The organism is Agrobacterium vitis (genome assembly GCF_014926405.1).
GTDB lineage: Bacteria > Pseudomonadota > Alphaproteobacteria > Rhizobiales > Rhizobiaceae > Allorhizobium > Allorhizobium vitis_H.
Window position 1 is genome coordinate 412,672 of record NZ_JACXXJ020000003.1, and the last position, 115,343, is coordinate 528,014.

At 57.5% G+C, this 115,343-nt stretch carries 99 protein-coding genes (1 of these 99 running past the window's edge); 49 read left to right on the forward strand and 50 right to left on the reverse strand.

Features of this window, described 5'->3' with window-relative positions:
- The first annotated feature begins 128 nt into the window (after positions 1 to 128).
- From IEI95_RS03485 to IEI95_RS03505, 5 genes are read left to right on the forward strand one after another with little or no spacing between them, the layout of a single operon-like run.
- Positions 129 to 1,292 (forward strand): NRAMP family divalent metal transporter, encoded by a 1,164-nt coding sequence (locus IEI95_RS03485; protein ID WP_234616628.1) that lies wholly within the window; start codon positions 129 to 131, stop codon positions 1,290 to 1,292.
- Positions 1,293 to 1,324: 32 nt separating this feature from the next.
- Positions 1,325 to 2,089 carry a LamB/YcsF family protein gene (locus IEI95_RS03490; RefSeq protein WP_156532334.1) on the forward strand — a complete coding sequence of 255 codons (765 nt, stop codon included), beginning with the start codon at positions 1,325 to 1,327 and terminating at the stop codon, positions 2,087 to 2,089.
- A gap of 11 nt (positions 2,090 to 2,100) precedes the next feature.
- Positions 2,101 to 2,907, forward strand: coding sequence for a putative hydro-lyase (locus tag IEI95_RS03495; protein WP_156532333.1), 807 nt, complete (start codon positions 2,101 to 2,103; stop codon positions 2,905 to 2,907).
- Between the two features lie 7 nt (positions 2,908 to 2,914).
- The gene (locus tag IEI95_RS03500) at positions 2,915 to 4,540 is read left to right on the forward strand and encodes a 5-oxoprolinase/urea amidolyase family protein (protein WP_156532332.1); all 1,626 of its coding nucleotides are present in this window, start codon (positions 2,915 to 2,917) and stop codon (positions 4,538 to 4,540) included.
- Positions 4,541 to 4,560: 20 nt separating this feature from the next.
- A complete protein-coding gene (locus tag IEI95_RS03505) occupies positions 4,561 to 6,297 on the forward strand; it encodes an acetyl/propionyl/methylcrotonyl-CoA carboxylase subunit alpha (RefSeq protein WP_156532331.1) in 1,737 nt (578 codons plus the stop codon).
- A 69-nt stretch (positions 6,298 to 6,366) separates the two neighbouring features.
- Here the strand turns inward: IEI95_RS03505 and IEI95_RS03510 are convergent, their stop codons facing one another.
- Together IEI95_RS03510 and nspC are read right to left on the reverse strand one after the other, a co-directional pair.
- The gene (locus tag IEI95_RS03510; protein WP_156532330.1) at positions 6,367 to 7,608 is read right to left on the reverse strand and encodes a saccharopine dehydrogenase family protein; all 1,242 of its coding nucleotides are present in this window, start codon (positions 7,606 to 7,608) and stop codon (positions 6,367 to 6,369) included.
- Between the two features lie 38 nt (positions 7,609 to 7,646).
- Positions 7,647 to 8,744 carry a carboxynorspermidine decarboxylase gene (nspC, locus tag IEI95_RS03515; RefSeq protein ID WP_012654137.1) on the reverse strand — a complete coding sequence of 366 codons (1,098 nt, stop codon included), beginning with the start codon at positions 8,742 to 8,744 and terminating at the stop codon, positions 7,647 to 7,649.
- A 262-nt stretch (positions 8,745 to 9,006) separates the two neighbouring features.
- On the opposite strand from nspC, the gene IEI95_RS03520 reads away from it, so the two are divergent.
- On the forward strand, positions 9,007 to 9,897 hold the full coding sequence (locus tag IEI95_RS03520) for a methylenetetrahydrofolate reductase (protein WP_194415926.1): 891 nt from the start codon (positions 9,007 to 9,009) through the stop codon (positions 9,895 to 9,897).
- A gap of 6 nt (positions 9,898 to 9,903) precedes the next feature.
- On the opposite strand, the gene IEI95_RS03525 is transcribed toward IEI95_RS03520, so the two are convergent.
- The 9 genes from IEI95_RS03525 to groES all read right to left on the reverse strand — a co-directional run bounded on the left by IEI95_RS03525 (position 9,904) and on the right by groES (position 21,329).
- Positions 9,904 to 10,701 carry an ABC transporter permease gene (locus IEI95_RS03525; protein WP_194415928.1) on the reverse strand — a complete coding sequence of 266 codons (798 nt, stop codon included), beginning with the start codon at positions 10,699 to 10,701 and terminating at the stop codon, positions 9,904 to 9,906.
- Complete coding sequence (locus IEI95_RS03530; protein WP_156532327.1) at positions 10,698 to 11,564, reverse strand: ABC transporter permease; 867 nt, start codon at positions 11,562 to 11,564, stop codon at positions 10,698 to 10,700. Before IEI95_RS03530 ends, IEI95_RS03525 begins: the two co-directional genes overlap by 4 nt.
- 298 nt (positions 11,565 to 11,862) lie before the next feature.
- Positions 11,863 to 13,041, reverse strand: coding sequence for an ABC transporter substrate-binding protein (locus IEI95_RS03535; protein WP_194415930.1), 1,179 nt, complete (start codon positions 13,039 to 13,041; stop codon positions 11,863 to 11,865).
- A 66-nt stretch (positions 13,042 to 13,107) separates the two neighbouring features.
- Positions 13,108 to 14,202, reverse strand: coding sequence for an ABC transporter ATP-binding protein (locus IEI95_RS03540; RefSeq protein WP_194415932.1), 1,095 nt, complete (start codon positions 14,200 to 14,202; stop codon positions 13,108 to 13,110).
- 1 nt (position 14,203) lies between these two features.
- Positions 14,204 to 16,267 carry a hydantoinase/oxoprolinase family protein gene (locus tag IEI95_RS03545; protein WP_194415934.1) on the reverse strand — a complete coding sequence of 688 codons (2,064 nt, stop codon included), beginning with the start codon at positions 16,265 to 16,267 and terminating at the stop codon, positions 14,204 to 14,206.
- Entirely contained in the window at positions 16,264 to 17,955 is a 1,692-nt protein-coding gene (locus tag IEI95_RS03550) for a hydantoinase B/oxoprolinase family protein (RefSeq protein WP_156537201.1), read from the reverse strand. Before IEI95_RS03550 ends, IEI95_RS03545 begins: the two co-directional genes overlap by 4 nt.
- A gap of 300 nt (positions 17,956 to 18,255) precedes the next feature.
- On the reverse strand, positions 18,256 to 18,639 hold the full coding sequence (locus tag IEI95_RS03555; protein WP_234890954.1) for a hypothetical protein: 384 nt from the start codon (positions 18,637 to 18,639) through the stop codon (positions 18,256 to 18,258).
- Positions 18,640 to 19,328: 689 nt separating this feature from the next.
- Positions 19,329 to 20,963, reverse strand: a complete 1,635-nt coding sequence (groL, locus tag IEI95_RS03560; RefSeq protein WP_194415936.1) for a chaperonin GroEL — start codon at positions 20,961 to 20,963, stop codon at positions 19,329 to 19,331.
- Between the two features lie 69 nt (positions 20,964 to 21,032).
- A complete protein-coding gene (gene groES, locus IEI95_RS03565; protein ID WP_060717088.1) occupies positions 21,033 to 21,329 on the reverse strand; it encodes a co-chaperone GroES in 297 nt (98 codons plus the stop codon).
- Positions 21,330 to 21,512: 183 nt separating this feature from the next.
- On the opposite strand from groES, the gene chrA reads away from it, so the two are divergent.
- The 11 genes from chrA to IEI95_RS03620 all read left to right on the forward strand — a co-directional run bounded on the left by chrA (position 21,513) and on the right by IEI95_RS03620 (position 33,529).
- A complete protein-coding gene (gene chrA, locus IEI95_RS03570) occupies positions 21,513 to 22,844 on the forward strand; it encodes a chromate efflux transporter (protein ID WP_234890953.1) in 1,332 nt (443 codons plus the stop codon).
- A gap of 106 nt (positions 22,845 to 22,950) precedes the next feature.
- Positions 22,951 to 23,802 (forward strand): TIGR01459 family HAD-type hydrolase, encoded by an 852-nt coding sequence (locus tag IEI95_RS03575; RefSeq protein ID WP_156532321.1) that lies wholly within the window; start codon positions 22,951 to 22,953, stop codon positions 23,800 to 23,802.
- A gap of 12 nt (positions 23,803 to 23,814) precedes the next feature.
- Entirely contained in the window at positions 23,815 to 24,795 is a 981-nt protein-coding gene (locus IEI95_RS03580) for a bifunctional riboflavin kinase/FAD synthetase (RefSeq protein WP_156532320.1), read from the forward strand.
- A 361-nt stretch (positions 24,796 to 25,156) separates the two neighbouring features.
- The gene (locus IEI95_RS03585; RefSeq protein ID WP_156532319.1) at positions 25,157 to 25,567 is read left to right on the forward strand and encodes a hypothetical protein; all 411 of its coding nucleotides are present in this window, start codon (positions 25,157 to 25,159) and stop codon (positions 25,565 to 25,567) included.
- Between the two features lie 16 nt (positions 25,568 to 25,583).
- A complete protein-coding gene (gene dapA, locus IEI95_RS03590; protein ID WP_156532318.1) occupies positions 25,584 to 26,501 on the forward strand; it encodes a 4-hydroxy-tetrahydrodipicolinate synthase in 918 nt (305 codons plus the stop codon).
- 152 nt (positions 26,502 to 26,653) lie between these two features.
- A complete protein-coding gene (locus IEI95_RS03595; RefSeq protein WP_420360058.1) occupies positions 26,654 to 26,914 on the forward strand; it encodes a hypothetical protein in 261 nt (86 codons plus the stop codon).
- Positions 26,915 to 27,045: 131 nt separating this feature from the next.
- Positions 27,046 to 27,243, forward strand: coding sequence for a DUF3311 domain-containing protein (locus IEI95_RS03600; RefSeq protein ID WP_156596733.1), 198 nt, complete (start codon positions 27,046 to 27,048; stop codon positions 27,241 to 27,243).
- Positions 27,233 to 28,708 carry a monocarboxylate uptake permease MctP gene (gene mctP / locus IEI95_RS03605; RefSeq protein ID WP_156537202.1) on the forward strand — a complete coding sequence of 492 codons (1,476 nt, stop codon included), beginning with the start codon at positions 27,233 to 27,235 and terminating at the stop codon, positions 28,706 to 28,708. The genes IEI95_RS03600 and mctP overlap by 11 nt, the downstream gene beginning before the upstream one ends.
- Before the next feature lie 285 nt (positions 28,709 to 28,993).
- On the forward strand, positions 28,994 to 32,047 hold the full coding sequence (gene ileS, locus IEI95_RS03610) for an isoleucine--tRNA ligase (RefSeq protein WP_194415938.1): 3,054 nt from the start codon (positions 28,994 to 28,996) through the stop codon (positions 32,045 to 32,047).
- Positions 32,048 to 32,353: 306 nt separating this feature from the next.
- Entirely contained in the window at positions 32,354 to 32,962 is a 609-nt protein-coding gene (locus IEI95_RS03615) for a hypothetical protein (RefSeq protein WP_041698595.1), read from the forward strand.
- A gap of 84 nt (positions 32,963 to 33,046) precedes the next feature.
- A complete protein-coding gene (locus tag IEI95_RS03620) occupies positions 33,047 to 33,529 on the forward strand; it encodes a GNAT family N-acetyltransferase (protein WP_156537204.1) in 483 nt (160 codons plus the stop codon).
- 12 nt (positions 33,530 to 33,541) lie between these two features.
- Here IEI95_RS03620 and curA read toward each other — a convergent pair whose 3' ends face one another.
- Positions 33,542 to 34,567 (reverse strand): NADPH-dependent curcumin/dihydrocurcumin reductase, encoded by a 1,026-nt coding sequence (curA, locus tag IEI95_RS03625; protein ID WP_156537205.1) that lies wholly within the window; start codon positions 34,565 to 34,567, stop codon positions 33,542 to 33,544.
- A 243-nt stretch (positions 34,568 to 34,810) separates the two neighbouring features.
- Here curA and recX point away from each other — a divergent pair, with 243 nt between their 5' ends.
- The 3 genes from recX to IEI95_RS03640 all read left to right on the forward strand — a co-directional run bounded on the left by recX (position 34,811) and on the right by IEI95_RS03640 (position 39,013).
- Positions 34,811 to 35,389 carry a recombination regulator RecX gene (gene recX / locus IEI95_RS03630; RefSeq protein ID WP_194416256.1) on the forward strand — a complete coding sequence of 193 codons (579 nt, stop codon included), beginning with the start codon at positions 34,811 to 34,813 and terminating at the stop codon, positions 35,387 to 35,389.
- 189 nt (positions 35,390 to 35,578) lie between these two features.
- On the forward strand, positions 35,579 to 36,187 hold the full coding sequence (locus IEI95_RS03635; protein ID WP_194415940.1) for a 4'-phosphopantetheinyl transferase family protein: 609 nt from the start codon (positions 35,579 to 35,581) through the stop codon (positions 36,185 to 36,187).
- A gap of 141 nt (positions 36,188 to 36,328) precedes the next feature.
- Positions 36,329 to 39,013, forward strand: a complete 2,685-nt coding sequence (locus IEI95_RS03640) for a winged helix-turn-helix domain-containing protein (RefSeq protein ID WP_156537206.1) — start codon at positions 36,329 to 36,331, stop codon at positions 39,011 to 39,013.
- A gap of 216 nt (positions 39,014 to 39,229) precedes the next feature.
- Here IEI95_RS03640 and IEI95_RS03645 read toward each other — a convergent pair whose 3' ends face one another.
- Positions 39,230 to 39,925 (reverse strand): L,D-transpeptidase, encoded by a 696-nt coding sequence (locus tag IEI95_RS03645; RefSeq protein WP_156532310.1) that lies wholly within the window; start codon positions 39,923 to 39,925, stop codon positions 39,230 to 39,232.
- Positions 39,926 to 40,052: 127 nt separating this feature from the next.
- Positions 40,053 to 40,853 (reverse strand): L,D-transpeptidase, encoded by an 801-nt coding sequence (locus IEI95_RS03650; RefSeq protein ID WP_156532309.1) that lies wholly within the window; start codon positions 40,851 to 40,853, stop codon positions 40,053 to 40,055.
- Positions 40,854 to 41,047: 194 nt separating this feature from the next.
- Here IEI95_RS03650 and IEI95_RS03655 point away from each other — a divergent pair, with 194 nt between their 5' ends.
- Complete coding sequence (locus IEI95_RS03655) at positions 41,048 to 41,695, forward strand: DNA-3-methyladenine glycosylase I (RefSeq protein ID WP_156532308.1); 648 nt, start codon at positions 41,048 to 41,050, stop codon at positions 41,693 to 41,695.
- On the opposite strand, the gene IEI95_RS03660 is transcribed toward IEI95_RS03655, so the two are convergent.
- The 5 genes from IEI95_RS03660 to IEI95_RS03680 form a co-directional block, all read right to left on the reverse strand.
- A complete protein-coding gene (locus IEI95_RS03660; protein ID WP_087730341.1) occupies positions 41,684 to 42,385 on the reverse strand; it encodes an HAD family hydrolase in 702 nt (233 codons plus the stop codon). The two genes, IEI95_RS03655 and IEI95_RS03660, sit on opposite strands and share 12 nt — an antisense overlap.
- Positions 42,386 to 42,456: 71 nt before the next feature.
- Positions 42,457 to 42,825 carry a CopM family metallochaperone gene (gene copM / locus IEI95_RS03665; protein ID WP_156532307.1) on the reverse strand — a complete coding sequence of 123 codons (369 nt, stop codon included), beginning with the start codon at positions 42,823 to 42,825 and terminating at the stop codon, positions 42,457 to 42,459.
- 73 nt (positions 42,826 to 42,898) lie between these two features.
- Positions 42,899 to 43,282 (reverse strand): hypothetical protein, encoded by a 384-nt coding sequence (locus tag IEI95_RS03670; RefSeq protein ID WP_156532306.1) that lies wholly within the window; start codon positions 43,280 to 43,282, stop codon positions 42,899 to 42,901.
- A 44-nt stretch (positions 43,283 to 43,326) separates the two neighbouring features.
- A complete protein-coding gene (locus IEI95_RS03675) occupies positions 43,327 to 44,436 on the reverse strand; it encodes a glycosyltransferase family 4 protein (protein ID WP_156532305.1) in 1,110 nt (369 codons plus the stop codon).
- Positions 44,437 to 44,473: 37 nt separating this feature from the next.
- Positions 44,474 to 45,238, reverse strand: coding sequence for a hypothetical protein (locus IEI95_RS03680; RefSeq protein ID WP_156532304.1), 765 nt, complete (start codon positions 45,236 to 45,238; stop codon positions 44,474 to 44,476).
- A gap of 112 nt (positions 45,239 to 45,350) precedes the next feature.
- On the opposite strand from IEI95_RS03680, the gene hisS reads away from it, so the two are divergent.
- The 6 genes from hisS to hisG all read left to right on the forward strand — a co-directional run bounded on the left by hisS (position 45,351) and on the right by hisG (position 50,828).
- Positions 45,351 to 46,988 (forward strand): histidine--tRNA ligase, encoded by a 1,638-nt coding sequence (gene hisS, locus IEI95_RS03685; protein ID WP_156532303.1) that lies wholly within the window; start codon positions 45,351 to 45,353, stop codon positions 46,986 to 46,988.
- Between the two features lie 370 nt (positions 46,989 to 47,358).
- The gene (locus IEI95_RS03690; RefSeq protein WP_156532302.1) at positions 47,359 to 47,823 is read left to right on the forward strand and encodes a protein kinase; all 465 of its coding nucleotides are present in this window, start codon (positions 47,359 to 47,361) and stop codon (positions 47,821 to 47,823) included.
- A 76-nt stretch (positions 47,824 to 47,899) separates the two neighbouring features.
- Positions 47,900 to 48,163, forward strand: a complete 264-nt coding sequence (locus IEI95_RS03695) for a hypothetical protein (RefSeq protein WP_156532301.1) — start codon at positions 47,900 to 47,902, stop codon at positions 48,161 to 48,163.
- A 443-nt stretch (positions 48,164 to 48,606) separates the two neighbouring features.
- Complete coding sequence (locus tag IEI95_RS03700) at positions 48,607 to 48,849, forward strand: hypothetical protein (RefSeq protein WP_060717554.1); 243 nt, start codon at positions 48,607 to 48,609, stop codon at positions 48,847 to 48,849.
- A 168-nt stretch (positions 48,850 to 49,017) separates the two neighbouring features.
- A complete protein-coding gene (locus tag IEI95_RS03705) occupies positions 49,018 to 50,136 on the forward strand; it encodes an ATP phosphoribosyltransferase regulatory subunit (RefSeq protein ID WP_156532300.1) in 1,119 nt (372 codons plus the stop codon).
- Entirely contained in the window at positions 50,136 to 50,828 is a 693-nt protein-coding gene (gene hisG / locus IEI95_RS03710) for an ATP phosphoribosyltransferase (RefSeq protein WP_012654099.1), read from the forward strand. Before IEI95_RS03705 ends, hisG begins: the two co-directional genes overlap by 1 nt.
- An 842-nt stretch (positions 50,829 to 51,670) precedes the next feature.
- On the opposite strand, the gene IEI95_RS03715 is transcribed toward hisG, so the two are convergent.
- The gene (locus tag IEI95_RS03715; protein WP_156537208.1) at positions 51,671 to 52,117 is read right to left on the reverse strand and encodes a DoxX family protein; all 447 of its coding nucleotides are present in this window, start codon (positions 52,115 to 52,117) and stop codon (positions 51,671 to 51,673) included.
- A 166-nt stretch (positions 52,118 to 52,283) separates the two neighbouring features.
- On the opposite strand from IEI95_RS03715, the gene IEI95_RS03720 reads away from it, so the two are divergent.
- Complete coding sequence (locus tag IEI95_RS03720) at positions 52,284 to 52,994, forward strand: glutathione binding-like protein (protein ID WP_156537209.1); 711 nt, start codon at positions 52,284 to 52,286, stop codon at positions 52,992 to 52,994.
- Positions 52,995 to 53,020: 26 nt separating this feature from the next.
- Here IEI95_RS03720 and IEI95_RS03725 read toward each other — a convergent pair whose 3' ends face one another.
- The 6 genes from IEI95_RS03725 to IEI95_RS03750 form a co-directional block, all read right to left on the reverse strand.
- Positions 53,021 to 53,506, reverse strand: coding sequence for a hypothetical protein (locus IEI95_RS03725; protein WP_156532297.1), 486 nt, complete (start codon positions 53,504 to 53,506; stop codon positions 53,021 to 53,023).
- Between the two features lie 64 nt (positions 53,507 to 53,570).
- The gene (gene glcF / locus IEI95_RS03730; protein ID WP_194415942.1) at positions 53,571 to 54,884 is read right to left on the reverse strand and encodes a glycolate oxidase subunit GlcF; all 1,314 of its coding nucleotides are present in this window, start codon (positions 54,882 to 54,884) and stop codon (positions 53,571 to 53,573) included.
- Entirely contained in the window at positions 54,885 to 55,535 is a 651-nt protein-coding gene (locus tag IEI95_RS03735; RefSeq protein WP_194415944.1) for a hypothetical protein, read from the reverse strand.
- A 55-nt stretch (positions 55,536 to 55,590) separates the two neighbouring features.
- Positions 55,591 to 56,793 carry an FAD-binding protein gene (locus tag IEI95_RS03740; RefSeq protein ID WP_194415946.1) on the reverse strand — a complete coding sequence of 401 codons (1,203 nt, stop codon included), beginning with the start codon at positions 56,791 to 56,793 and terminating at the stop codon, positions 55,591 to 55,593.
- The gene (locus tag IEI95_RS03745) at positions 56,790 to 58,223 is read right to left on the reverse strand and encodes an FAD-linked oxidase C-terminal domain-containing protein (protein WP_156532296.1); all 1,434 of its coding nucleotides are present in this window, start codon (positions 58,221 to 58,223) and stop codon (positions 56,790 to 56,792) included. The genes IEI95_RS03740 and IEI95_RS03745 overlap by 4 nt, the downstream gene beginning before the upstream one ends.
- A gap of 147 nt (positions 58,224 to 58,370) precedes the next feature.
- On the reverse strand, positions 58,371 to 59,777 hold the full coding sequence (locus tag IEI95_RS03750) for a DUF6880 family protein (RefSeq protein ID WP_156532295.1): 1,407 nt from the start codon (positions 59,775 to 59,777) through the stop codon (positions 58,371 to 58,373).
- A 496-nt stretch (positions 59,778 to 60,273) separates the two neighbouring features.
- Here IEI95_RS03750 and IEI95_RS03755 point away from each other — a divergent pair, with 496 nt between their 5' ends.
- From IEI95_RS03755 to IEI95_RS03775, 5 genes are all read left to right on the forward strand, one after another.
- Complete coding sequence (locus tag IEI95_RS03755) at positions 60,274 to 60,723, forward strand: NUDIX hydrolase (RefSeq protein ID WP_420360059.1); 450 nt, start codon at positions 60,274 to 60,276, stop codon at positions 60,721 to 60,723.
- 346 nt (positions 60,724 to 61,069) lie between these two features.
- Positions 61,070 to 62,572, forward strand: coding sequence for an inorganic phosphate transporter (locus IEI95_RS03760; RefSeq protein WP_156532293.1), 1,503 nt, complete (start codon positions 61,070 to 61,072; stop codon positions 62,570 to 62,572).
- Positions 62,573 to 62,591: 19 nt separating this feature from the next.
- Positions 62,592 to 63,329 carry a 16S rRNA (uracil(1498)-N(3))-methyltransferase gene (locus IEI95_RS03765; protein WP_156537212.1) on the forward strand — a complete coding sequence of 246 codons (738 nt, stop codon included), beginning with the start codon at positions 62,592 to 62,594 and terminating at the stop codon, positions 63,327 to 63,329.
- A gap of 177 nt (positions 63,330 to 63,506) precedes the next feature.
- Positions 63,507 to 64,880 (forward strand): glutamate--cysteine ligase, encoded by a 1,374-nt coding sequence (locus IEI95_RS03770; RefSeq protein ID WP_156532291.1) that lies wholly within the window; start codon positions 63,507 to 63,509, stop codon positions 64,878 to 64,880.
- Between the two features lie 272 nt (positions 64,881 to 65,152).
- Complete coding sequence (locus IEI95_RS03775) at positions 65,153 to 66,052, forward strand: DUF937 domain-containing protein (protein ID WP_156532290.1); 900 nt, start codon at positions 65,153 to 65,155, stop codon at positions 66,050 to 66,052.
- 121 nt (positions 66,053 to 66,173) lie between these two features.
- On the opposite strand, the gene IEI95_RS03780 is transcribed toward IEI95_RS03775, so the two are convergent.
- The gene (locus tag IEI95_RS03780; protein WP_156532289.1) at positions 66,174 to 66,473 is read right to left on the reverse strand and encodes a DUF1127 domain-containing protein; all 300 of its coding nucleotides are present in this window, start codon (positions 66,471 to 66,473) and stop codon (positions 66,174 to 66,176) included.
- 226 nt (positions 66,474 to 66,699) lie between these two features.
- On the opposite strand from IEI95_RS03780, the gene IEI95_RS03785 reads away from it, so the two are divergent.
- A complete protein-coding gene (locus tag IEI95_RS03785; protein ID WP_041698964.1) occupies positions 66,700 to 67,653 on the forward strand; it encodes a LysR substrate-binding domain-containing protein in 954 nt (317 codons plus the stop codon).
- Positions 67,654 to 67,705: 52 nt separating this feature from the next.
- On the opposite strand, the gene IEI95_RS03790 is transcribed toward IEI95_RS03785, so the two are convergent.
- The gene (locus tag IEI95_RS03790) at positions 67,706 to 68,350 is read right to left on the reverse strand and encodes a TetR family transcriptional regulator (RefSeq protein ID WP_087730227.1); all 645 of its coding nucleotides are present in this window, start codon (positions 68,348 to 68,350) and stop codon (positions 67,706 to 67,708) included.
- A 486-nt stretch (positions 68,351 to 68,836) separates the two neighbouring features.
- Here IEI95_RS03790 and IEI95_RS03795 point away from each other — a divergent pair, with 486 nt between their 5' ends.
- The 6 genes from IEI95_RS03795 (at position 68,837) to IEI95_RS03820 (ending at position 75,982) form a co-directional block, all read left to right on the forward strand.
- Entirely contained in the window at positions 68,837 to 69,760 is a 924-nt protein-coding gene (locus IEI95_RS03795) for a hydrogen peroxide-inducible genes activator (protein WP_156532288.1), read from the forward strand.
- Between the two features lie 164 nt (positions 69,761 to 69,924).
- Entirely contained in the window at positions 69,925 to 71,415 is a 1,491-nt protein-coding gene (gene guaB / locus IEI95_RS03800) for an IMP dehydrogenase (RefSeq protein WP_070165755.1), read from the forward strand.
- 116 nt (positions 71,416 to 71,531) lie between these two features.
- Positions 71,532 to 72,419 carry a dienelactone hydrolase family protein gene (locus IEI95_RS03805; RefSeq protein WP_156532287.1) on the forward strand — a complete coding sequence of 296 codons (888 nt, stop codon included), beginning with the start codon at positions 71,532 to 71,534 and terminating at the stop codon, positions 72,417 to 72,419.
- 141 nt (positions 72,420 to 72,560) lie between these two features.
- Positions 72,561 to 73,589 (forward strand): alcohol dehydrogenase AdhP, encoded by a 1,029-nt coding sequence (gene adhP, locus IEI95_RS03810; protein WP_012654080.1) that lies wholly within the window; start codon positions 72,561 to 72,563, stop codon positions 73,587 to 73,589.
- A gap of 157 nt (positions 73,590 to 73,746) precedes the next feature.
- Positions 73,747 to 74,883, forward strand: coding sequence for a patatin-like phospholipase family protein (locus IEI95_RS03815; RefSeq protein WP_156532286.1), 1,137 nt, complete (start codon positions 73,747 to 73,749; stop codon positions 74,881 to 74,883).
- A 58-nt stretch (positions 74,884 to 74,941) separates the two neighbouring features.
- Positions 74,942 to 75,982, forward strand: a complete 1,041-nt coding sequence (locus tag IEI95_RS03820; RefSeq protein WP_194415948.1) for a LacI family DNA-binding transcriptional regulator — start codon at positions 74,942 to 74,944, stop codon at positions 75,980 to 75,982.
- Between the two features lie 14 nt (positions 75,983 to 75,996).
- Here the strand turns inward: IEI95_RS03820 and IEI95_RS03825 are convergent, their stop codons facing one another.
- From IEI95_RS03825 to IEI95_RS03850, 6 genes are read right to left on the reverse strand one after another with little or no spacing between them, the layout of a single operon-like run.
- Positions 75,997 to 77,049: a carbohydrate ABC transporter permease gene (locus tag IEI95_RS03825; protein WP_156532285.1), complete on the reverse strand. Its 1,053-nt coding sequence runs from the start codon at positions 77,047 to 77,049 to the stop codon at positions 75,997 to 75,999.
- A gap of 1 nt (position 77,050) precedes the next feature.
- Positions 77,051 to 78,040, reverse strand: a complete 990-nt coding sequence (locus IEI95_RS03830; RefSeq protein ID WP_194415950.1) for a carbohydrate ABC transporter permease — start codon at positions 78,038 to 78,040, stop codon at positions 77,051 to 77,053.
- Positions 78,037 to 79,155, reverse strand: a complete 1,119-nt coding sequence (locus IEI95_RS03835; RefSeq protein ID WP_156532283.1) for a sn-glycerol-3-phosphate ABC transporter ATP-binding protein UgpC — start codon at positions 79,153 to 79,155, stop codon at positions 78,037 to 78,039. Before IEI95_RS03835 ends, IEI95_RS03830 begins: the two co-directional genes overlap by 4 nt.
- A 23-nt stretch (positions 79,156 to 79,178) precedes the next feature.
- Complete coding sequence (gene pglB, locus IEI95_RS03840; protein WP_156532282.1) at positions 79,179 to 80,507, reverse strand: polygalacturonase PglB; 1,329 nt, start codon at positions 80,505 to 80,507, stop codon at positions 79,179 to 79,181.
- Positions 80,504 to 81,613 carry a beta-galactosidase BglB gene (gene bglB, locus IEI95_RS03845; RefSeq protein ID WP_156532281.1) on the reverse strand — a complete coding sequence of 370 codons (1,110 nt, stop codon included), beginning with the start codon at positions 81,611 to 81,613 and terminating at the stop codon, positions 80,504 to 80,506. The genes pglB and bglB overlap by 4 nt, the downstream gene beginning before the upstream one ends.
- A gap of 12 nt (positions 81,614 to 81,625) precedes the next feature.
- Positions 81,626 to 84,142, reverse strand: coding sequence for a hypothetical protein (locus IEI95_RS03850; protein WP_156532280.1), 2,517 nt, complete (start codon positions 84,140 to 84,142; stop codon positions 81,626 to 81,628).
- Between the two features lie 190 nt (positions 84,143 to 84,332).
- Here IEI95_RS03850 and IEI95_RS03855 point away from each other — a divergent pair, with 190 nt between their 5' ends.
- The 3 genes from IEI95_RS03855 (at position 84,333) to IEI95_RS03865 (ending at position 88,361) form a co-directional block, all read left to right on the forward strand.
- Entirely contained in the window at positions 84,333 to 85,610 is a 1,278-nt protein-coding gene (locus IEI95_RS03855) for an ABC transporter substrate-binding protein (RefSeq protein WP_156537221.1), read from the forward strand.
- A gap of 143 nt (positions 85,611 to 85,753) precedes the next feature.
- On the forward strand, positions 85,754 to 86,941 hold the full coding sequence (locus IEI95_RS03860) for an alpha-hydroxy acid oxidase (RefSeq protein WP_156532278.1): 1,188 nt from the start codon (positions 85,754 to 85,756) through the stop codon (positions 86,939 to 86,941).
- A gap of 73 nt (positions 86,942 to 87,014) precedes the next feature.
- Entirely contained in the window at positions 87,015 to 88,361 is a 1,347-nt protein-coding gene (locus IEI95_RS03865; RefSeq protein WP_156532277.1) for an MFS transporter, read from the forward strand.
- A 42-nt stretch (positions 88,362 to 88,403) separates the two neighbouring features.
- Here IEI95_RS03865 and glnT read toward each other — a convergent pair whose 3' ends face one another.
- The 6 genes from glnT to IEI95_RS03895 form a co-directional block, all read right to left on the reverse strand.
- Positions 88,404 to 89,711: a type III glutamate--ammonia ligase gene (gene glnT, locus IEI95_RS03870; protein WP_194415952.1), complete on the reverse strand. Its 1,308-nt coding sequence runs from the start codon at positions 89,709 to 89,711 to the stop codon at positions 88,404 to 88,406.
- 82 nt (positions 89,712 to 89,793) lie between these two features.
- A complete protein-coding gene (locus IEI95_RS03875; RefSeq protein WP_012654067.1) occupies positions 89,794 to 91,122 on the reverse strand; it encodes an FMN-binding glutamate synthase family protein in 1,329 nt (442 codons plus the stop codon).
- A gap of 14 nt (positions 91,123 to 91,136) precedes the next feature.
- On the reverse strand, positions 91,137 to 91,823 hold the full coding sequence (locus tag IEI95_RS03880) for a GltB/FmdC/FwdC-like GXGXG domain-containing protein (protein WP_156532276.1): 687 nt from the start codon (positions 91,821 to 91,823) through the stop codon (positions 91,137 to 91,139).
- Between the two features lie 10 nt (positions 91,824 to 91,833).
- Entirely contained in the window at positions 91,834 to 92,739 is a 906-nt protein-coding gene (locus IEI95_RS03885; RefSeq protein WP_156532275.1) for a class II glutamine amidotransferase, read from the reverse strand.
- Positions 92,740 to 92,828: 89 nt separating this feature from the next.
- The gene (locus IEI95_RS03890) at positions 92,829 to 93,488 is read right to left on the reverse strand and encodes a helix-turn-helix domain-containing protein (protein ID WP_060717524.1); all 660 of its coding nucleotides are present in this window, start codon (positions 93,486 to 93,488) and stop codon (positions 92,829 to 92,831) included.
- Between the two features lie 40 nt (positions 93,489 to 93,528).
- Positions 93,529 to 94,482, reverse strand: a complete 954-nt coding sequence (locus tag IEI95_RS03895; RefSeq protein WP_156532274.1) for a GlxA family transcriptional regulator — start codon at positions 94,480 to 94,482, stop codon at positions 93,529 to 93,531.
- 327 nt (positions 94,483 to 94,809) lie between these two features.
- Here IEI95_RS03895 and IEI95_RS03900 point away from each other — a divergent pair, with 327 nt between their 5' ends.
- From IEI95_RS03900 to IEI95_RS03915, 4 genes are all read left to right on the forward strand, one after another.
- The gene (locus tag IEI95_RS03900) at positions 94,810 to 96,060 is read left to right on the forward strand and encodes a sarcosine oxidase subunit beta family protein (RefSeq protein WP_156532273.1); all 1,251 of its coding nucleotides are present in this window, start codon (positions 94,810 to 94,812) and stop codon (positions 96,058 to 96,060) included.
- 112 nt (positions 96,061 to 96,172) lie between these two features.
- Complete coding sequence (locus IEI95_RS03905; RefSeq protein WP_156532272.1) at positions 96,173 to 96,445, forward strand: sarcosine oxidase subunit delta; 273 nt, start codon at positions 96,173 to 96,175, stop codon at positions 96,443 to 96,445.
- Positions 96,442 to 99,405 carry a sarcosine oxidase subunit alpha gene (locus tag IEI95_RS03910; RefSeq protein WP_156537223.1) on the forward strand — a complete coding sequence of 988 codons (2,964 nt, stop codon included), beginning with the start codon at positions 96,442 to 96,444 and terminating at the stop codon, positions 99,403 to 99,405. Before IEI95_RS03905 ends, IEI95_RS03910 begins: the two co-directional genes overlap by 4 nt.
- Positions 99,398 to 99,925 (forward strand): sarcosine oxidase subunit gamma, encoded by a 528-nt coding sequence (locus IEI95_RS03915; protein ID WP_194415954.1) that lies wholly within the window; start codon positions 99,398 to 99,400, stop codon positions 99,923 to 99,925. Before IEI95_RS03910 ends, IEI95_RS03915 begins: the two co-directional genes overlap by 8 nt.
- 166 nt (positions 99,926 to 100,091) lie before the next feature.
- Here the strand turns inward: IEI95_RS03915 and IEI95_RS03920 are convergent, their stop codons facing one another.
- The 6 genes from IEI95_RS03920 to IEI95_RS03945 form a co-directional block, all read right to left on the reverse strand.
- Entirely contained in the window at positions 100,092 to 102,020 is a 1,929-nt protein-coding gene (locus tag IEI95_RS03920; RefSeq protein WP_156532269.1) for a beta-galactosidase, read from the reverse strand.
- A complete protein-coding gene (locus IEI95_RS03925) occupies positions 102,020 to 103,117 on the reverse strand; it encodes an ABC transporter ATP-binding protein (protein WP_156532268.1) in 1,098 nt (365 codons plus the stop codon). Before IEI95_RS03925 ends, IEI95_RS03920 begins: the two co-directional genes overlap by 1 nt.
- Complete coding sequence (locus IEI95_RS03930) at positions 103,110 to 105,215, reverse strand: alpha-galactosidase (protein ID WP_156532267.1); 2,106 nt, start codon at positions 105,213 to 105,215, stop codon at positions 103,110 to 103,112. The genes IEI95_RS03925 and IEI95_RS03930 overlap by 8 nt, the downstream gene beginning before the upstream one ends.
- On the reverse strand, positions 105,212 to 106,063 hold the full coding sequence (locus IEI95_RS03935; protein WP_156532266.1) for a carbohydrate ABC transporter permease: 852 nt from the start codon (positions 106,061 to 106,063) through the stop codon (positions 105,212 to 105,214). The genes IEI95_RS03930 and IEI95_RS03935 overlap by 4 nt, the downstream gene beginning before the upstream one ends.
- Positions 106,063 to 106,881, reverse strand: coding sequence for a carbohydrate ABC transporter permease (locus IEI95_RS03940; RefSeq protein WP_041698570.1), 819 nt, complete (start codon positions 106,879 to 106,881; stop codon positions 106,063 to 106,065). Before IEI95_RS03940 ends, IEI95_RS03935 begins: the two co-directional genes overlap by 1 nt.
- A 203-nt stretch (positions 106,882 to 107,084) precedes the next feature.
- Complete coding sequence (locus tag IEI95_RS03945; RefSeq protein WP_156532265.1) at positions 107,085 to 108,317, reverse strand: ABC transporter substrate-binding protein; 1,233 nt, start codon at positions 108,315 to 108,317, stop codon at positions 107,085 to 107,087.
- A gap of 265 nt (positions 108,318 to 108,582) precedes the next feature.
- Between IEI95_RS03945 and IEI95_RS03950 the strand changes: the two genes are divergently transcribed.
- On the forward strand, positions 108,583 to 109,518 hold the full coding sequence (locus IEI95_RS03950; protein ID WP_087730201.1) for a helix-turn-helix domain-containing protein: 936 nt from the start codon (positions 108,583 to 108,585) through the stop codon (positions 109,516 to 109,518).
- 118 nt (positions 109,519 to 109,636) lie between these two features.
- Positions 109,637 to 110,422, forward strand: coding sequence for a siderophore-iron reductase FhuF (gene fhuF, locus IEI95_RS03955; RefSeq protein ID WP_156532264.1), 786 nt, complete (start codon positions 109,637 to 109,639; stop codon positions 110,420 to 110,422).
- Positions 110,423 to 110,472: 50 nt separating this feature from the next.
- On the opposite strand, the gene IEI95_RS03960 is transcribed toward fhuF, so the two are convergent.
- From IEI95_RS03960 to IEI95_RS03975, 4 genes are all read right to left on the reverse strand, one after another.
- The gene (locus tag IEI95_RS03960) at positions 110,473 to 110,892 is read right to left on the reverse strand and encodes a GNAT family N-acetyltransferase (protein WP_156532379.1); all 420 of its coding nucleotides are present in this window, start codon (positions 110,890 to 110,892) and stop codon (positions 110,473 to 110,475) included.
- Positions 110,893 to 111,093: 201 nt separating this feature from the next.
- Positions 111,094 to 111,717: a sigma-70 family RNA polymerase sigma factor gene (locus IEI95_RS03965; protein ID WP_071206471.1), complete on the reverse strand. Its 624-nt coding sequence runs from the start codon at positions 111,715 to 111,717 to the stop codon at positions 111,094 to 111,096.
- Positions 111,718 to 112,092: 375 nt separating this feature from the next.
- Positions 112,093 to 113,409, reverse strand: coding sequence for a lysine N(6)-hydroxylase/L-ornithine N(5)-oxygenase family protein (locus IEI95_RS03970; RefSeq protein ID WP_156532263.1), 1,317 nt, complete (start codon positions 113,407 to 113,409; stop codon positions 112,093 to 112,095).
- Positions 113,410 to 113,464: 55 nt separating this feature from the next.
- A protein-coding gene (locus tag IEI95_RS03975; RefSeq protein WP_194415960.1) for a non-ribosomal peptide synthetase crosses the window boundary here: on the reverse strand, positions 113,465 to 115,343 show its end. The gene runs 2,105 nt beyond the window's last position; only the last 1,879 of its 3,984 coding nucleotides appear in the window; its start codon lies beyond the right edge, outside the window; the stop codon is at positions 113,465 to 113,467.

Here is a 115,343-nt window from a genome sequence, read left to right on the forward strand (position 1 = left end):
CATGGAGCCTCCCAATGGCGCAGAACCACGTCCCAGCGCGCGATCCGCAGAAGATCGCCGTGACAAATAATTCAGGATCACAATCCCCCAAAACCCGTCGCGCCGCGCTGACAGCGGCGGTTTTCCTGATGGCAACATCGGCGATCGGGCCGGGCTTCATTACCCAGACGGCCACCTTTACCGCGACCATGGGGGCAGCCTTTGCGTTCGGCATCCTGGCCTCGATCATCATCGACTTCGTCGTCCAGTTGAATATCTGGCGGATCGTCACGCTCACCCGGATGCGCGCCTCAGATATTGCCAATGCCGCCATTCCCGGCTCCGGCTATCTGCTTGCGGTTCTGGTGATTATCGGCGGGCTGTTCTTCAACATCGGCAATATTGGCGGCACCGGCCTTGGTCTCAACGCCATGCTGGGCCTTGACCCGAAATGGGGCGGTGCCATCAGCGCCCTGCTCTCCATTGGCATTTTCCTATCAAAGCGCGCCGGGCTGGCAATCGACCGCTTCATCATCGTCGCTGGCGTGCTGATGATCGCCCTGACGCTGTTTGTCGCCTATGTATCCGGCCCGCCACTGTTAGAGGCGCTACGCCAGACGATCCTGCCCGACACCATCAATTTTGCCACCATCACCACCATTGTCGGCGGCACGGTTGGCGGTTACATCACCTATTCCGGCGCGCATCGCCTGCTGGACAAGGGCACCGTCGGCATTGAAAATCTCGGTGCTGTCAACCGCGCCGCCCTGACCGGCATCGCCGTGACTGGCGTCATGCGTTATGTGCTGTTTTTGGCTGTGCTTGGTGTCGTCACCAGCGGCGTGGTCATCGACATTTCCGGCAAAAGCGCCAATCCGGCTGCACAAGCCTTCCAGAGCGCCGCCGGTAATATCGGTCTTCGCCTGTTCGGCGTCATTTTCTGGGCCGCCGCCATCACCAGCGTCATCGGCGCAGCCTATACATCGGTCTCGTTCCTGACCGCCTTCAAACAGGATATGAGCGAGCGGGCGCGCAATCTCGCCACCGTGGCATTCATCGCCATTTCGCTGTTCTTCTACATCATCATGACCACCCCGCCCGCGCAAATGCTGGTCTTCGTTGGTGGCCTGAACGGGTTGATCCTACCTATCGGCCTGTCGATCTTCATCTATGCCGCCTGGGCGCGCTCCGACCTGATGGGCGGCTATCGCTATCCGCGCTGGCTTTTGATCCTCGGCATCCTTACCTGCGCGCTGACATGGTACATGGCCTATAAATCGGTCGGGCCAATCTTCGCCCTGCTTGGCCTGTAAACACGGACCGTTTAAAAAAGGAAGGAACGCACATGGCTGCCATCGATCTCAACAGCGACCTTGGGGAAAGCTACGGCGCATGGAGCATGGGCGACGATGCGGCCATGCTGGCCGTGGTTTCCAGCGCCAATATCGCCTGCGGCTTTCATGCGGGCGACCCGTCCGGCATCTGGAAAACCGTCAAGGCCGCCGCTGAAAATGGCGTATCGATTGGCGCCCATGTGTCCTATCCTGACCGCGTCGGCTTTGGCCGGCGCGACATGGACGTGACCAGTGAAGAGCTGATCGCCGACGTGATCTACCAGATCGGTGCCCTGAAAGGCATGGCGGCTGCCGCTGGCACCTCAGTTACTTATGTTAAGCCGCATGGGGCGCTCTATAACCGGATCGCCAATGATGCCCGTCAGGGCAAGGCGGTGATCGATGCCATCAACGCCATCGATGCCTCGCTGGTGCTGATGGGACTGGCAGGCGCACCTATTCTGGATCTCGCCCGCACGTCCGGCTTAAGCGTGGTCGCGGAAGCCTTTGCCGACCGCGCCTATACGCCGCAAGGCCAACTCGTCTCGCGCCGGGAAGCAGGCGCGGTCCTGCATAATGCGGAAAAGATCGCCAGCCGCATGGTGCAGCTTGCCCGCCAAGGCACGCTGGAAGCCATCGATGGCAGCGTGATCAAGGTCGAGGCGCAATCGATCTGCGTGCATGGCGACAGCCCCGGCGCGGTCGCCATTGCCCAGGAAATCCGCAGGCGCTTCGAGGCTGAGGGCATTGCCGTCCAGCCGTTTGTAAAAGTATAGGGAGAAAGGCGATGATTGCCTTGAAGCATCTGGCGCATTGGGATGTCGAACCGGCGCGTGCTGCACGCGCCCGTTATCGCAGTGGAGACGTGGAGCCGACTTCAGGCATTGCCCCTGGCTTCACCCAGGCCAACATGATCGTCCTGCCGCGCGACTGGGCCTTTGACTTCCTGCTCTATGCGCAGCGCAATCCCAAGGCTTGTCCGGTCCTTGATGTCTCCGATCCCGGTTCGCATCTGACGGAACTGGCCAAAGGTGCCGATCTGCGCACCGATTTGCCGCTCTACCGGATCTGGCGCGATGGCAAGCTGGCGGAGGAAACACCCGATGCCACCGCCGCCTGGGCCGAGCATCCCGATCTCGTCAGCTTCCTGATCGGATGCAGCTTCACCTTTGAGACCCCGATGGTGGAAGCGGGCATCGAAATCCGCCACATGACTGATAAAAGCAATGTGCCGATGTATCTGACCAATCAACCATGCCGCCCGGCAGGCCGTTTACATGGCAATATGGTGGTGTCGATGCGGCCAATCCCCGCCTCGCGGGTTGCCGATGCCGCAACGATTTCCGGTCGGTTCCCGGCAGTGCATGGTGCGCCGGTTCATGTCGGTGCACCGGAACAGATCGGCATTGTCGATCTTGCCAAGCCGCAATTCGGTGATCCCGTCCGCATCGCACCGGGCGAAGTGCCGGTGTTCTGGGCCTGTGGCGTCACCCCGCAGGCAGCCGTAATGGCATCGGGCGTACCCTTTGCCATCACCCATGCGCCCGGCCACATGTTCATCACCGATATTCCCGATTCCGCCTATCACGCCTGAGGTTCCGATGCGCTTTCTCCCCGTCAGCCTGACGACAATGCTGGTCGAGCTTGCCAATCTCGATGAGACCCTGGCGTTGTTCGCCTCGCTTCAGGCAAGCCCCATCCCCGGCATCGATGAAATGGTGCCCGCCGCCCGGACCTTAATGATCCGGTTTCGCCCGCAGACGATCTGCGCGGAAGCCCTGGCGGCTGAGGTCAGCACCCGCGACCTTTCGGCCAAACTGGCACCATCCGATCATCTGGTCGAAATACCGGTAGACTATAACGGCGAAGATCTGGCCGACGTGGCGGAACTGACCGGGCTTGCCGTGGAAGAGGTTATCCGCCGCCATACAGAAAGCACGTTTACGGTTGCTTTTTGTGGCTTTGCGCCGGGCTTCGGCTATCTCGTCGGCGGCGACCCGGCCTTGCATGTGCCGCGCCGCAAAAGCCCGCGTACCCGCATTCCCGCTGGCGCTGTGGCATTGGCAGGTGCCTTCAGCGGGGTCTATCCGCAGGCCAGCCCCGGCGGTTGGCAAATCATCGGCGTCACACCGGTGAAAATGTGGGATCTCAGCCGCGATCCGCCAGCACTGTTTCAGCCCGGCTATCAGGTGCGCTTCACCGATATGGCGAAAGCGGTCCATCCCGTTGTTATTCCTGTAAGCACAGCAGCTCCTGCCAGTCCGTCTGGTGGGCTTTCCGGGGTAGATGACGCGGGGCATTTTACCGTACTGACTGCCCCCATGCCTGCGGTGTTCCAGGACCTTGGCCGTCTTGGCCAGACCGGCCAGGGCGTGTCCGCCTCCGGCGCTCTGGACCAGGGGGCCTTGAAGGCAGCCAATCGTGTGGTGGGCAATCCATCTGGCTTTCCGTGTCTGGAAATAACACTCGGTGGCTTTTCTTTTGAAAGCGATAGCCGGGCCGTCATCGCGCTGACCGGTGCGCCCTGCCCGGTCCATATTCGGGATGCCTCTGGCCGGGTCATGCAGGCAGAAACCTATCAGCCGATTGCGCTCGAACCCGGTGATATCGTCAGCCTTGGCCAGCCTCCACAGGGCATGCGCAGCTATCTTGCCGTGCGCGGTGGCTTTGCGGTCCAGCCGGTGCTGGGCAGCTATGCCACCGATACGCTGGCCGTCGTTGGCCCTGAGCTGGTGATGGCAGGCACGGTTCTGACGCTGAAGGGCAGCAGCGAGGGGCTCACCGCCGTTTCGCTGCACGAATCTCCGCCGCAGGATCTACCGGGTGCAGGCGATATCGTTACGCTGGATGTCGTGCTTGGACCGCGCACCGATTGGTTTACCGAAAAAGGTCTGACGACGCTGACGGACCAGCTTTGGCAGGTGACGCCGCAATCCAGCCGCGTCGGTATCCGGCTTGCGGGCGACGTGCCGCTGGAGCGGATCGACAGCGCCGAACTGCCAAGCGAAGGCACCGCCACCGGTGCCATTCAGGTGCCGCATAGCGGCCAGCCGGTGCTGTTCTTGGCAGACCATCCGCTGACCGGAGGCTATCCTGTCATCGGCACGGTTGCCGAATATCATCTGGATCTTGCGGGACAGATCCCGATCAACGCCCGCATCCGCTTCCGGCCCATTGCCCCTTTCGCAGACATCACCCCTGTCGATGCCCCAGCCGCGAACGCATAACGATAAAAGAGGAGACACCGATGAAGAAAGTGTTGATCGCCAACCGGGGCGAAATCGCCGTTCGCATCATCCGCGCCTGTCGCGATTATGGGCTGCAATCCGTCGCGGTTTATGCTGATCCGGATATCGATTCGCTGTTCGTGCAGCTTGCCGATGAGGCCTATGGGCTGTCCGGTGCCAAGCCGTCAGAGACCTATCTCGATATCGCCAAGCTGATCGACATTGCCAAACGATCCGGCGCGGACGCCGTCCATCCCGGCTACGGCTTCCTGTCGGAGCGCGCCGAATTTGCCCGGGCGGTCATCGATGCCGGTCTGACCTGGATAGGCCCTGATCCGCAAGTCATCGAAGCGCTGGGCGACAAGGTCGAGGCACGGCGGATTGCCACCAGCGTCGGCGCGCCACTGGTGGCGGGCAGCGATGGGCCGGTGGACACCGCCGAGGAGGTGATTGCCTTTGCTGAGCGTCACGGCCTGCCTGTTGCCATCAAAGCTGCCCATGGCGGCGGTGGGCGTGGCTTGAAAGTCGCCTGGAAAATGGAAGAGATTCCGGAGCTTTACGCATCGGCAGTCCGCGAGGCGACCGTCGCCTTTGGCCGTGGCGAATGCTTTTTGGAGCGCTTCCTCGACCGGCCCCGCCATATCGAGGCGCAGGTGATTGCCGATAAACATGGCACCGTGCTGGTGCTCGGCACCCGCGATTGCTCCTTGCAGCGGCGCAACCAGAAACTGGTAGAAGAGGCCCCGGCTCCCTTCCTTACCGATGCTCAACGCCAATCCATCCATGATGCCGCAAAAGCGATCTGCGCGGCGGCGGGCTATAGCGGCGCGGGAACGGTGGAATTCCTGCTGGGCGTTGACGGTACGATTTCCTTTCTGGAAGTGAACACCCGGCTACAGGTCGAGCATCCGGTGACGGAAGAAACCACTGGCATCGATCTCGTCACCGAACAGTTCCGCATTGCAGAAGGCCTGGCCCTGGCGATCACGCAAACACCCGTGCCACGCGGCCATTCCATTGAGTTTCGCATCAATGCCGAAGATCCGGGCCGGGGCTTTCTGCCAACACCCGGCACGATCACACGGTTTGCGGCCCCGTCCGGCCCCGGCGTGCGGCTCGATAGCGGTGTGGATACCGGCTCCACCATTCCCGGCGTCTACGATTCGTTGATGGCGAAGCTGATCGTCACCGGTGCCACCCGCGAGCAGGCCCTGCAAAGGGCACGACGCGCCCTGAAGGAATTCCAGATCGAAGGCGTGGCAACCGTGCTACCCTTCCACCGTGCCGCCATGGAAACCGCCGATTTCATCGGCACTGATGGTTTCAAGGTCCATACCCGTTGGATCGAGACCGATTTCGCCGCCATGCCTGAAGCAGCTATGCGACCAGAGCCAGCCGCCGACACGTCGCTGATCCGCACCCATGTGGAAATCGATGGCAAGCGCCATGCCCTCGGCATTCCCGCCCAGCTTCTCGCAGGCTTTGGCAGTCTCTCAGTCAATGCCGGACAGGCCGTAACAGGTGATGCGGGAAATACGCCGGAAAAAGGCACCATCACCGCCCCGGTATCCGGCACGGTTCAGTCTTTCAAGGTGAAGGATGGAGATCTGGTTGCGGCAGGTGATCTTCTCGCCGTCATGGAGGCGATGAAGATGGAGACGCAGATCATGGCGACAACAGCTGGAACCGTCAGTCTCGTCTCAAGCGAAGGCGACTATCTGGCGGCGGGAAGCCTGCTCTTGAAGATTATCGCGTAACAACGTTTGATTTTCTCCACCCTTGGAAAAGACCAAGGGTGGAGACGGGCAATGCCGTTTCAAAGAAACTTACGAAAAATCCAACGCGCGGTCGCCGTCTTCATCCTTGATGCGGGTCGGCAGGCCGATATGGTTGAGGATGTTGAGGAACGGCCGTGGCGGCAATTCTTCGACATTGGCCATTTTCTTCACGTCCCATTCGCCGGTCGCAACCAGCATGGCAGCCGCGACAGGAGGAACGCCAGCCGTGTAGGAAATGCCCTGGGAGCCGACTTCGTTATAGGCTTCCTTATGGTCGGCGACATTGTAGATGAAGACGGTCTTTTCCTTGCCGTCCTTCAGACCCTTCACGTAATCGCCAATGCAGGTCTTGCCTTCATAGTCGGGTGCCAGCGATGACGGGTCAGGCAGGCAGGCCTTGACCACTTTCAGCGGCACGACGTCCGAGCCATCGGCCAGCTTGACCGGCTGTTCGGAAAGCAGACCAATGCTCTTCAGCACGGTAAAGACGTTGATATAGTGATCGCCGAAGCCCATCCAGAAACGCACATCGGCACCGTCCATGTTCTTGGCCAGCGAATGCACTTCGTCATGACCGCAGAGATAGGCGCGGCGCGTGCCAACCACCGGCAAGTCGTAATCCTTGCCGATCTCGAACATCTTGTTGACCTGCCATTCGCCCTTCTGCCAGGAATAGACGACGCCGGTAAACTCGCGGAAATTGATTTCCGGGTCGAAATTGGTGGCGAAATATTTGCCATGGCTGCCGGCATTGATATCGACGATATCGACATCCGTGACCTTGTCGAGATATTCGTCCTTGGCAAGGCGGGCATAGGCATTGACCACGCCGGGATCGAACCCAGCGCCGAGAATGGCGGTAATGCCCTTCTCTTCACATTCTGCGGCCCGCTTCCATTCGTAGTTTCCATACCATGGCGGCGTTTCACAGATCTTGTTCGGCTCTTCGTGGATCGCCGTGTCGATATAGGCAACGCCGGTATCCATGCAGGCGCGCAGCACCGACATGTTGAGGAAAGCGGTGCCGACATTGATGACGATCTGCGAGCCGGTCTTTTCGATCAGCGCCTTGGTGGCGTCGATGTCCAGGGCGTCAAGCGCATGGCCTTCCAGCACGCCCGCCTGCTTCATGGCGTTCTTTTCATGCACGGAGGCGATGATGGCGTCGCATTTGCCCTTGGTGCGCGAGGCGATATGGATATCGCCCAGCACGTCGTTATTCTGGGCGCATTTATGCGCAACGACCTGGGCGACGCCGCCAGCGCCGATAATGAGCACGTTCTTCTTCATGATGCGGACTAACTCCTTTTGTCCAATCGTCAGAAGCCTCAGGAGAGGCTTTGTTCAAAGTCCGCATAGGAAAACTCGCGGACAGTCCTGATGCTGCCATCCAGTTCACGGATGGCGATGGACGGCATTTTCACGCCGTTAAACCAGTTCTTCTTGACCATCGTATAGCCTGCGGCATCCTGGATGGAAATCCGGTCGCCGACCTTCAAGGCTTCAGGGAAACGAAACTCGCCAAATACATCGCCTGCCAGGCACGATTTGCCGCAAATCATATAGCTGTGGTCACCTGCATTCGGCTCCAGCTTGGCGGTTTCGCGGTAGATCAGCAGATCGAGCATATGCGCCTCGATGGAACTATCGACAATGGCGAGGTTCTTGCCATTATACAGCGTATCCAGAACCGAGACTTCCAGCGTCGTCGATTTGGTGATCGATGCCTCACCTGGCTCCAGATAGACCTGAACGCCGTATTCGCCTGAAAACCGCTTCAACCGCTCGGCAAACTGCGCCAGCGGATAATCCTCGCCGGTAAAATGAATGCCGCCGCCGAGGCTGACCCATTCGGCACGATGCAGCAGCGAGCCGAATTTCGCCTCGATGTCCGAGAGCATGCTGTCAAACAGCGCGAAATCCTTGTTTTCGCAATTGTTATGGATCATGAAGCCGCTAATGCGGTCCATGACCTTTTCCACCTTGGCCGCATCCCATTCCCCAAGCCGCGAAAACGGCCGGGCCGGATCGGCCAGATCAAAGCTGGACGAGCTGACCTGCGGGTTCAGTCTCAAGCCGCGGGTAATGCCGGAGGCCTTGTCGCCATAGCGTTCCAGCTGACCGACCGAATTGAAGATGATCTTGTCGGCGTGGGAAATCACCTCGTCAATTTCATTGTCGCCATAGGCAACGCTATAGGCATGGGTCTCGCCGCCGAATTTTTCACGACCGAGCCGAACCTCGTAGAGCGAGGACGAAGTGGTTCCATCCATATAGTCGCGCATCAGGTCGAAGACCGACCAGGTGGCAAAACATTTCAACGCCAGCAGCGCCTTGGCGCCGGAGGTCTCGCGCAGAAGCGCGATCTTTTCCATATTGGAAAGGAGCTTGCTCTTGTCGATGAGATAAAACGGGGTCTGAAGCACGATGGCTACGCCTTTCCATGAATTCGAAGGGGTCGTTTAAGAAATCTGGCCCCTGAAGGCAAGTCGCTCCGGCCTTTTCCCGGAAAAATGCTTCAACCTGATGACATCGCATTATTTTTCCAGCCGAAAAGAGCTCATATCCTCCCGGATGAAGATATTACGAATATCTCAAATGCATCAGTGACTTGAGCTTGTCGCAAATTAGAGCGGATTTTCGCCATGGAGATGCTAAACACTGGCGGGAGCATTGCGGAGAAAGACCATGATGGACAAAGCGGTTCTGACGGATCATCGCGAATATCCTGCCGATCAGGGCAATCTTCTGGAGACATGGTCCATTGAGGTCACTCCGCGCACGGCAGCGAAAATCGCCAGTTTTCAGGCGCTGCTGCCAGCGGGTACCCGAATCTATATCGCCCATGTCGATGGCACACCTTTCGAGGACATGGTTGCGACCGCCAGGCGCCTTCATGGGCAAGGCTTTCCGGTCATGCCGCATATTCCAGCTCGCAGTATCGCCAATGTCACGCAACTGGAAGACCTGTTGAAGCAATACCGGGATGAAGCCGATGTGCGCCAGGCACTTCTGCTGGCCGGCGGCATCGCAAAGCCACGCGGTACGCTTTCCAGTTCGATAGAGCTGATTGAAACCGGCTTGTTCGACAGACTCGGCTTTACGCATCTGCATATTGCCGGCCACCCCGAAGGCAATCGCGATATCGATGCCGATGGCTCCACCACGCAAATCGATGCGGCCCTGCGCTGGAAAGTTGATTTCGCAAGCCGAACGGATGCGCAGATGGCCATCGTCACCCAATTTGCCTTTGATGCCAAAGTGATCATCGACTGGGCCGAGCGAATCGACGCCCTCGGAATCGGATTACCGATCCATGTCGGCATTGCCGGACCTGCAAAGCTTCAGACATTGATCAAATATGCAATCTCCTGCGGCGTCGGGCCGTCTTTGAAAGTGCTGCAAAAACGCGCGCTCGACCTGCGCAAACTGCTGATGCCTTATGAACCGACGGATATGGTTGGGCAATTGAACACCTACAAGGCCGAAAATCCGCAGAGCAACATCAGCAAGCTGCATCTGTTTCCGCTTGGCGGCATCGAGCCAGCGGCCCGCTGGATCGACCAATATAAGCCCTGAGGACGACTATCGGGCTTTGGTTTTTAAGCCTGCAAAAGCGGCAATGACAGCCACACAAAACACCGAGATGATGAAAATCGCGCCGGACATCGCGTAGATCGTCGGCGACGCGCCCCCATTCATCTTGCCAAACAGCACGACCGGAAGCGTATTCTGCCGCCCGGCCAGATAGAAGGCGCGGGTAAACTCGTTCAGCGACAAAAGAAACGAGAAGATGAAGGCGCTGATTAGGCCTGGGCGGATCAGCGGCAGGGTAATGTCACGAAACTGCCGCCAGCGGCTGGCCCCCAGATCCGCCGCCGCCATCAGGAACACGGGCCGCACGGCAGAAAAACCGGTGAGAATGACGATAAACGCAAAGGGCATGGCCCAAAGCAGGTGTCCGGCTGTCAGTGTCCAGATCGAGGCCTTGATGCCGCTGCGGCTGAACACGGTGGACAGCGCCAGCCCCTGGATGACACCCGGCACGAACATCGGCAGGATCACGGCAAGAAACCATATGTCGCGGGTTCTTCGCAGCTCGAAATAGGCCAGCGCCGCCATAAGCGATAGCAGCGTGGCGCCCGTTGCCGTCAACAGGGCAACGCTGGCTGATTGCCAAAGGGCAGCCATCAGCGCTGTTTCCGCTGGCAGGGCGGCGTACCATTTCACCGTCAGGTCCGACAGGTTTGGCAGGCCGGGCTGGAGCGACGGATTGAAGGAAACTCCGAGCAGATAAAGTGGCGGCGCATAGATCGCCACCAGGCCGAAAATCGTCATGGTCCAAATCAGGATCTGGTTTGCCCGCCCCTCTGCTCTCATCATGCCGAGCGATCTCCAAACAGCGCCGCCAGCCCGAACAGCCGGTTTCCAATTAGCACCATGCCGAACACCACGATCAAAACGATGGTGGAAATTGCAAAGGCCAGCGGATAATTTGCCACCCGCATTACATCGTTGATCATCACGGTCACGATGGAGGCCCCTGCCCCGCCAAGCATTTGCACTTCAGTAGAAGACCCAGCGACCATGACGAATACGAACAGGAAGCCGGCAAACAGACCGGACCTGGTGAGCGGCAGGAGAATGGTGACGAGTATGCGCCAGAAGCCAGCGCCGAGATCCTGCGCGGCGGCAAGCACGGTCGCATCCACCCGGCGCATGGCGAGCAGCAAGGGAAAGGTGGCAAACGGCAGATAAGAGGCGACCAGCCCGACAATGACAGCGAAGTCGCTGAACAGCAGCCAGTCGACCGGTGCGCTGGTCACACCGAAATGTTGCAGCCAACCATTGATCACGCCGGTTCGCCCCAGCACCAGCCGCCAGGAAAACGAGCGGATCAGGTAGGAGGTGAAGAACGGAATCGTCATCAAAGCCAGGAGCACCACCGACAGCCTGCGGCCCGCCAGGAAATGCACCGCATAGGCGGCGGGATAGGCGAAAACCAGACAGATCCCCGCCGTCAGGAGGGCCTTGGCAAGCGTGGAGACAATCACCGTCCAGCGTCCGGCCTGGAGAATGGCGGCGTAGCCTGCCAGGCTGAGATCCGGCTTGATCCAATAGGTCGATGGGTCCCAGGACCAGAAGCTCCACACCAGCACCACCAGCAACGGCGCCAACCCAAGCGCCAGCAGCGCCAGCAAAGGCGGCGCCATCAGCAGGACAGGCAGTCGTCCGGTCGATTTCATGCACGCTCCATGGGTGATTATGCTGCAAATTTAGAGCACTGCGACATTTTTTATGAGTTTTACAAAACGCATGACGCATTCAAATCATAAGGAACCTGTCGCCGGGCGAAACACGGCGACAGGCTGGCTTTAGAGTTTGTCAGGGGAAAGTGGAAACCGGTTTTCCCGAAAAGACAAACGAAAACAAGCGAATCTAGAGTCTGTCTGGTTCAATATGAACCTGACAGACTCTAGTATTTATGCCCCAAAACCACAGATGCGGTCTTACAGTCTGTTGCGGCGATTATTGGATAGACTGTTAAGCATTGCGGAGTTTCTGCCACCATTCTTCATAGAGCTGGAAATTGTCCGGCCGGGTATTCTGCCAGAAGACCTTGCCGGCGAACTTGGCTTTGACGTGGTCAGCCCGCGCCTGCACCTCTTCCGGCTTATATTCGTCAGGATGTGCCTTGGCATAGACGACGTTGTTGTCGGTTGGGACGAGATAGCCCCGCGCCTTGCCAAGCTCGCAGCCATAGAGACCGCCCAAAAGGCCATTGACGAATTGATGCGCGGCATCGCTCACACCACGTTCGCCAGCGCCCTTGAGCAGAACCGTATTGTTGGCCCAGCCTTCATAGCCCTCGACAGGGGCGGCATAATCGACTTTCAGTCCGCGCTTGCGGCCTTCATAGACAATCGGCTCCCAGCCGGTCATTGCATCGACTTCTTCATTGGCAACCAGTTGGACACCCTGTTCCCAGCCATTCCAGAAGGTGCGGAACTGTCCGTCCTTCTTGTGCTTGATCAGGAATTCCATCACCAGACCAAGTTCGGATTCGCTCAGATTGCCCGGGTCCTTGATCGGCTTGTTTTCGCTTTCCTTGAGGTAGATAGCAGCGAAGACCGCGCTGTTGATCCAGGCATCCTCCATGGCGACCTTGCCCTTCATCTTCGGGTCGAAGATCACGCCATAGCTATCGACCTTGCCGAGCTTATCGGAGCGATAGATGATCGAGTCGGCATTGACCACGGTCGGAATGCCGTATTGCTTGCCCTCGTGCTTGAGATAGGGAATGTCGCGTGCCCATTGCCAAATGCTGTCGTAATTGGCGATCTTACTGACATCCCACGGGATAATCGCGCCCTGACGAGCCAGTTCCTTTTCAGCGCCGCCCTGAAAACCACCGATGTCGAACAGGTCATTGGCATTTCCGGCCGCCAGACGGGCAATGACAGGACCAAGGTCGTTGCCATTGTCGGTAAATTCCGGTTTCACACCATTTTGGGTGGCAAATTCCGCCCATTTCTCACCGATATCAAGCGTCGCCGTGCCCCAGAAAGCCACAGACTTCGCCTCTGCGGCAAAGGCAGAACGGCCAAGGCCCAAATGGCCGGCCGCCAGCGCCAACCCGCCGGCACCGGCAAATTTCAAGAGGTCCCGCCGTTGCATATTGCTTCTGTTGACCGAAAATCCATTTTTCAAAGTCGTTGTCATTTTTGTTCCCTTGTTCTCACTGATGAGACCCCATTTTATGCACGTCTCATACCACAGACGGCGGCTTTACACCGCATGCGGCAATCCCTTGTCGGATGTCAAAAGAGCGGCACCCGGCTTTATCGACAGGCCCACATCCTGCCCGACGGTCAAAGATGGCGCATCTGCATCACAGATCGCCGTCAGGGTCTGCCCGTCTCCAAACGCCAGAGTGACATCCCGATACAATCCGCGAAAAGTGGTCGAAACCACACGCAGCGCCAATTGACGGGGTGCCCCGCCAGCTGTCGTTCGGACCTCGGGCTCGATGACCAGCCGGTCGGAGCGGATCACCACGAGGTTGGCGCTAACATTGCCATCCGGGACCGTGACCGGCACGGACTGACCGGCAATGATCGCTACAGTGTCCGCTCCAGATCCTTCCAGCCGCTCAGGCCGAAGCAGATTATCCATGCCGATGAACCGGGCGACGAAGGCATTGGCGGGCGCATGAAAAAATTGGTCGGGCCGGCCAAGCTGTTCGATCCGGCCCTGATGCATGATGGCCATCCGGTCGGAAAGGCTGAGAGCTTCGTCCTGATTATGGGTAACGAGAATGAAGGTGGCGCCGGTACGCTTGTGGAGGCGACCGAATTCATTGCGCATCTGCTGGCGAAGCCGCTCATCCAGGCCCGTCAAAGGCTCGTCCAGCAGCAATATTCCAGGCTCCATCACAAGGGCGCGTGCCAAAGCAACGCGTTGCCGCTGGCCGCCGGACAGAAGATTGACATCACGCTCGCCAAATCCGGACAGTTCCACCAGATCCAGTGCCTCCCCAACCTTCGCATCGAGTGCTGCGCCGGAAAGACCGCGCAGCTTCAATCCGTAACCAATATTACGCGCCACCGACATATGCGGAAACAGACCCAGCCCCTGGAACACGGTATTGACCGGGCGGCGATTGGCAGGCACGGCTGCCATATCCTGACCGTCAAACAGGATCCTGCCCGCATTCGGCTGGTCAAATCCGCCAATCAGCTTCAACAGCGAGCTTTTGCCACTGCCGGAAGACCCAAGCAGGGTGAAGAATTCCCCTGCCTTGATCTCCAGCGATAGGTCATCGACCGCCCGCACCGGACCATGACTGCGCGTCACAGCGTCTATGCTGATGGATATGGCCATCCTATGCGGCCTGCATGTCCGTTTCGTGAATAACGAGAATGCCAGTCTCGGTCAGGCTGGCCGTTTGGCCCTCGAGCACCAGCGTTGTCGCCGTCGCCTCTTCGATCAGTAGCGGACCAGATATAGCCTGAGCGACAGGGAGCCGGGCCCGCTCGTAAACGGCACAGCTCTGCCAGCCGGTGGAGCGACCAAAATAAACCTTTCTTTCGCCGATCCTGGCCGCGTCAATCGTCATATCTTGCCTTTTCAGTTTTGGCAGGGAAATGACCTGCCCTTTTAAAACGGCTTCGAGATGCAGCGTCGTCAGTTCGATCTCGGCTGCGGGCAGGCGAAAAGCATAGGCGCGTTCATGAACATCATGAAACCTTTGGCTGAAAGTTTCAATGGTGTCGCCCGCCTCGAACCGCGCAAAAACACCATGTTCCTGACCTTTATAGCGCGCTTCAATCTGGTGATTGAATGCCACCTGCGCCTCAGCGCCTGCCGAAAAATAGGCGATGGCTTGCCGCTCCAGCAATGTGAACCGGGTAGCGGCCTCTTCCAATGCCCGGTCGGCCAACAGGTGAAACCAGGTTTCGCGGAAGTCGGCACGGGGTTCGGCTGCAAGCATGCCCCAGGCGGAAAAAATCCCGGGATGCGGCGGCACGACCGTCGCCTTCACACGCAATTCGCGCCCGAGATGGCTGGCCAGCGCCGGACCGGCGCCGCCACTGATCACCAGACTGGCATCGCGTGGATCATGGCCGCGCTGAACCGTCACCAGTTTCAGGGCATTGATCATGCTGGCATGGGCAATGTCCATGATCGCACCCGCAGCATCCTCGATCGACATATTCATTGGCCCGGCCACGGTTGCAATGGCGCTTGCCGCCTTCTCCTTGTCCAGATGCAGCGTGCCATCGGCAAAGGTAGCGGGATCGAAAATGCCGAGCGTCAGCAATGCATCTGTTAGCGTCGGCTTTGTGCCGCCGCGCCCGTAACAGGCAGGTCCAGGGGCCGAACCGGCGCTTTCGGGGCCGACGCGCAGGCTGCCGCGCGCATCGATCCAGGCGATAGAGCCACCGCCGGAACCGATTTCGACGATATCGACGACCGGCACCTGCACGGGATAGCCGGGCTGGATGCGCGTATGTTCCAACCGGTATTCGGTATTCAGCGTCGGACGCCCATCATGGATCAGCGAGCATTTGGCTGTTGTGCCGCCGACATCCAGCGACAGGATTTCGCTCTCGCCGAGCTCCACGCCGATGCGCGCAGCCCCAGCGACCCCGCCCGCTGGGCCAGATTCCACCAATGTCAGCGGCTGTTGCACAGCCTGATCGAAAGAGGAAATGCCACCATTGGATTGCATGGCATAGTAAGGACACGTCAGATTGCGCCGGGCGAGCGCGAATTCCATCATTTCGAAATATTGCTGGATGGCCGGCTGCACATAGGCATTCAGCACGGTCGTATTGGTGCGCTCATATTCCCGCCATTGCCGCGAAACCTCGTGGCTGGCGCAGATCGAGGCAAATGGCAAGGCATCGGCCAGAATATCGGCACAGACCTTCTCATGCTCGGGATTGGCGTAGCTGTGCAGGAACAGGATGGCGACCGCATCCACATCCTCCGCTGTGCAGACGCGGATGATTTCGCGCAAGTCGTTCAATTCGATCGGCAGGAGCACCGTGCCGGACGCATCGACCCGTTCACGCACCTCGAAGCGAAGATGGCGGGGCACGAAAGGTTCGGGACTATGGAAATGCAAATTGTAAAGGTCAGGCCGGTTGCCACGGCCGATTTCCAGCACATCGCGGAACCCGGCGGTGGTGATAAGTGCGGTCTTTGCGCCCTTGCGCTCGGTAATCGCGTTGATCACCGTGGTGCCGCCATGGGCAAAGAAGGTAATGTCGCGGACCCGCAAACCATCCTTGCGCTCGCTGACATCGATCGCATCGAGTACGCCGCCAGACTGGTTATCTGACGTCGTCAGGCTTTTCGCGGTGAAAATTTCGCCGCTGCCCTCATCATAGCCGACGAGATCGGTAAAGGTTCCACCTACATCTGTTGCCAATCGGATCATTCTTCAATCCTCCCACGGTAACCATAGAGGCTGGTCGCTGCCTCCGCGCTGACAAAACCATTCTTCAAATCTGTTTCAACCAAAGCCGGATCGCGATCGCCGGGATCGCCCCATCCACCACCGCCACCGGTGACGATGCGCACGACATCGCCCGTCTGCAGCGCAATATCGGCAGAGCGGCCATAGCAGGCGTTTTCGCCCGAAGCAGCCAGAACCTGGAGGCTATTGGCCGTACCATCATGGCCGCCGTCCATGCCCCATGGCAGGGTTCGGGTGCGGCCAAAGCTGCAATAGGCGGACGCCTTGTCGCCAAGGATTTCATATTCCCTGATGATCCCGAAACCGCCACGCATCCGTCCGGCCCCGGAGCCGCCCTCGATATTCAGGCCGTAGCGCCGCACCAGCAACGGAAACCGCGCCTCGATCACTTCGACGGAATAATTGTAGGTATCGCCATCCGTCAGGGAAATCAGCGCATTGGCCCCATCCCGATTGACGCCGGCACCCCAGCCGCCATGCTGTGGCTCAATATGAATGAAGGGTCGGCCACTGCGGTCGTTTCCGGAGATATAGGCGACACAGAGGCTGGAATAGGAACCGGCCGAAAACCGCTCCGGCACCAGCGCCGCCAGCGCCTTCCAGACCAGTTCAGAAGCATGGACCGAGCCCTCGTAATACCATCCGGTCGGCGAGGGTTTTTCGGCGGTAAACACGGTTCCCGACGGTGCGATCACATTCAAAGGCCGGAACCAGCCTTCATTGGACGGCGACTGCGGTGCCACAAGTGCCTTCAGGATCGTCCTGACGGCTGATTCCAGCGCGCCACGCGCGCAATTGATCGGTCCCGCCACGGCCGGTGGACAACCGGTGAAATCGGCGGTGATTTGATCGCCGGCAATGGTCACCGCGACTTGCACGGCAATTGGATCGGTTGTGACGCCATCGCCATCGATAATGTCGCTGGCCCGGTAAACGCCATCCGGAAGTGCGGCAATCGCCTGACGGCTCTGTCGTTCGCTGACATTGAGGATATGGTCGAAAGCGGCGATCAAGGTAGGAGCGCCGTATTTGGCCGTGAATTCGTTCATCCGCCGGGCCGCAACCCGCACTGTGGCGATCTGTGCCGTCAAATCGCCAAGCGCGATCTCGGGCATGCGGACATTTTCCGAGATGATGTGCAGAATGTCAGAGGAAAGCATGTCGTTGCGAACGATTTTGACGCCCGGCAACCGTAGACCTTCCTGGTAAACCGAGGTCGCAGCCGGCGAAAGACTGCCCGGAACCGATCCGCCGACATCAAGATAATGAGCGACATTAATGGCAAAGGCGAGCAGCACGTCATCGACGAAAATCGGCTTGACGATAGCAAAATCGCAAGCATGCGTCCCCCCGGCATAGGGATCGTTGGTCAGCAGAATATCGCCATCGGCCATATCCGCCCCAAAACGGTCGATCAGCGATTTGACCTGACGGCCGAACGTACCGGTAAACAGGGTGATGCCGTTCATCTGGGCGATCAACTCACCCTTTGCTGTCAAAACACCGCAGGCAAAATCCAGCACTTCGTAGATCACCGGGCTCATGCTGGTGCGGGCCATAACGATGCCCATTTCATCGACAGTGGCAATCAACTTGCCCTCGATGATTTCCTGGGTCACCGGATCGAATGGGTGCCTGCCCGCCATCATGCCACTAACGTCTCCCTACTGAAACTCATGAAGGAGAGTTTAGGCTCACAACTCAGGCGCGACCAGCCTGCCAGAAGAGTAGGATTGCAAGACCCAACCCCACCCGTTCGGGTAGGGTGCGCATTCAGGCCACACGCGACCTACATTCGCCCGCGCCACACTGACACGACAAGCGTCGAGAACGATCAGGAATATTAGAATTAAACGAATTAGATGTCTCAAATACCTCAGACGCTTGAGATATTCGCAAAGGGAATACCAACTGCCATTTTCAATGACCCTTGATATTACAACCCTGCTTCAGAACACAGTCGGGAAAATGAACACGCCAGCAATTGAGCCATTATGGCTGCCGAGCGCACAGGACTTTCCCATGCAAAAGACCGGTTGTTTGGTTGACAAGTTTTTGATGATCACGGTGGAATAGTAAAAAGAGGACACTGTGCTGGCTGCCTTTTCGAATATTTCGAGAATAGACATCCTATCCTTATAGTCATAGCAGCGCGTGATCGTCAGAAGGCCACATTCCTGGCTGCTCAAGCCATGAAATTTCGCGGTTTTTGCGCCAATTTTGACCACGCCATTGTTAAGGTCGCCCGACCATTGCTCGATAAGGCCGTAAGGCAAGGTCCAACTGCCGATGCCATTGTTATCGGCAAGGTCTTCGGCGTCTACCGTTTGCATCAATCCTGCAATTTTAAACAAGACATTCCCCATCAGACGTATTGTTCAATCGGCACGATCCAAATATCGATAAAGCCGGAATTTCGGCTTGTCGCGGATACTCGTTCTGCCCTCTCAAATTGACGATGACTGCTTCTGCCTGGACTTCTTTTCGGGGGCGATCCCGCAAACGCAGGATGCGTTTTTGCAGCCGAGAACGAACGGCTACGTCACACTTTTCACGGTTCACACGCTTATTCTTTTTCTCCTGAAGCTCGCGTTTTTCCGTGCAGCCATGCCGCACATTCAAAACATTGCCGCAATCTTCAGCGTGGGATGCGTTATAAATAATGAATGTAATTCATATACTCAGGAAAATTGATAAAAAAAAGTTAAATTTAAACGTTATTTTGAATGAAATGGATTTTCTATTTTATGGGAACGACGAAGAGGAATAATAAATCCAATAACATTGACAGTATCCCTAGTCGAAACGACAGGAGAGCTAATCTTGACTTCAGTTGACGAGGCCTTCAAATCGTATCTGGATTGCTTGCGCATCCAATGACAGGCTGAGCAACAATCACTGGAAATTTTTGGCGCAAATGCGGGGCACAGGGTCCTTTTAAACAGCAAAAGGGCGGCTTTAAAGCCGCCCTTCAGAGAGTCTGAACTCTATCAAGATGTCGAGTAATAAGGCTTTCGCCTTATTACATCATACCACCCATGCCGCCCATGTCAGGCATGCCGCCGCCAGCCGAATCCTTCTTAGGAAGTTCAGCAATCATGGCTTCGGTGGTGATAAGCAGCGAAGCAACCGAAGCTGCGTTCTGCAGGGCTGTGCGAACAACCTTAACCGGGTCAACGATACCCATGGCAATCATGTCACCAAACTCGCCGGTCTGGGCATTGTAGCCGTAGTTGTCGTTGTCCTTGTCGAGGATCTTGCCAACGATGATCGAAGCTTCGTCACCTGCGTTTGTTGCAATCTGGCGAACCAGAGACTGCAGAGCGCGGCGAACGATGTTGATGCCAGCTTCCTGGTCGTCGTTTACACCCTTAACGGTGATCTTGGTGGAGGAGCGCAGCAGAGCTGTACCGCCGCCAGGAACGATGCCTTCCTGAACAGCAGCGCGTGTTGCGTTCAGAGCGTCGTCGATACGGTCCTTGCGTTCCTTGACTTCGATTTCCGTCGAGCCGCCAACGCGGATCACGGCAACGCCGCCAGCCAGCTTGGCAAGACGTTCCTGAAGCTTTTCGCGGTCGTAATCGGAAGACGTTTCTTCGATCTGAGCCTTGATCTGGGCAACGCGGCCTTCGATGTCGGACTTCTGACCTGCACCATCAACGATGGTGGTGTTTTCCTTGGTGATGGAAATCTTCTTGGCGCGGCCGAGCATGTCGAGGGTGACAGTTTCGAGCTTGATGCCGAGATCTTCGGAAATAACAGTACCACCGGTGAGGATAGCAATGTCTTCCAGCATAGCCTTGCGGCGATCGCCGAAGCCAGGAGCCTTGACAGCAGCAATCTTCAGGCCGCCACGCAGCTTGTTGACAACCAGCGTTGCAAGAGCTTCACCTTCAACGTCTTCAGCGATGATGACGAGTGGCTTGCCGGTCTGCACAACAGCTTCCAGAACTGGCAGCATAGCCTGCAAGTTGGAGAGCTTCTTTTCGTGCAGCAGAACGTATGCGTCTTCCAGGTCAGCAACCATCTTTTCAGGGTTGGTGACGAAGTAAGGCGACAGGTAGCCGCGGTCGAACTGCATGCCTTCAACGACTTCAAGTTCGGTTTCAGCGGTCTTGGCTTCTTCGACGGTGATAACACCTTCGTTGCCAACCTTCTGCATGGCTTCAGCAATGTCTTTACCGACCTGCGTATCGCCGTTTGCAGAGATCGTACCAACCTGAGCAACTTCTTCAGACGTGGAGATCTTCTTGGCCTTGGCCTGAAGGTCCTTCACAACTTCAGCAACAGCCAGATCGATGCCGCGCTTCAGGTCCATTGGGTTCATGCCGGCAGCAACAGCCTTGTTGCCTTCGCGCACGATCGCCTGGGCCAGAACGGTAGCAGTGGTGGTGCCGTCGCCTGCGATGTCGTTGGTCTTGGAAGCAACTTCCCGAACCATCTGTGCGCCCATGTTTTCGAACTTGTCTTCCAGTTCGATTTCCTTGGCAACCGATACACCGTCCTTGGTGATGCGCGGAGCGCCGAACGACTTGTCGATGATAACGTTACGACCCTTAGGGCCGAGTGTTACCTTTACAGCATCAGCGAGGATATCAACGCCGTGCAGCATCTTTTCGCGCGCAGTGCGGCCAAACTTGATTTCTTTAGCAGCCATTTTTCAAACTCCCGGGTGTCTAACCCATTGGTGAATTGTCTAAAAGGAAGAAGGGGTAATCAGGCTAAATCAGCCGATTACGCCCATGATGTCGGCTTCCTTCATGATCAGCAGGTCAACGCCATCGAGCTTGACTTCGGTGCCGGACCACTTGCCGAACAGAACGCGGTCGCCAACCTTGACGTCCAGGGCAACGAGCGCACCCTTGTCGTCGCGAACGCCTGGGCCGACAGCGATGATTTCGCCTTCAGCCGGCTTTTCCTTGGCGGTGTCAGGAATGATAATGCCGCCCTTGGTCTTTTCTTCGGACTCAACGCGCTTAACAACAACGCGGTCGTGCAGCGGACGGAAATTGGTGCTTGCCATTGTCTAATCCCTCGATCAAATGACATTCGCGGGCCGAAACGGCCCCGCATGGATATTGTTAGCACTCAGTCAGTTCGAGTGCTAGCGAGCCTGAGATAAGGACGGTTCCTGACTGAGTCAAGGATGCCGCTCAAAAAATATATGCCTGAATGGGACGACGCGCGCATGACGGAACGCTCTGACATGGCAAAAAGGCAAGACCATGTTCCGGTTGTGCCGCTTGGTGCGCTCTGCGCGGCATTCTGGTCTATCGGTCTTCTTGGATTCGGGGGCCCCGCTGCCCAGATCGCCTTGATGCATAGGATTGTCGTTGATGAAAAACGATGGCTCTCCGAAGCGCGTTTTATGCATGCGTTGAATTATTGCATGCTGTTGCCTGGGCCAGAGGCCCAGCAACTGGCGACCTATATCGGCTGGCTGAATGCCGGTATTCGGGGCGGGCTGATTGCCGGTCTGCTGTTTGTGCTGCCAGGTCTTGCTGTGATGATCGGGCTTTCGGCGGCCTATGCGCTCTATCACGATATTGCCTGGGTTGCGGGCCTGTTTTTCGGGTTAAAGGCTGCGGTGCTGGCGATTGTCCTGCAAGCGCTGCTCCGCATCGGCACTCGGGCGCTGAAATCAACCTTTCACCGGCTTGTCGCAGTAGTCGCCTTTCTTGCGCTGTTTTGTCTGGCATTACCCTTTCCTGTCGTCGTCCTGCTGGCCGCTCTGGCCGGGCTGATCCGCGCCTCTGGACAGGCCGTCTCGAAACCACAGCCTGCCATAGAGGAACTACCGCTGAACTGGTGGCATATAGCCCTATCGTTTCTGGGCTGGATTGGCCTCTGGCTGGCGCCGCTGGCCTTGCTGGCGCTGGTTGATGACGACGGGAGGCTCACCGAGATTTTCCTGTTTTTCGCCCGCATGGCGCTGGTCACATTCGGTGGCGCCTATGCCGTGCTGGCCTATGTGGCGCAGGTGGCAGTGGAGCATTATCAATGGCTGCGCCCCGGCGAGATGGTCGATGGGCTGGCGCTGGCCGAAACCACACCGGGACCCCTAGTTCTGGTCCTCTCCTTCGTCGGTTTCCTGGCGGCGTTTCGTGATGCCGATAGTGTAATGCCGTTGATCTCAGGCATGGCCGGGGCATTGCTGACGGCCTGGGCGACCTTTGTGCCAAGCTTCGTGTTCATCTTCGCCGGTGCGCCGTTGATCGAGCGTTTGCGCGGCAATAGCCTGGCGGATGGAGCGCTTTCGGCCATTACCGCTGCCGTGGTCGGGGTGATCGGCAATCTCGCCGTCTGGTTCGGGTTGCATGTGCTGTTTGCGAAAGTGGATCGAATTCCGTTCAGCAGCTTATGGCCGGGCGAGCGGGCTCCGGGCCTTTGGTGGCCGCATCTTGCTTCGCTCGATATCCCGTCGCTGTTTCTGTTTGCAGCCTCGGCGCTTCTGCTGATGCGCTTGAAGATCAGCATGGTAATTGTGCTGGGTCTGGCTGCTGTGGCTGGATTGCTGTGGAACCTTGAAGCCGTGTGATCAGCGTCGGAACGGAGCTGAAAACCCTGATGTTCCGGCAAATCTCTTGCAATTGCGGCGCAGCTTTGCCATGTCAGGCCAGTTCTTTCAGCAGGCAATGGATTCCATGGCAAAACCTATCGATACGCTCAATGAAATCACCCAGGGTTACAATGTCATCCTCTCGGATGTCTGGGGCGTTTTGCATAATGGTATCGATGCCTTCCCGGCGGCAGGAGAGGCCCTGTCGCAAGCCCGGGCCGATGGCGTTTCCGTCGTGCTGATTACCAATGCTTCACGGCCATCTGACCGTGTGAAGGTAATGCTGGATCAAATTGGCGTCCCAGAAACGGCCTATGACGCTATCGTCTCTTCCGGTGATGTGACGCGAAAACTGATTGAAAAAGCCCCGCGCCGCGCTTTTCTGATCGGCCAGAGCCAGGATCTGTCGCTGTTTGAGGGGCTCGATGTTGAACTGGTTCCGGCAGACGAGGCCGACGCCATTATTTGCACCGGATTGTTCAATGACGAAGAGGAGCAGCCGGAAGACTATCGCGGGATGCTAGAAGGCTTGAACCAGCGCGGACTTCCGATGATCGTCGCCAATCCCGACCTGATCGTGGAACGTGGTCACAAGCTCGTCCCCTGCGCTGGCGCGCTGGCGGCTATATACGCTGAACTGGGCGGTGAAACCCGCTATGCCGGCAAGCCGCACAGCCCGATTTATGAAGCAGCTTTGGCGAAAGCGCAGGAAATACGCGGCACTCAAATTGACCGCAGCCGCATCATCGCCATCGGCGACGGTATGCCGACCGACGTGAGGGGCGCCCTCAGCTTCGGCCTTGATCTTCTCTATGTGAGCGGCGGTATCCATGCTGCCGAATACACCACCAACGGCAAGACCGATGAGACGATGCTGAACGCTTACCTGGAGCGAGAAGCCGCGACGCCAAAGTGGTGGATGCCCCGCTTGGCCTGACGGGAAAATGCAATGACCGTTTTTCACCGCAATGAGAAGAAGACCCGGCTGCCCGACAGCCTGAAGGGCGGCGTTGTTGCCATCGGTAATTTCGATGGCGTGCATCGTGGCCACCAAAGCGTGCTAGAACGCGCGCTGGAACTGGCACAGCAACGCGGCGTTCCCGCTCTGGTTCTGACTTTTGAACCGCATCCCCGTGCGGTGTTCACCCCACAGGACCCAGTGTTTCGGCTGACCCCGGCGCCGCTCAAGGCCCGCCTTCTGGAGGCGATGGGGTTTCAGTCGGTGATCGAATATCCATTCGACCGGGATTTTTCGCAGCGTTCCGCCGAGGATTTCGTCAAGACCGTGCTGGTGGACTGGCTGGGGGCTGCCCAAGTGGTGACCGGCTTCGATTTTCATTTCGGCAAAGGGCGCGAAGGCGGCCCGGCCTTCCTGATGGGGATGGGCGCGCAATACGGTTTCGGTGTCACACTTCTCGATGCCTTCCGCGATGAAAATGCCGAAGTCGTTTCCTCCACCCGCATCCGGGGCCTGCTGGCCAAGGGCGCGATCAGCGAGGTGGCGGGCCTGCTTGGCTATCGCTTTACCGTGGAAGCCGAGGTGATCAAGGGCCAACAACTGGGCCGCACCCTGGGGTTCCCAACGGCCAATATGGCGCTTTCGCCGGAAACTACCCTGCGTCCCGGCATTTATGCCGTGCGCCTGCGCCGGGCCGATGGTTCGCTGCATGATGGCGTCGCCAGTTTCGGTTATCGTCCGACGGTGACAGAAAATGGTGCGGCGTTGCTGGAAACCTTCGTTTTCGATTTCTCTGGCGATCTTTATGGAGAAATTTGCGGCGTGTCCTTCTTCGGACATCTGCGTGACGAGTGGAAATTCGAGGGTCTCGATCCGCTGGTCGCCCAGATCAATATCGATGCGGAGGAGGCAAGGGCATTGTTGGCGGGCGTTAAGCCTCTGGGTGAACTGGACCGTAAAATCACCTTTTGACGTCGGCTGACGAGCCGGTCTGTCTTTATGAATTATTTATACAGCGCGACCAGATTCCCAATCGAGAACTTATATCGGCGCGCCTATATCGTTCGTGTCACCAACAGAGTGCATGAACATGATCGTCAATGACCCTTGTTTTTTCAGTGTGTCCTCGATCGAGCCGGGTGCCTATTGCATGCCCCGAGCCCGCGTCTCCCGTAGAGTCCGGCATGATCGCAAAAGCCGCGCACGGATAAACCGCATCGTCTGGGCTTTCGGGTTGTTCAGCATGCTCATGCTGTCCGTGGCGCTGATCGCCTGATCATAGCGCGCTGGAAATGATGCGCGCACAATTCCCCCGCAGTGGAAAGTCAAGACGATGCCTGCCAAGGACGTGGCCGAAAGCTGTTGCCACAAAACCACCGATCCGCTGGACGTGTTGTCGCAGCGTGTATCCGATGCATCCCATTTGCGTGAAAACCACATATGGGATGCGGTGCGCGCGATTCCGATGCTTGCGGCGTGCCGCAGCAATCCTCGCCTTTATTCCAGGCTCAGCGCGCTGACAGCCGCCGGCGCGATATTCGATGCCGTGTTGATGCTGGCAGCCAATGCCAATCCCGAAATTGAAATTCGTAATCTGCAATGTGCCTCAGGACGCTGGTCATGCCGTATCGCTGTTCTCAGGGATGGAGAGCCTGATCAAATGCTGTCCGCAACGCATTGTGACCGGGCGGCGGCCATTCTGTCGGTGCTGATCGTCGTGGCGCGGTCCCGCGCGTCTGCTTGAACCTTTGGAGCCGTTCATGTTCATGCCTCGCCTTCTGCCCGATGGCGCTTATGCAGATCTCATTACCCCGTTTAGCAATGGCGAGGTCGATCACGCGGGCCTTGCCAGCCTGATCGAATATCAGATCCAGTCCGGAATGGCCGGCTTAGTGGTCTGCGGGGAAAATAGCGAAGCCTACAGCTTGACGCGTGACGAGCGCATTGCCGTCATCCGAACCGCTGTCGCCGCGGCAAAAGGTGCTGTTCCGGTTCTTGTTGGCACGGGCACCAATTGTACGCGCAGCAGCCTGGAGTTGACGTTGCATGCAAAGGCGCTTGGGGCAGATGCGGCTGTTCTGGTTGCCCCGTTTTATAGCAAGCCGTCACAGAAGGGCTTGCTTGCCCATATCAAAACTGTGGCTGAGGCGGTTGACCTTCCGCTGGTTATCGTCAATTGCCCGGCACGAAGCGCTGTCGATATTACGCCGGATCTGGCGGAAGCCTTGGCATGCGTACCCTCGGTTGTCGGGCTGGTGGATTGCACCGGCGATGTTACCCGTCTGGCGCAGGTGTCCGCCGCCTGCCGCGCTCGTATACATTGGTATTCGGGCCATGATCGCAGCGCACTTGCCTTCACGCTAGCAGGTGGGCATGGCGGCTTTTCGTTGTCCGCCAATATCGCACCGCGCCAGGTCGCCTCCATGCACAATGCCTTTCGCTACGGGAATATCGCGGCGGCATGCGTGCTTCAGGACAGGCTGCTGCCGCTCTTTGCGGCACTTGATCTGGAACATCCGGTCGCTGCCGCCAAACAAGCGCTCAGTCTCATCCGGTGCTTGACCCCGGAATTGCGTTTGCCCTTGACGCCTGTTGGCGACGAGGCGCAGGCGCTGATACGCACCGCCATCACCCTCCTTGGCAATCATTCTGTAAAAACATCTGCCAAGGCCTCTTAATACCAAGCTTCGAAGATGCTGAGGCATCCTCGACTTGAAAAATTGAAAATATCTCAAATGCGTCAGAGGCTTGAGATATTTTCAAAAGGAATACAAAGAGTCATTTTCAATGATGCTTTGTATAATCCCTTCAGTCAAAGGAGATGCTCACCATGGGCGCTATGTCGGATAATATTTCACCCTTCAAAAAGACCGGGCCGCGCTTTACCATCGGACGGGATCATCATGGCTGGTGGGTCGTGCATGATCGGGCGGGCCAGGTCGGAGGTCTCTTTGCAACGGAGGACGCCGCCTTGCGCTTTGCCGCCAGCGAATGCGATCACCACATGAACGAGATTTGCCGTGCGCCCGCCTCGGTGACTGTGGAACTGGGGCGCTTCACCAGCGACCACATCCGCGCTCCAGCCGCCTGACGGACCGCTCCCTGTCTTTCGACCGCAAGGCTTTCTGTTTCAGGTTGCAGCCCGGCTGTGAATCGGAAATGATTGCGAGGCTTTGAGGCGCACAATGCAGTTGCGCCTCTGCTTTTGCGGGAGAGGGTTTCATGCAAAAACGTATTTGGACAGCGGCCTGCTGGCTGCTGATTATTCCGTATATCGGCCTGTTATGGGTTCCATTTTATAATATTCGTGAGCCTTCACTGTTCGGCTTTCCATTTTTCTATTGGTACCAGTTGATGTGGGTACCCCTGACATCGCTCCTGATTTACATCGCCTACAGGAGCATGCCCCATGATGACTGAGATCGATCCCACGGCGCTTGCCGTCTTCATCTTCTTCTTCGCGCTTGTCACCGTCATGGGTTTTGTCGCCTCGCGCTGGCGCAAGCCGGAGACCATGGCCCATATCGATGAATGGGGGCTTGGCGGGCGCAAATTCGGCACATGGATCACCTGGTTTCTGGTGGGTGGCGATTTCTATACCGCCTATACGGTCATTGCCGTTCCGGCGCTGGTCTATGCGGTTGGCGCCTATGGGTTCTTCGCGCTCCCCTACACGATCATTGTCTATCCCTTTGTGTTTCTGGTCATGCCGGTTTTGTGGCGGCGTGCCAAGGAGCACGGCTATGTGACGGCAGGCGATGTCGTGCATGGCCAATACGGCTCTCGCGCTTTGGAGCTGGTGGTAGCGCTGACAGGGGTGATTGCCACCATGCCCTACATCGCTCTTCAGCTGGTCGGCATGGCCGCCGTGCTGAAAGCGCTTGGCCTGCATGGCGAAGTGCCACTGATGGTGTCCTTTATCATTCTGGCGCTCTACACCTATTCCGCAGGCTTGCGCGCTCCGGCGCTGATCGCTTTCGTCAAGGACATCATGATCTATATCGTGGTGATTGTTGCCGTCGCCGCGATCCCTATGAAGCTTGGCGGTTATGCCAATGTGTTTGCCAGTGCCGATGCGGCCTTCCAGGCCAAGGGTTCCGGCGGGCTGTTGCTGGGTGGCAATCAATATGTGGCCTATGCGACACTGGCCTTCGGTTCGGCGCTGGCGGCCTTCATGTATCCGCACACGCTGACGGGCATTTTTGCCTCGAACGGCGCCAATACCATCCGCAAGAATGCCATGCTGCTGCCTGCCTATACGCTGCTATTGGGGCTTTTGGCGCTGCTCGGCTATATGGGCCATGCGGCAGGCCTGAAACCGGCTACCCCGAATGACATCGTGCCGATGCTGTTCCAGACGCTGTTTCCAAGCTGGTTTGCGGGCTTTGCCTTTGCTGCCATCGCCATTGGCGCTCTGGTGCCAGCAGCGGTGATGAGCATTGGTGCCGCCAATCTGTTCACCCGCAATTTCTGGAAGGCCTATGTCAACCCGAATGTGTCGCACGCGGGGGAAGCGCAGGTGGCAAAAATCACCTCGCTGGTGGTCAAGGTCGGGGCGCTGCTGGTGATTGTCTTCCTGCCGACCCAGTTTGCGCTGGATCTTCAGCTTCTGGGCGGCGTCTGGATCTTGCAGACCTTGCCAGCGTTGATTTTCGGGCTGTTTTCCAACTGGTTCCGGGTTCCCGGCCTGCTGGCGGGCTGGGTGGTCGGCTTTGTCGGCGGCACCTGGCTGGTCTGGCTGAATGGTTTGAAGCCGCTGCATACGCTGAGCTTCGGGGACACGCAGTTCACCGTCTATACCGGCATTCTGGCGCTGCTAGCAAATATTGTTGTGGCGGTGGTGGTCAACCTGATCACCCCAGCCAAGGTACCGGCGCGGGCGTGATCCGGGTTTTCAATTTCGGCAAGGCGGTCTTGGCCGCCTTGTTGTTTTGCCTCGTCTCTTTCCCTCTTCTCTTTCGGTGTGAAACCGCTTAAACAAACGCCATCATGAGAACAGTCGGGTTGACCATAGCTTTCCGTATTATCGGGCGAATTATTGGCCCGGCCTTCCGCGCGCTCTAGGAGCTGCCGGAGGGTCCGGGTTTTCGGCGTGTGCTCTGCCACGCCCCGTCACCGACTTTCTCTTCTTTCAGGCGCAATATTGCCGCCTCTCATCTATGGCTAGATCATGACCGAGACGACTGATAAAAAAGACTATTCCGCCACGCTGGCCCTGCCGCAGACGGAGTTTCCGATGCGTGCAGGCCTGCCGCAAAAAGAGCCGGAAATCGTTGCCCGTTGGCAGCAGATGGGGCTTTACAAAAAGCTGCGCGCTTCCGCCGCTGGCCGCGAAAAATTCGTGCTGCATGATGGCCCTCCCTATGCCAACGGCAATATCCACATCGGCCACGCGCTGAACAAGATCCTGAAAGACGTGATCACCCGCTCGTTCCAGATGCGCGGGTTTGATAGCAATTACGTGCCCGGCTGGGATTGCCACGGCCTTCCCATCGAGTGGAAGATCGAGGAAAAATACCGCGAAAAGGGCAAGGACAAGAACGAAGTTCCGATCAACGAATTTCGTCAGGAATGCCGTGATTTTGCCGCTGGTTGGATCAAGGTACAGTCGGAAGAATTCAAACGCCTCGGCATCGAAGGCGATTTTGAAAATCCCTACACCACTATGAATTTCCACGCGGAAGCCCGCATCGCTGGCGAATTGCTGAAAATCGCCAAGTCCGGCCAGCTCTATCGTGGCTCCAAGCCGATCATGTGGTCGGTGGTGGAACGCACCGCCTTGGCCGAGGCCGAGGTGGAGTATCACGAGGTTGAAAGTGATACGATCTGGGTGAAGTTTCCCGTGGTTGATGCTTCAGGTGATCTAGATGGTTCTTTCGTCGTCATCTGGACCACCACGCCTTGGACTATACCCGGTAACCGTGCGATCTCGTTCTCGTCCAAGATCGAATACGGTCTTTATGAAGTCACCGAGGCCGCCAATGATTTCGGCCCGCAGTCCGGCGAAAAGCTGATCTTTGCCGATAAGCTAGCGGCAGATGCGTTTGCCAAGGCCAAGCTGGAGTTCAAACGCGTTCGTCAGGTTACGGCTGAAGAACTTGGTGCCATCTCCTGCGTCCATCCGCTAAGTCCACTTGATGGAATAGTCATTGAAGAGGGGAGCGGCTTTGGCGGCGGTTTCGAAAGCTTTAAAGAAGAGTTGAAGCCACTCTACGCGAATTTGGCGAACCATATCCGCTACGATAGAGCCGAAGGTTCTGGCGAAAGCATAGAGTATGATCTGCGTCCGCCATATTCTTTCCCTGTTCCCCTCATCGACGGCGATCACGTAACCGATGATGCCGGTACAGGCTTTGTCCACACTGCCCCCAGCCATGGTCGTGAAGACTTTGATGCATGGATGTCGGCTGCCCGCGCACTCGAAGGCCGTGGCATTTCGTCGAAAATCCCCTTCACTGTCGATGACGCTGGCTTCTACACCGAAGACGCGCCCGGCTTTGGCCCATCGGCCGAAGGCGGTGCTGCCCGTGTGATGGACGACAACGGCAAGAAGGGTGATGCCAACAAGCGTGTTATCGAGGCCCTGATCTCTGCCAACAACCTGTTTGCCCGTGGCCGGATCAAGCATGATTATCCGCATTCATGGCGCTCAAAAAAGCCTGTGATCTTCCGCAACACGCCGCAATGGTTTGTCTATATGGACAAGGAATTGGGCGATGGCACCACGCTGCGCTCACGCGCCCTTGGCGCCATTGACGACACCCGTTTCGTGCCCGCCGCTGGCCAGAACCGCCTGCGCGCCATGATCGAAGGCCGTCCGGACTGGGTGCTGTCGCGTCAGCGTGCATGGGGCGTTCCGATCTGCGTGTTTGCCGATGAGGCTGGCGAAGTTCTGCAAGACGAGACCGTCAATGCCCGTATTCTGGAAGCCTTTGAGGTTGAAGGTGCGGATGCATGGTTTGCCGACGGTGCCAAGGAACGCTTCCTCGAAGGCGTGCCAAACCAAGAGCGCTGGACGCAGGTACGCGACATTCTCGATGTGTGGTTCGATTCGGGCTGCACCCACACCTTCACGCTGGAAGATCGCCCGGACCTGAAATGGCCTGCCGATGTCTATCTCGAAGGCTCGGATCAGCATCGCGGTTGGTTCCACTCATCCTTGTTGGAATCCTGCGCCACCCGTGGCCGTGCGCCTTACAACGCCGTCATCACCCATGGCTTCACCATGGCGGAAGATGGTCGTAAAATGTCGAAATCCATCGGCAATACCATTTCGCCTCAGGATGTTATGGCCCAGTCCGGTGCCGATATCCTGCGTCTTTGGGTGATGAACACCGATTACTGGGAAGATCAGCGTCTGGGCAAAGCCATCATCCAGACCAATGTCGATGCCTACCGCAAAATCCGCAATACGGTTCGCTGGATGCTCGGCACACTGGCTCATGACCATGGCGAAGACATTGCCTATGACGCCTTGCCGGAGCTGGAAAAGCTGATGCTGCATCGGCTGGCCGAGCTGGATGTGCTGGTGCGCGACAGCTATGACGCTTTCGAGTTCAAGAAGATCACCCGGGCGCTCACCGATTTTGCCAATGTCGAGCTATCGGCCTTCTACTTTGATATCCGCAAGGATGCGCTCTATTGCGACGCGCCGTCTTCGCCGCGCCGCCGGGCGTCCCTGTTCGTGATCCGCAAGCTGTTCGATTGCATGGTGCTGTGGCTGGCGCCAATGCTGCCCTTCACCACAGAGGAAGCCTGGCTGTCGCGCAGCCCGGATGCGGTCTCCGTGCATCTGGAACAGTTCCCGCCGATTCCAGTCCAGTGGCTGAACCAGCCGCTGGACGGCAAATGGGCAAAGATCCGCAAGGTGCGCTCCGTCGTGACAGGCGCGCTGGAAGTGGAGCGCAAGGACAAGCGCATCGGCTCCTCGCTGGAAGCGGCTCCCGTCGTGCATATTGCTGATGCGGATCTCATGGCCGCCCTTGAGGGTCAGGATTTTGCCGAAATCTGCATCACCTCGGCCATTTCGGTGGTTAAGGGTGAAGGTCCGTCCGAGGCCTTCCGGTTGTCAGATGTGGGTGCGGTCTCAGTTGAGCCGAAACTGGCGGAAGGCCGCAAATGCGCCCGCTCCTGGCGGATCACCGACGATGTCGGCTCCGACCCTGACTATCCCGATGTTTCCGCACGGGATGCGGCGGCCCTGCGCGAACTGACACTTGACTGACAGATGAATATTTACCGGATGATTTGCGCTTTTTAGGATCATCCGGTAGAAGCTGCCTGAAATTGGCCGGAATTTTCTATCAGGCGGGAAGATGCCGCCTGATAATTATTCAGGTTGGTGCCGGTATGGCCGATTTGATGTTCTCCTGAGCTTGCTGTATAAGGCGCGCGGGAGGTTCCGATCTGAAGCCATACACGCGACAGCGGTGCGGATATCCGTCGGTTCAGCATGAGGCTGGATGGTAGGATGCTTGCAACGACTGACGGAACTTTGGGTCCGGGACATGAAAAAGGCTGGAAGGTATTGATGGTTAAGGCACGGATGGTTCTTGTTGGCATGTTTGCTGCCTGCTCTGCCTTGAGCAGCTGCACCAGCGGCCCGACCTATGGCACAGATAAGACGTCTATGGAACAATTGGTGGACGATGTTGGCTCGGCCGCCTCTATTGGCAGCAAGAAGCCAACGACAAACACGGCATATAATCCGCGCCCAGACCTCGTTCTGCCGCCCAAGGGTGAGACCGCACAGCTGGTACAGCCGCAGCAGTCCCTGGCCAGCAAGGATAATCCCGATTGGGTCGAAAGCCCTGAGGATACCCGCACAAGGCTCGTGGCCGAAGCCGATGCCAACCGTGGCAACCAAAGCTATCGTTCGCCGCTTCTTGATGGCAACGGCACCAATGGCACGATGACCGAAACCCAGAAATGGCAGGCCTTCCGCGACGCCCGCAAGCTTCAGAAGGGCGCCTATATCGACCAGCGCCGGGTTCTGTCCGATCCACCGGCTTCCTACCGTGAAGTAGATCAGGCCAAGCTGGACGATCTGGGCGAACCAGAAGCCAAGAAGGAAAAACGTCGCCAGAAGGAAGCGGAAATGTCCAATTCCAACAAATCCTGGTGGATGCCTTTCCAATAAGGTCTGGTGTCTCCAAAAATTGGTGTTTTCAGCAAAAATATCAGGCAGGCCCGAAATGGCCTGCTTTTCTTTTGAGGTTTCTATATGGATTTCTCCATCCGCGAAGCGCGTCCAGAGGACGTGCCGGTTATCCTTCGCTTCATCACCGATCTGGCGATTTTCGAAAAAGCCGAGCATGAGGTGAAGGCCACCGTCGAAAGCTTGCATCAATCGTTGTTTGGTGACGGAGCCGTTGCCTTTGCCGTCCTCTTGGAAAAGCAGGGGAACCCTGTTGGTCACGCGATCTGGTTTTATAATTACTCCACCTGGCAGGCCCGCAAGGGGCTTTATCTCGAAGATCTCTACATCGATCCGGCCCATCGCGGCGGCGGTGCCGGGCGGGCCATGCTGCGCTATCTGGCAAAACTTGCCGTCGATACCGGCTGTGGCCGGTTCGAATGGAGCGTTTTGGATTGGAACGAGCCAGCCATCCGGGTCTATGATGCTGTCGGTGCAGAGCCGCAGACCGAATGGATACGCTACCGACTTTCCGGCAACAAGCTTGCGGATTTTGCCGCCGGAAGATGACCGTGTAATACTTTACTGTGAAACGCGCACCAGCAATTTGCCGAAATTCTTGCCCTCCAACAGACCGATAAAGGCTTGAGGGGCATTTTCCAACCCATCGACAATGTCTTCCCGGTAGCGCAGCGATCCATCGGCAATCCAGCCTGCCGCCTCCCGCTGGAATTGCGGAAACTGATCAACAAATTCGCGTTGGATAAAGCCCCGCACGGTCAGGCTCTTGGTCAGAATATCGCGCATGGTCATCGGCAGACGGTCCGGGCCGGGCGCATCCTCCACGGACTGGTTATACTGGGCAATCAGCCCACAGACCGGCACACGCGCAAAGCTATTGAGCAGCGGGAACACCGCTTTCCAGACATCACCACCGACATTTTCGAAATAAATGTCGATGCCATCAGGGCAGGCCTGTGCCAGCTCCTGGGCAAAATCAGGAGAGCGGTGATCGACCACTGCGTCGAAACCGAGTTCGTTTTTGATAAAAGCGCATTTGTCAGCCCCGCCGGCAATGCCGACCGCGCGCGCACCTTTGAGGCGGGCAATCTGACCGACCGCAGAGCCAACCGCGCCGCTGGCCGCGGCCACCACGACCGTTTCGCCAGGCTTTGGCTTGCCAATGGTCAGCAATCCCGCATAGGCGGTAAATCCCGGCATGCCCAGCACGCCGAGCGCGGTACTGATGGGGGCTGCCGACGGATCGATCTTGCGCAGCGTCTCTCCCTTGGCTATCGCATAACTTTGCCAGCCGGAATGGGAGAGAACGATGTCGCCCTCTTGAAAATCATTGTGTCTTGAGCGGATCACGCGGGCAACTGTACCGCCCTCCATCACGGTGCCAATCTCAACCGGCTTGGCATAGGATTTCGCAGCGCTCATGCGTCCGCGCATATAGGGATCGAGAGACAGATAGAGGATTTGCAGCAGAACCTCGCCGTCGGCGGGCTCGCCCACAGACCCTGTTTCCAGCCGAAAATTATCGGCGGCTGGAGCGCCAGTTGGACGGGATGCAAGCTGAATTTGGAGGTTCTGTTGATGTGTCATGGTGTCTTTCATTTCAAAATTCACATTGGTTTAGAGTTTGCCTCAGGGAAAAATGCAACGGGATTTTCTCGAAAAGACAAACGAAAACAACAGGAATAAGAATCTGTCTGGTTCAATATGACCCTGCCAAATTCTAGAGGCCCACCTCGCTGGGCAGTCCTGTCGTCTTCCATAACAAAGTGATATAGCGTCCATCATCAGACGAACAATAGAGGCATGGCCAGCATTGGAACGACGAGCGAGATGACAGGCGAGACGCAAACCCTGTTCGACAGCGAGGCGCAACCGGACCCTTTGCAGCCGAAACCGCGGATGATGGCCTGGGCGCGCAATTCTGCCGCCTATCGTCTTGGCCGACGGATGATGAGCGAGCGGGAATTGCGCGACGCCGTCTCCCGCAAGGCACGACAGAAATATGAGGGCATCGAGCCGGAGACGGTGGAGGCGCTGGCCGCCGAAGCCGTGCGCTTTGGCCGCCAGATGCTGGCGCTGGACGATGATACGTACGCGCAGATCAAGTCGCAATCGGCGGCGCGCAGCGGCAAATCCAGACGTGCTATCGCCCAGACCCTGGCGCGCAAGGGTATCGAGAAGGACGTGGTGAGGGCAGCGCTAGAGGATATGGACGACCTGCCCGCCGCCATTCGATTTGCCAGAAAGCGCGGCTATGGCCCCTTTCGCCGCAGCGACGGCGATGAACGGCAGAGAATGAAGGAAATGTCGGGCATGGCACGCAATGGCTTTGGCTTCGATCTGGTGCAACGCGTGCTTGCCATGTCACGTGAAGAGGCCGAAGAGTATTTGTTGCAACAACCGCTGTAAGCGAGGCTTGCTGGTGGGTTGATCTGCATTTCTTTCAATTCAAGACGTATTCAAGGGTTTTTCATGAGCCAGCGGGCCAATAATCAGGTGGAAATATACTCCTCATGCCCTGTGCCTCCGCTTTTCGAGGCCTTCATCTCGCATCGCGCTGTTTGCTTCCGTCACGATGATTTTACGCCGGAAGCGGCAATGGAACTTGGCGTACCCCTGCCGGAAAGCATGGGAAAGGCGGTCGCCAAACGCAAGGCGGAATATGTGGGCGGACGGTTCTGCGCCATGGAGGCGATTGCGGCGCAAACCGGCCAGCCTGCGGCACCCGTTACAGCTGGACCGCGTGGCGAACCGGTCTGGCCCCCAGGGCTGGTAGGCTCGATCACCCATACGCACGGATTTGCTGCGGCAGCCGTTGCCGATGCGGCTCGATTTCGCGGCCTTGGCATGGACACAGAACAGATTATGACAGCGCAGGTCATGGGCAATGTCCGAGAGCGGATCTGCGGTCCGGAGGACAGGTTTGGGGCCAGCAGCTCTCTTTTGCCGGAACTTCATACCACCCTGGTGTTCTCTGCCAAGGAGAGCCTGTTCAAATGTCTTTATCCATTGGTTGAAAAAATGTTCTGGTTCGAAGACGCGCTGATCCGGATCGATCCGCATCGGGATGGTCTGTTTACCGCCGAATTGCTGTCACGCCTCCATGTGGAATTTCCGGCCGGAACAGTGATCGAAGGACGCTTTTGCCTGACGCCGGGTCTGGTTCATACTGGCATCAGCCTTACGAAAGATGAGGCTGCGTTATAATTTAGCTTTTGCAATAATACCCTAAAAATTACATGGGTTTTGCTTGGTTAATATAATTTTTTACCGGTTGATATGTTTGTAATGTTTCGATTACATCAGAACAGGCTTGCCAAAGCGGATGCGACATAGCACGTTTTCTTCATGAACTTCACTCTGCGATTTCAGCCCCCGATCAGTACCCAGAGCGCGATCAAGCGCAGGGCAATCCTGTCGCATCTTTCCGCTGGCGGATTGAAACGGGTGACCACCATCATTGCGCCGGCTGGCTATGGCAAGACATCCCTGGCTGCGCAATGGTTCGATACCCTGCGCGCCGAAGGCTACAGCCTCTCCTGGCTTGCGCTGGATCAGGAATATAGCGACCAGACACAGTTCCTCCTGTTGCTGCTGGAAGCCGTCAACGCCCTGCGTCTGGAAGAAGGCACGGGTGTTGATTCCAGCATGACCGTCGCCTCGCTTCTGGCCTTGTTATCCACGCGGTTGCGCAAGATCACCGAGCCGGTCATCCTGTTTCTGGATGACTATCACTTCGCCCAGACCGATGCGACCGAGGCAATCGTCGCGCGCCTGTTGGGCGACCAGACGCTGAACCACCTGAAGCTGGTGCTGATTTCGCGCACGCCACCGCGTTTTCCGGTATCCGCACTGCGGTTGAAAGGCGAATTCCGCCAGGTCAATATTGCCGAACTGGGGTTTTCCGACCAGGAAGCTGAGGAGTTTTTTGCCGGACAGACTGCCAGCTTGAGCCGGGAGCAAGTCGCTGGGCTCAATAAAAGGACGGAAGGCTGGGCGGTTGCCTTGCAGATGATCCGGTTGCTGATTGCCGAAAATGTCGATGGCGGCACGCTGTTCACCACCTTCGACGGCGGCAATGCCGAAATGGGTAGCTATTTGTCGGAGCAGGTGTTTGCCAATCTGCCTGAAGATGTGCAGGAACTGCTTTTAAAGACGGCGCCTTTCCCTACCGTCAATCGCGACCTGGTCGAGGCCGTCTTCGCGGATGCCCATAGCGCCGACTTGCTTGGCAAACTGGGAGATCATGCCCTGCCGGTCGCCCTCCTGGCTGGCGGTGGCGGCTGGATCCGCTACCACCCGGTTTTCAATGCCTTCCTGAAGGAAGAGGCCGCTCGACGTGGCTATCAAGTCCAGGATGTTCTGGAACGGGCAGCGCGCTGGTTCCAAACAACAGGTGATTTCGATGCTGCCGTGCGCCATGCACTGATGAGTGGCAATGCCAATCTGGCTGCGGAAATCGTCGAGACCAGCGGCGGCTGGCGGCGGGTCTATACGACCAGCCGAGGGGGTGCCAGCGTGTTCAACTCCATCATGGCCAATGTTTCGGCTATTGATCTCACCTGTTTTCCACTGACCACGCTTGGCCTGTCGGTGGTCAGTGCCAAAGCCGGGCATCTTGATGCCGCCAACCATTATCTCGGTATTGCGGAGAGGGCCGACACGGCTGCTCCGGATACGTTCACCAGTGATCTGCGAGTGGTCCGTGTTCTGCTGGGGCTGTATTTCGACCGCCCCGCCTGCGCCGAAGACTTGGCCGCATTGGAAAACGATCTGACAGACATTGCCAGCACCGAACTCGTACACCGCGCCATGGTGTTGAATATGCTGTCTTATAATTTCCTCGACCGCAGCGACATGGATCGGGCCTTGCATTACGGCCATCTTGCGGTTCAGACGTTCCGTGACGGCGGTGCTGATTTCGGCGCGGTACATCTTTACACCCATATCGGCCAGGCTGCTTTTTTCAGTGGCGATTGCTCCGGCGCTGAGGAGTATTATCAGCAGTTAATCGATGAAGTGCAGGCCTGCATTGGCAAAGGCACCGATCTCGACGCCTTGGGACAGGTGCTCAAGGCAGAATTGCTGGTCATGCGTGGCGATCTGGAGGCCGCCGGGCCTTGTCTGCGCTGGGCCTTGCCGCATCTGGAGCGCCATGATGCCTGGTTCGATCTTCTGGCCGCTGGGTTTACCGCCCAGCAGATGATCTTCCGACTAGAGGGCGACATGACCGCGGCCCATGCGCTGGCGGACCGGACACGGTCGGCGGCCAAGCGGCGTGGTTTTCATCGGTTGATCCGGCTGATCGACGGCGCCCGGGTGTTGCTCCTGTTGGAAAGCGGTGATGTTGAGCAGGCGATTCGCTACGCAAAGGCCCATGGCTTCGGCATGGAAGACATCACCTCGGTGCCGGATAATAATCTGGCGATCCATTTGCGTGGATTGACGCCGGCTCTGCTTTGGGCACGCATCCATTTGGTTCGCGGCGATCTCGAGCGCGCCAGACAAGCGCTTTCCATCCTGATCAGCCAGCAACCAACGAAAATCCACGATCTTCGCAGCGTGGAACTGGCGCTTCTCGACATGCGTCTGTTGATTGCCGAGGAAAAACGCGAGATCGTTGCGGCCCGCCTGGAAGATCTGCTGTTGACCTTTCCGATGGAAGATTTTCGGGCCATGATCTGGATTGAAGGCGACGATTTCCTGGGCGATCTCAGGGCAATTGCCGAGGAAAGTCCGATGTCGGCAGTTCTGCGTCAACGGCTACAAGCCCTGCTACCGGAAGGAAAGGTGGCGCCGGAGACCAGCGAAGACATGCCGCTTCACGGTCTCTCGTCATCCGCGCTGACAGACAGAGAACTTGCTGTCATGGCGCTGCTCAGCCAGGGCTTCAGCAATAAGGAAATCGGTCGTAAACTGGCCTTGAGCGACAACACCATCAAATTTCATCTGCGCAATATTTTCGCAAAGCTCAAGGTCACTACCCGCACCGCCGCGGTCGGTGCCGCTCGCCGCGCTGGCATCTCACTGTAATTGCAGTTTTATAGCAAGGTAAGTAGATGGCTGAATTCTCGTTTGGTTTTGCAAGGCGAGGGATCGGGTTAACCCGGCTGCACCAAGCGAGTCGTCGTGAAATAGCATATTATAAGAAGAGCCATTGAACACGACTCTTCTTATTTCGCTTTCGAATATCTCAAGCCTTTGATGCATGTCAGATATTCGAAATTTCTCGAGGGCGAGAATCCGGCATCAGCCGCCGAAGATCGTCCGCAGCAGGTCGATACCACGGTCATCGAAACTCACTTCGCCCTGCTTATTGCCGGGACCGACCACGATAACCTTGCTGCCGATTTCGGCGCGGGCATAGAGATCCTCGACATCCCTGTTGTTCATACGGATGCAACCCGAGGACAGGTTCAGCCCGATTGACCATGGCTGATTGGTGCCATGGATGCGAAAAATCGTATCGCGATTGCCCTTGTAGAGATACATGGCGCGCGCACCGAGCGGATTATCCGGTCCTCCTTCCTGCACGACGGGCAGGATATGACCACGACGCGCTTCACGCACGCGCATTTCTTCCGGTGGACGCCAGCTTGGCCATTCCACCTTCCGGCCGATATTGACGACACCCGACCAGCCGAAACCCTCGCGCCCGACGCCGACGCCGTAGCGGATCGCCCGGTTATTGCCCTCAACGAGATACAGGAACTTGTTATTGGTATCGATGATAACAGTACCCGGCGCCTCATCGGTTCTGAGCCGTACCAGCCGCCGCTTGAATTTATCGGGAACCTCCCGCTTCATCATCTGCGGTGTTACAACGCTGCTGGCCGTCGAGCTGGCCGGATCGTCCGCTCTCGGTGCAGCCGAACCTGAAGCTGGCAATGCCAGTGCTGCCATCATCAATGCGGCCATCGCCACACCCGTTCCCCTCATCCGCATAGGCAATTTCCCTCTCCAAACAGTTCGAGTAAAACTATCCAAGCTTAGCAATGTTGCAAGCCGTCTCCGGTCGATTTTGTCAAAAAAGTGACAAGAGTGTGACTTGAAATCAGCAGCCTACCTCTGGTCACATCACGATAACTTTCGTACCCACGGGTACGCGGCCATAGAGATCCGTTACATCCTGATTACGCATCCGGATACAGCCGGAAGACACGCCATAGCCGATTGTCCATGGCGCGTTGGTCCCGTGAATACGGTAGAGGGTCGAGCCAAGATAAAGCGCCCGTGCGCCCAATGGATTTTCCGGCCCACCCTGCATGCGGGCCGGCAGATAATGGCCCTTGGCAGCTTCGCGCGCGATCATCTCCTGCGGCGGAATCCATTCCGGCCACTCTGTCTTGCGGGTCACCTTGTGCTCGCCCGCCCATTCAAAACCGGGCTTGCCGACGCCGACGCCATAGCGGCGGGCCATTCCTCCGTCCATCACCAGATAGAGAAAGCGATTATTCGTATCGATCACCAGCGTGCCCGGCTTTTCTCTGGTCTGGTAAGCGACAACCTGCGGCAGGAATTGTGCGGGCGTCGCCGACATCTGTCTGGGCGCGGGCATGGCCGACGCTTGTTGAAGCGCAGGCCGCAGCGGTGCAGCGGAAGCGGCAGGTTGGCGGTATTGTTGCGGAACCGGCTTGGTCACCGGGCGATAGTAAACGGGCTGGGCGGCAGAAGGCCTGCTCGGATTAACGGCTGGTGGCTCAGCCCGCACACCCAATTGCAATAGCCATGGCGCTGCGAGGTCCGGGCTGACGACAACCGGTGGCCGAATTTGATAGCGATCCTGCGCCAAAGCTTGCCCGGCTATGGCCGGTAAGGTGAGCATCACTGACAAGGCAAGACTGGCTTTCAGGAGAAAACGCGGTGGCAGCATCGGCTAAACCCATTTTTTTAAACGATCAGGACCCACAGTCCGTTGGGATCAACCTGCCACCGCCGCTTGTGGAAATGGTAAACGCGCCTTCATTCAAATTGCCGTCAAGCACGAAAGCTTTTGTCAGGGTTAGTATTTCGTTTGAAAAGACGGTGAACAAAGAGTAAACAAAAAATCGAACAAGGGGAGCGGGAATGGATAGTGCGGGATTGATTGCAGATGACGCCGGCGTATTGCGCTGTTCGTGGCATGGGGGGCTTGCCGATTACCGCCACTATCATGACGAGGAATGGGGCCGCCCTGTTACCGACGACCACCGCCTGTTTGAGAAAATCTGCCTGGAAGGCTTTCAATCCGGCCTGTCCTGGCTAACCATCCTGCGCAAGCGGGAGAATTTTCGGGCTGCCTTTGCCAGTTTCGACTTTGCAAAAGTGGCACAGTTCGATGATGCGGATATTGCCCGTTGCCTAGCCGATACCGGCATCGTCCGCCATCGCGGCAAGATCGTTTCCACCATCAACAATGCCCAACGGGCCTTGGAATTGCAGGCAGAATTCGGCTCCCTCGCCGCTTATTTCTGGCGTTTTGAGCCTGGTCCCGAAGAACGCCCGGCAAAAATGGATTATGCGACGCTACGCGCCAATACCACCTCGCCCACCTCAATCCGGTTGTCGAAGGAATTGAAGAAGCGCGGCTGGAGTTTTGTCGGCCCTACCACCGTCTATGCCTTCATGCAGGCGATGGGACTGGTTAATGATCACCTAGAAGGCTGCGTCTGCCGGGAGACTGTGGAGCAGTTGAAGGCCGGATTTGTAAGACCGAGCCAACCCTCAGCCAATTGAGGCAACAAGTTCCGGCAAGGCGCTGATCTCAGGTAATTCTCGAAAGCGCGGTGCATCGACAGGCTTTTCCACATGCTCAAAAACCCAGGTCAATTCATGGGGCACGAACACACCCCAGGCCCCGACCGCCAGCGCTGGGACGATGTCGGATTTCAGCGAATTGCCGACCATCATCGCGCGTTCCGGCTCATCGCCGTGCTTTGAAAAAAGCCGCCGATAGGTGGTGGCGTTTTTGTCGGAGACGATTTCCACTGCATCGAAAAAATCGCCAAGGCCCGATTGCGCCAGTTTGCGCTCCTGGTCGAACAGGTCGCCCTTGGTAATCATCACCAGGAAATATCGCCCCGCCAACGCTTCCAGCACATCGCGCACGCCGGGCAGTGTTTCTACCGGATGGCTGAGAAGATCGCGGCCAATCGCCAGAATCTCGCCGATCACCGCGCCGGGTGCCCTTCCCTCGGTAATTTCCAGCGCGGTCTCAATCATCGACAGGGTAAAACCTTTGATGCCGAATCCGTAATGGGCCAGATTACGCTTTTCCGCCTCCAATAGCCGATCCGAAATCATCGACGGCTCGGCGTAATCGGCCAGTAGCGACCGGAAATGCTCTTCCGTCAGCCGGTAGAATTGCTCGTTCTGCCACAACGTATCGTCGGCATCGAGGCCAATGGTGGTCAGCGCCCGTGTCATCTCTTCCTCCAAGCAAGACAAGCCTCGCGGCCGCCCCAAGCGCATCAGTTGCCCGAGACAGCCGCAGCGGTTTATTGACCGTGCATCTCAAGCCATTGCTGCATCATGGCAATTTCGCCCTGCTGCGCCTTGATGATCTCTTCGGCCAGCGTGCGGATCTTTTCGTCCTTGCCATATTGCAACTCCACCTTGGCCATGTCGATAGCGCCCTGATGGTGGGCAATCATTCCGCGCACGAAATCCACATCGGCATTGCCGGTCATCGGCATGGCCATGGCCTTGTGCATCCTGGCATTGGCGGCGGTAAAAGCCTTGCTGGATGGCGCTTTCGACGTCGTATTCGACGGCATGAAATGGTCCATGCCTTTCATAGTGTCGTCCGCATAAGCGGCAGTGCTGGCAAGCAACAGGCTTGCGGCGAGAATAAGGGTTTTGACCATGGCGGTCCCTTTCTGATGATGACAAGTCAGTCGAAATCCGGCCTTTCCCGGATTCCATAGGCTCTTTCGTCCATCAGAAACGAGGCGGCGGCACCAAGGGCAGAGGGGCAAGCGACAGCAGCCGAGGAGCAGATGACGGCAACGGCGCATCCCCCACCATTGGCTTGCCCAAAAGAGTGGAAAAATCCGCAAGCAGGCTCACGCAGGCCGCGCAATGGCCACACCCCATTGCCTGGTGCTGGTCGGGACAGTTACGATCCATCTTGTGGACATGCTCAGATGGACTTGCTGCGTGAAATGGCGATGCAGTCGGTATCGCATCATGGCCTTGGTGTGTTTCGGCAACCTGCATCGTCATCGGCGAAACCATACCGCCAGTCGCAGCCAAGCCGCTGACCGGCATGGCGCCATAAGCCAGAGCGGCAATAACCAGCATAAGGCGAAGAACGAGAGCCATGATGGTAGTGTATGCCGATAACCTCACGAGGCAAGCGTTTTCACTCAGCCTTTTCGGCCTTTGATTTGGCCTGCCAGATCCAGCCATTGCTGCGCCCGGCGCGCCCAGGTGAAGTGCGTCCTGACATGCTCCGTCCGCTCCTGACGCCGCGCCGCAGCCGCAGCCGGATCTCGCTTCATCGCAAGCAGCGCCTCGCTGGCAAACTCGATATAGGTGTGCGCGAGTTCATGGTAAGATGGTGCCATATCCATAAACTGGCCAATCCCTTCCAACACTTCCGGCAGTGCACCAAGCCGTGTTGTCAGCACATCCGCCCCACTTGCCAAGGCTTCGACCGCGGTGATGCAAAAGGTTTCCTTGAATGTTGATGGATATGCGAGAGCCGCGACATCTCTCATAACTTCAGCCAGCTCTTTTTGCGAAACCGATTCATAATAGCTCACCCCCCTCAGATTGCGCGCCACCTCATAGAGATAGACATGGGGGTCGTGCTGTTTTTCAGGGGCATAAATCTTCATGCCTGAGAAGACTTTCAGCTCCGCTCCTGGCACCCGGGCACGAATGGATGGAAACGCTAGCAACAGAACCTCCAATCCACGAAAGGGCGTGCTGCTGTAGGTCAAGACGGGAGGAGCGCCAGTCTCAAACCATGCCGGCTGCAAAGGATGTTCCAGAAAAGCCGGAGAGACGGCGTTTCCAATCACCGTGGCCCGCCTCGTGTCAATACCGAAGGCGGTAGCATACTCATTCACCTGCCAATTACTGACCATGACAAAGGCATCCCAGACGGCCTGCTCATCGACATTTCGTAAGCTCGCAACGGCACCCTGGTTTGCAGCGTGATGGCAATAAAGCACCATCGGAACATTTTTCGGCACGACCTGACGAAATTTAATGCCCATCGCCACCGATACCACGACGACGATATCAAACTGGCCAAAACCCTCACGTCCGATGGTGCTGCTTTCAACCAGCCGAACGCCCTTTACCACCCGCTCGTGGCTTGGATTGTTCATCAGGGTCACCGTGGCGCCAGCCTTGACCAATTCCTCGGAAAGATAGGCAATGGCAGATTGCGTGCCGCCGAGTGGCTTTTGCAGAGGCGTTTCCGGATCGTAATCGATGCCACCCGTATCCAGAAACAGAAAATTCATGCAACCCCCAAATGGCTCATGTCAGCAATAATTCGAATCAACCTGAGGAAGCATATATGACCTTATGGAGAATCCGGTAGTCCTTGCTCTCTTCCCCCAACGGCACGACGGGCCAATCCCAGCTCTGCTCTACTTCAGGCGGCGCAATGCCCGCCAGAAGATCGATTTCCTCGCGCAAGACATCGTTGCGGTCGATGACGGAGAAGGAAATATCCGTGAGCAAACAGGTACGGGCGGGCAATTGCGCCAACCCGTCAAGATGGGCGCGAATCAGCCGGGCCACGCTATCGTGAGGCATCACCCCCGTCGCCTCCCCGGCCAGCCGCTTTTTGGCGCCCATGCCGATCTGGGAGAGAATATTGGCCGAGACCACCAGATCGAGCCAGGGAACGCGGCGCAGGAAATCCAGCGGCTCCGGCACCTGCCCCTGTTTCAACGCATCGTAGCCGGAAAGATCGCGTTCGATAAAGCGGACGTTCTTCAGCCCCTTCATCGCCAACCAGGCCCGGACGCTGGCGACATGCACCAGATCCACCAGCACGACCGTATCAAAGGCTCGTGACAATTCCAAAATAGGCACGTCCCGCAGCAGGCCGGAGCCAAGCACGACAACAGTACGGCGTGGCATGACCGGCTGTGCCGCATGCAGAACCGCCCGCTTGCAATTGTGCTCATGCTCCGCCCAATCGCTGGCGCAGCGGCGGGCGCGCGACCAGAGATTGATGGAATAGCGGATATAAGGCCGATGCGCTTTAGACGTCACCCACCATGTTGCCGCGTAATTCAGCGCTTCAAGGATCATTCCCGGCCTATAGCATCGGCATCGGGCCGAAACCAGCCTTCGGCCTTGCCGCTCAGGGCGTCATCCACTAAGACAGCCGCAACACACACTCCCCTAGCATTCGGTGCCGATCATGAGCGAAAAGACCAAAAAGCCCCAGAAACTGAGAGCCCGCCTGCCGCGTGGTTTCGTGGATCGGGAAGCCCATGACATCCGTGCCGTCAACGAGATGACCGCGAAAATCCGCGAAGTCTATGAGCGCTACGGCTTCGATCCCATTGAGACACCGCTGTTTGAATATACCGATGCGCTCGGAAAATTCCTGCCCGACAGCGACCGCCCGAACGAAGGCGTGTTCTCGCTTCAGGATGATGACGAGCAATGGATGAGCCTGCGCTACGACCTGACCGCACCGCTCGCCCGGCATGTCGCGGAAAATTTCAACGAGATCCAACTGCCCTACCGCACCTACCGCGCCGGCTATGTGTTCCGCAATGAAAAGCCGGGTCCGGGCCGTTTCCGCCAGTTCATGCAGTTCGATGCCGACAGCGTTGGCGCACCGGGTGTGCAGGCTGATGCCGAAATGTGCATGATGATGGCCGATACGCTGGAAGCGCTGGGCATCAAGCGCGGCGATTACGTGATCCGGGTGAATAACCGAAAGGTGCTGGATGGCGTGATGGAAGCCATCGGGCTGGGCGGTGATGAGAATGCGGCACGGCGGCTCAACGTGCTGCGGGCGATTGATAAGCTGGATAAGTTTCCCGTCAATGAGATCAGAAAGCTTCTTGGCGTTGGTCGCTGGGACGGCGGTGAAGAAGGCAAAGGCGATTTCACGAAAGGTGCTGGACTGAATGAAATTCAAATCGATGCAGTGCTTTGGTACACCACAGTTACTCTTGATCGCGTAGCTCCCGCTAGCGAGTTTTCAGCAGACCTGCGGACCGATATGAAGAAGGCAGCATCTGCGGGTAACGTGCGCTGCAATATAGAATTGCTTAATGACTGGTCTGATGATGCTAATATCGAGAACTGGGCGAAATTGGGCGGAAAAAGCGACATTTTACTAGAAGGAATAAAAGAACTTCGTCAAATGGCGCATATCTTCTACGCGACTGGATACGGTACTAAAAGAATAAGCATCGACCCCTCCGTAGTCCGAGGCCTCGAATACTACACCGGCCCCGTCTACGAAGCCGAACTGACCTTCGACGTCACCAACGAAAAAGGCGAAAAGGTTGTCTTCGGCTCGGTCGGCGGCGGCGGGCGTTATGATGGGCTCGTGTCGCGCTTCATGGGCCAGCCTGTTCCGGCCACCGGCTTTTCCATTGGCGTCTCGCGCCTGATGACGGCCTTGAAAAACTTGGGCAAGCTGGGCGCTGAAGAGGTTCCCGCGCCGGTTCTGATCACCGTGATGGATGGCGATGTCGAGAGCATGGGGCGCTATCAACGCTTTACCCAGGCGCTTCGCAATGAAGGCATTCGCGCTGAAATGTATCAGGGCAATTGGAAGAAATTCGGCAATCAGCTGAAATATGCCGACCGTCGCGGCTCCCCCATCGCCATCATTCAGGGCGGCGATGAGCGCGAACAGGGGGTGGTGCAGATCAAGGATCTGATCGAAGGCAAGCGTCTGTCAGGCGAGATCACCGACAATACCGAATGGCGCGAAGCCCGCGTGGCGCAGATTGTCGTGCCGGAAGCAGAGCTTGTGGCCAAGGTGAAGGAAATTCTGGCCGCCCAGGCGGACGATCGGGCGCGGGCGAAGTAGGGTTTTTGAAGTCGGCAAAAGAGAATATTACGCCCTCTAACGCCCCCTTCCCCCTCCACTCTTTATACGCTAGAACCAGTTCAGGATCGGTTGTAACGCACCGATCCCGGAGCGTAGAAACTCCGCGCACAACGGCCCGTGTCGGTCGTTATAAAGACACCCCTCAGCCATAGGTTTGTGGCTGAGGCGGTGGGCTATGTCTATATGGTCCACTCTCCATCCTTCTATGGTCGGGGAGGCCTTGGCGTATGTCCAGAGCTTCGGCTTAAAGGCCAAGGCGGTCGTTTGTGTGCGGCTTTTCTACCTCCCCGATCGCCAGAGACCCCTCTCTGGCGATCGCTTGGTTTTCAAGCGTGGGAGGCAATGGACAATGGCCGATTACAACCTCTGGGCCGATCTTTTCGATACGTGGCAATCCTCATCCGATTGGATCAAGGCACTGGTCATCGTGACACCGCCGGGTTTTGCGGTCAGCGTGTTGGCGCTGCTGCTGCGCCACAGGCGGGAGAGACCGGGAAACCCACCACAAGGGGCAATTTACCAACCGCCACCGCGCCCGGAAGACTCGGCGGAAATTATCGACGTCACCATTCTCGACGCGGCAACCAACCTTCAAACCCGGTTGGAGGAAGCCCGCCACGCCCTGCTTCCGCAGAACCGTACTCTACTCGATAGCGAAGAACTGGGACGCCGGACCATCCGTCAGCAGATCGAACAGATCATTCTCGAAGAATACCACCGCCGGTCCGATCCGGCTGACGCCCTTGAGCGCGTGCGGCAATTCCTGAGACAACACCAGCCTCAGCAGAAAGACGGACGCCAAACTGAGGATTGACTGTGAGCAAGGGTGCATCCGAGGTGACGGCCCGCTCAAGCTGAGATAGACTGGAATCGCAACCACGGAGACAGTTTTGCAAGACAGCGCCCCCATTCCGGTCACCCAATGGAACGAGATGAAGAAGCTCGAAGCCTCGTGGTTCGACCGGCTGTCCACCGTTTGCCTTACGGTCGGCGTGGCCGCGCCGATTGCTGCCAGCAGCCTTTCGCCCAATGGTGATCATAAATTACCGCTGCTTGGCTTCGTCTTCTGGATTTTTCTGGCAATCGTGCTACATTTACGGGAAAGGCTCTCTGAACTAACCCTAAGAAATGAAGTTACTGACACCTCGTATTGACGGTGTTTCCGAACTGAGTGCTAGTGCAATTGAACGGCTTTTGTTGATGCGCTTGGATGTAAGCATTTCTATCTGCCTGCCTTTCCATGCTCTCGCCGAAGCTTCGAGCCGCATTGGCAACATTTTGACGTTTCCGATCATTGCTCTCCTCTTGTATGCGAGACAAGTTCATACGACAGTTAGCCATTTGGTCGGTTTCAGGTTTGAAACCGTATGACAAACATGTTTGCTCCGTTTTTTTGATAAACTCAGGAGATGAGGTGTTCACACATCCGAAAAGCGGAAAGATGCAAAGTAAAACGATTCTCTTCATAAAACCCCACTCGGCTGCTCATATCCCCAAAAATCAACCGTAAGGCGAAAATAGTTTATTAGAAACTAATTTTCTATTTAGAGCTTATTTGATATACTGAATTTCAAAAAGATGCTTCCCGGAGACAATCGTGCAAGACAGCGCCCCCATTCCGGTCACCCAATGGAACGAGATGAAGAAGCTCGAAGCATCGTGGTTCGACCGGCTGTCCACCGTTTGCCTTACGGTCGGCGTGGCTGCACCGATAGCCGCCAGCAGTCTCTCGCCGAATGGCGACCATAAATTACCGCTGCTTGGCTTCGTCTTCTGGATTTTTCTGGCAATCGTGCTACATATACTGGCAAGGTTCTCTATTCTGGAGATGAAACAGTGACAAGTTTTGAGCAGATCTACACTGTCATGCCGCTTGGCCTGTTGGTTCTGGCCGGTGGCCTGCTGGCCTATAAAAAATGGCAGCATAGCCAGACCCATCATTGACATAGCAGTCAAAGGGTGGTGTTCGGATTATCCCGAATGCATGCGTAACTGACCGGGATAGTCAATGCCTCTGATCAATATGCCGGATTTCGCCGGCGCTCTTCTTGATGATTTTGCCGCGCGTGGCGCAGCAAGGGTCGATACACCGGTTATCCAGCCAGCCGAGCCGTTTCTGGATATGGCGGGCGAGGATCTGCGCCGCCGAATTTTCCTCACCGAAAGCGAGACCGGCGAAAGCCTGTGTCTACGGCCGGAATTCACCATTCCCGTCTGTCTCAGCCATATTGAAAACGCCACCGGCACGCCGAAGCGCTACGCCTATCTGGGCGAAGTGTTTCGCCAGCGTCGCGAAGGCGGCAATGAATTCTATCAGGCCGGGATCGAAGATCTTGGCGAGCCCGCCACGGCCCGGGCCGATGCCCGCGCCATTAATGACGCCATCGGCATTCTGCACAAGCTGCTGCCCGGACGGCCTCTGACCGTCATGCTCGGCGATCAAGCGGTGTTTGAGGCCGTGGTCAAGACACTTGGCCTGCCCTCCGGCTGGCAAAGACGGCTGATCCAGGCTTTTGGCGACAGCACCCATCTCGATCAACTGTTGAAAACCCTGGCCAGCCCACAAACGGCGCATGGTCTCGATCCGGCTGTGGAAGCGCTGCTATCGTCGGGCGACGAAGCCGGGCTGATTGCCCATCTCGACCGGACCATGGAAGACACCGGCTATTCCACCAATGCCAGCCGCAGCCCCCGCGAAATTGCCGCGAGGCTGAAGGAAAAGCTGGCGCTGGCCGAAACCCGGCTGGATGGCGCCGCCCTGTTGCTGCTGCGCGAGTTTCTATCGCTGGAATTGCCGCTGAGCGAAGCCGCCGCGGCCTTGGCGGGCTTTGCCGATGCGGCGGGTCTGTCGCTGGGGGCGGCTCTTGACGGGTTTGAAGCACGGATCGCCGCACTGACCGACCTTGGTGTCGATCTCACCCGGATCACCTATCGCGCCGCCTTTGGCCGGCCACTGGATTATTACACCGGTCTGGTGTTTGAAGTGGCGCTTTCCGGCGAACCCGCCGTTTTGGCCGGTGGCGGACGGTTCGACCGGCTGCTGACCCTGCTTGGCGCAAAAGACACCATTCCCGCCGTCGGCTTCTCCCTCTGGCTGGACCGCATCGAACTGGCGAGGGCGCGCTGATGACCATTACCATCGGATTGCCCTCCAAGGGCCGGATGAAGGAAGACGCCTCGGCGATTTTTGCCCGTGCCGGGCTGACCATTACCGCTGTCGGCAATGACCGCTCCTATCGCGGTCGGGTCGAAGGCGAGGATATCGAGATCGCCTATCTCTCCGCCTCGGAAATTTCCCGCGAAATCGGCAATGGAACCGTCGATTTCGGCGTCACCGGTGAAGATTTGATCCGCGAAGAGCTGGCGGATGCCGACAAGCGAGTGGAAATCGCCGCACGGCTTGGTTTTGGCCATGCCGATGTGGTGGTCGCCGTGCCGGACATCTGGCTGGACGTGGACAGCATGGCTGATCTGGGGGATGTGGCGCAGGAATTTCGCGCCCGCCATGGCCGAAGATTGGCGATAGCCACCAAATACTGGCGCCTGACCCAGCAGTTCTTCTCCCGCCAGCATGGTATCCAGCTTTACCGGATCGTCGAAAGCCTCGGTGCCACCGAAGGCGCACCCGCCGCTGGCCAGGCCGACATAATCGTTGACATCACCTCCACCGGCTCAACCCTGCGGGCAAACCACCTGAAAGTGTTGAGTGATGGCATCATCCTGCGCTCACAAGCGTGCCTGGTTCGCGCCCGCAAGCCAGAGCATGAAGGCAATGCTCAGATTGGCAAAATCATCGACGCTGTCAGAAGCGCACTCTGAATTATCAGAGCAAACATAATGTAGTTGACTGCTTCCAACATTTCCCAAATTCAATAATGACGTAAAAGCTCAGGGTCTGAATAGACGCTGGGCTTTTTTTCGGAAAAATTTATATTTCACTAAATATAATTAAATACATGTTTATTCAACCTGAATATATAAAACATACAGAATATAATTTTTGATAATTATTTAATTTTGAAATATCGCATCATCGTTTTTATGTGAAATTATTTTATGGCACAAATCGATGACTAAATTGATTTAAAATATCTATTTTACGATATTTTCAGTATGTATTTATGGAAAAAATATCAAATAATGATATTTCAATCATAATAAATAATTGACTCCCGATAAAATAAAAACCTAAATGATGTACACGGAAAAATGATGATAAATGAATTTATATTTTACAAAAAATATAAATGAGCGTTATTTCCATGTATTTAATATGCAATAACTTTTCTAATTTTTCCGTGATTGTTCATTTTATCATATCTGGGGGTAATGATGAAATACCATATGAAAGCACTTATTATTATATCGTTGTTCTTGGGCACTGGTGAAACACTCACCCTAGCAAACGCAGGGGTCTGCAATCCGTTCACCAAGGTTTGCTCCGGCCCTCACGGTGGCTAAGGCTGTTTAAAGTTTGTCAGGGAAAACAGGGGTTCCTTTCCCTGACTAATTACCAGCCGATGACCGTGATCCATAACAGCATGCCGTTCAAAGCAAAAAGCCCGTCGGATCGCTCCGGCGGGCCTTTGTATTTATCCCGGCTTTAAAGAGCCGCTCGATACAGGAAATTTTATCGGCTATATTGGATAGCCACCTGCATATCAGGCAAGTGCCAGCTTACCACCGCGACGGGCGTCGAGCGAGTAGGCGCCTGCTCCAACCGTTGCCAGCAGGATATAAGCGCCAGCAAGGGTGAAGTTCTTCATCATCATGATGCCGTTCAGTGTGTTGATCCAGCCCAGTGCTGCATCCGGCCAGCCGGGAACGGCAACCGTGCCGCTATGGAAGACAGCGCCGGTGAAGATGCAAAACAGCGCCAAGGCCCAACCAATGATTTTCGTCTGGAAGCCGACGAGGACGGAAAGACCGGTGATCAGTTCGAACGCACCGGCCAGATAGGCCAGAGCTGTTGCAGCAGGCAGTCCGGCGCCAGTGATCATACCGGCAGTCGCAGCCGGATCGGTCAGCTTGCCAAAGCCGGACAAAATGAAGATGAAGGAGAGAAGAATTCTGGCGAGCAGAAGGATCGCGTTATTGGTATTTGACATGGAAGGCTCCAGTGTGATGACTGCGTGGCGCAAATTGGTTAGAAAACTGTGAAGCCGTTTTCCCACATCTCTACTGTTTCAGATAGGTGGACAATAATTGACGTATCGTTCACAATTTGAGAACAGTTGATATCTTCGATACCCTGGCATTCATTAGGATATTGTCATGACAGACCTTTCTTCCTTCCCGATCACAAAGCGCTGGCCAGCCCAGAATCCAGAGATCATTCAGCTCTATTCGCTGCCGACGCCAAATGGCGTCAAGGTATCGATTGCGCTGGAAGAGCTGGATCTGCCCTATGAGGCGCATCTGGTGACGTTTTCCGACAATTCGCAGAAATCCCCGGAATTCGTCTCGCTCAATCCGAATGGCCGCATCCCGGCTATCCTCGACCCGCACGGACCGGATGGAAAACCGGTTGGTGTGTTCGAATCGGGTGCCATTCTGGTCTATCTGGCCGAAAAGACCGGACGGCTTTTGCCAAAGGACGGCCCCAGCCGCTACAGCGTCCTGCAATGGCTGTTCTTCCAGATGGGCGGCGTCGGGCCGATGTTTGGCCAGTTCGGCCATTTCCACAAATATGCCGCCGATAAGGTCGCCAACAATTCCTACCCGACGGAGCGTTACCGCGACGAAACCCGTCGCTTGCTGTCCGTACTCGAAGCAGAGCTTGCGCATCGACCCTGGCTTGCTGGTGACGAGTACAGCATTGCCGATATCGCCACATGGCCGTGGGTGCGCTGCATTACCGCTGGTTATGAAGCCGCCGAGGTCATTGGTCTCTCCAATTACCCCGCCGTCATGGATTGGGCCGCTCGCGGCGAAGCCCGTCCTGCCAGCCAAAAGGGCCTGAATATTCCTCCGCGACCAGTCTGAGGCTGATCTTGATCGAGCTGGCCTGATCAGAAACGCTTGCAATTCAACGCACCATCCCGCTCCACTGCGGCAGCGGGATGGGTGTTGCCTTGCGGGCGCACGGTCACGGCATAGCTGCCGGCAAAACGGTTGATATCCTCTCCCTGCATGCTGGCTTTCAACACTATGTCGACACTCATCATTTCCCCACCGTCGCCTGAGGTGGAGGAGGTGCGGATCTGAAAGCTCCGATCGTCACGCCTGGATTGCACCATGTCAGCCATGGCAAGCCGAACCGCGCCGGTCACTGTCTTGTCCTCGCCCGACACGCCCTGCCCCGGCTTGAACACCATGACACCGCGAAGATTTCCCAGCGGCCAGCCTGCCTCTTCCTTGAAAGCGGCCTCTATCGACAATTTCAGTTGGCCATCATCCACCGCGCAATAATAACGATCCATGGCCTCAGCCCCTGGTGTCAGGCACGCCAAAATCACCACGGCTTCATTCAGGATCAATACAAATCGGTTTATCATCGCCCGCCCTCCAGACAGGACCCAGCAACAGGGTTGCTAAAAAACCGATCCTTGCATACTGCGATTATAAATCCTTTAATTTCTGGGGTTTTTCTCCGCCAAACGCCCAGTTGAGCAATTCGACAGTGTGGACGACAGGGATGTCGGTTCCTGAACCGATCTGGGTCATGCAGCCAATATTACCGGCAGCAATGACATCGGGATTGACCGCCTGGATGTTGCGCAGCTTGCGGGCTTTCAATTGCTGCGAAATGTCCGGCTGGAGAATATTATAGGTTCCAGCCGAGCCGCAGCATAAATGCCCTTCCGCCGGATCCCGCACCGTAAAGCCCGCCGTTTTCAGCAGTAATTTCGGCAGGGCCGTTATCTTCTGGCCGTGTTGCAGCGAACAGGCGGAATGATAGGCAACGGTCACGCCCTTATCCGCCTGCTGCGGCAGATCCAGACTGGAGAGGTACTCGCTCACGTCCTTGGCCAGCGCCGAAACCCGTGCTGCCTTGGCGCTATAGACCGGGTCGTGGCGCAACATATGGCCGTAATCCTTGATGGTCGTGCCGCAGCCGGATGTGGTGATAACGATGGCATCCAGAGCGCTTGTCTCACCCGACCCGATCTCCACCATCCAGGCATCAATATTACGCCTCGCTGCGGCAAGCGCATCCGTCTCACGCCCCATGTGATGCACCAGCGCCCCGCAGCAGCCCTCCCCCTTGGGAACGACGACCTCGATACCCAGCCGGGTCAGCAGCGCAACAGTCGCGTCATTGATACCGGGATCAAGCACCGACTGAGCGCAGCCTGTCAGAAGCGCAACCCGGCCTTTGCGATTGCCCCGCGCCGAATGCAAACCCGGGCGTGAGATAGACGATGGATAAGGCACATCCTGAGGTGCCAGTCGCAACATCGCCGCCATAGGCTTCAAGGCGGCAACACGCTCCATCAGTGGCGCAAACGGTCGTCCAAACCGGGCAAAGGCCAGCGCCACCCGCATACGCCCCGGATAAGGCAGCACCGCCGCCAGCAGCTTGCGGAGCAACCGGTCGGCAAGCGGCCTTTGATAGGTGTTTTCGATATGGTTGCGGGCATGGTCGACCAGATGCATGTAATCGACACCGGAGGGACAGGTCGTCGTACAGGCCAGACAGGACAGACATCGGTCTATATGCGTGACGATTTCCTCATCCGCTGCCCTCCCGTTTTCCAGCATATCCTTGATCAGATAGATGCGCCCGCGCGGACTGTCCAACTCATTGCCAAGCGTGACATAGGTGGGACAGGTTGCGGTGCAGAAGCCGCAATGCACGCAGCGGCGCAGGATGCTCTCGGCTTCTGCGGTTTTTGGATCGGCAAGTTGGGTTATGGAAAAATTGGTCTGCACCTATTCCTTCTTTCTCCTGAAGAGCACTGCATAGGCCTGGAAGGCGGTCAATTCCGGACGTCGTTTCTTAACAGCGGAATCTGCTTCGACCTCAACTTCTTCGCATCGTCCTTTGAACGTAAAATCCGGGAACTTCTCTTCACATTTGCTGAGAAAGTCTTTCAGCACAGCTTTCTTGTCCTTGGTAGAAGTATTGGTCGTTTCTCTCATGGAAGCAACAGCGCCCCATTTCAACGTACCTTCCTCCTGAGTATCCAGACGCGACAAAAGCGAAGAGATTTTGCGGATATCATCTTCGCAGTTTGAAAAGGAAAAATGCCGTTTTACCTCAACCACGCCTTCCGGCAAATTATGCCGATTCCAGTAAACGACGTCGCCCCTCTGCCCGTCGCTATCCTTGTAAACACTGTCTTCCACCTCGCCACCCAGCGACCACTTCACCAGCTCCCAGCACGTCGTTTCCAGAGTAACGAAGCACTCCTCTCCTCTCTGGGCGCCTGAATTATACAGCGTTTCGGCAATCGTCGCCGAAATCAAAGGCTCTATCCCATATTCATGAACGGTAGCGCCCCCCGACATGCGCAGATATTTTCGATTGGCTTCGTGCGTTCCGTCAATAATCAGACCAATGGCATCATCGATTTTCAGCATTTCGATCCCCCTGATGAGTGTTGCAAAAAAGCGCACATCAGCAGGTAGTAAATTTTCAGAAAATCCCGTTACGATTGAATACCATTTTGGGATCGAGAGAAACCCGAACCTGTTGCATCAAGGCAGCCACAGCGGGTTGCGACGGATCGAATGAGGATGAGGCCCGTCTGACTGCCTCATCGGCCCGCAGAAGAGAGGCATGTCCCCCGCCAAGTGCCACGATTCCCTGCCGGATGAGTTCGCCCTCCGGGTCCGCCTCCATCTGCATCCAGACCAGACCGCCCTGCCAGTCGTAAAAGGCATCGATAGCCGCATGCAGGCGCAAGCCAGCGACCAGGTGATGGCCTGCTGTCGGTGCGACGGAGACTTTCCAGACCGGCTTGTCCAACATGGCCGCGAAGGGTCGCACATCGCGGATTTCCCGCCAAACAACAAGGCTTTGCGGCTCATCCAGCAGCGTGACGGTTCCAAGTCGTTCCATCACCGCCAACAGCTTTTCCGTCCGCTCGCGCACCGAGGCAGGCAGGCCTTCCAGCCGCAATACCGTGGCTGGCCCATCCCGTAGATTTCCGCCGATCAGGCGGGGCCGAACCAGTTCCGGCAGATGGGCAGCGCCTGTCACCTCGACCGGCATGGCAAGCGCGACGGCCATGGCATGGGCGGCAGCCGCGTCGTCAAGACCTGACACCACCACCGTTTGCGTCAGGCGCGGACGCGGCAGGACCTTGAAGGTTACTTCCGTCAAAAACCCAAGCGTGCCATGCGAACCGGCCAGAAGTTTCGCCAGATCAAGCCCGGTGACATTCTTCATCACCCGTCCGCCTGCTTTGATCACCTCGCCTTTGCCATTGACGAAACGGACACCCAACAGGTGGTCGCGGGCCGCCCCTGCCACAAAGCGCCGAGGCCCCGAAGCATTGACGCTGAAGGCGCCGCCAATCGTCGGCTCCCCTGTCGTCCCCATCAAACCGCGATGATCCGGCGGCTCAAAGGCCAGCGACTGGCCTTTCTCGGCTACCGCCGCCTCGATCTCGGCCATCGGCGTCCCGGCTTTCGCCGTCAGCACCATTTCTGCTGGATTATAGGCAACAATCCCGGAAAGCCCGCTGGATGACAGTATCGCATCGGTCTCAAGGCGATTGCCGAAGCCTGCGCGCGTACCGCCACCCTTGATGGCAAGCGTCCTGCCCGTCGTAGCGCTCTCGGCGATGATTGCCGCAGCCTCATCTTCCGTTTGCGGCGCCAGAAACGTGCTCACGCCCGGCCCTCCAGTGGAAAGACCTTGCTGGGGTTGAGCAGCCAATCGGGATCGAAAGCCGCACGAACTGCCATTTGCTGGGCAAGATCAGCCTTGGAAAACTGATGGCGCATCAGGTCGCGCTTTTCGATGCCGACACCATGCTCGCCGGTCAGGCAGCCACCGGCATCGACGCAAAGCTTGAGGATTTCATTGCCTGCCGCCTCCGCCTTGGCGGCATCTTCGGGATCGTTGATATTGTAGAGGATCAGAGGATGCATATTGCCATCGCCAGCATGAAAGACATTGGCTACCCGCAGGCCGTAACGGTCAATGATCTCCGAGGTCTTTTTCAAAACATAGGCCAATTGGCTGAGCGGCACCGTGCCATCCATGCAGATATAATCGGCGATCCGGCCCGTTGCCCCGAAAGCGGATTTACGGCCTTTCCAGATCAGCGCGGCTTCCGTCGCCGACTGGCTTTCGCGGATGGTTTTCACCCCATGGCGTCGGGCGATTTCGCAGATATCGGCCAACATCGCCTCCATCTCGGCGTCCGATCCCTCGACCTCGATAATCAGCAGTGCCTCGACATCCCTGGGATAACCGGCATGGGCGAAGGCCTCGCAAATCTCGATGGCGGGCTTGTCCATGAATTCCATCGCCACCGGCACGATGCCAGCCCCAATGATATCGGCAACGCAGGTACCGGCGGCCTCGGCGCTATCGAAGCCGAACAGGACCGGACGCGCGCCTTCCGGCTTGGCCAGCAGCCGCACGGTTGCCTCGGTGACAATGCCCAGTTGCCCTTCCGAGCCACAGATCAGGCCAAGCAGATCGTAACCGCTGCTATCGAGCGCCTTGCCGCCCAGTTCAATTACCGTGCCATCGACCAGCACCATCTTCACGCCGAGAAGATTGTTGGTGGTCACGCCATATTTCAGACAGTGGGCGCCACCGGAATTCATGCCGATATTGCCGCCAATCGTACAGGCCAACTGCGAACTGGGGTCAGGCGCGTAGAAAAACCCCTGCGGCCCAACAGCTTCTGAGATCGCCAAATTGGTCACACCAGCCTGAACAGTGGCGGTGCGGTTCATAAAATCAATGTCGAGAATTCGGGTCATGACCGACAGGCCGATCACCACCGCATCCTCCTGGGGGATCGCGCCGCCGGAAAGCGAGGTTCCCGCGCCGCGCGGCACGATTGGCAGCTTATGGCGATGGCAATATTGCATCACAGCCGCCACCTGCGCCGTGGTTTCAGGCAGGGCGACACAGAGCGGCTGGCGGCGATAGGCCAGAAACCCATCGGTCTCGAAGGGCACCAGCTCTCTTGGCTTATGGATCAGCCTTTCCCTAGGCATGATTGCCGACAGTTCGGCGACGATCCGGTCACGCCGATCAAGAATGCCAGCATCGGGCTTTAGAAATTCAATGGTATCGGCCATCCAGTCCTCCCGAAGCGCCGCTCAGATGCAGCACCTTATCTGCGTCGGCCAATTCCTCAAATGAAAACCGTGCGGAGATGGCCATCCTCTCCATCTGCCGTTTGCTCCTCGAAGCCCCCAACTGCCAGCCGCCATGTCAAAACCTTGTCAACGAAGGTCTTCGGGCAGCAGCATCCAGAACGAATATTTCTTGGCGTGCTTTAGTCTCAGGCTCTGCATGAACCTGACATGATCGTATTGGCCGTTAATGGCCGAAACACGCGGCACCAGATCGGCCAGTGCCACAAGATAGGACGCAGCATGGTGATAGGCTTGCGACAAACTGCGCTTGAGAATGTCACTGACCAGCACCCGGTAAAGCACCGTTGCCGCCTCCGGCTGCTCTTCCGAGAGCTTCTCCGCTGCTGTGGAAAGCAGTTCATATTGGCGACCGTCCCAGTCCTGAGCGTGGTCGATCACCAACCGCGCGGCGAGATCAAGCTTTGGCCAGCCGATCAGAAACCACAGGGATTTATAGGCATCCTTGCTGGTCATCACAAGGTGCAGCGCCTTGTCCATCTCCTCGAATTCGGCGAAATCGTCCAGCTTGGCAATATAGGTTCGCAGCACATCTGGCTCGAATGTCTCGCAGAACTCCTGCCAGCGTAAAGCCTGGGCATCCCCTCGCCGTTTGAGGCGTTCGAGAATATCGGCCTCCAGCAGCTTGCGCTCCTGCACACCATAGTCCGGGCCAGCCGCTGCCGTCATCCCGCCGATACGGATAACACGCATGCCCTTTGGCTTTCGCCGCACCCAATCGAGTGCCTGCTCGAAACGCTGGGCGTCAAACAGCAGATGCGCCAGGACAAGACTATCCTGATAGAGTTCTGGCTTGGCCTCTTCCAACCGGATCACTTCATCGAAATCCTGCCGCTTGACGGCGAGATCCTGGAGAAGTTGCAGGATGTGTTGTGGCGAGCGACTATTCTTGAGCGCTCCTTCCAGCAGTTTCTTCCAGGTATCGGCGGCGGCTGTACCAAGCACTGCCATCATTTGTGAAAAGACATCGCCCAGCTCGCGGTGCTTGTCAGCAGCCCGGACCTTTTCCAGGGCCGGCACCAACATGACCTGCCCCGCGTCCGGCAAAGCCGCAATCATCGAAACCGCAGCAGCAATAATGTCTTCCGACAGTTTTTCCAGCTTGGCGCTGCGGTCGTAGAGGCGATGCGTCATCCCCAACATAACGGACATCATCCGCACCATCCGCTCGGCTGCAGCAACCGGATCATCGCCAAGCTCGCCGCCAATGGTTCGCATCATGCCGCCCAGCTCGGTCGACAATTCGCGCGCACGGTTGGCGGTAATGCCGGAAGCAGAGCGCTCAATCTGATCCAGGCGCTTGTCGATCCGGGCCAGCACTTTGGTTGACCCCGCTGTCCCCGCAAGAGCTGCTTGCAGGCGCAGTTTCAAGGCTTTATTGGCGCTGGCCTCATCCAGCAGGATCTCCGCCAATTTTTCCGCGCCAAGCGAAGCCAGTCCGGCACGATCGAATTTCGCAGCAGCTTTCTTTGCCATCGTCTTCTCTCTCAAAACGCGCGCACCATAAGGACCCAGGATGAACCGCAAAAGAAGCGCCTCACGGAGAAAAGGCAAATAAGGTCATATTTAGGAATTATTTTCGGTGTAATCGAAGAAAAGGCCGACATGACGCAACAAACAAGACGGTCAAAGACAAAATTTCGCGGCCATGCGAATCGTCATCATTCGCGACACTGACGCGTAATCACCGAATCGCTTTGGTTTTCGACAGGTGGACAAGGGTTCACTCGGCTCGAACGTGCCACAATAAGAGCGCCGCATTGCGATGGGCGCATGACAGACAGTTCCTCATGACAATTGCATGAAGGCATTCATGAGTTCTATTATGGAAGACTCGGTTTACCTGCCGAATGTTTTTCTCGCTCAACGAAACCGCTACCAACCTTTGCGGGAATCAATTATATTACAATAATCAAAAATACGGATTTACGCATTGGCTATTTTACAACGCATCGTGTCGGATTTGGAATTGATGTTTCGGCGCCCGCCCAAGCAGCAATTTGCCGCGCTTTGCTATCGCGAAACCGAAACGGGGCTTCTGGAAGTTCTACTGATTACCAGCCGCGATACCGGGCGCTGGGTCATTCCTAAAGGCTGGCCCATGGGCTCGAAAAAGTCGCATCTCGTGGCCCAGCGTGAGGCTTACGAAGAAGCAGGCGTCAAGGGAAAGATCGCCAAAACCAGTCTCGGTTCTTATTTTTACATGAAAGGCATGCCGGACGGGCTGAAAATCCCGTGTGAGGTGAAGGTTTACCTGCTGGAAGTGCGCGAGTTTGTTGACGATTATCCGGAAAAAGGCACCCGCATATTGGAATGGGTAAGCTGCGACGTTGCCGCTAGCCGGGTGCAGGAACCACAATTAAAACGGCTTTTTCATCTTCTTTCCCTGTCACGCCAGCGCAATGCCGCAAAAACGGGCTGATGTGCCGATAAGTGACGTCTTACGGTTATCACAATCGGCTATTATCTTTCTATCGGATACCATAGGCATTTCGCGCTATTGTCGATAGAGAAGAGAGAGTTGCTGGCGAGTGCCTGTTATTGAAGAGGCTGTCAGAGAATCCGAGTTCGACTTTTTCTCTGACACATTTTAAATCAATTCCGATCCAGGCAATTATGCGCTACAGCACCGTGCGGCCAAACTAACCAGAGTGCGCCGCATATCAGTCCTTCCTTCTCACGGGCCTCTCCCAAGGCCCCCTCCCATTGTCGCGACATCGGTTTTTACCCATGTGGCCCACGTCTATGATAGAACCAGCACGCCAAGCATGAGTAAGCCTCCAAAATACGCCCGACCAATGCTGGACAAGGATCTTGACCGGCTGACCCTGCTCGAACGTGCCGCCCAGCATGTGGCACGTGGTGCGGCTCCCTATGGCATGGCGCTGATCTTCCTGATCTTCGCCGCGGTTTTCGCGCTCGGGTTTGCAGCAGACCGGACGGGCTCTGCCATCATCATCGCCGCAGCCGCACTTGCCGGCTACATGGCGCTGAATATCGGTGCCAATGACGTGACCAACAATGTCGGGGCGGCGGTGGGCGCCCGGGCCATGACGATGACCGGCGCGCTGGTGATGGCGGCATTTTTCGAAATTGCCGGGGCGATGATTGCCGGAAGCGAAGTCACCGATACGATTTCCTCAGGTATCCTGGCGCCATCCCTGGTTGGTAATCCGCAAACCTTTATCTGGATCATGATGGCCGCTCTGCTGGCGGCAGCCCTCTGGATCAATCTCGCCACTTGGGCCAATGCCCCGGTCTCCACGACACATTCCATCGTCGGCAGTGTCATGGGGGCCGCCGCCTCTGCTATGGGAACCGCCGCCGTCAATTGGCAGACCATAGCCACCATAACGCTCGGCTGGGTAATTTCGCCGGTGTTAGGCGGGGTGATCGCGGCCGCCATCCTGTTTCTGATCTACGACCTGATCGTTTACCGCCCCGACAAGATTGCCCAGGCGCGCCGATGGGTGCCGATTCTGATTGGATTGATGGCCGGTTGCTTCAGTTGCTATCTCAGCCTGAAAACCACCGGCATGGGCTTTACGATCATCTCGGATCGAGCCGTTCTGTTCGGCCTGGTGATCGGCACCATTGCCTGGCTTGTGGCCCGGCCTATCGTGCGCCAGCAAGCGGTAGGACTGGAAAACCGTAATCAATCCTTGCGCAAACTGTTTCGGATGCCGCTGATCGGTGCCGCCGCTTTGCTGTCCTTCGCGCATGGCGCCAACGACGTTTCCAACGCCATCGGCCCGCTGGCGGCGATTGTTCATACCGTCATATCGAATGATCTGCACACGCGAATGACCGCACCGCTCTGGGTGGTCACGATAGGCGCGCTCGGCATTTCCACCGGACTTCTGCTGTTTGGCCCAAGGCTGATCCGCCTTGTCGGCACCAAGATCACCAAACTCAACCCGATGCGGGCCTATTGCGTCTCGCTTTCCTCCGCCATCACCGTCATCACCGCTTCCAAGCTGGGGCTGCCGGTCAGCTCCACCCATATCGCCATCGGTGCGGTGTTTGGCCTCGGCTTTTTCCGGGAATGGTATAATCGCCATTCAAAACGGCGGCTGGAGTACATGCTGATGAAGTCGGCGGAATGGAAGCGTAAAGCCCCGAAACCGTCCAATGCCGATGAGGTAAACCGGCGTCGATTGGTCCGCCGCTCTCACATCCTCACCATCATGGGCGCCTGGTTGGTAACGCTTCCGGTCTCCGCAGGGCTTGCAGCGCTGATTTACCGGGTTATGTTCGCGCTCTTTCGATAATGTGAGACGGTCATAAGGCATGCGAGCAAATTACAAGATGCAGAGACTCTATGTCGACGCCGGGCTGGAAGCAACAAACCCAGTGGCGACGACACCGGAACAGTATAACTATCTTGCCAATGTCCTGCGCCTCACCGAAGGTGCCGAAGTGCTTGTCTTCAATGGCCGCGATGGCGAATGGAAGGCAAGCCTTGCCTTTCCGACCCGCAAACGAATCGCGCTGATCCCGCAGAGCCAAACCCGCCCGCAGCCCCGCCCCAGCGACCTGACATTTCTGTTTGCGCCGCTGAAAGTCGGGCGGATGGACTATCTCGTCCAGAAGGCGGTGGAAATGGGTGCCGGTGCGCTCCAGCCAGTGATGACCCAGCATGTTCAAGGCAGGATCGGCAGCATCGAGCGCTTGCAGGCCAATGTGATCGAGGCAGCCGAGCAATGCGGCATCCTGGCCGTTCCAAAGGTTGCACCGCTGGTCAAGCTCAAGGACCTGCTGGAAACCTGGCCTACCACCCATCGGATCATTTTCTGTGACGAAGACAGTGCCACCGACAATCCCATGCCGGCACTGGCGGCAATCAAGGAACGGCAACTGGCATTACTGGTTGGGCCAGAAGGTGGATTTTCCGATGAGGAACGCAGCCTGTTGCGCAACCTCGGCTTTGTCACGGCCATTCCGCTGGGGCCGCGTATTCTGCGCGCCGATACCGCCGCTGTGGCTGCCCTGGCCGTGGTTCAGGCCAGCATTGGCGATTGGAAATGAACTTGAAACAACCCGGCATATCTCGTTCAATATTGTTGAACGTCAAATCGCAAAATTCGCTTGCGCAGCCGCCGGGTTCAGCCCTATCAACCCTCGGTAACGCATCGGATCGAAAAGTGGAAACCGGTTTTCGGTCCGATGCGAAAATAAAACCTGTAGCAGAACAAGGTCGGCTTCATGGCTCGCGATACAACCGATGACACGCCCCTGACCTCGATTGAGGACATGGCGGCCTATATGGCTGTGGGGTGCAAGCCGAAAGAAACATTTCGCATCGGCACGGAGCATGAAAAATTCGGTTTTTTCACCGCCGATCTCTCGCCCGTCCCCTATTTCGGCGATGCCAGCATTTCAGCGCTGCTGAAGGGCATGCAGGCCTGGCTTGGCTGGGAACCGATCATCGATGGCGGAAACATCATTGGCCTGGCCGGTGGCAGTGGCCAGGGCGCGATTTCCATTGAGCCGGGCGGGCAGTTCGAACTGTCAGGCGCGGCCCTGGAGACCCTGCACGAAACGGCGGGCGAAACCCTCCAGCATCTCGAAATCCTGCGGGAAGTCGCCGAGCCGATGGGTATCCGCTTTCTGGGCATGGGCGGCAGCCCGCTCTGGACCCTAGAGCAGACGCCGCGCATGCCGAAATCCCGCTACGACATCATGACCCGCTACATGCCGAACGTCGGCTCGAAGGGTTTGGACATGATGTATCGAAGCTCGACGATCCAGGTCAATCTCGACTTTTCATCAGAAGTCGACATGCGCACCAAGATGCGGGTTTCCACCAGGCTGCAAGCCATCGCCATGGCGCTGTTTGCCGCCTCGCCCTTTACCGAAGGCAAGCCGAACGGCCTGCTGTCCTGGCGCGGCGAGATCTGGCGCGATACAGACAATCGCCGCTCCGGCCTGCTGCCCTTCGTGTTCAAACCGGATTTCGGTTTTATTGATTATGTCGAATGGGCGCTTGATGTGCCGATGTATTTCGTCATGCGGGATGGCCGCTATCACGACTGCACCCATATCACTTTCCGCCAATTCATGGCGGGTGGTTTGAAGGGCGAAATCGCCGCCTGGCAGCCGACGATGGGAGACTGGACCAATCACCTGGGAACGCTGTTTCCCGATGTCCGCCTGAAACGATTCCTGGAAATGCGATTGGCCGATGGCGGCCCGCAAAGCCATATCACGGCGCTTTCGGCTTTTTGGGTCGGGCTGCTGTATGACGATACCGCGCTTGCGGCGGCTGACAATCTGACGTCTGGTTGGGATTTGGCAGCGGTAACAGCACTTCGTGATACCGTTCCGACGCTCGGCTTCGATGCCACCGTAGAGGGCCGCTCCGTTCTGGATGTGAGCCGCGATTTGCTGGCCTTGTCGAGGGCTGGTCTTGTGGCACGCGCCCGGCTGAATGCGGAAGGCCAAGACGAATCGATCTATCTGCAACCGCTGGACAGTATCGTGGAACGAGGCCATTCCCTGGCACAGGACATGCTGGATCTCTATCATGGCCCGTGGGATAGCCAGGTAGAACCTGTATTTTCCGCCTATCAATATTGAGGTCGGCACCCCACCCCCAAACCCTTGTGCTTGCTTAAAAAAACGATTTGCAGCGGGATATTTCCCGCTATAGTGGCTCTCGTGTGATTTTCTCCTTGAATCAAGCTGATGGGAATTGGCGGGTGCAATGTCATGAACCATGCTGAAAAACAGGAACATAAGGCTCGGGGCGATCAAGCATATGGCGTTTTGGAGCCACCGGCTCACCATGCGGACTATCGCCAACGCATGAATACCGTATAAAAAGGCTATGTGCCGGGGAGCGAATGCAAATGTTGCCACTGTTTGATATGCTGTTGAGAGCACAGAATGGCGCGGCCATGGACGCCATGGCAAAGCAGTTCGGGCTTGCCCAAGAACAGGTAACGCAGGCGCTTGCCGCATTGACGCCGGCCTTTTCCTCCGGATTCAAGCGCACCGCCGCCAATCCCTATGATCTATCCAGCCTGTTTGCTGCCTTATCGTCCGGCAATTATGCCCAGTATTTCGAAGATATGGGCAAGGCCTTTACGCCTCAGGGCATTGCCGACGGCAATCAGGTTCTGCAACAATTGTTCGGCTCCAAGGAGGTGTCGCGCGCTGTCGCCGCCCAAGCGGCCCAGATCACTGGCATCGGCCAGGACATTCTGAAACGCATGCTACCGGCTATGGCCGATACGATCATGGGCGGATTGTTCAAGCAGAGCCTTGGACAGATGCAGCAGGCCAGCAATCCCTTCGCCAATAACCCGATGGCTGGCCCAATGGCTGGGATGATCCAGGAATGGCTTCAGGCAACGGGATTTTCACCGAAAGCTCAACCGACATCGCCCGGTCCCTTCGACAATCCCTTCATTGCTGCCTGGCAGCAAATGATGGGCATAAGCGCGGCCAAGGCAGCACCCAAGACCGAAACGAACCCTTTCCTGGACAATCCCTTCACAAAGGCCTGGCAGGACATGGTCAGCGGTTCGATGGGGCAAGCCCCCAAAGCCGAGGCACCAAAGCCGACGCCGGAAACAGAAGCCAGAAAATCGATGATGGATATCGTCAACACGATGTTCGACAGTGGTCTGAACGTGCAGAAAAGCTATCAGAAGAGTGTGGAACAGATCTTCGAGACCTATGTGACGGCGCCCGGCAAGGATGCTCGCACTGAGTCGGACGAAGGCGCCACTCACTCCAAGCACTGACGGCAGTTCCAACACGGGTTGGCACACGAAAAAAGACCCGGCAACAGTGACCTGTTGCCGGGCAAAAGCAGGGCCGATTGGCTTTTCGCCCTGCGGGGATGGCGGGTGGAAACGGGATCGTTCAGCCGAGAGAAAGCGTGCTCACCTGTTTGCGGGTCCTGGCGCGAGCGACACCTGCCAACTTTGCCGACGGATCTCCAAGTGGCCCGGACTTCGACAATTCGGCCTCCAGCTCAGCTCGGGTCAAACCGACATCATGCAGAAGGTAATCGTCGAGATCCGCGAGCTTAAGAGCCGCACGGCGGTTATTGAGCGTGCGCAGCACAGAATTCACTGTCCAGACAATGGCGCGAAGGGCCGCGATGACCGCGCCCTCTGCGTGAGGAAAAGCCGCTACGGTGATCTGTCTGGTCGTGCGCATGACAATAGTCCTTTCAAATTCGGCACGAGAAGGGGCGACCGCGCTTGGAAAACCAAGCCGGGGGGACGCCGTGAAGGGGTTGGAGGACACCGCGACAACTGAACATCAGTTGGTCACTCGTGGCGTCGATTGACACTTTGCAGTTTAAGATTTGCCGAATTTCTATTGATCAGTCCAGTGAATGTTTCTAATGGTAATCATCAATCCAACTGATGGAATGTCCGCCATGTCCGCACCTCTCGATACAGACCAGTTGCAAACCTTCATCGCCATTGTCGATACCGGCAGTTTTACCAAGGCGGCAGGGCGGGTCTTCAAGACCCAATCAGCCGTTTCCATGCAGATGCGCCGCCTGGAAGAGCGGATCGGCAAGCAATTGTTCATCAAGGACGGGCGTGGCAACCGGCTGACCGCAGAAGGCGAAAAACTGCTGAACTATGCCCGGCGGATCGTCCGGCTGAACAGCGAGGCGATTGCGGCTTTCGACGACAACCGGTTGGAAGGTACGTTACGGATCGGCACGCCGGATGATTATGCCGACCGCTACATGCCGGAAATTATTGGCCGTTTCGCCAAGACCCATCCCAATGTCGAGCTTTACATCGTTTGCGAACCATCCTCCGATCTGGCCGAAAAAATGGCCAGAGGTGAGTTAGACATCGCACTTGTGACCCATAACCCGGCGACCAGACAATCCGACGTGATGCGCACCGAGCCGCTTTGCTGGGTGGCTTCGGCCAACCATCCCTTGCGCGATGATGCGCCTGTACCGCTTGCGGTTGGACGGCGCGATTGCAATTGGCGGCAGTTGGCCTGTTCGGCGCTCGATGCCGACGGGCGCGACTATCAGATCCTGTTCACCAGTTGGTCATCGACCGTGGTCGCCGCCGCAGTGCTGGCTGGCTTGGCCGTTTCTGTTCTGCCGGAATCGGCGCTGCGAACCGGTATGAAAGTGCTGGGCCAGTTAGATGGCTTTCCGCCACTGCCGCCCGTGCAGATCGGCATCATGAAACGTCCCGGAATGTCACCCTCGCTGATGAACGCCATCACCGACCATATCGCCGCCTGCCTCGACAATATCAACCCGACGGCCATCGAAGACGACATGGACGGAGAAACGAAAACCTATTCCCGTTACTATCCGCGCCTGCGGGCGGGACATATGATCCCCGGCTGGTAATACGACGTTTCATTGAAAATGACCGTTCGTATTGCCTCAGGACCCGAGACAATCACTTTTGAGCGGGTTGAAACAGCATGGCGCATGCAGCCTTTTTCCACTCGTCCAACATCGCCCAGGCTCGCTCATGCTTCTCGGCGATGGCGCGGAAAACCGCTCCACTCAGCACCGCAACCAGCAGGAAACGATTGTGTTTGCCCTGTCCATCCCCGCCACCGGCAAATGGCCCCAGCCATCTCATCGCCAACGCGCCAATGTCTTCCTGAGCCTTGTATTGCATCGCCCCGAGATCCGGATCGGTCGACATTGCAATCCAGAACTCGCGACACAGCGGATTGTCACGGTGCAGGCGCGCACCGCGTTCGATCAGATCGACCAAACGGGCGCGCGCATCCGCTTCGTCGCGCACATCCGTTAACTGCATGGTAATATCCTCGGCCAAGCTGGTCAGGCGCAGATCCATGATGGCTTTAAGCACAGCCGCTTTCTGCGGAAAGAATTGGTAGACGGAACCCACAGGTACGCCGGCATTAGCGGCAATATCCGTCATGCGCAATTGGGAAACCCCATGCTTGATAATAAGAAACTCAGCCGAATTCAGAATATTTTCGACACGCTGGATACTGCGCTTCTGTTTTGGCTGCTTACGTGGGTTGATTCGCGAGCTTTCAATCGGCATTTTCATCGCCGTCACCATTCCGTCCTGTCCCAGGATAATTTCCACATCATGTGGACCACAGGTAAGGGCTCTATTGGAAGGGTGTTCAGTTTTGATTAATGCAAATTAGTAAACCCATACAAAACAGGGGGTCAGAAACCGTATCAAAACGGCTTCTGACGCCCCCTTTCGAAACAGATACGTGTAGGGCTCTTCAGCGGCGATGCTGGGATCATATCTGCTTCGAAGCCGGAAACTGCATTAAGGCAGTATGAATACTCGCTTCATCGTCTGGATGTACCAGTTTGAAATACGCCAGTTGACGCCCGATGATCGGTTCCGGCACCTGAATGCCGGCTGTGGTCTTTATTGTCCGAGAAATCTATCATGGCTTCCTCCTTTGGAAGGCCGTCTCCGTCAAAATTGATTTTAAAACAATGTTTCGTCTCAATGACTGCAGTGTTCCATTGACGGCTGATAATTTCCAATCGTATTTATTTTTAAATACGATTTGGAAATCCTATCATGCTGACCATACGTCAAATGCGCTATTTCGATGCGCTTGCCACCACGCTGCATTTTGGCCGGGCCGCCGATCTTGTCCATGTCAGCCAACCGGCGCTTTCGGCGCAGATCATGGAGATGGAAAAGCATCTCGGTGTGATGCTGATCGAGCGTACGCGCGCCAGCACGATCCTGACCACCAAGGGACTGGAAATCCTGACCCATGTGCGTGAGGTGCTGGCGGGAATAGATCGGCTGGAACAGGCGGCGCGCAACAATGGCGGCATGTTGGAAGGCCTGGTGCGGATTGGCATCATTCCGACCGTCGCCCCCTATATGGTGCCGCGCATGGTGCCTTATCTGCGGCAAAATCATCCTCTGATCGAGATTGAGCTTAAAGAAGCGATCACAGATCGACTGCTGTCCGACTTGAATGACGGCAAACTGGATGCGGTCGTCGCGGCGCTGCCGGTGGATGCGGACGCTCTGGTCTGCCGCAGCCTGCTGGTCGATCGATTTTTCATGGCCGTGGCCCGCAATGACGACGCCGTGCTTCTGTCACCCCTGGTGGAAGCGGACGTGGATACCGACCGGTTGCTGCTGCTGGAAGAGGGCCATTGCCTGCGCGATCAGGCGCTGGCCGTCTGCAAAACTGCCAGCCGGCGCAGCATGGTCAATTTCGGCGCAACCTCGATGGCGACACTGCTCCAGATGGTGTCCCATGACATGGGCATGACGCTGATCCCCGAAATGGCGATCGAGACCGAAACCAGCCGCAACAAGATCCGCATCATTCCCTTCACCGATCCCCCACCCTACCGCGAAATCGGCCTGATCTGGCGGCGATCCAGCGCCCGCCAAGCGGATATGGAAGCGCTGGCCGATGGTCTTGCCGCCAGCGCGCGGGAAAAATCGACACCCTCGGAACAGAGGCAGGATCGTTAAAAAGAGGGATGACTGATGTCATCCACAATCCATGCTTTTGCTATTCCCTTCCTGTCATGAACGTGTTACCAGCCCTCGCCAACCTCCAAGCATTACATGCAAAGGAATCCAGAGGAAAATCGCTTTTCTGGAGGACTCTGCCTATTCATATGAAGGATATTGGCATGGCACGGATCGTAATTTCGGCAACCGGCGCAGAAGCGCTTACCTTTGACGATGTTCTCCTCCAGCCCGGACATTCGGAAGTCATGCCGGGCCAGACGAATATCTCCACCCGGATCGCCAAGGATATCGATCTTTCGCTTCCCATCCTGTCTTCCGCCATGGATACGGTCACCGAGAGTCGTCTGGCGATCGCCATGGCCCAGGCTGGCGGCCTTGGTGTCATCCACCGCAATTTAACGCCGACCGAACAGGCCGAAGAGGTTCGCCAGGTCAAGAAATTCGAAAGCGGCATGGTGATCAATCCTGTCACCATCCATCCGGATGCGACGCTGGCCGAAGCACTCGGCCTGATGAAGGCCCACGGTATTTCCGGCATTCCGGTCGTCGAAAACGGTGGCCGTCCCGGTCGCCTGGTCGGCATTCTCACCAATCGCGATGTGCGCTTTGCCTCGGATCATTCCCAGAAGATCCATGAATTGATGACCCGCGATAACCTGATCACCGTCAAGGATGGCGTCGAGCAGCAGGAAGCCAAGCGTCTCCTGCATAGCCACCGGATCGAAAAGCTGCTGGTGGTGGACAATGAAGGCCGCTGCGTCGGCCTGATCACCGTTAAGGATATCGAAAAGTCGCAGCTCAACCCCCATGCCGCCAAGGATTTTCAGGGCCGCCTGCGGGTCGCCGCCGCTATCTCCACCGGCGATGATGGACGCGAACGGGCCGAACGGCTGATCGAAGCTGGTGTCGACGTGATCGTTGTTGATACCGCCCACGGCCATTCACAACGGGTGCTGGATGCAGTAACCGCCGTGAAGAAAATGTCGAACTCGGTGCGGATCATTGCCGGCAATGTTGCGACCGGCGACGGTACCCGCGCCCTGATCGATGCAGGCGCCGATGGCGTCAAGGTCGGTATCGGCCCTGGCTCGATCTGCACGACCCGTATCGTCGCAGGCGTCGGCGTGCCGCAGCTGGCCGCCATCATGGCAGCCGTCGAAGCAGCTCATAAGCTTGATATTCCTGTTATCGCCGATGGCGGGGTGAAATTCTCCGGTGATCTGGCCAAGGCGATTGCCGCTGGTGCATCCGCCGTCATGGTCGGTTCGCTGCTGGCCGGTACGGATGAAAGCCCCGGCGAAGTGTTTCTCTACCAGGGCCGCTCCTTCAAGGCCTATCGCGGCATGGGCTCGGTCGGCGCCATGGCGCGCGGCTCGGCGGACCGCTATTTCCAGGCGGAAGTGCGCGATACGCTGAAGCTGGTGCCGGAAGGCATCGAAGGCCAGGTGCCTTATAAGGGCCCGGTCTCCGCCGTGCTGCACCAACTGGCAGGCGGTCTCAAGGCGGCCATGGGCTATGTCGGCGGCAAGGACATCAAGGATTTCCAGGACAAAGCGACCTTTGTGCGGATTTCCGGCGCGGGCCTGCGCGAAAGCCATCCGCACGGTGTCACCATCACCCGCGAAAGCCCCAACTATCCGGGCGCTGCATAAAAGACGTCGCGGTCACGAATAAGTGTTGATGAAAACCCGGATTGGCCTCCCATGAACATTGGATGCCGGTTCGGGTTTTCTATCTTTTAGACTGGACAACCTTGTGGAGGACACCGATGGAAAAGCCAGCCGTTACCCCAGCGATCACCCAGGCGATGATCAACGCCTATGATGACTATACCCATCTCAGCCTCGACCGCCGGGGCTTCATGGAAAAACTCACGAAGCTTGCCGGTTCGGGTGCCGCTGCCGCAGCCATTATGCCGATGCTGGCCGCTAACAGGGCCAATGCAGCGCTGACGCCGGAAAACGATGAACGATTGACCGCGTCAATGGTTACTTATCCAGGCGCAAGCGGCGAGATGAAGGGCTATCTGGTGACCCCGAAAGACGCCAAGTCCGCCTTGCCCGGCGTAATCGTCATCCACGAGAACCGTGGCCTCAATCCGCATATCCAGGATGTGACACGCCGGTTGGCGCTAGAAGGCTTCGTTACGCTGGCACCGGATTTTCTGTCGCCACAGGGCGGCACGCCGGAGGACGAAGACAAGGCCCGCGACATGTTCACCACGCTCGACCTCGGCGCTACAGTGAACAATGCGGAGGCCAGCCGCGCCTATCTCGCTGCCGTGAAGGGTGTCAACGGCAAGGTTGGCGCCATCGGCTTTTGCTGGGGCGGTGGCATGGTCAACCGATTGGCCATCGCCTCACCGCTGCTTGGGGCAGGTGTCGCCTATTACGGTGCCCAGCCGCCCGCCGATCAGGTGCCGGCCATCAATGCACCCTTGATGCTGCATTACGCTGGGCTTGACGAGCGCATCAATGCCGGGATCGATGCCTATCGCAAGGCGCTTGAGGCCAATGGCAAGCAAGCTGAGATCTTTGTCTATGACGGCGTCAATCATGCCTTCAACAATGACACGTCAGCGGCCCGCTATAACAAGGAGGCCGCAGACCTTGCCTGGTCACGCACGGTAGCTTTTCTCAAAAAGAACCTGGCATAGGAACACCTGCTAGAACAAAGCGGGGCGGATTGATATCAATCAAAAGCAATCGCCCCGCCCTGCACTAGGGTCCTCCATAGTCTCAGCATGAGCCGGGACACGATGTTGAATTTTAAAACATCAATTTCTATGGAGGAAATCATGGCATCGATGATGAAAGCCGCTGTTGCGCGCGAATTCGGCAAGCCGCTGACCATTGAGGAAATGCCGATCCCCGAACCCGGTCCTGGCCAGATTTTGGTCAAATATGCGGCGACCGGCGTTTGCCATACCGACCTGCACGCCATCAGCGGCGACTGGCCGGTCAAGCCCAACCCACCCTTCATTCCCGGCCACGAAGGCGTTGGCTTTGTCGCCAAGCTCGGCGCAGGTGTCACCCGGATCAAGGAAGGCGACCGGATTGGCGTTCCCTGGCTGCATACCGCCTGCGGCTGCTGCAATCCCTGCCGCACCGGCTGGGAAACGCTGTGCGGCAGCCAGCAGAATACCGGCTATTCGGTCAACGGCACCTTTGCCCAATACGGACTTGCCGATCCCGATTATGTTGGCCGCCTGCCTGATAACCTGGAATTCGGCGCTGCCGCGCCCATTCTCTGCGCCGGTGTCACCGTCTATAAGGGCCTGAAGGAAACCGAAGTGCGGCCCGGCGAATGGGTCGTCATTTCTGGCATTGGCGGGCTTGGCCATATGGCTGTGCAATATGCCAAGGCCATGGGCATGCATGTGGTTGCCGCCGATATTTTCGATGACAAGCTGGAACTGGCCAAGAAGCTGGGGGCCGATGTGGTCGTCAATGGCCGGGCAGCCGACGCTATCGAGCAGGTGCAGAAAGCGACCGGCGGCGTTCACGGCGCGCTGGTGACAGCCGTTTCCCCGAAAGCGATGGAACAGGCCTATGGCTTCCTGCGCTCCAAGGGCACGATGGCATTGGTCGGTCTGCCGCCGGGCTTCATTTCGCTGCCGGTATTCGAAACCGTGCTGAAGCGCATCACCGTGCGTGGCTCGATTGTCGGCACCCGGCAGGATCTTGAGGAATCGCTGCAATTTGCCGGTGAAGGCAAGGTTGCGGCCCATTTCTCTTGGGACAAGCTGGAAAATATCAATGCGATTTTTGACCGGATGCGCGAAGGCAAGATCGATGGACGGATCGTGCTTGATCTGGCCGCCTGATAATAACCAGATCCGTGCGCCTTACCGGCGCACGGATCTCATGAATGAAGCAGAGCAAATTATTTCGCCATAAACGATAAGTGTGGCGGCAAGATACTGGAATAGCGCGGAAAAACGGCTATCTTCACCGCAATGCAATAATCCATGGTGAATGCCGATGCTGTCGTCCGAGACCAATGCCGCCACTGATCGTATTTTTGTCTTTCAGGGTGGGGGGGCTTTGGGTGCTTATCAGGCCGGTGCTTATGAGGCTCTTCACGCCCATGATGTCGATCCGGATTGGCTGGCCGGTATTTCCATCGGATCGATCAACTCGGCGCTGATTGCTGGCAGCCCCAGGGAAAAACGGGTGGAAAACCTGCGCGCCTTCTGGGACATGGTGTCTTCGCAGCTGAATTTCAACCTTGGCGATCAGGACACCGCGTCGCGGCGCACCACCAACGATCTCTCGGCGCTGACCGGCATGATGTTTGGCATTCCCGGTTTCTTTTCACCGCGTCTGCCCACCCCGCAGCAAGTGCTGCTCAATCCCGATTACCGGGTCAGCGTTTATGACACCGAACCGCTGATCAAGACGCTGAACAATCTGATCGATTTCAAATTGCTGAATGACGGCACGACACGTCTCAGCCTCGGCGCTGTGGACGTTCTCTCCGGCAATTTCGCCTATTTCGACAATCGTCACACCAGGCTCGATGCCCGCCATATCGCTGCTTCCGGCGCGCTGCCGCCCGGTTTCCCACCGGTTGAAATTGATGGCCGGTTTTATTGGGATGGTGGATTGGTCTCGAACACACCCTTGCAGCATGTGCTGGAAACCAATGAAAGCCAAAGGGATCTCGACATTTTCCAGGTCGATCTGTTCAGCGCGCGTGGTGACATGCCAAAGGACCAGTTCGAGGTGGAAAGCCGCACCAAGGAGATCCGTTTTTCCAGCCGAACCCGTATGAATACCGATGAATTCGCCCGCAAACAGGTGATCCGCCGGGCCGCGAAACGCCTGCTGGACAAGCTGCCGCCGGAATTTCGCGATGACGAGGATGCCAAGCTGCTGCGCTCCATTGGCCAGGAATATGACGTCACCATCGTCCACCTCATTCACCGGCGCGCCGCCCACGCCACCCATTCGATGGACTATGAATTTTCGCGCGCCTCCATCAACGAACATTGGCAGGCAGGCTACGACGATGCCACCTACACGCTGAAACATCCGAAATGGCGCAACCGTGGCCGCCCAAGGGATGGTATCCAGATCTTCGATTTGAGCCGCGAACGTCGTCGTATCGGGTCGTGACCTATCAGCTCTGCTGGACTATGCTGCGTTCATATCCACGCATCTTTGAGGATAAAGCGTGACAGCAAAGATCAGCCTGAAAAACGTGGCGCTGGACGCAGGCGTCTCGATCAGCACCGCCTCACATGCGCTGAACGGCACAGCACCGCTAACCGCAGAGGTGCGCGACCGGGTGATCGCCTCTGCCCAACGGCTGGGCTATCTGGAAAAACGGCGCAACAAGGCGACCATTGCCACGCTGCGCTGCATTCTTTTGGCGGTTGCTGGCGACGCTGCTCCGCAAAGCGATCTCAATCTGGTCAGTTGGACGGTGATGAATGGGCTGCGCGAGGAGTGCGAGCGCCGGGCGATCCGCATCGTCCCTTGCGTCACGCCGGGCAACCGGATCGACGCCAATGAGGTAAAGCGGATTGCTGTTGCTGAAAAAGTTGATGGCATCGTTATCATCAATGACGACAGGGCAGACTTTATCCGCGCGCTGGCGCAATTGGCGGTGCCATCTGTGATCATCAATGGCGAAGATCCGTCGATGCGGATCGATACGGTCACCGCCGGCAACCGGTTCGGCGCACGCCAGGCCATCGAGCATCTTCTGGCGCTTGGCCACCGTCGCATTCTGCATGTGACATGGCCGGGCCGCACCACCATCCGCCGCCGCTATGATGGCTATGTTGACGCCTTTCTGGCAGCAGGATTGCCAGCCCCAATCGATATGGTGGTCGAGGCTGAGAGCTATGAGCCAGCCGAGGGCGAAAGGGTTTTGCGCGAATTGCTGACCCGTGACCCATCGTTGAAGCAGGCCACCGCGATTTTTTGCGCCGCCGATAATCTGGCGCTTGGCTGTCTGAAAACCTTGACAAAGGTAGGCATCAAGGTTCCCGAAGACATATCCGTGCTGGGCTGCGACGATATCCTGCCCGGCGAATTCAGCACTCCACCACTCTCGACCATCCAGCTCCCCAGCGCAAGGCTTGGGGCTGCGGCTCTCAGCCTGATCGAGCAGCGGCTGGTGTCCATCGACCCGCTGCGGCCTGCCCATCGGCTGGAACTGGGATGCCGTCTGGTGCTGCGCGGCAGCATCGCACCGCCTCGCTGTTAATAACGTTCAGGGACTTATTTCATCCCCGTCCCGGCAATGCCTGTCGTGATGTATTTTTGCAGGAACAGGAAGACCAGCGTCACCGGCATCAGGCTGAGGAAGGTCATGGCGAGGATGTAATTCCATTGCACCGAAAACTCGCCCTGAAAGGCATTGAGCCCGATCTGTAGGGTGAAATTCTCGCGGCTGCTGAGGACGATTAGCGGCCAAAGAAAGTCATTCCAGCGCCACAGTACCGAGAAAATCGCAAGCACCGCCAGCGCAGGCGCTGTCAACGGCAGGACGATCCGCCAGAAGATCCTGAATTCGCTGGCCGCATCCACCCGTGCCGCTTCGATCAACTCGTCGGGAATGGTCAGCATATATTGCCGCAGCAGAAACACCCCGGTCGGCGAAGCAATGGTCGGGATGATGACGCCCCAGAGGTTATCCACCAGCCCGACCCCGACAATGACCAGATAGGCGGGCACCATCACCACGGTGAGCGGGATCATCAAGGTTGAGATAATCAGCACGAACACCGCCTTGTCGCCCCGAAACCGGTATTTCGACAGGGCAAAGGCCGCCAAGGCATTAACGATCAAGGTGAGAGCCGTCGCCACCACGGTGACGAAGACCGAGTTCTTGAGGAAGGTCAGGAAGGCAAACCGGGTCAACGGGTCCGTGTAGTTTTCCGTGGCAATCGTCAGGCTTTGGACCGGTGTGATCGTGCGGGTATCGACGCTGACCGGGGTCTGCGGGTTTTCGGGATCGACCATCTGCGCCTTCAGGCCGATGCGCCGGACCATGGCCATCTGCCGGGTCGTGCCATCCATGCTGACCTGCCAGAGGCTGAGCGGCTTATCATAGCCCTTGACCGTCACTTCCACCGCGTCTCGCGGCAGAAGCGTCGGTGGAAAACGGGTGATTTCGGCAGCCGGTTTCATCGAGGACAGACCCGCCCACACCACCGGCACCAGCACCGCCAATGTGCCGAGGATCAGCCAGAGCCAGGCCAGCACATCGGTTACGCCAATGCGACCTTGGCGACGGGTGCGGGTCAGGAAAGTTACGGGATTGAGGCTCATATCACTGCTCCATTTTCTTGGAGAGGCCAAGTTGCTGCAGCGTCAATACCAGCAGCACGCAGCCCATCAGGGTTGCCGCCGCCGAGGCAAGACCAAACAGCCGAAGATCGCTGCCGAACGCCATCTGGTAGATATATTGCACGATAAAACTATTGGCTGTCCCCGGCCCGCCGCCATTGGTCAGCACCCAGGCCTCGTCGAAGATCTGCACGGAACGGATCATCAGCAGGATCAGCACCACCAGCAGGTTGGGTGCCAGCAGCGGCAGGGTGATACGAAACAACACCCGACGCGGCGTGGCCGCATCGATAGCCGCCGCCTCATAGAGGTCTTTGGGAATAGCCTGCAAGCCGGCCAGCAGGATCAGCGTGTAGAAGCCCATGTGAAACCAGACGGAGACCACGACGACGAAAAACCGTGACCAGCCAACCTCCAGCAGGAAAATTTCTGGCGGCACGCCGAGCATTTGCAGGAAGGCGTTGAGCAAGCCGTTGCGGTCCAGAAACCATTTCCAGATCAGCCCGATCACCACCGGCGACAGCAGCACCGGATAAAAAAACATCGCCCGGAAAAACCCACGCGCCACCATGGCACGGTTGAGGATCAGCGCCGTGATCAGCGAGACCAGCAAGGTCGCCACAACGTTGAAGCCGACAAACCACAGCGTGTTCCAGATCGCCGTCCAGAACAGTGATTCCGTGCAGGTTCCCGGCTGCATATAATCGCCGCAGGTCAATAATTGGCGAAAATTGTCGAGCCCGACATAGGGGCGCTCGGAAACGAACAGATTGGTGCCACCGGTAAAGGCATAGCCGATGGAAATGGCAATCGGCAAAAAAGTGAAAATGCCGAACAGCACCAGATTGGGCGCCAGGAAAAAATAGGGCATGCGCTTGCGACCAAACAGCCGTTCCAGCCCGTTCAATGGCGCTTCCACCACCTGCATGACGCGGTTCAGCGCGCGGTCAGCGATCTCGGTAAACTGGCTCATGCGGCAAGGCCTCCGCTGACCTGTTGGCGGCGTCGGGTTAACGCCAGGCCGGAAACCGGATCGAACACATGCACCGTGCCAGCCAAGGGCGCGACCGCCAAGCGGCTATCCTCCGAGGCAATGAAATGGCCGGGCTGATGCAGGATGATCTGTTCTTCCTGCCCTTCCATCCGGCCATAGAGATAGGTCTCAGTCCCAAGACTTTCGCAATAGCCGATGACGAACGGCAGGCCACCCGTCTCGACCCGCTGGAAATGCGCCGGGCGAATGCCAACCATGACCTCCCGGCCCGGCCTTGCCGCCGTCTCATCGACAGAGGCGGTGAGTTGCTTGGGATAGCCGACATCAATCAGCGCCTCGCCGTTCTGAAAACCGACGATCCGGCCTTTCAGCATGTTCATCCGGGGCGAACCGAGGAAGCCCGCCACAAACAGGTTGCAAGGATTGTTAAACAGATCGAGCGGCGTTCCCACCTGCTCGACCCGGCCACCTTTCAACACCACGATCTTGTCGGCCATGGTCATGGCCTCCACCTGGTCATGGGTCACGTAGATCATCGTCGTCTTGATATCGCGGTGCAGCCGGGTAATTTCCGCCCGTGTCTGGACCCGCAGGGCCGCATCCAGATTGGAGAGCGGCTCATCAAACAGGAAGATTTCGGGTTCGCGCACAATCGCCCGGCCAATCGCCACACGCTGGCGCTGACCGCCGGAGAGCTGGCGCGGCTTGCGGTCCAGATAAGGCTCGATCGCCAGCATCCTTGCGGCTTCGGCGATCCGCGCCTCGATCTCGGCGCGTTTGAATTTCAGGTTTTCCAGCCCGAAGGCCAGGTTCTTGCGCACGCTCATATGCGGATAAAGCGCATAGGACTGGAACACCATGGCGATCTTGCGCTCGGCGGGCGACAGCTGAGAAACGTCGCGGCCATCGATGTTGATCGTACCTGTCGTCACATCCTCCAATCCGGCGATGATCCGCAGCAGGGTGGATTTTCCGCAGCCCGACGGCCCGACGAAGACGACGAATTCGCCGTCTTCGATGGTCAGATCTATGTCATGCAGCACCTTCACCGCGCCGTAGGACTTGTTGAGATCCTTGAGTTGCAACGCTCCCATATCATCCTCCCAGATGCATCAATTTACTGTTGGACGAAATCCAGCGGGTTCCAGCCCTCCGGCAGGGGCTGCGGCCTGTCGATAACGAGATCGTCTATAGTCAGCCCTTCCACCCCACGGGCAAACACGCCCGGCATTCCGCCCGGATAGTCGATGAGCCCGACAATGCGTCCGTCAGCCCCGCGCGTCCAGGCATTGGCCCGGCCATGGGCCTCGGGCGATGGTGCCAGATCGGCATTGGTCGGACGCATATCATAGCGCAACGCGGTGCCAAGTACCCCGGGTTGTTGGGCCAGATGCACCCGATGCAACGCCACATCGTGAATACCGGCACCGGCCATGGAGACGAGGTTGATCGTGCCTTCCATCCGCCCGGTGATGTCCTCAATAACAAGTCCCCGCACCGCACCCGCCGGGCGCTCCGGCACCCGGTCCACCACCGTGACCGTCAGCGCCTCACCGGAGCCCCAGAACCCGTCCGGCGTCTCCCGGCAATCCAGGTTGATGCGGGAGAACCTGACATCGGAGACCTTTCCGCCATCGCGGGAAAAAATCCCCAGGCCCCGGTTGGATTGTTCAACCCGGCAATCCTCAAACACTACACGGGAGAAATCCCCGAAGCTCTCGGTTCCCAGCTTCAGTGCACAACTCTGACTGGAGACGGCGCAGCGGCGCACCAGCACATCCTCGCAGGTGCCAATCGCCTTTCCATCCGGCCCGACGCTGGTTTTCAGGCAGATTCCATCATCGGCGGTGGAGATCGTGCAGTCCTCAATCAGCACCCGACGGCAGGCGTCCAGCACAATGCCATCGGTATTGGGCAGGCGGCAATTGTTGCGGATCGCCACATTGGCAAGGCTGACATCCTCACAATTAACGAAATGCAGTGTCCACATCGGCGAGTTTTCGACGTGAACATTGTCGAGACGCACGCCTCGGCACCCCTCCAGCACCAGAACGCGCGGACGAAATTCCGCCGGAATGAACACGCCGACGCTGACATCGTCACCGGCAATGAACGAATCGCCGCTGGCGTCGATGCGGCCCGGCCCGGTCAGCGCGATCGTGTCCGCGCCGCGCGCCACCAGCATGCCCCGGTTGGATTTTTCGGCAATGACCGAGACGATATTGTCGCCATAGGCCTGATAATCCGGCACAGGCCGCAATACGGCTCCCTCCCCCAGATGCAGCTCGACACCGGAGCGCAGCGTCAGCCCGCCAACCTGATGTGATCCGGCGGCAAGCGAAACCCTGCCCCCGCCAGAGGCAGACACATGGTCCATTGCCGCCTGAATGGCTTGCGTGCGGTCGCCGTGCTGCTGATCGATGACAATGTCCAGCGCCTGGGTCATGCGGTGGTCTCCTGGGTCGCAGCCGCTTGGGCCAGTGCCACATCGGTCAGCAGCAGCAGCGCCAGGGCCTGGCCGTAAGGGGTCGGCAGGTTGGGTATCCGCCGGTAGAAATCCAGATCATGCCCCATCGGCGTGCCATCCGAGACACCTAGCACCACACCCTCATCATCGATATGGCGCAGCACAGCGGCAAGGGCGCGGTCGGCATTGAGCTTATCCTCCACCGGCAGGATGCCCGCCTCGATGCCGCGCAATATGCCATAGGCAATCCCGGCGGTAGCCGAAGTTTCCAGCGGCGAGGTCGGATCATCCAGCAGCGTATGGAACATGCCGTCCTCGCGCTGGAAGGCCTTCAGCGAGCGCAACTGGCTTTTCAGCACATTGGCCAGAAAGCGGCGGTCCTTTTCCGAGAGATCCGACACCAGGAAGAACAGTTCCGGGATCGCCACGGTGATCCAGGCATTGCCCCGCGCCCAGAAGGCGCGGGCAAAATTATGACGACCGACAAAGGTCCAGCCGTGATACCAGAGACCGGAGACCGGGTCCGAGAGATAACGGGCGTGGATCATGAACTGATAGACGGCCTCATCAATCCAGTCCTTGCGGCCAAAATGAACACCGGCTTGCGCCAAAAACAGCCCGGCCATGAACAGGGTATCATCCCAAAGCTCACCTTCATTCAGGCGTTCCTTGACCACATGCTGAAAGCCGCCATCCTCGGTTTTCGGCAGGCTTTTCACCAGCCATTCGGCCCAATCCTCCACCAGCGCGTTGAAATCGGGCCGATCGACATGACCGATCAGGATGGCGAGCGGCAGCATCGGCGCTGTGCTGTTGATCTGGCGCGGCGGCAGGCCACGACCGATCTGCATGGCATACCAATCCACGAGATCATGGATTGCCTTCCTGTCCCCACTGGCAATGGCGCGGCGCAGGAAGCCGTAGAGACCGACGCCCACTTCCCAATCCCATTCGTCAAACTGAATGCCGCTTGCGCTGCCTTCCCCGCTCAAGCCTTCCTTGATCCCCTTGAGGCGGCTGAAAGCCACCGCCACTTTGTCGATTGTCTTTTGGAGGGCCGGATGGCCGGTCTCTGGCTGATGCATGGTCTGATCCATCTACTGATAAAGAGGGGTGATTTCACCCCGATCCGGTTGGGCGCTGTCATAGGTCAGCACCGGTTGCGGCTTTTCATGGCTGAAGGGCAGCGGACGTGTCCCCAGCCGAAAGTCGCCGTCATAATTCAAAAACAGCACCTCACGGCCCGGCGGACGAACCCGAAGAGTTCTCGCCAGCGGGTCGAAGTCGATGCTGGTTGCTCGTGCTTTCAAGCAGAAAATCTCGAAAGCCGGCGCGTCCCCGGCTCCGACAATGGCCACCCAGCCCGAAATCGGTGCCAGCGCCCGCAATTCACGGCCTGCCGTCGCGCCTGCGTCCATCGGCTCCAGTCCGTGGCTGTTGTAAAGGGCGGCAAACCCGTGGCCCGAGCGGGTAAACACCCAGTTTTCCTCAATGATCACCTCGTCCAAACCGTCAATGCCCAGATAGGCGTGGGTGAACGGCAGGCGTCCGCCTTGCGTATCGGCAATCAGCAGGGCGGTATCGCCATATTGCGCCACCCTCGGCAGGATGCCGCTTCCCGCCCAATAGGAGGGCCGCTGCGAACCCCACGGATCGTCTTCGCCGGGATGGTTGATCCAGAGCCGCGCCATCGGATGGCCAGCCAGCCTGATATCCAGCACATGCTGCTGATGGCCTTTGCGTCCTGTCTTGTGATCAACCACCGTCGAAAGCTGCGAGGCGTGAGTCTTGAACACCACCAGCTTGCCGCTCTCCAGCCCCTGCGCATACCGCGCCTCGATGCTGCGTCCGTGCTTCAGCATCGCCAGTGGAGCCAGATCCTCCGGCGGCTGATAATGGCTGGCGCAGAACATTGGCAGGGAGGCGACACCACCATTCAGCCAGCCCTCTCCAAACGCCACCCAGGCGAAAGGCGCGAGTTCCGTCAGCGGCCCGGCCCGCAATTCCTTGTCATAGGCGCGGCCCTGCGATCCCGCTGGCACGCCCGCCAGTGTATGCAGGGCGATCATCCGGAAAATCAGGTCCAGCTGGTGGCGAGCACGGGTGGCGATGTCAGGTTCCGCCCAATGGTCCAGCGCCAGCAGACCAATGAAATCAATGGGGTAATAGGCGGCGGAATTCCATTCGGCCAGCCCATGCGCCTCGACGCTGTCGAACCAGCGATGCAGCCGCTGACGGGCCAGCGCCGCCTGCTCTACACCCGTGCGGCCAGACGCCGAAAACACCGCATCCGGCATCAACTGACCGGCCAGGAGCTGGCTGGTGTGGAAGCAGAGAACATGATTCTCGCTCCAGAACCACATCGTGTCATTGCCCGGCTCATCCACCCAATAGCGATAGTTCAGCACCGATTGGCGCACCCGCTCGCGCTGGTCCGGGGTCAGAACATCAGGGTAAGCGCCGAGCAGCCACAGCAGCGGCACAAGGATGAAATCCGAACAATCCTCTCGCCGGTCGATAGAGGCAAGTGTATCGCTCAATAGCTTTTCCTGCACCGCGTCATCCACCTGCCCGCAGGCGGCCATGGCCAGCACCCGGCCGATGCGCGGCGCACCATGGCGGGCGGAATAGACAAGCGCCTGCTGTTTGCGCTCCTCCAGACTGCCCTGCGAAATCTCCGGCTGTAAGCGGGTGAGGAAAGCAGCATCAATCACCCGGCTCGCCACACTGGCACCCTCGCCCATGCGCAGCCGCACCCCATGATAGCCATCGGCAATACCGAGCGTTTCCTGCACGGCAAGACTTCTGTCCCCGGCGCGCAGCACCGCCTTCGCCTTTGCCAGCACGGCACGCTCATGACCATGGCTGTAGACGGTGATCTCGAGGGGAACATCGGTCTGCGGCGCCTCATCGAACAGCAATTCCAGCGGTTGACCGCAAAACACATCGCGAGCGGGACGCACGCTACGCATCAACCGTTCCAGCCGCGCAACCGTCGCCCCATCCAGAACCGCTGGCAGACGCACGGCAATCGGCTCTGCATCCGTCACTTCCAGCTCGACAAACCAGACCGTGTCGCGTTCCGCCAGGTCTTCGGTGTGAACCAGAATGTCATTATCGCCCTCGGTCAGTTGCAGGATGACATCCGACATGGATTCGAAATTGCGCCGGAACGGTTCGAAGCGAACCTGCTCCACGCCATTCACCCAGATCCGCACCCCACCGCAGGTCTTCAGCCGCAGCGCCAGGCTTCTCGTCGCATCTGCCCGGAACGTGCCGCGCAGCCAGCGGCGCACATGGGTTGGAACATGCCAGAAATGGGTGAATTCCACCCGCCGATTGGCGCCCGGCAGATTGAGGTGATCAGGCTCCCAGTCGCACTCCGGTGCCAGATCGCGCCCGACCATCGTCGCCCAGAACGCCTTGCGGCACGGCAGATCGCCGACATCGACGAACCCGTTGATGAAGCGGTAATCGACGCGGTCCTCGGCGGGTGCTGCAACACCTGCAAACACACTGGCAGTGAGCGGCGAGACCAGCCAGGACGTGATCGTCTCGCCTGTACGAACTTCATAAACCGGATCTTTTGCTGCTGACACGTAATGATTGTTCATGGCTCGCCTCCCTGCGATCATGAAAATATTTTTTACTCGGTCGAATTTCGATAGAAAAAACAGAGATCGCCGAATTTTCGTCAACGAAACAGCTTGACGACAGGTTTGTCAAGTCTCAAAAAGGTTGAGGAGGAGCATGACATTGAGGAGTGTTATGCCATTTATGAAAATATTTTTACGGGAGGGACTCATGTCAAAAATTCTGTCAGGCGTCAGCGCCATCGTCTTGTCGGCGCTTGCGCTCAGTCATCCGGCCTTTGCCGAAACCAAAACCATCACCTTTCTGTTCACCGATGACGATCAGTCCTATGTCGAGCATATGGCGGTGCTGAGCAAACAGTTCGAAGCTGCTCATCCTGACGTGAAGGTCAATTTCGTATCTTCAGGCTATGATGCCGTCGCCAAGCAATTGCCGGTGCAGCTGGCCGTCGGCGAAGGCCCGGATCTGGCGAAGATCACCGATTGGCAATTGGCGCCCTTCTATCTCGACATGCGGCCCTATATGAAGGACCCGGATGGCTACGCCAAACTGCATGGCGAAAGCCTCAACCAGTTGCGCCTGCCCGGCGTCAACGACCCGAAATCGATCAATGGCTATGTCGCCTCGCAGACCCTGAATCTGCCCTTCGTCAACAAGACATTGTTCGAGCAGGCGGAAGAGCCGCTGCCCGGCCCGAAAGCAACGCTGAAAGATATCGTCGAGGCTTCCGCCCGGGTGGCGAAAAAGACCGGCGTGCAGATCCCCTTCACCATGGACCGTTCCGGCCATCGGTTTTCCGGCGCGGCCTTTTCCTATGGCTCGTCCTATGTGAAGGACGGCAAGTTCAGCTTTCCCGACGAGGCCGCCAAGACCTATATTGCCGATCTCTACAACTGGACGAAGGATGGCAGCTTTCCCAAGGAAATGTGGGGCGCCGCTGGCGGTTCGCAATACAAGAACATGGGCGACGAATTCGTCAATGGCAATGTGGTGACCTATCTGGCCGGCAACTGGATGGTCAATCCGTTCCAGAAGAAGATCGGCGACGCCTTCGAATGGACGGCAATCAACGCGCCCTGCGGCACCGCTGGCTGCTATGCCATGCCGGGTGCCACCGCCATCGCCGGCTTCAAACGCACCAAATACCCGGAAGCCGTCGCCCAATTCATCGAATTTCTCGGCTCCGAGAAAGTCCAGCGCGAGATTGCCGAAAACTACGTGATCCTGACGGGCGCGGAGATCGACAAGCCACAATACAAGCTGACGGACGATAACGCCAAGGCGTCCATGGCCGTCTTCAACGACAACGAAAAGAACGTGCCGCAGGAAGCGCGGATTTTTGAAAAGAAAAAGGGCGGTTCGGCGCTTTACCAGCAGATCGTCCAGCGCATGAGCCAGCTGATCGTCGGCGAATTGACGCTGCAACAGACCTATGACGCCCTGGCCGCCGATATCGACAAGATCAACGTGGCAACGGCGACGAAGTAAGCCGTTAGGCGTGAGACAGTGTAAAGGCCGTCCAGCAATCTGGGCGGTCCTCTTTGTGAATGGCGACTCTTCCCTTGCAACCGCCGAAATTTGGCCGCACACCATGTCCAAAACGATGTGCAGATTTGAAAGGACAAGGTGCCATGCCCATTGCATTGACAATCGATGACCTGAAACGTCAAGCAAAGCGCCGTGTCCCGAAAATGTTCTTCGACTATGCCGATAGTGGGTCCTGGACCGAGAGCACTTACCACGCCAACGAGAGTGATTTTTCCCGCATCAAGCTGCGTCAGCGGGTTCTGGTCGATATGACAGAACGGTCGCTGGCAAGCACGATGATCGGTGAGCCTGTCACCATGCCGGTGGCGCTTGCGCCGACCGGAATGACCGGCATGCAGCATGCCGATGGGGAAATTCTCGCGGCGGAAGCAGCGGAGGCGTTCGGGGTGCCTTTCACGCTGTCCACCATGAGCATCTGCTCGATTGAGGATGTTGCGCTTCATACGCGCCGCCCCTTCTGGTTCCAGCTCTACGTGATGAAGGACCGCGATTTCGTCAACAGCCTGATAGACCGTGCCAAGGCCGCCCATTGCTCGGCACTGGTGTTGACGCTCGATCTGCAAATCCTCGGACAACGCCACAAGGACCTGCGCAACGGCCTGTCGGCTCCCCCAAAATTCACCCCGAAACATCTCTGGCAGATGGCAACCAGGCCGCAGTGGTGCATCGGTATGGCCAATACGCGGCGGCGTCATTTCGGCAATATCGTCGGCCATGCCAAAAACGTTTCCAGCCTGTCTTCGCTCTCGGCCTGGACGGCGGAACAGTTCGATCCGAAACTGTCGTGGAGCGACGTCGCCTGGATCAAGGAGCGTTGGGGTGGTAAATTGATCCTCAAGGGCATTCTCGATGTGGAAGACGCCCGCGCCGCAGCCGATAGCGGGGCGGATGCGATTATCGTCTCCAACCACGGTGGCCGGCAACTGGATGGCGCGCCGTCGTCAATCTCCATGCTAGCCTCGATTGTCGAGGCGGTGGGAGACCGGATCGAAGTGCATATCGATGGCGGTATCCGCTCGGGTCAGGACGTGTTGAAGGCCTTGGCCTTGGGCGCTAAGGGGACGTATATCGGTCGGCCTTTTCTCTACGGGCTTGGCGCGGACGGGCGGGCTGGCGTGCAGCGAGCCTTGGAGATCATCGCCAGGGAGCTTGATATCAGCATGGCACTGTGCGGCAAGCGGCTGATTTCGGAGGTGGACGCCTCGATCCTGATGGGAAATCCGTTCGCTGCGGGACCTTGCTTAACCAATTCTCTCAACCGTATCGGGTAAATCCTGTTCTACACCTTGAAATCCGACGCATAATCAGCGACCAAACCGAATAGTTTTTTCGCAAGGCAGGATCATGTCCCCCATCAGCACTCCGGCATCGCCTCCCCGTCAGCTTAACCGGGCCGATTTTCGCACGCTTGGGCTTTCAGCCCTGGGCGGGGCCTTGGAATTCTACGATTTCATCATCTTCGTGTTTTTCGCGGGTGTAATCGGCAAGCTGTTTTTCCCGGCCAACATGCCGGACTGGCTGGTGACGATCCAGACCTTCGGAATTTTTGCTGCAGGCTATCTGGTGCGGCCCCTGGGCGGGTTAATCCTGGCCCATTTCGGTGATGTGTTTGGCCGCAAGAAAGTCTTTGCCTTTTCCATCCTGTTGATGGCGCTGTCTACCCTTGGCATGGCTGCGATGCCGACCTATGCCTCCATTGGCATAGCCGCACCCGTGTTGCTGATTATCATGCGGCTGTTGCAGGGCGTTGCCATCGGCGGAGAAGTGCCGGGTGCCTGGACCTTCGTCTCGGAACATGTGCCATTTCGCCGGGTCGGCTTTGCCTGCGGTTTTCTCTGCTCTGGCCTGACACTCGGCATTCTGCTGGGTTCGTTGATCGCAACCGTCATCAATTCGATGTTCACGCCGGAAGATGTTGCCGCCTATGCCTGGCGCATCCCGTTCTTCCTCGGTGGTTTCTTCGGCCTTGTCGCCGTCTACCTGCGCCGCTGGCTTCAGGAAACCCCTGTTTTTGCTGAGATGCGTCAGGCGCGAACGACAGTGATGGAACTGCCGCTGAAAACCGTGCTGCGCGATTATCCCGCTGCTGTCATCATTTCCATGGCTTTGACGTGGGTGCTTGCCGCCTGCCTCGTCGTCACCACGCTGATGACTGCCACGCTCCTGCAAAAACTCTATGGCTACAGCGCCCAGATCGCGCTGTCCGCCACCAGCTTCGGCACATTGTTCCTGATTTTCAGCACCGCTGCATCAGGCGCGATTGTCGATAAGGTCGGCTCCGGGCGGTTTTTAATGGTTGGGAGCGTATTTTTGGCCGCAGCAACCTTTGCTTTCTACACTTATGCAAGCGTTTCGGTTCCGGTCCTGTTTGGACTCTATGCCGTGATGGGCCTTTCCGTGGGCATTGTCGGGGCCGTGCCTTACGTGATGGTGCGCGCCTTTCCCGCACCTGTGCGCTTCACCGGTCTGTCATTTTCCTACAATGTCTCCTACGCGATTTTCGGCGGATTGACGCCGATTGCGGTCGCCAGCCTGCTGCCAATCAACCCGATGGCGCATGCCTATTACCTGCTGTTCATCGCCGCCCTCGCCTTTGTGCTTGGCGTCTATCTGACGCTGAAAGGCGATGGGATCGAGGCGAAGGCCGGGATAGAGGAACTTACCAGCCGCCAGACAACAGCAACGCTTTAATTCGAAGGCTGGGGGCGACGCCGCCCCCGGCTTCACATCCGGTCAGATATCCAGCGTTGTCTGGTGCTCCCATGGCGTGAATTGTGAGCAATAGCTCGTCCATTCCCCATGTTTGAGCTTGAGATAGGCGCTCGAGAACTCCTCTCCCAACGCCTGTTGCAGCTCGGTATCGGCTTCATAGGCGCGCAAAGCATCCAGAAGGTTGAGCGGCAGTTTCGGGGCATCCGTCACCGTATGGCCTTCGCGGTACATATCAATGTCGTAATGCGGGCCGGGATCGGCATTGGTTTTCAGGCCAGACAGGCCAGCGGCAATGATGATGGCCTGAAGCAGATAGGGGTTCACAGCGCCATCGGGCAGGCGCAGTTCAAACCGGCCGGGACCCGGCACGCGCACCATATGGGTGCGGTTGTTGCCGGTCCATGTCACTGTGTTGGGAGCCCATGTGGCACCGGAGACGGTGCGGGGTGCATTGATACGCTTGTAGGAATTGACCGTGGGATTGGTGACGGCTGCCAGTGCCGAGGCATGTTTCATAATGCCGCCGAGGAAGGTTTTGCCCTTGGCAGACAAGCCAAATGGCATGGCCTTGTCGGCAAAGGCATTGACCTTGCCGTCATTATCCCACACCGAGATGTGGGCATGACAACCGTTGCCCGTGAGGCCCTTGAAGGGCTTTGGCATGAAGGTGGCGCGCAAGCCATGCTTTTCAGCCACCGATTTGACCATGAATTTGAAGAAGGAATGCTTGTCTGCGGTTTTCAGCGCGTCATCATATTCCCAGTTCATTTCAAACTGGCCGTTGGCGTCTTCGTGGTCGTTCTGGTAGGGCTTCCAGCCCAGTTCCAGCATGTGATCGCAGATTTCGGCAATCACATCATAACGGCGCATCAAGGCCTGTTGGTCGTAGCAAGGCTTTTCAGCGGTGTCGAATTCATCGGAAATCGTCTTGCCGTCGGCAGAGATCAGGAAGAATTCAGGCTCTACCCCGGTCTTGACCCGAAGGCCCATGGAGGCCGCTTCGTCTACCAGTTTTTTGAGCATCACCCGCGGCGCTTGCTCCACCGGCTTGTCTTCCATCACGCAATCGGCGGCGACCCATGCCACGTCTTTTTTCCATGGCAGCTGGATCACGGAAGAGGCGTCTGGCACCGCAAACAGATCGGGATGGGCGGGGGTGAGGTCGAGCCAAGTGGCAAAGCCTGCGAAGCCTGCGCCGTCCTTTTGCATCTCGGCAATGGCTTGTGCGGGCACCAGCTTGGCGCGTTGTGCGCCAAACAGGTCGGTATAGCTGATCATGAAATATTTGATGCCGCGTTCGCTCGCGAATTGTGCAAGGTCCTGTGTCACGTCGTTCCCCTGTTTTTATGGATTGAGACACATGTTGAAAGGAAAGGCCGCATCCCTGGGAGGAGAATACGGCCTTGGTATTTCAGAAACCGGCTTTGCCGGGATACCAGTTGGTGCCAGCCAGCGGCACTTGCGCCATGGCGGCAGCTTCCATCGTCAGCGCCACCAGATCTTCCGGCTCCAGATTGTGCAGACGGTTATGGCCGCAGGCGCGGGCAATTGTCTGGGCTTCCAGCGTCATCACCTTGAGGTAATTGGCCAGACGGCGACCAGCCAGAACCGGATCAAGCCGCTTCATCAGCTCCGGGTCCTGTGTGGTAATGCCTGCCGGGTCTTTGCCCTCATGCCAGTCATCATAGGCACCGGCAGTGGTGCCGAGTTTTTGATATTCCTCTTCCCATTTGGGGTCATTATCGCCAATGGCTACCAGTGCTGCCGTGCCAATCGCCACCGCATCCGCGCCCAGCGCCAAGGCCTTCGCCACATCCGCACCAGAGCGAATGCCGCCAGAGATGATCAGCTGCACCTTGCGATGCATGCCAAGGTCTTGCAACGCCTGAACAGCAGGGCGAATGCAGGCCAGTGTCGGCATGCCGACATTTTCAATAAACACATCCTGCGTGGCTGCCGTGCCGCCCTGCATGCCGTCCAACACCACCACATCGGCTCCGGCTTTCACCGCCAGCGCGGTGTCATAATAGGGCCGTGCACCACCAACCTTGATATAGATTGGCTTTTCCCAATTGGTGATTTCGCGCAATTCCAGAATTTTTATTTCCAAATCATCCGGCCCCGTCCAATCGGGGTGACGGCAGGCCGAGCGCTGATCAATACCCTTGGGCAGGTTGCGCATATTGGCCACGCGGTCCGAAATCTTCTGGCCCAGCAACATGCCGCCGCCGCCGGGCTTGGCGCCTTGGCCAACCACCACTTCAATGGCATCGGCGCGGCGCAAATCCTTCGGGTTCATGCCATAGCGTGATGGCAGATATTGATAGACCAGTGTTTGGCTGTGGCCGCGCTCTTCATCGGTCATGCCGCCATCACCCGTGGTGGTGGAGGTTCCAGCAATGGTCGCGCCACGGCCCAAGGCTTCCTTGGCATTGCCGGACAGCGCGCCGAAGCTCATGCCTGCGATGGTAATGGGCGTTTTCAGATGAATCGGCTTTTTGGCAAAGCGCGTACCAAGCACCACGGACGTGTCGCATTTTTCGCGGTAGCCTTCCAGCGGATAGCGCGAAATCGAGGCACCCAGAAACAGCAGATCATCAAAATGCGGCACTTTGCGCTTGGTGCCTGCGCCGCGAATGTCATAAATGCCCGTGGCAGCCGCACGGCGAATTTCCGCCAGCGTGTAATCATCAAAGGTCGCGGATTTGCGCGGCGGAGTATTGGGATTATGGTAGCTCATAGCGATCTCCCCGCTTAATAGGCGTCTGCGTTATCAATGTTGAAATTGTAAAGCTTGCGGGCAGAGCCGTAGCGCTTGAACTCTTCGGGCTTCACGTCAGCTATTCCGGCTTTCGCCAGAAGCTCCGCCAGCTTTTCCAGATGCTTGGGCTTCATCTGTTTCTCAACACAATCAGCACCAAGGCTTTTCACCGTGCCGCGCACAAACAGCTTGGCCTCGTAGAGCGAATCCCCCAAGGCTTCCCCCGCATCGCCCAGCACCACCAGATGGCCAGATTGACCCATAAAGGCCGACATGTGACCGATATTGCCCTGCACGACAATATCAATACCCTTCATGGAAATGCCGCAACGCGAGGCCGCATTGCCCTTGATCACCAGCAGGCCACCTTGGCCCGTGGCCCCGGCATATTGGCTGGCGTCGCCTTCAATAATCACGGTGCCGGACATCATGTTTTCGGCAACGCCGGGACCGGCAGAGCCATGCACAGTGACAGTGCCGCCATCATTCATGCCCGCGCAATAATAGCCAACCGAGCCCTTCACCTCGACGGTGACGGGGCTATCAATGCCAACCGCTACGGCATGATGACCGCGTGGATTGATGATTTCAAAATTGGTGTCATTGGCCACGGATGTCACAGCATGCAAAGCACTGTTCATCTCGCGCAGCGGGGTTTGGGAAAGATCAAAAACTGGCATTATAAATCCCTCAGGCTGCTTTTTCGTGGTCCCAGAAGTAAACGGTGGCAGGCTCCGGCTCCCAGATGCGTGCCGTATCGATGCCCGGCAGATTGACCAGCGCCCGATACTCAGAGCCAAAGGCCACATATTGATCCGTCTCGGCCATCACCGCAGGCTTGCAGGCAATCGGGTCACGCACCACGCCAAAGCCGGATTTGGTGCCAACCACGAAGGTGAAAAAGCCATCGAGATCATCAAGAGCCCCCATCAGCGCCTGTCCCAGATCCTTGCCCTTGGCCATCTCATTGGTGAGGTAAGCGGCGGCAACTTCAGAGTCATTCTGGGTTTCAAATTTGATGCCTTCGCGGATCAATTCGCGGCGTAAATTATTGTGGTTGGAGAGCGAGCCATTGTGCACAAGGCACTGATCGGCCCCTGTGGAAAACGGATGTGCGCCGAGTGTGGTCACGGCACTTTCCGTTGCCATGCGGGTATGGCCAATGCCATGGCTGCCGCCCATCAAGCGCACATCAAAGCGGGCCACAACATCCTTCGGCAGGCCGATTTCCTTGAAAATCTCAACGCTTTCGCCAGACCCCATAATGCGCACGTTCGGGCGAATTTCGCTCAAAACACCGCGAATGTCGGCAAGCTTTGCCGCATCAATATCAATCACCGCATGGGTGCTTTTCACCGTCACCTGCGCTGGGATGCCAGCCTTGGTGAGATCAGCATCGAAACCAGCAAAATCCACTAAAGGTTCCGGTGATTGCACGGTGATTTTCGCCTTACCCTTGCTACCCGCGCCATAAATCGCAATGCCCGCAGAATCCGGGCCGCGATCGGTCATGGTGATCAGCATATCCGAGAGCATGGCTCCCAGCTGAGGTTCAAGGCTCTTGTCTTTCAGGAACAATCCAACAATGCCGCACATGGTCAGCCTCTCCATTTGTCGTTGGACAATGGCTAACAGGTGTGTTTTGCAAAATCAATCCTCAGGAATAAAAATTTCCTGTAAGGCAATTATTTTTGATGCGGATAGGAAATGATCGAGAGATAACGAGCAGGCAGTGTCACCAGTTCTTCAGGGCCATGTGGGGCATCGGCATCAAAAAACAGGCTGTCTCCGGGCTGCATCCGATAGAGGCTTTCGCCATGGCGATAGACCACCTCTCCCTCCAGCATATAGAGAAACTCCATGCCCTCGTGCTGAAAGGTGGGAAACACATCGGATTCGGTGTTGAGCGTGATCAAGTAAGGCTCCACCACCACGCCGGAGGTGTTGTTTTCGATGTGGCCCAGCAAGCTGTAATGATGACCAGCACGGGTGCCTCGCCGCTCCAGATGCACGCCTTCACCTGCCTTGACGAAGCTTGCACTACGCGGCTCTTCATAACCTTTGAAAAAGGCAGTCATCGGCACGCCCAGCGCCTTGGAGAGCGATTGCAACGTCCCGAGCGATGCAGAAATATTGCCGTTTTCAATCTTGGACAACATGCCGACAGACATGCCCGTGGCCGTTGCCAGATCGGCTACCGTGATGCCGAGTTTTTTGCGAAACGTGCGCACCTCATGGCCAATGGCCATTTCCAGATTATTGGCCCGTGGTTCGCGCACAGCATGGGGGTCTTGCGCCAATATTGCCTTGGCCGCCTTTGCTGCCTTCGTCTCACTCTTGGCCATGCCTGCCCCTGAATCGCGTCTACACTAAATATTTGTGAACCTACGATCTAACCGATTTTGGCTGAATGCCAAACTGCTGTTTGAACGCCCGTGAAAAATGCGAGGCGCTGGAAAAGCCCGTGGCAAAGGCAATTTCCGACAGCGACAGCGGACTTTGCTCCAAAAGTTTCCGCGCATGAGAAAGCCGCATGCTGCGATAGGTATCGTGAAAGCTCGCCCCCATGTGGCTGGCAAACAGCCGATCCAAATGCCGGGGCGTAATACCCACCAGCCCCGCAATCGCTTGCCGATCCAGCGGGTTTTCCAATGTGGCTTCCATTTTTTCCAAAGCCGTCACCAGTGCCGGATGATGGGTGCCAAAGCGCTCCACCGATGAACCACGCTGAGGCGCGCTCGCATCGGTAACGGCGGTGTGCAAATACCAATCGCTGACCCGGCGGGCAAATTCCGGCCCCATCCGCTCGCCAATCAGGGCATGCATCATATCCAGCGGGGCAACACCACCGCCGCAGGTCAACCGATCCCCATCCAGCACATAGCGGGCTTGACGTGGGGCAAGATCAGGGAAGGCTTCGCGAAGGGCAGGGGCATGTTCCCAGTGAATGGTAAAATCCCGCTCCTGTAAAAGACCCGCTTGCGCCAGCACATAGGCTCCGCTGGAAATACCGCCAATGCGCACCCCTTGGCGGGAGAGTTTGCGCAAAGTTGCGTGCAACTCGCTGGTATCTATCCAGTCTATTGGGTTGCCACCGGCCACAACAAACAGCGTGTGGCAGTTGCCGCCTTCCAATGACAGATCAACGCAGGGAATATCAAAGCCCGCCGAACAGCGCACAGACTGCCCACGCATGGAGAGCGGGCGAACATCATAGAGCGGCGTTTGTGCCAGCAGATTGGCGGCACGCAATGGCTCGGTGGCTGATGAGAAGGACATCAGCGCAAAGTTGGGCGTGAGGATGAAGCCATAGGTTTGGGTGGTGGAGTTTTCGCTCATGTCCCTTTTGTATTGCAGAATGTCTCTTTTATGCAATTAGGACGGAGGGGAAATGACTAGCTTATCAAACAATATGTGATGGTGCGGGTGTTTACCCCCCTCTGTCCTGCCGGACATCTCCCCCTCAAGGGGGGAGATCGACTTGGAGTTGATCTTTCATCTCATTTTCAGCGTTTCGATGACTGAAATGGGTTTGTGGAATTGACCGCTCAAGTCTAACCAATCTCCCTCCTTGAGGGGGAGATTCCCGGCAGTGCAGAGGGGGGGGTAACACCCGCGCCAACACAAACCATCCCCGTCCACCAAATCCTGAAACGAGCGGGCATCATGCGCTATTCGGCTTTGTCGATTTTTCTGAACGGTCTTCGCGGCAATAAAAACTGGGCTGCCCATTGGCGGCAGCCGGAGCCTAAACAACATTATGATGTGGTCATTGTTGGCGGCGGCGGTCATGGTCTGGCCACGGCCTATTACCTATCCAAGGTCTTCGGCATCAAAAATATCGCCGTGGTGGAAAAGGGCTATATTGGCTCTGGCAATGTCGGGCGCAACACCACCATTATCCGCTCCAATTATCTGCTGCCGGGCAACAATCCCTTCTACGAGTTTTCCATGAAACTGTGGGAAGGGCTGGAGCAGGATTTCAATTTCAACGCCATGGTGTCGCAGCGCGGCGTGGTCAATCTCTATCATTCCGATGCCCAGCGCGATGCCTATACCCGGCGCGGCAATGCCATGCGCCTGCACGGTGTGGATGCCGAATTGCTGGACCGCGACGCGATCAAAGCCATGCTGCCGTTTCTGGATTACGACAACGCTCGCTTCCCCATTCAGGGCGGCTTGATGCAGCGCCGCGGCGGCACGGTGCGCCATGATGCTGTGGCTTGGGGCTATGCGCGGGGGGCGGATACCCATGGCGTGGACATTCTTCAAAACTGCGAAGTCACTGGTATTCGCCGTGAAAATGGCAGGGCGGTGGGGGTGGAAACCACCCGTGGTTTCATCGGCTGCGGCAAACTGGCGCTGGCCGCTGCTGGTAATTCATCCCGTGTGGCCGAGATGGTCGGGCTGAAACTGCCGATGGAAAGTCATGTGCTGCAAGCCTTTGTCTCGGAGGGGCTAAAACCCTTTATCGATTGCGTGGTCACCTTTGGCGCGGGCCATTTTTACGTCTCGCAATCGGATAAGGGCGGGCTGGTGTTTGGCGGCGATATTGATGGTTATAATTCCTACGCCCAGCGCGGCAATCTCGCCACCGTTGAGCATGTGGCGGAAGCGGGTAAGGCGATGATTCCGTCTTTGTCACGCATCCGCGTACTGCGCAGCTGGGGCGGCGTGATGGATATGAGCATGGATGGCTCGCCAATCATCGACAAGGTGCATCTGGACAATCTCTATCTCAATTCCGGCTGGTGCTATGGCGGTTTCAAGGCCACGCCTGCCTCGGGCTATTGCTTCGCCCATCTGATCGCCAAGGGCGAGAGCCACGAAACGGCGCGTGCCTTCCGGCTGGATCGGTTTGAACGCGGCTATATTCTCGATGAAAAGGGCCAGGGTGCCCAGCCGAACCTTCACTAGAATCTGCCAGGTTCAGATTGAACCTGACAGATTCTAGATTCTTTTGTTGTCGTTTGTCTTTTCGGGAAAACCGGTGACCACTTTTCCCTGACAAACTCTAAGGATTCTGATTATGGCGAGCCTCATTCCCTGCCCCCATTGCGGGCCAAGACCCAAAGAAGAATACACCATCAAGGGTGCAGCCCTTGCACGTCCAGCGTCCGATGCTGGCTCAGACGTATGGCACGATTACGTCTATCTGCGTGACAATCCACGCGGAGCCTATGAGGAATACTGGCACCACACATCCGGTTGCCGCCGCTGGATTGTTGTGTGCCGAGACACGGCCACCCACGAAATTTCCGCAAGCTTCGATGCATCAACACGCAAAGGGGTGAGCGCATGACATCCTATCGTCTGAAAAGCGGCGGTCTGGTGGATCGCAAAACCGCGCTTCCCTTCACCTTTGACGGCAAAGCCATGAGCGGCTTTGCGGGCGATACGCTGGCGTCTGCGCTGTTGGCCAATGGCCAGCAATTGGTGGGCCGCAGCTTCAAATATCACCGTCCGCGTGGCATTCTCACGGCCGGTGCAGCCGAGCCTAACGCCTTGATGACGATTGGTCGCGGCGGACGCACAGAACCCAACACCCGTGCCACCATGCAGGAGCTTTATGCCAGGCTGGAAGCCAACAGCCAAAACCGCTGGCCGAGCCTTGAGCACGATATTGGTGCGGTCAACAGCCTGCTGTCGCCGTTTCTAAGTGCGGGCTTCTACTATAAAACCTTCATGTGGCCCGCAAAGTTCTGGGAAAAGCTCTATGAGCCGATAATCCGCAAGGCCGCCGGACTCGGCAAGGCAAGCTATGAAGCCGATCCCGATGCCTATGAAAAATGCTGGGCGCATTGCGACCTGCTGGTGATTGGTGCAGGTGCCGCCGGTTTGATGGCGGCTCTGGCTGCTGGCCGTGCGGGTGCGCGGATTATTCTGCTGGATGAGCAGGCGCAAATCGGCGGCGGGCTGCTGGCTGAAACGGCATTGGTCAATGGTGTTGCCGCCTCTGATTTTGTCGCCGCCACAAGGGTAGAGCTGGAAGCCCTGCCCAATGTGCAAATCCTCGCCCGTACCACAGCGTTTGGCTGGTACGATGGCAATGTCTTCGGTGCCGTTGAGCGGGTGCAAAAACACCTCGCTCTCCCCGCCGCCAACCGCCCGGTGGAGCGCCTATGGCGCATTGCCGCGAAGAAAGCCATTTTGGCCACGGGTGCCGAAGAACGCCCACTGGTGTTCGGCGGCAATGATATTCCGGGTGTGATGATGGCCGGAGCCATGCGCCGTTATCTCAACCACTATGGCGTCGCGCCGGGCAAGAAAACGGCCATCTTCACCACCAATGACAGCGGCTATGCACTGGCGGCGGACCTTGAAGCCGCAGGGGTTAGAGTCACAGCCCTGATTGATAGTCGCCGCGATGCCACGACTGCTTATCAGGGCAAGGCGCGATTGGTGCGCGGTGGTTTGGTCAGCAATGTTTACGGCGGGAAATCCGTTGAGGGGCTTGATCTGTGGCGCGAAGGGCAGTTGGAACGGCTTGAGGTGGATAGTCTTGCCATGTCGGGCGGCTTCTCGCCGATCATACACCTTGCATGTCACAGGGGTGGTAAGCCGCGTTGGTCAGATGAGCATTCGGCCTTTTTGGCTCCGGAGAGCTTGAACAATCTGGTTTTGGCTGGTTCCGCGTCTGGTGTCTTTGGGCTTGTGGCCTCAATGGCGTCTGGTTTTGAGCAGGCAAAACAAGCATTGACGGCTCTGGGTTTCACGATTCAAACGCTGGATATGCCGAGTGTTGAGGGTGACATTATCCCCACACCAGCCAAGCCAGTTTGGTCCATTCCCTGCATCAAGGCCAAGGCTTTCGTGGATTTCCAGAACGACGTGCATACCAAGGATTTAGGCCTTGCCGTGCAGGAAGGCTATGGCCATGTAGAGCTTGCCAAGCGCTACACCACCAATGGCATGGCAACCGATCAGGGCAAGCTCTCCAATGTCAATGCCATCGGGTTGTTGGCCGAGGCGCGGCGTATATCTCCCGCCGAGGTTGGCACCACGACGTTTCGGCCCTTCTACACCCCGGTGTCCTTTGGCGCGCTTGCGGGCACATCGCATGGCAAACATTTTCAGCCAGTGCGCAAATCACCCTTGCATGATTGGGCGGCCAAGAATGGTGCGACCTTTGTGGAAACCGGCCTGTGGTATCGCTCGGCATGGTTTCCACAATCCGGGGAAAACGGCTGGCGCGAAAGCGTGGACCGAGAGGTCAAAAACGTCCGAACCAATGCCGGGATTTGCGATGTCTCCATGCTCGGCAAAATCGAGATTTGCGGGCCAGATGCGGCGGAGTTCTTGAACCGCGTCTATTGCAACGCCTTCTTGAAACTGCCCGTGGGCAAGGCCCGCTATGGGCTGATGCTGCGCGAAGATGGCTTTATCTATGACGACGGTACCACCAGCCGCATGGAAGACAATCGTTACTTCATGACCACCACCACGGCCTATGCGGCGGGCGTGATGAACCATCTGGAATTCTGCGCCCAAGTGCATTGGCCGGAACTGGATGTGCGGCTGGCTTCTGTGACCGATCAATGGGCGCAAATGGCAGTGGCTGGGCCAAAATCCCGCGCCATTTTGCAAAAGCTGGTTGATGAAGACATTTCCAACGAGGCTTTCCCCTATCTCGCGGCCAAGGATGTGTCCCTCTTGGGTGGTCGGTTGAAGGGGCGGCTGTTCCGAATCTCCTTCTCAGGCGAGTTGGCCTTTGAATTGGCCGTGCCTGCCGATTTTGGCGAAAGCATTGCCGACGCCGTGATGTTGGCGGGCAAGGAAGATGGCATTCAGCCCTATGGCATTGAAGCCTTGTCAGTGCTGCGCATCGAAAAGGGCCATGTGACCCACAATGAAATCAATGGCACGGTGATGCCTGCCGATCTCGGCTTTGGCAAAATGGTCAGCGCCACCAAACCTGATTTTATCGGCAAACATATGCTGAACCGAGAAGGCTTGACGGCCTCGGATCGCCCACAACTGGTCGGCGTTGTGCCTTTGGATGCCAAGACAAGCTTCAAAACCGGCGCACATATCTTGAACAAGGATGCTGACCCAACACTGGAAAATGACCAAGGCTACGTCACATCATCCTGCTTCTCACCGCATATCGGCTCCACCATCGGCCTTGCGCTGGTGAAGAGTGGTGCTTCTCGCCATGGCGAGGAGGTGTTGGTGTGGAATGGGCTGCGCAACGAGTTTACACCCGCCCAGTTGGTGAACCCGGTTTTTGTTGATCCAAACAATGAGAAACTCCATGCCTGAGAACGCCCTGCCTGACTCTGTCCTGGCCGATTTCCACCTTGTTCGCCGTCCAGCACTCGCCACCAAGGCGGTGGAGCGGTTTGGTGTGCTAACGCTGGAAACCGTGTTCGACGCAACCATTCTGCATGTGCTGGGCAAGCCCGGTGATGTCGCGCCAATGCCACCGCAAGGCTTTGATCTGCGCAATGCCGGACCCGGCCAATGGTTTGCCGTAGGACCGGCCAGCGCCGATCAAGCGGTAGCGGCTTTTGGCCAAGCCGCCTTTCTTGTCGATCAAAGTCATGGCCGCACGCTGATCCGCATCAGTGGCGCTCCGGTTCGCAACGTTCTGGCAAAAGGCACGGCGCTTGATTTGCACCCCGATCAATTCGCAATCGGTAGTGCTACGACGACGTTGATCGGCCACATCTCCGTCAATCTCTGCCGTACGGGTGAGGACCAGTTCGAGCTTCTGGTGTTGCGCGGCTTTGCCGAAAGTCTCTGGGACGAGCTTGCGGGGATGGCGAAAGAGTTTCAATAATAGGGACTTAATTTATCGAAACCGATACCGCTGTCTGCTCCGTTCTGCTCAAACTTCTTCCGAGGAGTAAACGTGCCAGAAAAATCTAAGAGCGACGCATCGAGAATGCGCCTCCTTGCAAAGGAGACGCATTTTCTCGACAATATCAGCAATCAAGCTCTGACAATCAGGCCCATACCGCCAATTGCTGCGGCTTGAGCACTGGTCCGCCCAAGACAAACTCGCCCGATACCGGAATGGTCCAGTCCTCGGCCCCATAGTTGAACGCGAAGGTGAGGCTGCCACGGCGGCGGATGCGGATATGCTCCGGTAAAACAAGGGTTTCGAGACCAGCCTTTTCCGCCAGCACCGCCAGCGTTGAAAACAGCAATGCCTCGTCGGGCCAGCAGGCCAGATAATGGTGGCCGTTCTGGCTCGTCAGGGCCGGATCGCCGTTTTCGAATGTGGCGATGACGGTTGCCGTGGTTTCCAGATATTCCCGCCAGCGGATGGCCCGGCCCAAAACCGTGCCTGAAACGCTATCGCCAAGACCGGGCCGCAGTGAGGCGACTTGCGTTTGGCGCGTGCCGGTCAAGGGAGCCAGCGGACCGGGCGGCAGGTTTTCCGGAATACGGAATTTCTCGTCGCGTGAACCGGTGCGCGGGCCGTACAGCACGACGGCGTCAGTGCCTTTAAACGCCGCGATCGCCGCCTCGTTAACCTGCATCAGGCAGGGAACGAGCACCAGTTTATAACCGGACAGATCACCGCCGGGGCGCACAAAATCCACGTCCAGCCCCAGTCGGCGGGCTGCCTCGTACCAGCGGAACGCCAATTCCTCATAGCGGAAATCCCGGCCCTGCGGCTGGATCGTCGTCGCCCAATAGCTGGCATAGTCATAGACCAGGGCCACGGGTGCCTGAACGCTCTCTGGCAGATCGCCAAGCGCTGCCAGTTCGCCAGCAACGGCATGCGCTTCCAACCCGCCCACCGACCATTCATCAAGCCCCGGCAGATTGAGGCCTGCATGCATCTGCTCCTGCGCAAACGGTGCCTGGCGCCAGCGGAAATAGCTGACCACCTCTGCCCCATGCGCCAGCGCTTCCCAGGTCCACAGCCGGACCATGCCGGGCTTGGGAACCGGGTTCCATGGCGCCCAATTGACCGGACCAGGCTGCTGTTCCATTACCCAGAACCGGCCACGGCCAACACCGCGATAGAGATCATGGTGGAAGGGCGCGATGTCGGGATGGGAAGTCTCGGCCCAACGATTGCGCTCGTCTTCGGTAAACGGAAATTTCTCCACGAAACCAATCGGATAACTGTCCCAGCTTGCGAGATCGAGATTGTCGCCCACCTGGAAATGATCGAAATCATTGATGAAACCCATGAAGTTATGGGTAATCCAGCGGCCCGGTGAATGCTTGCGGATAATATCCACCTGCATTTTATCATAGGCAGCCACCTGATCGGAGGAGAAGCGCCAGAAATCCAACCGCTGCGCCGGGTTCGGCTCGGTCACGGTGCGGGTGGGCAGTTCGACTTCATCGAAACTGTTGAACTCCATCGACCAGAACACCGATCCCCAGGCTTCATTGAGTTGGTCAGTGGTCTGATACCGCATCCGCAGCCAGCGGCGGAAGGCCTTCAGGTCTTCAGGACCCCAGGACACCGTGGTGTCGTGGCAACCATATTCGTTATCGGTCTGCCAGCCAGCAATGCCCGGATGGGTGCCGTAGCGCTTGGCGATGACTTCAACGATTCGAGCGCTCTCGGCCCACCAGATTTCGCTGGAAAAACTGTAATGGCGGCGCGAGCCGAAGCCGCGCACAGTCCCGTCGGCATCATAGGGCGCAATGTCGGGATGCTCGTCCATCAACCATTTCGGCGGGGTGGCGGTCGGCGTGCCAAGCACCACCTTCAGGCCCGCCGCATGGAGAATATCGATGGCCCGGTCCAGCCATTCGAAGGTGAATTGACCCCGCCTCGCCTCCAGCCGCGACCAGGCGAATTCACCGATGCGCACATAGGAAATGCCAAGCTTGCGCATGTTCTGCGCGTCGATATGCCATTGGCTCTCCGGCCAGTGTTCGGGATAATAGCAAACGCCCAGCATTATCGTGTCAGGTCCCCGTTGATCACCGCCTTGCCTGCCTCGTCAAACAAATGACAAGCGGCAGCGGGAATTCCGATCGACAAGGTTTCACCCGGCTTGGCCGTCGCCAGCCCGTCCGCCTTGACGGATAACTCGGTGCCATCGGCCAGAGTGACGAAAAACAGCGTTTCGGACCCGAGATATTCAGCCAACCGCACTGGCCGCGACAGAACGAGGTCCCCCTTGCCCGTCGCATCGATATGTTCTGGGCGAATGCCGAGCGTCATCTTGCCCGGGCTGATTGCCTTGCCCTGCGCATCAAGCGTGATTGCCGCGCCATCGGCCAGCGTCACCACCACTTTGCCGCCGTCGGCGGCCGCGACGGTCACGGGCAAGACGTTCATTTTCGGCGAGCCGATAAAGCCTGCGACAAACAGGTTATTGGGGCGATGATAAAGCTCCAGCGGCGTGCCGACCTGTTCGATCAGGCCCGCCGATAGCACGACGATCTTGTCGGCCATGGTCATGGCTTCCACCTGGTCATGGGTGACGTAGATCATCGTCGCCTTCAAATCCTGATGCAGCTTGGACAGCTCCGTGCGCATCTGCACCCGAAGGGCGGCATCCAGATTGGACAGCGGCTCATCAAACAGGAAGACTTCCGGTTCCCGCACGATAGCGCGGCCAATGGCGACACGCTGGCGCTGGCCACCGGATAATTGGCCTGGCTTGCGCTCCATCAGCGCATCAAGTTGCAGCAATTCGGCTGCTTTTTTGGTCCGCGCCTCAATCATCGGCTTGGGATGGCCAGTCATTTTCAGGCCAAAGCCGATATTGTCGCGCACCGTCATATGCGGGTAAAGCGCATAGGATTGGAAAACCATGGCAACACCGCGCTCAGACGGGCCGATCCGGGTCATGTCCTTGCCGCCAATCGTCAGCCCACCGGAGGTGATCTCCTCCAGCCCGGCAATCATCCGTAGCAGGGTGGACTTGCCGCAACCGGACGGGCCGACGAACACGCAGAACTCGCCGTCCTTGACGTCGAGATCGACGCCCTTGATGACGCTCAGCGCGCCGAATTGTTTCTTGACGCCCCGCAGGCTTACATCAGCCATGGTGGTCTCCTCCCTCAACAGGTTCCAGTTCCAGCAGGATTGCGCTTTCCGGCCGCAGCATCGGCAGCGGCAAGCCGCCAAGCTTGAGATCTGCAAGCTCAAACGTGACCTTGCCAGCCAACAGGCGCTTCTGCCCCTCGGATATACGAATGAAATTCGGCTGAGCCGGATGCGTGGCGGCAATTTTCCAGCGTCCGCCGATGCGGGTCACACCAGCAGGCAGGGTCAACGGTTCCGGCTGTTCGCCCACCATCTGCGGGCCTTGGGCAACGAAGATGGCGATGCGCTTGCTGTCCGCCGCACCCCAGACATAGCGCCCATCACGCGGCTGCTTGGAAAAATTGGCGCCCGGCGCATGCAGCAGGGGCCGCAGCCGCTTGTGGATGGCAATCCAGGTCTTCAGCTCGGCACGTTCCTCGCCTTCCAGTTCCAGCGGGTTCAACTCGACGCCAAGGTGATAGGCGAGTGCCACCAGCGCCCGGAAGGCCAGCGTATGACGGCGTTCCGTCTGGTGGTTTGGCGAGGCCGAAATATGGCTGCCAAGCACTTCCGGTGGCACGAAAACCGAAGCACCACGCTGAATTTCCAGCCGCTCCAGCGCATCGGTGCAATCGGAGGTCCAGACCCGGTGGGTGCGGGAAAGCGCACCGTAATCGATCCGGCCACCGCCGGAGGCACAGCTTTCGATTTCCACCTGCGGATGGGCTGCCCGCACCCGGTCCATCAATGCGTAGACGGCGCGGGTCTGGGCTGAAATTTTCGCCCGCCCGTCGCGCCCACCTGCATGGGTCAGGTCGCGGTTCATGTCCCATTTGACATAGGAGACAGCATGATTGGCCAGCACCGCGTCGATCTTCTCAAACAGATAATCGCTCACCTCTGGCCGGGTCAGGTCCAGCACCAATTGGTTGCGGGATGTCAGCAAAGGGCGGCCCTTGACCTGCAAGACCCAATCGGGATGCAGCTCATAGAGGGTGGAGACCGGGTTGATCATTTCCGGCTCGAACCAGATGCCGAACTGCATGCCAAGGCCGGTAACGTGATCGACCAGCGGCGACAGACCCTCAGGATATTTGCGTGCGTCGATGTCCCAATCGCCAAGGCTGGTCGTGTCGTCATCCCGCTTGCCGAACCAACCGTCATCCAGCACGAAACGCTCGATGCCAAGTTCGGCGGCGGATGTCGCCTGGGCCTTGAGCGATCCCATCTGGTGGTCGAAATAATTGCCCTCCCAGGTATTCAATGTCACCGGACGCGGCGACATCGCACCATCAGGCCAATGCATCAGGTCATTGCGAACAAAGGCATGGAACGCTGCCCGGTCCGCGCCGGCATAGGCCACCGGGCTGCGATAGTTCTCGCCCGGCGCAAGGATCGTTTCGCCCGGCTCGAACACTTCGCCCAGATGCACGAGACGGCGGCCATCGTCCAGCCGGTCGATGACGATCTGGTGGTTACCACTCCAGCCGAGCGCCACGCCGAAGCTCTGCGCCTCGCCTTCGATTGTCAGCATCGGAAACCGGTCATGGGAGGTGCGGCCCCGGCGGCTTTCCTGCGCCCAAAGGCCGGTTCCCAACCTCTCACGCCGGGTCTGGAATTCACGGCCCCACATGCCGGTAAAGCTGACCACATCGACCTGTCCAGCAGGAGCAAGGAAGCTCGCTGCCATGCAGCGGTCCAGGATGTAATCCTCACCGCCGATATTCTTAAGATCGGTGGAGACACCGATCACGCCCGACGGAAAAGTCTCGAAACGCAGCGTGATCGCCATGCCCGCCACGGCATCCTGGGCGCAAAGCAGCGTGATCCGCCCGGTCTTTTCCACCGTCCAATCGGCAAATTGCAGGATGAAGTCGCGGCCCGACCGATGCCCTGAAATGGCAGGCCAGCCGAAAAAGCCCATGCCACCCACCGGCAGCAGCACCGCCGAAGGCACGGCCTCATCCATGCCGTTGATGCGGCTGGAGCGCTCGACCTCGGACAAAGCCCAGCCAGCAACAGGCGCCTCACCAAAGCCGATGATTTCAGGCATGCCGATTTCCGGCATCCGCAGGCTCAAAACAAGCCCGTTCGCGCCAATCTTTACAATATCATTCATCCCTTGGTTGCTCCAAGTGTCAGCCCGGCAATGAAATGCCGCTGCATCAGGAAAAACATGGCGACCGGTGGCAAGGCCGCGACGATCGACCCGGCGGAAACCAGGTTCCAGGCGGCAACCCATTGGCCGTTCAGCGAATAAAGCCCCGCTGTGACAGGCATGGCCGCCTGACTCTGGACGAGAACCGTGGCCCAGAAATAATCGTTCCAAACAAAGGTGAAGACCAGCACTGACAGCGCCGCAATGGCGGGCCGCATCAGCGGCAGCACGATATAGCGAAAGATCCGCCATTCCGACACGCCCTCGACCCGGGCGGATTCGATCAGCGCAAACGGCAGGCCCTTGATGAAATTGCGCATGAACAGCGTGCAAAATCCGGTCTGGAAGGCGACATGAAACAGCACCAAGCCGGTGACCGTATCATACAGCCCCATTTTCAGCGTCATGTCACGCACCGGCACCATGAGAATTTGGAAGGGAATGAAATTGCCAGCAACGAACAGGCAGAACAGCACAAGGTTGCCCTTGAACTTGTAAGTCGCCAGTGCAAACCCGGTCAGGCAGGACAGCGCGACGGCACCGATCACGGTTGGAATGGTGATCTTGAAGGAATTGAGAATGTACCAGCCCAGCGGCGAATTCTGAAACACCGCAGAATAGTTCTCAACACCGGCAAAGCCGGAGGGAAGGCCGAAATAATTGCCAGCGGCCAAATCGCCCGCAGGACGCACCGAGGTCAGCGCCACGCCCAGCAAAGGCAGCAGCCAGAGAACCAGCGCGACAGGCAGAACGAGATTATAGCCATACCGAACAATCGGCGAGGCTTTCTGGATCGGGGTCGGAAACATCAGGTATTCCTTTCCTGGCCAATCATCCGCACGACGAACAGCGTGATGAACACCATCATGATCAGGAACAGAACGACGGCGATGGCCGCGCCATAACCCATGCGGAACCCGTATTCGGACAGCGCCTCCTCATACATGTAATAGGACAGCACCCGGCTGGAGCCGTATGGGCCGCCAGCCGTCATGATTGACACGAGGTCAAAGGAGCGCAGCGCGCCGATGACAGTGACGACCATGGCGATGAAGGTGGCGGGTGCCAGCTGCGGCAGGATGATGTTTTTGAGCAGCGACCAGCCCTTGGCCCCATCCATGCGGGCGGCTTCCACCTGCTCAGGATTGATATTGTTGAGACCGGTCAGATACAGGATCATGCAATAGGCCGTCTGCGGCCAGAGACCGGCAACGATAATGCCATAGGTAACGAAACGCTCATCGGCCAGAACCGCGAAATCCATTCCGGTCAGATGCTTGATCAGCACGGAAAACAGTCCGAAATTCGGCGCATAAAACCATGTGAACATCAGGCCGACCACGACCTGGCTGATGACGAAAGGGAAGAAAAACAGCGATTTGTAAAGCCGGATGCCGGTCACAGTCTGATTGAGAAACAGTGCTACTGCCAATCCGCCGGGAATGGCCAGAAGGTAGAGCACCAACCAGATCAGGTTGTTTTGCAGGGAGGTATAAAAGGCCTCGTCGCCCAGCAATTCCTGATAGTTTCCAAGCCCGATCCAGACTTTCTCACCAATACCATCCCAATCGTGAAAGCTGATCCAGACAGACTGGAAAATCGGCAACACGACATAGATGACGAACATCACCAGACCGGGCGCTAAAAACAGCCAGGGGGCAATGCGTTGCTGGTGACGCTTCCAAAATCCGGATGAAACAGGATCAGCAGTGCTCACGGCAGCACCTCCGTTAATGCAAGGGCTGAGGGATAGCGAAGCATCCTAGCCGTTCTGTGACTGAAAATCGGCCGAATGCCACTTGCGCGACATCCGGCCGTCGGGAGAACCGATTATTTGTAAACGCGGGCACGGACCTTATCGAGGCGCGCCAGGATGGCATCGACCTTGTCAGGCTTGACCATGAATTCCTGGAAGCCTTCCATGCCGGCCTTGGCCATATCGGCAGGCGCGTCACGATCATAGAACTGCGCCAATGCGTAAGCGCTCGACAGCATGTCGAAACCGGCGCTGAGGAACGGATCGCTGGATTTTTCCGACTTGTTGTTGATTGGCAGCTGACCAAGGGTGGCGTTCATCTTGGTCTGGGTTTCCGGCTTTGCGAGATAAGCCAGGAACTTGCGGGCATCCGTCTTGTTCTTGGCGCCCGAGGGAATGTGGAAGGATTCAGTCGGCGCATCTTCCGCCCGCGGCAGGCCGGGGGTAATTTCCGGGAATTGCAGGAAGCCGATCTGTTCTTCCTTCAAGCCGCCATCCTTCATCGGGGCCACGGCAAAGTTACCCATCAAATACATGGCCGCCTTGCCCTGCACGAATTGCGGCATGGCATCCTGCCAATCAAGTGCGGCATGGTTGGCGATGAAATAGCCGGGCTTGATCAGTTCATCCCATTTCGCAAACACGGCTTTGACGCGCGGATCGGTGTAAGGCACCTTTCCGGCCGTCAGGTCCATATGGAATTCATAACCGTTGACGCGCAGGTCGAGATAGTCGAACCAGCCTGCCGTCGGCCACAGTGCCTTGGTGCCGATGGTAAAGGGTGTGATGCCAGCCTTTTTCAGCTTGTCGCAAGCCGCCAGCAACTCGGCCCAGGTCTTGGGCGGCGTGATGCCTTGAGCGGCAAAAATATCCTTGCGGTAGTAAATACCCCATTGATAGGTGGAATAGGGAATGCCCCATTTCTTGCCATCGATTTCCATCGACTTGGTGGCGGATTTCAACTGATTATTGAGATCGTCCTTGGCCCAGATATCGCTGACATCCTCAAACAGGCCAGCCTTGACGAAGGGCGCCATGCGGTTGCCAGAATACCAGGACACCACATCCGGCGCATCAGCCGTCAGGAAGTTGCGGATCGCGGATTTATAGCCTTCGTGGTCGAAATTGTTCCACTTGACGGTCACGTCGGGATTGGCGGCCTGGAAATCCTTCAGCAGCTCTTCCATCGCCTTTTTCGGCGTTGGGTCCGACTGATCGGAATTGAGCACAATCTGACCAGCAAAGGCCGTTGACATGGTCAGCACATAGCCAAGCGCCAAGCTCGGCATCATTTTAAAGCAAATCATCACATTCCTCCCCGGAATCATTGTCTGCGGTATGACAGTAACCTTGTCGCCTCCAGAAGGCATTCAAAGTCGCTGTAACATTTTATATCTCCAGCATGATGTCTTGCCTCAGCCAAACGGCCCCAGGACATCCTGTACTCTCTGCAACTCTCAGCTTCTTTGCGTCCGCCTCCTGCAAAAGCGCCTTGACCGTGCGCCAGAAAGCCGCAATCTACCTCCGAAATTCAGGCTTAGAATTCCGGTATCCTAAGATTTTCGGTGCGAAATGGCTCGACGTCCTCCCTTGATCAACAGACTTGGTGCAACACCTGTACACCCCGAACGCGATCCCGCCCATCCCCTGGTTGTATTTGGCGATAACCGCTTCTGCGCCGGAGAATTGCTGGACGTCCAGAAGATGGCTGGGCCGCATATGCACAGCCAAATCGAACTGAATTTCGTGCTGGAAGGCTCAATGACCTATTGGTTCGATGGCCGGGAGCTGACGATTTCGGAAGGCCGGCTCTGCCTGTTCTGGGGGATGATCCCCCATCAGGTGATCGACCGGCGGGAAGGCACCCGCTTTATCTGTCTTTATGTACCGATGTCGGTGTTTCTGGGATTGGCCAGCCTCAGCCAGTTTCGCGACTCGGTATTTCGCGGCGCCGTCATCGAGGCTTTGCACCTGCGGGCTTGGGACCGTGAAATCTTTCTGCGCTGGCGTGACGAATTGCTGGGTGGCGATGAAGGCGATATCGAGATCGTCCGCAGCGAACTGACCGCCCGCCTGATGCGGATCGAACGGGACGGCTGGCGTGACCTGCGCGAACAGGGATCGGCGCTGGCAAGCCTCGGTCAACGCGATGCGGGCTGGATGCTGCATGTGGAAAAAATGCTGCGCTTCATCGGCGAGCACGCACCTGACACGATTTCTGCCGAGGATGTTGGCCGCGCCGCCGGTCTGCATCCCAATTATGCCATGAGCCTGTTCAAGCGTGCGGTGGGCACCACCATCAACCAGGCGATCATCCGCCACCGGCTGGACACCGCCCAATCCCTGCTGATTTCCTCCGATATGCCGATTACTGAAGTGGCCTACGAGTCAGGCTTTGGCTCGCTCTCGACCTTTTACGAGGCCTTCCAGCGTCGGTTCATGGAAAAACCGGTCCAATACCGCCGCCGGATGCGGGCGAAAGGCACGGCGGCGCAGGCAATCGCATAATCCGCCCTGCCTGATTATAAATATGATAATTACCGTCATGTTTTCTTGACGCACGGAAATCCCCATTCTAATCTGCGGTCGGTTGCAGCAAGCAATCGATCAAGCGGCGGAAAAACCCATGGGATCAACGATCCAGATGTCCAGGCCGTTGATGCGTGGCGTTCTACCCACCATCGACGATGACTGGTCGCCCGACATGCCGGGCGACGAGCGCTTTGCCTTTTGCCGCGGCAAACTGCTGCTGGACCCGCCTGAGGATGCCGAGATTATCCCTTGCACCTCGCTTTCCGACCCGGATGTGTTTGCCGATATTATCGCCCGCTACACTTGCAAGTTTCCCGGCGCTGACAAGCGTGCGGTAATCTCGATGTGGACGCTCTATTATTTCAGCATCCTGACCATTGCGCCTACGGTCCACCGTCTGGTACATCGGCGGCAATTATCACTCGGGCTTTCCCAGCTATCGCTGGTCTGCGATCCACAGACAGCCGAACCAAAAGCGTTCCTGCTGTCAGGTCCAGGCCGCCCCGCTGGCCAGGCCCCCGCGATAAACGATCTCCACACGATCCTGCGCGACCATGCCGCGCCACTGATTACCCTCATTGCCGGGCATTGCGGCGTTGCGCCGAAGCTGATGTGGAACAATGTCGCCGTCTATCTCAACTGGATTATCAAGGAAATCGGCAATCAGGCCGGCCCGCATCTGATGGAAGAGGCGATTGAGATCATCTCAAGCCAGCATTGGCCGGATGGCAGCCGCAATCCACTGTTTGGCATGATCAAACTGGCGCGCCGCCAATGTGGCATGGACCATTTCCAGCGCAAGGTCTGCTGCTTGCGCTATAACTTGCCGGGCGTTCCCGGCTGTGGCGACCTATGCCCCCTGCCCGATGGCCGTCGCTAGAGTTTGTCAATTTCAGGCGAATTCAGGACAGTCCCATCGGCTGGGGACGATTACTCCCCGTCCGCCAAAGGCTTCACAAGCATCAGACACGGATGATCTTCGTGCCAGAGGGTCGGAAACACTTCAGCCCGAATAAATCCATTCCGGTCGTAGAAGGCCCGCGTGGCTTCGTATTGCGGCTCCTGTTTGCCACGTGGTGCCAGGGTCTTCACCGTCACCAGTCGGCAACCGGCTTTGCGGGCAAAATCCTCCGCCACTGACAGCAGGAGCCTGCCTGCCCCCTTGTGGTGATAGGCCCGGCGGGTACCGATCGCCACGATTTCCATGGCATCGGGCAGATGCGGTTTCAGCATGACAAATCCGGCCACAGTGTCACCGTCAAGGCAGCCGAACATCGGCAAGGTCTCTGCTGCCTTCGCGCAGGCATCGATCACAGCGGGCTCCGTAAACCAGTCGGACAGTTCCGACATGATGTCGCGGCAGATTTCGCCCTTGTTGGCGGCCAATTCGATAATAACAAGCACAATAATCACTCATCTTTTCAATTATTTTTGTCGTAAAACGTGGTGCGCCATTGCGGTTTCACGCAGAAAATGCCGGCCCAGAAAAACCACCCGCATTTCAGAAATCCGCAACGGCAAAATCGTAAACCCGGTCGAGGTCTCCCGGCGTCAAGCCGCCGAACGATTGCAGTAGAGCGGATGCACCTCCTCGCTGAGAGGGGGCGTCGGCAACGCATCGCGTTTACCTTTGCGGCTCGAGGCTCGGCATTTCACCCCATCCGGGCAGATGGCAGCCAGGCATTGCGCATGGGCATCACGCAACAACCCGCAGACCAAGGCGCAGGAGACACCTGCCTGCCTGGCGATAATATTTTGCGGCACCCCTTCGAAAAAATGGTCCTCGTAGAATTTACGCGTCCGGGGCGGCATAGCCTCCATGGTGCAGCAGAAGGCCTGATAGGCTTCCACCTCGCGCAAATGCTCTTCGGGGCTGCCGTAATCGGATGTGCTATCGCCCTCCTCCTCAACGGCAAACAGGCCCCGCTCATAACGCAGCCGACGCATATGGTCGGTGGCGAGATTGCGCACCATCCGCATCATATAGGACGCTGGAACCGCAATATCCGGCGGCAATGGCTTTGCGACAAGTTGCAAAAGCACTTCCTGAACGATGTCTTCCGCCAAAGAGGCACAACCGGTAATTCGCCGTGCGGCCCCCAGGAGTTTCGACTTGTTCATCAGGGCAGTTTTTATCTGTTCGTCACATATCGATTGCGAAATATTGGCTATCATGTCGGGCTCGCCTTGAAATCCCAGATTGAAACCGTGGAATTCCCCCCTTTATTTCCGGGGCACACTAGAAAACATGATTTAATTAGTCAAGATAAAATCGAGAGACCCTTGCCATTTCTGTGATCAATATCAACCTACTGATTTTCAATATTTATTGAATATACAATATGCGAAAAGCAAAGGAGTGGCGTACTCAAAACACGCCTTAGCATCGTTGCAATCCACGCCCTGCCCGCCACTATTCCTTGCGGTGCGGCGGCAGCATTGACCCCGCCTATTGCATCGTAATGAACGTTGGAATCTGTACGATGCAATAGGACTTTGTTTTCTCATCGGAGGGTCCGAAAAGCGCCCTCAACTCTTTCGTAGGATGCCTTATTCGGCAGCCTCCCCCAGACGAGAAGACATTTCGGATGCCCTCCCCTGACTTTCCCATTGCACCATAGGTTGCGGTTGCACCAAATCGAAATAGTCATAGCCAAGCATGGCATTGACGATAACAGCACTTCTCCATGCCGCCAGACTGAGTTGCGGCTCGGCAATCCCGTGGCTATGGCGCCCAGCATTCAGCACGAAAATCCGGTTTTCCTCCGGCCCGTCCCACTTGAGCGAAAAATCACGATTGAGCACAGGTTCCCCAAGGCTGTTATGCTCAATCCGGTCTTCAAACGAGCGCAGGAATTCCGGCAATTCAAAGCGATAGCCGGTGGCAGCGACAATCATGTCAACCTCAACGGTCTCGATTGCGTCGTCAAAACCATTGCGCATGGTGAGTTCGATTGTCGCTCCATTGCGCTTGGCGGCGATCACATCGCGATGCGGACGCAGCATCATGCCGTCATCCCGGCCTGCTGTTTCCAGTTTCCGCTCATACAGTCGGCGATAAAGTTTCTTCAGGGTCGATGGCGAAACGCCGTCACTGGCCAGAAGCTGGCGGCGCGTATGGGTGATGCGAAGATCCTCGGCCAGACCATGGAAACGATCCATATAGGCCGGGGTAAACAGTTCATTGGTGAAGGGTGTCGCGTCGAGCGGCTCGAAATTCGCCCTGCGGCTGATCCAGTCGATCGAAGCCACGCTTTTCAAGTCAAGCAACGCATCGACGATTTCAGCGCCGCTCTGGCCGCCGCCAATCACCGCCACCCTGCGCGCCTTGATGCCGCCGAGCCACTCTGTGGCCTCGCTGCTGTGGAAGATCATCGATTTTGGCAGGCCTTCGGCCCAATCTGGCATGGATGGTTTCTTGCCGATACCAACCGCCATGTTGCGGGCCATAACGCGGGCACCGTCCACATTGATGGACAACAGCCGATCCACCGCATCGACCTGGCGCACCGTTTGACCGAAGGACAGCGATGGCAGGCCACGAGCCACCCAGCCCAGATAATCGGCAAATTCCTTGCGCGGCACCGCCTCATACTCGGCATTCAAAAACTGGTAGAAGCGCTTGTGGCGCACCAGATAGGACAGGAAGCTCCAGGGACTGGTTGGGTTCGTGCCTGTGACCAGATCTTTTAGGAACGAGGTCTGCATATCAGCACCCGGCAACATCATACCTGGATGCCAGGAAAACGCCGGGCGGCTGTCAAAAAATTGCGCCGTGACCGCTGGAATCGAATCCAGCTGCGCGGCAAGGCTGAGATTGAACGGACCAATTCCGGCTCCCGCCAGATCGAGCACGTGGGATGTCATGATTGCACTCCAGACTGAGTTTGAAAACAAAAGGGAGGGAAAATAAAGAGCCGGATTACGGCTTGACTTGAATGGCCAGATCCAGCCGCTGGGCAAAGCGCTGATGGAAACGGGACTTGCCGATAATCGACAGATGGTTGGTGCCAGTCACCAATTCGCAAGCCGTCGCATTAGGCGAATAGCGTCGCCAGTCGATGACGCTGAGGCCCCGCGTTACCGAATCTTCAGCGGAGAATGCATGGATGCGGAACTCCGAGGCTTTCAGCTGATAATTGCGGAAAATCATCGCGTTATCGAGCAGAACCCAGAAAATATGCTCTTCCGAGCCGATATCCGGCCCATCGACAGGCAGCGGCACGTTATGCTTGACGATATGATGCAGGAATTGCTCGTAAACCTCCGCATCCATCGCCGCCATCAGCGTCAACCAGGCCTCGCGCATCGGCGCTACCTTTAGCCAGCGTTGCACGGCGTCATGGGTGCGCTCACGCACCCCAGGCTCGAAATGCGGCCAGACGCCAATGGCGAATTCATCGCCCATGTCGCAGACATCGACCATGCCGATCATCCGAAGATCGACGTCATTGCCAAGCTGCTGCGCTGCCTCATAGGCGAGAAGCCCGCCCCAGGACCAGCCAAGAAAGGCGCAAGGCCGTCCCTTAGCCTGGCTGCGCACCGCTTCGGCATAGCGGGCGGTGATATCCTCGACCCTGGTGCTGAGCGCCGGTGTTTCCGTCAGCGAATAGCAGACGAAGCCGGTAGCCGGCTGGTTCGGCCCGAGATAATCCACCAACCGCATATATTCGCGGGTGCTGACCAGAAGACCCGGGAAGCAATAGAGCACAGGACGATCGCCATCGCGGCGCAGATAGATCGCCCCAACCTTGTCCTCCTGCCGGTTTTCGTCCATCGCAAGCGCCAGATCCCGCACGGTCGGATAGTTGAACATGTCGGCAATGGTCAGCGGCCATTTCGGGTGCTGCATCTTCAGCCGCGAGACGATCCGTACCGCCGCCAGCGACTGGCCGCCGACATCGAAGAAGTTTTCGGTGACGCTGAGTTCTGTGATATCAAGGATCTGTTTCCAGACCTCCAGAATGGCGGCTTCCTTGTCGTCGGCGGGGGGGACGATATCACGTTGCAGCTTCGGCAGCGGCAAAGCGCTGCGGTCAAGCTTGCTGTTCGGCCCCATCGGCAACGCATCCAGCACCATGATATGCTGCGGCACCATGTAATCCGGCAGGGCGGTGACGGCGGCGCGGCGAAGATCGTTTACGTTCACATCCTCGTCTTCACGCGCCACCACATAGGCGATCAGCGCGCTGCGTCCGCTATCCTGATGCAGCAGAACCACGGCTTCCGACACATTCGGATCAGCCCGCAGCACCGCCTCGATTTCGCCCGGCTCGATACGATAGCCACGCAACTTGATCTGATGATCGACCCGGCCGGCAAATTCTACCGTGCCGTCTTCGCGCCAGCGGCCCAGATCTCCAGACTTGTACATCCGCCCGCCATGGGTGGAAAACGGATCATCGATGAAACGCTCCGCCGTCAGCTCCGGCTGGCCGAGATAGCCACGGGCAATGCCGCTGCCGCCGATATGGATCTCGCCGATCACCCCGACCGGGACCGGCACCAGATCGCTATCCAGCACATAGATGCGGCGGTCGCCGACACCCCGGCCAATCGGCGCAACCGTTCCCTCAAACCGGGTTCCCGCCGGAATTTTCCACACCATCGGCGTCATGATTGTTTCGGTTGGCCCATAGCCGTTGATCAGCATCTGCGCCTTGAGATTATCGGTCAGCAGATCGAAAACCGCCTGAGACAGCGCTTCGCCGCCGAAGGAATAGAGCCGCAACTGCGGTATCCCGCCCTTTTCCGCCGCATATTCAGCAAGGCCCCTGACATAGCTGGTCGGCAGGCTGGCA

Excerpts from the sequence above, each read along its gene's own strand:
- IEI95_RS03485 (WP_234616628.1), top strand. The coding sequence starts at position 129 with ATGGCAACATCGGCGATCGGGCCGGGCTTCATTACCCAGACGGCCACC.
- IEI95_RS03490 (WP_156532334.1), top strand. The coding sequence starts at position 1,325 with ATGGCTGCCATCGATCTCAACAGCGACCTTGGGGAAAGCTACGGCGCA.
- IEI95_RS03495 (WP_156532333.1), top strand. The coding sequence starts at position 2,101 with ATGATTGCCTTGAAGCATCTGGCGCATTGGGATGTCGAACCGGCGCGT.
- IEI95_RS03500 (WP_156532332.1), top strand. The coding sequence starts at position 2,915 with ATGCGCTTTCTCCCCGTCAGCCTGACGACAATGCTGGTCGAGCTTGCC.
- IEI95_RS03505 (WP_156532331.1), top strand. The coding sequence starts at position 4,561 with ATGAAGAAAGTGTTGATCGCCAACCGGGGCGAAATCGCCGTTCGCATC.
- IEI95_RS03510 (WP_156532330.1), bottom strand. The coding sequence starts at position 7,608 with ATGAAGAAGAACGTGCTCATTATCGGCGCTGGCGGCGTCGCCCAGGTC.
- IEI95_RS03520 (WP_194415926.1), top strand. The coding sequence starts at position 9,007 with ATGATGGACAAAGCGGTTCTGACGGATCATCGCGAATATCCTGCCGAT.
- IEI95_RS03525 (WP_194415928.1), bottom strand. The coding sequence starts at position 10,701 with ATGATGAGAGCAGAGGGGCGGGCAAACCAGATCCTGATTTGGACCATG.
- IEI95_RS03530 (WP_156532327.1), bottom strand. The coding sequence starts at position 11,564 with ATGAAATCGACCGGACGACTGCCTGTCCTGCTGATGGCGCCGCCTTTG.
- IEI95_RS03535 (WP_194415930.1), bottom strand. The coding sequence starts at position 13,041 with ATGACAACGACTTTGAAAAATGGATTTTCGGTCAACAGAAGCAATATG.
- IEI95_RS03540 (WP_194415932.1), bottom strand. The coding sequence starts at position 14,202 with ATGGCCATATCCATCAGCATAGACGCTGTGACGCGCAGTCATGGTCCG.
- IEI95_RS03545 (WP_194415934.1), bottom strand. The coding sequence starts at position 16,267 with ATGATCCGATTGGCAACAGATGTAGGTGGAACCTTTACCGATCTCGTC.
- IEI95_RS03550 (WP_156537201.1), bottom strand. The coding sequence starts at position 17,955 with ATGATGGCGGGCAGGCACCCATTCGATCCGGTGACCCAGGAAATCATC.
- IEI95_RS03555 (WP_234890954.1), bottom strand. The coding sequence starts at position 18,639 with ATGCAAACGGTAGACGCCGAAGACCTTGCCGATAACAATGGCATCGGC.
- groL (WP_194415936.1), bottom strand. The coding sequence starts at position 20,963 with ATGGCTGCTAAAGAAATCAAGTTTGGCCGCACTGCGCGCGAAAAGATG.
- groES (WP_060717088.1), bottom strand. The coding sequence starts at position 21,329 with ATGGCAAGCACCAATTTCCGTCCGCTGCACGACCGCGTTGTTGTTAAG.
- chrA (WP_234890953.1), top strand. The coding sequence starts at position 21,513 with ATGGCAAAAAGGCAAGACCATGTTCCGGTTGTGCCGCTTGGTGCGCTC.
- IEI95_RS03575 (WP_156532321.1), top strand. The coding sequence starts at position 22,951 with ATGGCAAAACCTATCGATACGCTCAATGAAATCACCCAGGGTTACAAT.
- IEI95_RS03580 (WP_156532320.1), top strand. The coding sequence starts at position 23,815 with ATGACCGTTTTTCACCGCAATGAGAAGAAGACCCGGCTGCCCGACAGC.
- IEI95_RS03585 (WP_156532319.1), top strand. The coding sequence starts at position 25,157 with ATGCCTGCCAAGGACGTGGCCGAAAGCTGTTGCCACAAAACCACCGAT.
- dapA (WP_156532318.1), top strand. The coding sequence starts at position 25,584 with ATGTTCATGCCTCGCCTTCTGCCCGATGGCGCTTATGCAGATCTCATT.
- IEI95_RS03595 (WP_420360058.1), top strand. The coding sequence starts at position 26,654 with ATGGGCGCTATGTCGGATAATATTTCACCCTTCAAAAAGACCGGGCCG.
- IEI95_RS03600 (WP_156596733.1), top strand. The coding sequence starts at position 27,046 with ATGCAAAAACGTATTTGGACAGCGGCCTGCTGGCTGCTGATTATTCCG.
- mctP (WP_156537202.1), top strand. The coding sequence starts at position 27,233 with ATGATGACTGAGATCGATCCCACGGCGCTTGCCGTCTTCATCTTCTTC.
- ileS (WP_194415938.1), top strand. The coding sequence starts at position 28,994 with ATGACCGAGACGACTGATAAAAAAGACTATTCCGCCACGCTGGCCCTG.
- IEI95_RS03615 (WP_041698595.1), top strand. The coding sequence starts at position 32,354 with ATGGTTAAGGCACGGATGGTTCTTGTTGGCATGTTTGCTGCCTGCTCT.
- IEI95_RS03620 (WP_156537204.1), top strand. The coding sequence starts at position 33,047 with ATGGATTTCTCCATCCGCGAAGCGCGTCCAGAGGACGTGCCGGTTATC.
- curA (WP_156537205.1), bottom strand. The coding sequence starts at position 34,567 with ATGACACATCAACAGAACCTCCAAATTCAGCTTGCATCCCGTCCAACT.
- recX (WP_194416256.1), top strand. The coding sequence starts at position 34,811 with ATGACAGGCGAGACGCAAACCCTGTTCGACAGCGAGGCGCAACCGGAC.
- IEI95_RS03635 (WP_194415940.1), top strand. The coding sequence starts at position 35,579 with ATGGAACTTGGCGTACCCCTGCCGGAAAGCATGGGAAAGGCGGTCGCC.
- IEI95_RS03640 (WP_156537206.1), top strand. The coding sequence starts at position 36,329 with ATGAACTTCACTCTGCGATTTCAGCCCCCGATCAGTACCCAGAGCGCG.
- IEI95_RS03645 (WP_156532310.1), bottom strand. The coding sequence starts at position 39,925 with ATGCGGATGAGGGGAACGGGTGTGGCGATGGCCGCATTGATGATGGCA.
- IEI95_RS03650 (WP_156532309.1), bottom strand. The coding sequence starts at position 40,853 with ATGCTGCCACCGCGTTTTCTCCTGAAAGCCAGTCTTGCCTTGTCAGTG.
- IEI95_RS03655 (WP_156532308.1), top strand. The coding sequence starts at position 41,048 with ATGGATAGTGCGGGATTGATTGCAGATGACGCCGGCGTATTGCGCTGT.
- IEI95_RS03660 (WP_087730341.1), bottom strand. The coding sequence starts at position 42,385 with ATGACACGGGCGCTGACCACCATTGGCCTCGATGCCGACGATACGTTG.
- copM (WP_156532307.1), bottom strand. The coding sequence starts at position 42,825 with ATGGTCAAAACCCTTATTCTCGCCGCAAGCCTGTTGCTTGCCAGCACT.
- IEI95_RS03670 (WP_156532306.1), bottom strand. The coding sequence starts at position 43,282 with ATGGCTCTCGTTCTTCGCCTTATGCTGGTTATTGCCGCTCTGGCTTAT.
- IEI95_RS03675 (WP_156532305.1), bottom strand. The coding sequence starts at position 44,436 with ATGAATTTTCTGTTTCTGGATACGGGTGGCATCGATTACGATCCGGAA.
- IEI95_RS03680 (WP_156532304.1), bottom strand. The coding sequence starts at position 45,238 with ATGATCCTTGAAGCGCTGAATTACGCGGCAACATGGTGGGTGACGTCT.
- hisS (WP_156532303.1), top strand. The coding sequence starts at position 45,351 with ATGAGCGAAAAGACCAAAAAGCCCCAGAAACTGAGAGCCCGCCTGCCG.
- IEI95_RS03690 (WP_156532302.1), top strand. The coding sequence starts at position 47,359 with ATGGCCGATTACAACCTCTGGGCCGATCTTTTCGATACGTGGCAATCC.
- IEI95_RS03705 (WP_156532300.1), top strand. The coding sequence starts at position 49,018 with ATGCCTCTGATCAATATGCCGGATTTCGCCGGCGCTCTTCTTGATGAT.
- hisG (WP_012654099.1), top strand. The coding sequence starts at position 50,136 with ATGACCATTACCATCGGATTGCCCTCCAAGGGCCGGATGAAGGAAGAC.
- IEI95_RS03715 (WP_156537208.1), bottom strand. The coding sequence starts at position 52,117 with ATGTCAAATACCAATAACGCGATCCTTCTGCTCGCCAGAATTCTTCTC.
- IEI95_RS03720 (WP_156537209.1), top strand. The coding sequence starts at position 52,284 with ATGACAGACCTTTCTTCCTTCCCGATCACAAAGCGCTGGCCAGCCCAG.
- IEI95_RS03725 (WP_156532297.1), bottom strand. The coding sequence starts at position 53,506 with ATGATAAACCGATTTGTATTGATCCTGAATGAAGCCGTGGTGATTTTG.
- IEI95_RS03735 (WP_194415944.1), bottom strand. The coding sequence starts at position 55,535 with ATGCTGAAAATCGATGATGCCATTGGTCTGATTATTGACGGAACGCAC.
- IEI95_RS03745 (WP_156532296.1), bottom strand. The coding sequence starts at position 58,223 with ATGGCCGATACCATTGAATTTCTAAAGCCCGATGCTGGCATTCTTGAT.
- IEI95_RS03750 (WP_156532295.1), bottom strand. The coding sequence starts at position 59,777 with ATGGCAAAGAAAGCTGCTGCGAAATTCGATCGTGCCGGACTGGCTTCG.
- IEI95_RS03755 (WP_420360059.1), top strand. The coding sequence starts at position 60,274 with ATGTTTCGGCGCCCGCCCAAGCAGCAATTTGCCGCGCTTTGCTATCGC.
- IEI95_RS03760 (WP_156532293.1), top strand. The coding sequence starts at position 61,070 with ATGAGTAAGCCTCCAAAATACGCCCGACCAATGCTGGACAAGGATCTT.
- IEI95_RS03765 (WP_156537212.1), top strand. The coding sequence starts at position 62,592 with ATGCGAGCAAATTACAAGATGCAGAGACTCTATGTCGACGCCGGGCTG.
- IEI95_RS03770 (WP_156532291.1), top strand. The coding sequence starts at position 63,507 with ATGGCTCGCGATACAACCGATGACACGCCCCTGACCTCGATTGAGGAC.
- IEI95_RS03775 (WP_156532290.1), top strand. The coding sequence starts at position 65,153 with ATGTTGCCACTGTTTGATATGCTGTTGAGAGCACAGAATGGCGCGGCC.
- IEI95_RS03780 (WP_156532289.1), bottom strand. The coding sequence starts at position 66,473 with ATGCGCACGACCAGACAGATCACCGTAGCGGCTTTTCCTCACGCAGAG.
- IEI95_RS03785 (WP_041698964.1), top strand. The coding sequence starts at position 66,700 with ATGTCCGCACCTCTCGATACAGACCAGTTGCAAACCTTCATCGCCATT.
- IEI95_RS03790 (WP_087730227.1), bottom strand. The coding sequence starts at position 68,350 with ATGGTGACGGCGATGAAAATGCCGATTGAAAGCTCGCGAATCAACCCA.
- IEI95_RS03795 (WP_156532288.1), top strand. The coding sequence starts at position 68,837 with ATGCTGACCATACGTCAAATGCGCTATTTCGATGCGCTTGCCACCACG.
- guaB (WP_070165755.1), top strand. The coding sequence starts at position 69,925 with ATGGCACGGATCGTAATTTCGGCAACCGGCGCAGAAGCGCTTACCTTT.
- IEI95_RS03805 (WP_156532287.1), top strand. The coding sequence starts at position 71,532 with ATGGAAAAGCCAGCCGTTACCCCAGCGATCACCCAGGCGATGATCAAC.
- adhP (WP_012654080.1), top strand. The coding sequence starts at position 72,561 with ATGGCATCGATGATGAAAGCCGCTGTTGCGCGCGAATTCGGCAAGCCG.
- IEI95_RS03815 (WP_156532286.1), top strand. The coding sequence starts at position 73,747 with ATGCTGTCGTCCGAGACCAATGCCGCCACTGATCGTATTTTTGTCTTT.
- IEI95_RS03825 (WP_156532285.1), bottom strand. The coding sequence starts at position 77,049 with ATGAGCCTCAATCCCGTAACTTTCCTGACCCGCACCCGTCGCCAAGGT.
- IEI95_RS03830 (WP_194415950.1), bottom strand. The coding sequence starts at position 78,040 with ATGAGCCAGTTTACCGAGATCGCTGACCGCGCGCTGAACCGCGTCATG.
- IEI95_RS03835 (WP_156532283.1), bottom strand. The coding sequence starts at position 79,155 with ATGGGAGCGTTGCAACTCAAGGATCTCAACAAGTCCTACGGCGCGGTG.
- pglB (WP_156532282.1), bottom strand. The coding sequence starts at position 80,507 with ATGACCCAGGCGCTGGACATTGTCATCGATCAGCAGCACGGCGACCGC.
- bglB (WP_156532281.1), bottom strand. The coding sequence starts at position 81,613 with ATGCATCAGCCAGAGACCGGCCATCCGGCCCTCCAAAAGACAATCGAC.
- IEI95_RS03850 (WP_156532280.1), bottom strand. The coding sequence starts at position 84,142 with ATGAACAATCATTACGTGTCAGCAGCAAAAGATCCGGTTTATGAAGTT.
- IEI95_RS03855 (WP_156537221.1), top strand. The coding sequence starts at position 84,333 with ATGTCAAAAATTCTGTCAGGCGTCAGCGCCATCGTCTTGTCGGCGCTT.
- IEI95_RS03860 (WP_156532278.1), top strand. The coding sequence starts at position 85,754 with ATGCCCATTGCATTGACAATCGATGACCTGAAACGTCAAGCAAAGCGC.
- IEI95_RS03865 (WP_156532277.1), top strand. The coding sequence starts at position 87,015 with ATGTCCCCCATCAGCACTCCGGCATCGCCTCCCCGTCAGCTTAACCGG.
- IEI95_RS03875 (WP_012654067.1), bottom strand. The coding sequence starts at position 91,122 with ATGAGCTACCATAATCCCAATACTCCGCCGCGCAAATCCGCGACCTTT.
- IEI95_RS03880 (WP_156532276.1), bottom strand. The coding sequence starts at position 91,823 with ATGCCAGTTTTTGATCTTTCCCAAACCCCGCTGCGCGAGATGAACAGT.
- IEI95_RS03885 (WP_156532275.1), bottom strand. The coding sequence starts at position 92,739 with ATGTGCGGCATTGTTGGATTGTTCCTGAAAGACAAGAGCCTTGAACCT.
- IEI95_RS03890 (WP_060717524.1), bottom strand. The coding sequence starts at position 93,488 with ATGGCCAAGAGTGAGACGAAGGCAGCAAAGGCGGCCAAGGCAATATTG.
- IEI95_RS03895 (WP_156532274.1), bottom strand. The coding sequence starts at position 94,482 with ATGAGCGAAAACTCCACCACCCAAACCTATGGCTTCATCCTCACGCCC.
- IEI95_RS03900 (WP_156532273.1), top strand. The coding sequence starts at position 94,810 with ATGCGCTATTCGGCTTTGTCGATTTTTCTGAACGGTCTTCGCGGCAAT.
- IEI95_RS03905 (WP_156532272.1), top strand. The coding sequence starts at position 96,173 with ATGGCGAGCCTCATTCCCTGCCCCCATTGCGGGCCAAGACCCAAAGAA.
- IEI95_RS03910 (WP_156537223.1), top strand. The coding sequence starts at position 96,442 with ATGACATCCTATCGTCTGAAAAGCGGCGGTCTGGTGGATCGCAAAACC.
- IEI95_RS03915 (WP_194415954.1), top strand. The coding sequence starts at position 99,398 with ATGCCTGAGAACGCCCTGCCTGACTCTGTCCTGGCCGATTTCCACCTT.
- IEI95_RS03920 (WP_156532269.1), bottom strand. The coding sequence starts at position 102,020 with ATGCTGGGCGTTTGCTATTATCCCGAACACTGGCCGGAGAGCCAATGG.
- IEI95_RS03925 (WP_156532268.1), bottom strand. The coding sequence starts at position 103,117 with ATGGCTGATGTAAGCCTGCGGGGCGTCAAGAAACAATTCGGCGCGCTG.
- IEI95_RS03930 (WP_156532267.1), bottom strand. The coding sequence starts at position 105,215 with ATGAATGATATTGTAAAGATTGGCGCGAACGGGCTTGTTTTGAGCCTG.
- IEI95_RS03935 (WP_156532266.1), bottom strand. The coding sequence starts at position 106,063 with ATGTTTCCGACCCCGATCCAGAAAGCCTCGCCGATTGTTCGGTATGGC.
- IEI95_RS03940 (WP_041698570.1), bottom strand. The coding sequence starts at position 106,881 with ATGTTCGTCATCTATGTCGTGTTGCCGATTTTCCAGTCTGTCTGGATC.
- IEI95_RS03945 (WP_156532265.1), bottom strand. The coding sequence starts at position 108,317 with ATGATTTGCTTTAAAATGATGCCGAGCTTGGCGCTTGGCTATGTGCTG.
- IEI95_RS03950 (WP_087730201.1), top strand. The coding sequence starts at position 108,583 with ATGGCTCGACGTCCTCCCTTGATCAACAGACTTGGTGCAACACCTGTA.
- fhuF (WP_156532264.1), top strand. The coding sequence starts at position 109,637 with ATGGGATCAACGATCCAGATGTCCAGGCCGTTGATGCGTGGCGTTCTA.
- IEI95_RS03960 (WP_156532379.1), bottom strand. The coding sequence starts at position 110,892 with ATGTCGGAACTGTCCGACTGGTTTACGGAGCCCGCTGTGATCGATGCC.
- IEI95_RS03965 (WP_071206471.1), bottom strand. The coding sequence starts at position 111,717 with ATGATAGCCAATATTTCGCAATCGATATGTGACGAACAGATAAAAACT.
- IEI95_RS03970 (WP_156532263.1), bottom strand. The coding sequence starts at position 113,409 with ATGACATCCCACGTGCTCGATCTGGCGGGAGCCGGAATTGGTCCGTTC.